The sequence below is a fragment of the Pedobacter sp. genome (assembly GCF_965227205.1).
Taxonomy (GTDB): Bacteria; Bacteroidota; Bacteroidia; order Sphingobacteriales; family Sphingobacteriaceae; genus Pedobacter.
This window is the reverse complement of the sequence record NZ_OZ245727.1, coordinates 461,374-576,716: the sequence shown is the minus strand read 5'-3', so window position 1 is coordinate 576,716 and position 115,343 is coordinate 461,374. Positions and strand designations below refer to the sequence as shown.

Sequence of the window (115,343 nt, the reverse complement as noted above, 5' to 3'; positions counted from 1 at the left end):
CGTGAAGATGAATATCGATTCCTTTTTTATTATCCAAAGCCAATTGAATAATGTAATCCATGTGTTTTTCAATTCCGCTATCAATAGATGTTGGGTCAAGCCCACCGATGAAATCAATATCCATTTTTGCAGCTTCTTTTAACAATTCATCAGATTTGGTATAATAAATTCCATGCTGAGGAAAAGCTACAATTTCGGCACCGAAAGATGCTTTCTTATTATCAAGTGCTTTCTGAAGATTCTTCAAAGAGTTTAGCCTTGAAGTTGGTTCGATATTTACATGAGATCTTGCATATCCCGTTCCATACGATTGTAGCAACTCAATTAATTTTTCTGTCCGTTTTGTTGATGTCTTTAACAGTTCGGGGATAATTTGCTGTTCAAAAGCAATCATATCCTTCACGCTTTTATTCTTTTTTAAATGCGCCTGCCACGGTAATCCGTAATAAGTTTTATCCAAATGGATGTGCATATCTTTAAAAGAAGGTAGCATTAAAAATCCTTTTGCATCAATTGCATTTGCTTTCGGATTATTTGGCAACACACTTTTAATTTTACCAGCTTCAAGTTCAACAATAAAAAGAGCAGTTTTTGTTTTGATAACCTCATCTCCATCGTACTCAAAACCTGTTTCGAGCAATACATTTTTTAAAATCAGGTTTTTATTGGTTGATACAATGCCACTTTTTTCATGTGCTTCAACATTTTCCGTTGATAACAAATAAGAGCTTGCCAATAAAATAGAAGAGTTTCTGATAAAATCCTTTCTTGATATATTTTGTGGTATCATAACTTGTGAATTGAACTAAACAAAAATATATTACTCATGATAATTCAGAGAGTAGAATTTATATCAAAAATTGTATAATTTATAACAAGTTCCTTTCGAACAGATACACAAAATCTCAATTCAACGATAAAATAGTTTTATTTATAACTGCTTTCTAAATTCGTTTGGCGTTAATGAGGTATATTTTTTAAAAAATTTTGAAAAATATGGCACATCAAAAAAACCTAAATCAAAAGCTATTAACTTGATTGGTTTTTCTGTTGTAAGCAACATTCTTTTCATCTCCAATATTAATCTTTCGTGTATAAGTATAGTTGCTGAAAAATGAAAATGCCTTTTGCAAAGTATGTTTAAATAATTGGCCGAAATATTCAGTTGTTCTGCATAAAATGAAATTAACTTTTCATTTTTATAGTGATTTTCGATGAGTGAAAGGTACTTAACCAAAATAGGATTGGTTTTGTAGATTGTCTTATCATCGAAAAATTTCTCAGCTTCCTGGCTAATCATTAAAGCAATAAGTTTTATTCTCGAAATAATGATTTCCCACAATATAACCTTTTCCTCAAGTTCAGTTTTTATTTGCTTAAATTCATATAAAACCTTTTCATAGATGGTTTTATCTAAATTAATCACCGGATGGTTTTGGTATAGAACGAGTGAAAATCGTAATGAAGCAGCCAGTGTTTCAAACACAGTTTTACTAATCATTATCTGGTGTGCGTAGGTATCAGATTTTAAATCCCATTTATGAATTTGCTCTGGAAACAGCATATGCAATTGAAACGGTACAACATTATGCTCAACGAAATCGATATTATGATAACCGGAACCATTTTCAAAAAGCATAAACAGGAAAAAATCATGCTTGTGTGGTTTTTCTATAATTCGTTCACCAATTATTTCATGGTACAACAAATTATCTCCTGAATCTTGCTTCTGCCAAAACTCACTTAAATCAAGCTTAGGAAAATTCTTCAAAGCATCCATTGGAGAAAATTAACAATTTAAAAGAAATATCCCGAAAAATTCATCCATCATAAATAACCATAATCTGTCTGTAAGCTTTCTTAATCAAAAACGGCTTTTAAAAAACTAATTGTTAATTTTGCGGCAATGATTATTTACAAAACTGACGAACAAGTAGAACTGATGAAAATCAGTGCGCTTTTGGTAAGCGATACCCTAGCCGAAATTGCAAAAATTTTACGCCCGGGTTTAGCAACAATTGAAATTGATAAACTTGCAAACGAATATATTTTAGATAATGGCGCAGTGCCTTCATTCTATAATTACAGTGGTTTTCCGCATCACATTATAACATCTGTTAACGATGTTGTTGTACACGGTTTCCCGGGTAAAGAAACGCTTAAAGATGGAGATATTATTTCTGTTGATGTTGGCGTAATCAAAAACGAATACCACGGCGACCATGCCTACACTTTTGTAATTGGCGATGCAAGTGAAGAAATTTTAAAATTAGTTAGAACAACTAAAGAATCTCTTTTTATTGGTATTAAAGAAGCTGTTGTTGGTAAGCGCTTAGGCGATATTGGTTTTGCAATTCAAAATCATAATGAGAAGCAAGGTTACGGTGTTGTAAGAGACTTTGTTGGTCACGGGTTGGGTAAAAGCATGCACGAAGCGCCACAAGTACCAAATTACGGTAAACGCGGAAGTGGTTTAATGTTAAAAGAAAATTTAACAATGGCTATCGAGCCGATGATAAATATGGGCAAGAAAGATGTATTTATCGATAAAGACGGTTGGACAGTTAGAACTGTTGACGGAAAACCATCGGTACATTTTGAACACGATGTTTGCGTTAAAAAAGGTAAGGCACTTATACTATCTGATTACACGCCAATTGAAGCTGCAGAACAAAACAATATTAATCTAAAAGTTAGCTAGTTTAATTAAGTTTTGAGATTCTATCTGCTTATTTCATTATTATTTCTAAGTATTGCCGGCAATGCACAGGTTCAAAAAAAACGGACCACTATGCTTATGGGCGGTCGGTTTGAAATTACCATAGTTGCTAAAAACGCCAAACTTGCCGAGCAGAATATTGATACTGTAATTAATGAGATAAGCAGAATCGAAGCTTTGATTTCTGATTGGAAGCCGACATCACAGGTTTCGGAAGTAAACCGAAATGCCGGAGAAAAACCTGTAAAAGTTGATAAAGAAGTTTTTGAACTTACAAAAAGAGCCATCAAACTTTCGCAACTCACAAATGGTGCATTCGATGTTAGCTTTGCTGCAATGGACAGAATCTGGAAGTTTGATGGCTCGATGATGGAAATGCCATCCGCTGATGCAATTAAGAAATCAGTAGAAAAAGTTGGTTATAAAAACATCATTCTAGACAGTGTAAATTCGACTATTTTTTTGAGTAAAAAAGGCATGAAGATCGGATTTGGCGCTTTGGGAGAAGGTTATGCCGCCGATAAATGTCGTGATATGATGCTTGCAAAAGGAATTATAGCAGGTATTGTTAACGCAACCGGCGACATGAGCACTTGGGGAAAGCAGCCTAATGGCAAAAAATGGCTTGTTGGTATTACAAATCCGTTTAATAAAGATAGCCTTTTTGCTGCTGTACCACTTTACAATAGTGCAGTCGTAAGTTCTGGCAGTTATGAAAAGTTTGTAATGTTCGATGGAAAACGATATTCGCACATTATAAATCCGGCAACGGGTTATCCTGCAACTGGTTTAAGTGGCGTTACTGTTTTCGGGCCAGATGCCGAATTGGCAAATGGCTTAAGTACATCAATAATGGTTTTGGGTAAAGAAGCTGGATTAAAGTTCATCAAGCAATTCCCAAAATTTAGTTGCATTATGTTTAGCGATAATGGTGAGATTTTTCTATCTGATAATCTGGATAAAAAAACCATTGAACGCTGGAAAAAGATGCTTTAGAAAGGTCACTAGACCGATAAAAGTAAACCCGATAGCAGTGGATTCCGATTTTTCTTCGGCAGCAACGAATAGCGGGACTAACGACTGAAAAAATCTTCTGCCATTGCTTTCCAAAAAAATATTTCTGCGCTGTTAATAACAATCCATCAACACCTGACCATGAGATTGGTAGAAACTGATGCTTTTACCTTCATTCTGTTGGCAAAGATTTTCTAGCCATTCAATTACGTCATTTTGCATACTTAAAGAGCCGCAAAGCATAATTACGCCATCATTCTTCAAAGCATTATAAATTAACTCCGCATCTCTTGCAAGCAAATCTTTAACATATTGTTTTTCGCCTTCGCGAGATAACGCAACATTTAACTTTGTGAGTTTATCGGCTTCGGTATTTAAGGCATTTTCGTAAAGTTCAAAAGAAATTTTATTTCTGAAACCGCAATATAAATGTATATTTCTGTCCTTGCTAAACTGGTCTATCATGCCCAAAAATGGTGCAATACCTGTTCCATTCGAAACCATAATTACGGTTTTTGCTTTTGCCGGAAAATGAAAATGTTGATTCTTTATCAAAGCGGCATTGAGGGTTTGTCCAACCTCCAAATTGTACAAAAAGCCTGAGCCTAAACCACCATCATGCAGTTTAACACTCAACTGAACATCTTTCCCAATTTTACCGATAGAATATTGCCTTTCGCGATGATCGTTTGCAGGATAAATTGCCATTAAATCGCCAGAAGTAAATCTTTTCCTTTTTTTAGAACTTAAACGAATGATAAAGGATGTTTCGGTATTCGTTGAAATTTTCTTATCAACAACAGCAAACTGATGAAGTTTTACCGGCTTGGTTTCTAAAAGTTTGGATAACGATGTTAATTCTACATTCGAATTTTGCGCCCAAAGCGTTGCCCATTTGGTAAAATCTTCAGGCGATCTATCGTTAACGGTATGAATTTCTAATAACGGTTTTGCCCAACTTTGATGAGACAGTGCATTATTTACTTCGTATCCGAACTTACAAAAATCGGGATATGAATGTGAGCCAAACGCAACTACAGAAAAATCGATATGGTTTGGTTGTTTAAATTTTTCTAAAAGTGCTATAAACTTTGAGGAATTGGTTGGCGCCTCTCCTATTCCGTAGGTTGCCGTTAAAACAATTAGCTGTTTAGCTTTTGGAAAAACCTTATAATTATTTAATTGCCCGATAAAAGATGTTTGTCCGTTTTTAAGCAACTGCTGATGAATTGCTTTTGCAAAACGGAAAGTTGTACCATTTTCTGAGCCTACTAAAATAATATATTCTGCTTGCTCTGCTTTGTACTTATTTTTAACCTGACCCGATCTTCTTTTCCACCAGATTACAAAACCAGAATAAATAAAGAACAAAATATTTGCAGATGCTACAGCCAGAACAATTGCCCAAATTGCGTTGGTTCTGCCAGTATGCAAATCCATGCTTAAGGCAGTTAGCAATTTAGCATTAGAAAATGGCTGTTCGGTTAAAACATCGCCTGTTATCTGGTTTACCGTGATTTCCTTTTCATCAAGTTTTAGAGTAAAATAATCTTCTACATCTTCAGAAAATGGAAATTCGATTGATTTTACTGTAGATAATTTTGTGTTTTTAAAAACATCAAAATCAGCCATCTTCTTTTCAGGAGCAGTTTTTAAAGCATCGAAATCTACCTTGTGAGAAATTTTCTGTTCCTTAATAATTTCAAAAGTTTGTAAAGACATTATTGTTCCGGTAACCGAAATAATAATTATCGGAATTAGTAGCAATCTACCTAAAACCACATGATAGTATTGAGCAAAATTATCTTTAACAATTTTGGTAAAGAATTTTTTAAAACTACGCTGCCGTTGAATTATTAAAACCGTACCGGAAGTGGCAATCAGAAAGAGTAAAAATGCGGTTAGACCTATAAAAAACCGACCCAATTCATGCAAGAAAAGCGAACGATGCAACGAAGTTACCCATTGAAAAAACTCGTTTTCTTTTGCAACTTTACCCAAAGCTTTTCCAGTTTTCGGGTCGATGTAAAACTTTCCAGAATTATCGTTTAAATCAGTAGCGTCAACAACAACAAATTGATTGTTATCAACTGTTACTTCGATAATATCAGTATAATTTTTTGTGAGGTTTGGAACCAAGTCAGCAACGGTTAGCTGATTAAAATCTTTTGCCTTATAAGGCTGAATTTTTTCGGTTACGGGCTTAAAAGAAAGGATGACACCCGTTACGGAAGCAAGGGTTAAAAAAAGAAAAGAAGATACAGCCAGTGCTAAATGGCTGTATCTCCATATTGAAATTGTCATTTAAAAGCTTTTATTAGTTCGCACTTAAACGAACGTATCTAATGTAACCAGTACCTTCAGTTTTAGCAGCAATACCTTCTGTTGTTAAAGGCACTTCTAAATCTTTAACGATGTATTTTTTATCCTCAACAGCCGATTCAAAACGCAAAGTGTAGCCTTTGTTAATTTTAGCATCTTCTATTTCGAAGGTTGTAACGCTTCTATCGCCACCAGTTACCGAAGCGCCAGTAATTGCACTGAGGTTTGTTGGTTTTGCTTTATAAAACTTATGCCATTCTTTTACATCCGGGTACCATTTTTTATCCGAACCCATAACGTAAAGCGTTTTTTCGTAAGCACCTTTGGCATCAACCAAAGAAACAACGATATAAGCACCTTCTCCAACATAATTTGTCATCTGCAACATACACTTGTATTTAGTAGTTTTTTGCGCCATCGAGGCGAAAGACGTAGAAAATACAATGCCTAAACCAAGGCATAATTTATAAATGTTATTCATTATTTTATTTTAAAAAGTCAATCGATATTTTGTTCTTAGAAAGAAATTCGTTTTCAGTAGCTAAATCGTAAGGTGTTTCTTTAAAATCAGTTGTTAAATCTTTTTTTGCACCGATAGAAACGAGATATTTCATTAATTCAGTTTCTTTTGCCGTCATTGCAGCTTTGTGTAATGCAGTGTAACCTTCTTTATTCTTAAGGTTTACATCAATTTTTAAAGGTTCGATGCGTTTTAATAAACCTAAATCGTTCTTCGCAACAGCTAAATGATACAATGAATTTCCGTTATCCTGAACTTTTTTAAGATCGAAGCCTTTATCAGAAAGCAATTTGAATTTTGCTTCGAAATCTTCCATTCCGCGTGGATTGTAAGCCTGGAAAAGGTAAGCAGCAAGGTTGTCTCCACTTTTATCAACAACGTTTAAGTTTGCACCTTTATCAATTAAGAATTTTACTACTTCTGCAGAATTGCCACGAACAGCTAAATCTAAAGCAGAAACACCTTTAACATTTACCTGATTAATGTCTTTAACATTTTTTGCAAGTAATTCAAGTGTTGCTAAATCTCTGTTAGCGGCAGCAGCATTCATAAATGGTGTGTTACCATCCTTATCTGCTTTATTTACATCAACACCTTTTGAAAGGAAATAATTGATGATTTCTTCTTGTTTTGGTTTACGAACGATGTTGTGCAGAGCAGTTTCTCCATTGCTACCAACAGCGGTAGGTTTAATTTTTAAACTTTCTAAGTATTGAAATACCTCTAAACCATTTGAAGTTCCACGTCCACCCTGACTTGCCATAATCATAGCATTATCAGTGAATTTAACGCCTTTTGCAAGTAATTTCTTCATTAATTCGATGTTACCACCTCTAGCAACATAGTTGAAAGCTGTATTTCCGGCAGCATCTTTACTATTTAAATCCAATCCTTTTGATACGAAATAATCAGTAAGTGTTAAGTCTTTATCATTCGGAATAGCGATTAACAATGCATTTGCACCATCGTGATTTACATCCTTTTTTAAATCAGAACCATTTTTTACCAGTAAATCATAAACTTTTGGATCTTTCTGACCGCCTGCCGCAGCAAAAGTTAGTGCAGTGTAACCGTGGCTATCCTGAACATCAATTTTAGCACCATTTTTTAAAAGATGCTCCATTACCGGAATATTTCCTTTTGATGCAGCCCAGATTAAATAAGTTCTGCTATCATGCGTTAATTTATTTACATCGTTTCCAGGTTGAGCTAAAAGATATAATATAGATTCAGTTGGCGCTCCGCTGTTTATTGCAAAAACTGTTGCATCAAAAGATGATGGATTTAATTGTGAAGGACTACTACCCTTTTCAATTTCTGCTTTAATTGTTGCTAAATCGGTATTTCCTTTCCAGAAAGCCTGATCGAAAAAAGCGTTTTTTTGAGCTTGTGCACTCAAAGATGCTACTGCTAAAATAGCAAAGATGATTTTTTTCATTTTAGAGCTATGTATGTTTATTTAATTCAATTATGAATAATAGATTTTTTGCTAAGTTAGAAAGAATCATTCTAAATAACGATTTTATCTTATGTAATTTACTGATTACAGTGAATTTCCTCTTTTTCTCTCGCCATTTTGGTAGTCGTTTACTTAGTAAAATGTGCAATTCTACAGCAACTACCTATTTATATACAGTTTAAATAAATTTAAACTTAGGGCAAAAGTAAAATTTTCACTATGCCATAAATGACTGCAAAAGGAGAGATTACAACGAAACACGGAGTTAATTAGGGCTTGCTTTTTTAGTGAAAACATTTCCATTAATTAAGCCAATAAAAAATAAAATTATAAGTTAGCGGCCGAAAAACCGTTATAACTATTAATCATTCGTATCAAACAAACGTTAAACAGTATTAAAACATGAACATTAAAAATCTTTTTTTCACAACTATTATTGGATTATTTGCCCTAACAATGTACTCTTGCAAGGCTAAAAAGCCGCTTGCAAAAACAGAACCAGCTCCAATTTCAAAGCCAACTCCACCAGTTGAAGAGAAAAAACCTGCACCAGACCCAGTTAAAGAAACTGAAGCACCTGCACCAGTAGAAAAGCCAAATTTCAATTTAGATAATATTCAGTTTGAGTTTAATTCGGCAGTATTAAAAACTTCATCTTTTTCTATTTTAGATAAAGCAGTTGCCGAAATGAAGAAATCTCCGAATACAAAATTCGTGTTAAACGGACATTCATCTGCAGAAGGAACACCAGAACATAATATGTCGTTATCTATTGATAGAGCAAATTCTGTAAAATCATACTTAGTTAATGCAGGTTTAAATGCATCAAACTTCAGAATTGTTGGTCACGGAGAGAAAGAACCTATTACAACAAATGCCAATGAGGAAGGCAGAACTTTAAATAGAAGAACAGAAATCAAAATTGATAAATAAGAAAATAAGGCTGTTTCAAAAGTAGAATTTTATAATTTGCGAGGAAACTTTATTTCGTTTTCTCGTCATTCTCGCGAAGGCGGGAATCCTAAAGCAAATACAAATCGCTTTAGGATTCCCAATTAAATTGGGAATGACGACCGTTCAAATATAATTTGCATAATCTTTTGAGACAGCCTTATTTTATTAATCTATTGCCATAATCTTACCATACTTAAATTCGGTCTCCACGGGAGCATCAGCAGGGTAAGTAATACATTTTATAGTAAGCATAGTATTTGTAATGGAGAATTTTCCCTTTTCGAATAATTGACGGTTCACATTTCTTTTCGTAGCATTTCCAGCCGAATTAATTTCTACATCTTCATTAATGTTAACAGTTAAGTTGTCTCCATCAATTTTGTAAACGCCGTTAACTTCTCCACTTTTGTAGTTGCTAGTCCAAATTTCCATAGTAAAGCCACCTCCTGGTTTAAAAACTAATCTTCGTCCAACACCAGTTAGCCCTGCTTCTTGCCAAGCTCCGGTAAGTACATCAGTTTTACCTTCGGGTTCTGATTTACTTTTTTTACAAGAAGCTATCGAAATAGTTAAGAGAAGAAATAATCCAAAAGTTTTAAGCAAGTTGTTTTTCATAGTTTGAGGTTTTTATGCTAAAACGATAGAAGTGCCGACAATGCTACAAATCAATAATCTTCGTTCTCCATGCCAGTTTCAAGGCGTTTGAGTTCTGCATCCATATCAAGCATTGCCATTTCTTGTTTTGCAATTAATTCGCGGCAAGCGGCAAGTTGACTTCGTAAATCGAAGATTTCCTTTTGAAGTTCTATTAAACTTTTTCCCGTTTCTTCTTGCATTTTTCTCAGCTCGAGCCTGGTCATGAAACCACCTTCGCTTAAAAAAATATCTAAACCTGATTGTTTACCAATTAAAGCAGGCAATGGATGGCCATGAACTTCTCCAATAAGCATTATTAAGTTTAACTGACTTAAAAGTTGTAGATATTCGGATGCAAGAATTGCATTACCCCTAAATATATGGAGCACCCTGTCTGTTTTAACATATTCCTCATGCTGAAACTCTTGTAGTATTCTATCCAAAAGTTCACACTTGGCCGAAGTTAAGTTAGTAGGAAACTTATCCATTACTATTTTTTTGAGGGATGAAAAGCGTATAGGGTTGTAATTTGTTTACAAAGAATAAATATAGAAAATTTACTTGTGTTTTTTTAGTGAAACACGCTAATAAGTTACATTAAAGCGAATAGAGTGAGTAAAAACCCAAAACCTTTATGTTTAATTTTCGAATTCTAATCGTCTTATTCAAACAACATTTACTTTTTCAACTCATTTTACGCAAATCCGGATATGCAGTAAATTCAAAATTTAAAGATAATTTCACAAATCAATTATCTTTAAATTGTTACAGCCATTTAAAATAACATCTTAAAATAAACATCAACAATCAATACATTAGCATTATTAATTATCCTTATAGATGAAAAAAATATTTACCCTTTTATTTTTTGGGAGTTTCGCACTTTCGGTTCATGCTCAAACTATTGTAAATCGCCATGCGGATATAGATAAAATGGTTAAGTCGGTTAACGCCGATTCGTTGAAATCATACATCACTAAAATGGTTTCTTTTGGTACAAGAAGCACAATAAGTGATACAAAAAGCAAAACCAAAGGCATTGGCGCAGCAAGGAATTGGGTGGTAAATAAATTTAATCAATTTGCAAAGCAAGGCGATGGAAGATTAACCGCCTTTTTAGATACTGTTACAATTAACCCTGATGGAAAACGTGTTGATAAACAAATTTTACTCGGTAACGCAGTAGCAATTTTAAAGGGTACGGATGCGAATGACAAAAGAGTATTTGTGGTAAGCGGTCACTTAGATAGCCGAGTTACGGATGTAATGAACAGAGTAAGTGATGCCCCGGGAGCTAATGATGACGGTAGCGGTGTTGCTGGAGTAATTGAAGCCGCAAGAATTATGAGCCAATATAAATTTCCGGCTACGGTAATTTTTGTTGCCGTAAGTGGCGAAGAACAATCTTTGCTAGGCTCTGGCTTTATGGCTGCGAAAGCCAAAAAAGAAGGTTGGAATTTAGAAGCCATGCTTAATAATGATATGATTGGCAGCAACAATGCCAGCGAAACGCAAATTATTGATAATACTAAACTTCGTGTTTTTAGTGAGGGATTACCAGTTTACGAATTAGATAAAAATGCGAAAAACATCCGCCAGTTTGGTTTAGAAAACGATGGCAAAAGCCGCCAGCTTGCCCGTTACGTTAAAGAAGTTGGAGAACGTTATGTAGATCAGCTTGAAATTAAATTGATTTACCGTAACGATAGATTTTTACGCGGAGGCGACCATACACCATTTGTAGAAAACGGTTTCTCAGCTGTAAGAATTACAGAAATGAATGAAAATTTCGAACATCAGCATCAAGATTTAAGAACTGAAAAAGGTGTGGTTTATGGCGATCTAATCGAGTTTATGGATTTTGAATACCTGAGAAAAAATACTGCTGTTAACATTTCAGTTTTAGCAAATTTGGCGAAGGCTCCTTCTATGCCAACTGAAGTTAAGGTTGATGTTAAAAACTTAAGCAATTCTACTTTCTTATACTGGAAAGCTCCAATTAACGGAGGCAACAAAGGCTATTATATTTTAATGAGAGAAACCAGTAGCTCGGTTTGGCAAAAGAAATTTTTTACTACAGCTACAGAAATGCGCTTGCCTTATAGTAAGGACAACTATTTATTCGCTGTGCAAAGTGTAGGGAATGAGGATAATGAAAGCCTTCCTGTTGTACCTTCAGTTGGAAGATAAAAACCTTTTAGGTTAATTCTTGTTTAGTCAAAAAATTATTGAATGAAACTTAAACCTATAGCTTTAATTTTAAATATTGCCTTAACACTTGGTGTTGGTGCATTAGGTGGTTGGGCAACGGCAAAATCAGTTCAAACCTGGTATCCAACGCTTAATAAACCTTCTTTTAATCCACCAAATTGGCTTTTTGCACCGGTGTGGACAAGCTTGTACATTATAATTGGAGTTGCCGCTTATTTGGTGTGGATTACAAGAGATAAAATCGAGCATTTCCCAAGAACTGTAGCTATCTACATTATCCAACTGATTTTAAATTTAGCCTGGTCTTTTATATTCTTTTATTTACACGAAATTGGTTTTGCATTATTTGAGATAATATTTCTACTCATTATGATTATAGTGAACGCAACTATTTTTTATAAAATTGATAAAGTTGCAGGTCTCCTATTCATTCCATACATTATTTGGGTAAGTTTTGCATCATTTTTAACTTATAACATTTACATACTCAACTAACTTTAAAAGAAAACCCTTATTTTTAGTGAGTGGTAACTTTTAAAAAATATTTGCTGATACTTTTCGTTTTGTCCTGTTTCAAATTACAGGCGCAAAAGGTTGGTTTAGTATTTAGCGGTGGCGGAGCTAAAGGATTAGCACATATCGGCACTTTAAAAGCACTTGAGGAAAATCACATTCCTATCGATTATATCACAGGAACATCAATGGGTGGAATTGTTGGTGCCATGTATGCCGCCGGATATACGCCCGCTCAGATTGAAAAAATTGCCACAAGCGATGAATTCCAAAATTGGGTTAACGGAAGATACACCAGCGATTATACGTATTTTTTCGAAAAAAATGCGCCGAATGCATCAATGCTTACTGCAAAAGTTGCTGTTGATTCTGGCTTCCATTTTAGCTTCCGTTCTAATATAATTAATGATATTCCCTTAAATTTTGCTTTTTTAGAGTTATTCTCGCAAGCATCAGCAGCTTCAAAAGATAATTTTGATAACCTTTTTGTGCCTTTTAGATGTATGGTTGCAGATGTACTTTCGCAAGAGAGCATAACCGTTAATAAGGGAAGTTTGGCTGAAGCTGTAAGAGCAACCATGACTGTACCAATAATTTACCGACCAATTAAACTTGATGGTAAATATGTATTTGATGGCGGTTTATATAATAACTTCCCTGCCGATGTAATGCAGAAAGAGTTTGCTCCAGATTATATAATTGGTGCAAATGTATCATCAAAAACATATAACGAATATCCGAAAAGTAATGATGAAAGATTAATGAACCGGTTTTTAGTGTTTATGTTTCTTTCGAAATCAGACTCGACAATGGTTGGAAAAAACGGAATTTACATTCAACCAGATTTAGCAAATTATAGTGTTACCAATTTCTCCCCGGTTAAAGATTTAATTCAGAAAGGCTATGATGCAACCATGGCCGATATGGATCGAATTAAAGCCTTAATAAAAAGAAGGGTAAATGATGCAGAACTTGCTACAAAAAGGGAGAAATTCAACAGAAAAAAACCAGATTTTATATTTAAAAATATTACCGTTACAGGCGTTAATGCACAACAAAAACGATATGTAGAGCGCTTATTTAAAAGTGACAAAGAAACATTTAAACTCGAAGATATAAAACGTGGTTATTACAAATTAGTTGCCGACCAAACCTTTGAAACCATTTATCCAAAAATTGTTTACGAGCCTGCAACAGATAACTACACTTTTGAAGTTGTAGCGCAACCTAAAAAAAGTTTTAAGTTGGATTTGGGTGGAAATATCTCTACCCGCCCTATCAGCAATGTTTTTTTAGGCGCTCAATACAATTATCTAAATAGAAAGGCATATACTTTTGGAACCAGTTTTTATTCTGGCAGATTTTATGAATCTGTACAGGTAAGCGGCAGGATTGATTACCCGACAAAGCTACCGCTGTTTTTAGGTGCAGAGCTAACTTACAACCACTGGAACTTTTACAATACCAGTCAGATTTTTATCGAAAACCCACGACCAATTTACATAGAACAAGCCGACAGAAAGATTGATTTAATGATGGGTTTTCCATTAAATTACAATACTAAGGTAGTTTTGCATGCTGCATTTATCAACAACCAGGATGAATATAGTCCAAACAATTCTTTTGCAGTTGGCGATTTATTAGACCAAACTGTTTCTAATGGTTTCAAGGCCTCCTTAAATCTCGAAAAAAACTCTTTAAACCGTAAGCAATATGCAACCCGCGGACAAAGTTTTACCTTAAGTTTTAATTACACTACAGGGAGAGAAAATTATAATCCGGGTAATATATTTAGAAACGTGGTGGCTCCGAATACAATAAAACCATTTAATCAAATCAGGCAATGGGGCAGCATTAAACTTTCGCAGGAAAATTATTTTCTTCATCTAAATAAATATACTTTAGGTTATTTAGTTGAGGGTGTTATATCAAATCAGCCACTATTCAATAATTATTACTCAACCTTGCTTGTTTCGCCTGCATTTTACCCATTGCAAGATAGCCGTTCACTTTTCTTAGATAAATTTAGGGCTTCAACTTATGCTGCAGGCGGTATAAAAAACATATTCAACATTAGAAAAAGTTTAGATTTAAGATTAGAAGGTTATTTATTTTTACCGCATAAAGAATACGAATTAAATAATTTGCAAGATATTGCTTACGCAAAAGCGATTAGTAAATTACGTTACGCGGCTACAGCTGGGCTGGTTTATCAATCTCCGGTTGGTCCGGTTAGCTTAAGTTATAATTTATATAACGATGCGATTAAAAGAAATGGTGTATTATTGCACATTGGTTACTTAATTTATAATAAACGTTCTATAGAATGAAAAGAGGATTTATCTTGTTTTGTCTTTGCTTAACCAGCGTTTTTGGTTTTGCACAAACTCCGGCAATTAATAATTTTTTAGTTAAAGAGAATCTTTTAAAAAATAATAAACTGGCAATTATCGCTGCCGATTCATTAGATAACCCAAACGAAAATATTAACGGCACTTATACTTTTAGTGTAAGTGGCTTTACACAAAGCCTAAAATTTAACGATGGTATTGCTGTTTTACCACTACCAATTGAGCGTTCTACATTTGTGTATCTAAAACATCAAAACGATACAGGCACACACAGCAAGTTGGTTTATGTTTATAAAAAAGACAGTGATTTAAGTCCATATCCAATTAACAGTTTATGGTTGTTTATCATTCCAATTTTATTGGTGATAATTGCCTTCGCTTTCAGAAAACTGATAATTTTTGCAGTAATAATTTTTCTGGTTTTCGTATATTTTAACCACAGCAGTGGATTAAATCTGGCTACATTTTTCGAGAGTATTTTCGATGGATTAAAGAGTTTATTTTAGTCAATCTTTAATAAAAATTCTAAATACCCCCCTTTAATTATACTAATTTTTTTAGTATTTTTGAGTATGGAAAATTTATTTTTGGTCTGTTTAATTCCGCCAATATCTATTGTTGAGGATATTGATGTAATTCGTAATCACATTTCAGAAAAATATCAGGTTTTCGAATCCTTAAAACGACCGGCACATATTACACTTTATAATCCTGTAAAAATATCCTCGCTAGAAAAAGAAAAACAATTTTTTAGAGCTTTGGAAGATTCGGCTTATTCTCTTTCATTTACGCAGGTGATAAAGAATTTTAATTCTTTTCCGCAGCACACCATTTATATTGATGTTGAGCAAAATAACCATTTAATGCAGTTACAGGCGCAAATAAAAAGCGAATTAAAACCTTTGAAACTCCTCGACGAAAAGAATAATTTCAAATTTACACCTCATTTAACAATTGCATTTAAAGATGTAAAGCCAAATCATTATGCCTCAATAATGGAAGAATATGGTGATAAAAATTTCAAGCGGACATTTGAAGTAAATCACTTTTCGATTTACAAACACATTGATAAAAGATGGCAACCATTCAAAGAAATTCAATTTAAAAATCCGGAAGCAAAACCTGGCGTTTTAAATTTGTTTAGCTAATTAGAAAGGCATCCCAATACCGAAATTATATTGCAAGAAGCGATATGTATCGGGTGCATGAGTTAAATTATAGTTGTTTCTAAAATCTCTTCCACCAGATAAAAATTTGCCAATTACCCACTGCTCAGAACCGTTGAATTGTGGATCTTTAACTTTTAAACCGATATCAAACCTAAATACAAAATACTGTACATCGTACCTAAAACCTGCACCTGCACCAATTGCTGTTTGCTGTGCCAGTTTGCTAAATTTAAGGAGTGTTTGTTGTCTGATTTCTTCACTTATGTTACCGCTTAATGTACTTTTACCATTAATATTCCACACATTTCCCATATCCACAAAAGCAGCTCCTTTTAAAACTCCACCAAAAAATTTCCTCAATAAAGTATAACGATATTCAAGGTTGGCTTCAATCTTCATCTCTCCTAACTGATCCAAACCAAATAAAGTTCTTCTGCCTAAATCAGTTCCAATAACATCGCGATTGTAATTACCTGGCCCTAAAGTTCTCGCCTGCCATGCTCTGATTCCATTAGAACCTCCAGCAAAAAATAATTTCTCAAACGGAATACCACGTTCTTCAGAGTTTCCGTAAGCATAACCAACACCAGCCGTTAACCTGGCCACAAACTGATTTGTACCACCTAAATGCTTATACCAGCGAATATCTATTTCTGGGCGAACATATTGGTTAAAAGGTAAACCCAACAACTTAGCAGAATTACCATTTGCAGGATCTCTTTCAGCACCAAATGCGTTTGTTATACCTTGCAATAAGTTACCGGCAATATCAACACCACCACGCAGGTAAACAAATGTTCTTAACTGGTTAAGTTTATCGGCATTTAAAGTGTAAGTGTACTTCATGCCTAAGGTTAAATCTTTTCTACCTAAAAGGATGCCGTAGTATATGTTGTTCAACAAAATCTCCTCCGGAATACTTGGGTCTAAATTTCCGAACCTATACTCAAAGTTGAGTGGTGTAAAGCTGTGCAGTTTCGATTTCGTTTCAAACCAATCGTAAGTAATGGAATTGATAAATATCCTCCTTACCGAAATATCTTTTTGCAAAGCATAGATATAACTCGATGAAAAAGTTGTGTGTGGCATACCATTTCCACCCAAAACCGGATTGTAGAAAGGTATAATTAATCGAGGAACACTAATGCTAGCACTAATTGAGAAATCTCTTTGGTAAATGTCGCGGAAAGGCGAAGTGCCATTACCGATACGAGATTGTAACCCGCCTTTTAACTGCAATTCGAATCGCTCTGCGCCACGAAACAGATTATTGTTGGTGTAAGTGTTACTCAGGTTAAAACCGACTGTACCGCCGTTAAAAGGCACCTCACCTTCAACCCTATTACTCATTACCTTTTGAGGCGTTAAAAGTATAATCGGGTTAATTTTATTCGATGTACTGTCTCTGCGATAGTAATCAATCTTAACATTTTTGAAAATATTAAGTTCATACATTCTATCATAAGTAAGCTGTTCGTTTCTAATATCGTAAAGTTCGTTTTGCTTTAAAAAATCGTAACGAACAATTGGATTTCTTCTATATCGACCAGAAAAATCGGTATAAACAATTCCATTAATGGTGTCTTTACTCAATTTATACCTTGCAGAATCCGGCAAACCATCCGGACTTGGCGCTATCAGCATGTGTGTATTTCCGATAGTAAATTGTTTATGTTCGCCATTTGGCGGATTAGTAATATTCAGTTTTAAATCAACTTTTTTAACATCAGCTGTTTCAATCACATCGAAATTTACAAACGGACGTAAAAATTCATAATATCCGTTTTCTTTCATTATACGATAAATTTGATCTCTTTCGTAACTTAATGAATCAGAATCGTATTGCATACCCTCATGCAAATGTGTAAACGTAGGTTTTTCCTTATGATAAACGGCTCTAACCTGAGGCGTAAAAATAGAATCAGATAATTTCCCGATGTACGAAGCCGGACCAGATTGAGCTTTGAATTTTATCTCCGCTTTTTTTTCTTTAACCTTAATATCTGAAGTAACCTTTGCCTGAAAATAACCTTTTCCCCGCAAAAACTTCTCAATTTGATTTCTTGAAATTTCTACCAAAGCACTATCTAAAATTGCCGGTGGCGAACCAAAAGGTTTTATATCAGTAGTTTTGTATCTGCCATCTTTTGTATTAAATAAATTGTAAAGCGGTACATTAATACTAAACGCTGATGAAGGACGAATATCTTTCTGAACATAGTTGTAAGCCTGTTCTTCAAACTTAGCATCAACACTATCTATGGTAACTTTTTTAACAATTGCCTGGTAATCTGGAATGTATTTAGTTGATGAGCAACCCTGTATTAAAACAATAATTAATAGTAATATTGCAGGGCTTTTCAGTTTAGAATATTTAAAGGATTTGTATGCTTTCAAAATCTCAGATTAGTTTTATTAAATCGTTACATCAAAAAAAATATCGTAAAGAAAATGGTCTTTTTTTAGTTGAAGGTATAAAATCTATAAAGGAATTTATACAATCAAACTATAAAATTGAAACCATATTTTACAACACAGAACAGTATCATTTGTTGCCCAAATTACCTGCAAATATAAACTTATTTGAAGTAAACAACGCTGAATTAAGTAAGATTAGTACATTGCAAACACCGCAAGGTTTTTTAGCTGTAGTTCATACACCAGAAACGGCTTCTGTAAATTTAAAAACATTAAAAAATCAGTTCACAATTGTTTTAGATGGCGTACAAGATCCGGGCAATATGGGTACAATAATTCGTACGGCTGATTGGTTTGGTTTTAAAAATATTATTTGCTCTGAAGATTGCGTAGAAGCTTACAACCCAAAAACCGTACAAGCAACAATGGGTTCGTTGGCAAGGGTAAATATTTATTACGAGAATTTAATTTCGGTTTTAGGAAATACGGATATCCCAATATTTGGAGCTTTGCTTGATGGAAATTCTATCTACAAAGTAAATTGGGGAACTGAAGGATTAATTATTTTGGGTAACGAGGGTAATGGGATAACACCTGAAGTTATTGAAAAAATAAATAAACCGGTTACTATTCCGAGAATTGGAGGAGCAGAATCTTTAAATGTTGCAGTAAGTGCTGCAATCTTTTGTGCTGAAATAGTGAGGGTTCGAAATTAAAAGCAGATTTTATTTGCGGGCTAACTAATAATTGCTATTTTTGCAGCCTTGAATTTAAGGGTCGAGTGGCCGAGTGGCTAGGCAGAGGTCTGCAAAACCTTCTACAGCGGTTCGAATCCGCTCTCGACCTCCATTTGTACAAATAAAGAATAATAAAAGGTTAAAACCATGGCAGTTACCAGATTAAAAAGAAAAGACAGAAGAAATAAAAATACCGCTCACCAAGAAGTGGATTTCTTAAAAAGAGCTACTAACATTGAGTTAGGAAGTCGCTCTGCACAACCTAAAAACGACCAATTAGCTAAAAACAATGCTGTTTTAGCTGCATTAGCAAAATAGTTTTTAGAATCTTCTTAAAAAGATTTAAAGCATCCTTCTGATCAAAGGATGCTTTTTTTGTGCCTTGATTTTTCTTAAATAATTTCTGTTTTTACTTTTATAATATTTTTCAAATATTGTACATTCGCCAATTCGAAATTCATTTCGAAAATCCCTATCAATTCGGAATATTATCTTAAGTCCGATAAATTATATTAACCAAATTAAAATATCAAAAAACAGATTATAAAAATCTAAATGAAAAACATTTTTAACCTTCTCTATTGCATTCTATTCATCTCACTTTCCTCTTGTAAATCTTATGCACAGCAGGAAAATCATTATAAAGCTCAGATTGATAGCCTTATCCAAAATAAAACGCCAAGAAGTTTTAATGGTGTTATTTTAATTGTTCAAAACGGGAAAACAAATTACGAAAAAGCATATGGCTATACTAACTTTGATAAAAAGACGAAGCTTAAAATTCCGGATAGATTTTCTACAATGTCTATCGCAAAGCAAGTAACAGCTACGCTTGTTTTGCAAGAGGTACAAAATGGAACGATTGATTTACAGGTACCCATTCGTAAATATTTACCAAACTTTAAATATAAATGGGCAGATACAGTCACTATGCATCAGCTATTAAACAATACCTCTGGCTTGTTTAGCGAGCAATTAGATAGACCTTTGAAGTTTAAACCAGGTACAGCATTTAATTATTCTAATATTGGCTACTACGTAGCCGGATTAGTTTTAGAAAAACAAAGCGGCAAAAGTTTTGAGCAGCTGGTAACTGCTATTTTTAATAAATGCAAAATGAATAATAGCGCCTATCCTACCGAATTAACGAGCAAACTCCTGGTAAAAGGACATACCATAAAAAAAGAAGGTACAGTTGTACTCAACGAGAAATTAAGTATGAAACCTATAGATTATTTCGGTAGTCATTTAATTGTTTCTGCTCCAGATTTAGCTAAATGGAACAATTGCTTACACAATGGAGCACTTCTAAAACCTGAGGCCTATAACTTAATGACAAGTTATACGATTACCGATACGCATAAGGTTTTCAGCGAAAACCCAATTGGTTATGGCTATGGTTTGAGAATTAACGATAAAGCTGATATTTTTGAAATTGGTCATACGGGTTTTCATCCAAACGAAGGATATACTGCTGTAAATTTATATTATCCTAAACGCAAAACAAGTGTAATTGTAATCGAAAACCAAGCATTCGAAAACTTTGATATTGCTTATTATTTTGAGCAGGAAATTAGGAAAATTGTTATGAAAAGCACTTTGCTTAAATAAATACAACCAACTCTATTATACAAATTGCTCACATTCTTATATAAAATGATCAAAAAAGCAGCTACTTTTCTTTTATTCGTTTTAATATCATTTAATGCGATTGCTCAAAAAAGCACAATATATTCAAAAGCTTATGGCGTAAATACCAATCCACCAGTAATTTTTATTCACGGTGGGCCAAGAGGAAATTCGACACTTTTCGAAGGAACAACCGCTCAAATATTGGCCGATAAAGGTTTTTATGTAATCGTGTACGATCGTCGTGGTGAAGGTCGTTCGGCAGATAACACTACGAAATTTACCTTCAAAGAAGCAATTGATGATTTAAACCATCTCTTCGCAGTTTATAAAATTAAAAAAGCTAATATTATTGCCCATAGTTTTGGTGGCTTAGTAGGCACACTTTATACCGAAGAGCATCCTGAAAAAGTAATTTCTTTAACGCTTGCAGGCGCACTATTTTCTCAACAGGAAACTTATAATCATATTTTAAAAACTACTAAAAAAGTCTTTACCGAAAAGCATGACACCTTAATGCTTTCCAAAATTTCAAAGATTAAAAAATTAGCTAAAAATTCAGCAGAATACAGAAAACAGTGCTACGAGGTGGCAAGTAAATGCAACTATTTTAAAATGCCATCGCCAACAGCAGAATCGAGAAAGCTTTGGGAAGATTATGAAAATGGAGATTTTAATAAAGTTAACATCAGAAATGATAATGCACCAATATTATTTTATAAAAATGAAAGCAGAAATAATATTGATACAAAACCTATTCTAAAGAAGCTAAAAACCAAGGTTAAGCTTTATGCTATTTACGGACGAGATGATAGAATATTTTCAGTAAAACAGCTTAATGATATGAAAGTGATTGTAGGTGAAAAAAACTTTTCAATAATAGATAATTGTTCTCACTATCCATTTGTAGACCAACAGAAAATTTTTGTTGAAACTTTTGCAAAATGGATACAATCAATCTATTAATTCTGCTGGAAAAAACTTTGATAATATATTCTCGAAAAGATAAATTTGAGAAAGCATAAATATTACAAAATGACCGTTCAAGAAACATTATCTCAACTTCAATCGCATAGCGATGAAAAAGTTCGACAAATGCACATTAAAAATGGCGCTAGAGAAAATTTATTTGGCGTTAAAATGGGCGACATTAGAGCTTTAGCAAAAAAGATTAAAACTGACCACAAGCTAGCGCTTGAACTTTGGGAAACTGAAAATATTGATGCGAGGTTGTTATCGATTTTGATATTAAAACCTAAAGATTTATCGCCCAATGAAATAGAAAAAATGGTTGCATCAGAAAGTTTTACTTGGGCAGCAGATTGGTTTTACAATTATGTAGTTAAAGATTATCCAAACAACGAACAATTTCGAGAAAGGTGGATAAATGCCAGTAATAAATTGCTTTCAAGAGCTGGCTGGAGCTTAACGAGCGGGCGGGTGGCAAGAAATCCTGAAGGGCTCGAATTGGATGCATTACTTAACAGAATTGAAGCAGAAATGCCAACAGCAGCAGCTGAAACACAATGGACAATGAACACAACTTTAGCTCAAGTTGGGATTCATCATCCAGAATTTAGAGCAAGAGCGTTATCAATAGGTGAAAAATTAGGAATTTATAGAGATTACCCGGTATCAAAAGGCTGTACTTCCCCTTTTGCCCCTATTTGGATTAATGAAATGGTAAACAGGCAGAAAAACAATTAAAAATCTAACGGACTTAAAACTTTGCTTTTTGCCACATCGGTTATATGGGTATAAATTTGGGTTGTGTTTAAGTTGTTGTGTCCTAAAAGTTTCTGAATGTAACGGATATCGGTTCCGTTTTCTAATAGATGAGTTGCAAAACTATGTCTTAAAATATGTGGCGACACTACCTTACCGATTTTTGCAATTACAGCAGCCTGCTTAAGTATAGCTTGTACGCTTCTGGGTGAGTACTGTTCTTGAGATTGCCCTTCGAATAAATAAATTTTAGGCAAATAAGTTTTAAAATAAGACCTCAGCAGTGGCAGAAGCGATTTTGGTAACATCACCTGCCTATCTTTTTTACCTTTAGCATTTCTAATATTTATCACTTCATTTTTTGAATCAACATCTTCTATTTTTAAATTAATTAATTCACTTAACCGCAAACCACAACCATACAAAGCACTTAAAATTGCCTTATGCTTGAGGTTGGTAACCACCGATAATATTTTTTTAACCTCATCCTTGGCGAGATATTTTGGCAATTTATGTTCAGTGCGTTTGGGAAATAAATCATCTATGTTCAATAGCCTATTAAATACCATTTTATAAAACAATTTTAAACTGGCTATCAGGTGTTTTTGGTAAGCTGCCGAGATTTTTTTTTCTCTGATGATTTTAACGAGATAAGCTTCGATAATTTTTTCGTTGATATCGGTAACCAAAAATTGATTATTCTCTTTGAAGAAAATAGATAAAGCCGCCGTGTATGATTTTATGGTGGAGTTGCCATAACGGGCAATTTCCATTTTTTGCTTAAAAATTTCTGAGTATTTCACAATTAATCTTTTGGTAAACATTCGTAAATCCAAAAGAATGTAATTGATAACAATAGAGATAAAAGACTGAATATAAATAGAATAATTCGATTATATAAAAAAATATTAAATTGGATTTACGAATGTTTTATAAATTGGATTTACGCAATGCGTAAATTTAGATGTTACCAGTGTAAGCTGAAAAGCACTACAGCGAATAATAAATTAAACCTTACACATCTAAGACTAATCCTATCGAATTTTAATTACCACGAATTTTTCAGAATAAAGATAATAGCTTTAATTAAGCGTGTGATTTTGAGTGAATACAAACGCTCTAAAAAAACTCCGAATGAAAACTATAGCAACATCTTTTCTTCTATCAACAGTCTTCCTCTCCTCCTGTGCGCAAACTAAAACGCATTCTATAACAGATAAGGAGATGATTAATGTTGAAAAACTCACTACCAATTTCGACGTACAAAATTATTTTGAAGACAAAGATTTGTTAAAAAAAGGCGAATACACCTTGAAGCGAAAAAAGAAGATTGTAATACGAAAAGATGAGGCTAAAGATATTATCGATTATTACCTGGTACTTCACTCCCAGGTAGACACATTAGCAACTTTTGGTTCTCTTGCATTTACTTCTGTAGAAGGTTTTACAAATAACGACAATGCTTTCTTCGGATTGGTTTTTAGAAATTACCAGAAGTTGAATGATACCGCCTTTAAAGAAAAAATTGATGTTTTACAACAATTGCTAGGTAAACCAAACTTCCAATTCAAAGACCAAATGCGGGATTTAACTAGCAAAAAATTGTATAGTTGGAAAATTAAAAACCTGATTTACGTAGCCTATTTAGATTATCAAGATTGGTTGCGGCTTCACATTATTAATGCTGATAAATTTAAAGAAATTGACAAAACAGAACTTGGATGGAAATTAATAGACTTATAAACTTTAATTATTTAGAATAAGGTTGTACCTGCATACGTCGAACTTTAAAATTTATAATAACCGATTAAAAATGAGGAAACTACTCAAAGTTATCATTGTTGAAATTACGCTGATGCCCGTTTTTGCATTTTCTCAAACCAGCAGAAATTTCATTTCTGTTGGCTATTCGAGTATTTGTTATGGTACGCCATCAGAAAAACCAGTAATGGATTTTATTAAAAATTTTGAAAAAAAGAATAAGCTAAAACCTTTTGAAATGTTTGTAGAACATGGTTTAGGAAAAGAAGGTGAACATGCTTTTTATATTGGCACAGATAATTTAAACACCAAACTGCTAAAATCTTTCTTCAATGGATTAAAAATTACAGCTTCAAACCAAAATAAAAAGCATTCGAAAAATGGGGATGGTTTTGTAAATGTAGATGATAAACTTACCCCGAATTCTACTTTGAAAAGTATAAAAGCCAATCCAAGAACCCGAATTAGTTCTTTAGAAACTTATGATTACAAAAAATAAAAAATAGAAAATGTAGATTAACAACGTGGATTGGAATGCCTATTGAAAGTAAAAATAGGTTCGGTTACGAATAGAAATAATTTTAAACGAACTTAAATAAATTGAAAAATGTATATAACCGTTATTTAAAAAATTAATGAAGAAAATGCTCTTATCTATACTTTTAATTATTATTATTCTATTTGTGATAGATAAATGCACTGTTATTAATTTATCGCCAAAACTGCTTTTCAATCAAAATAAATACAAGAAATTTCCAGAATTAAATGATGGTTTACAATGCGATAAATTTTCGATAGAAAGAGCTACGCAAACAAGTAATGCTGGTATACAATACTTTCCAAAAAAGAATTTCTTTCTGATTAACAATTTAAATCCTATAAAAATAGATAGTATTGGTAATAAAGTTTTTGAGTTAGACATCGAAAAACAACACACCTTTAATTTCTTAGAGATTATTAACTGTTTTGTTGTTGGCATTGATAGTATTTACGATTTTTCTGACGATAAATCCACTTCAAAGCCATTTAATGAAGTATTGAATAAAGATAAAAGCATTAAATCCGAAAAATGGACACAAATATTTGAGCAGTTGTATCAATCTTCAGATATAGTATTGTATGGTTGGCGTACCGAATTTAACTCAGCTCAATGCGTTTACTTCCACGCTGAAGGCAAATGGACAAAACTTTACCTTTTTGACAATTTAGGGTCTATCTACATTTTTTCAGAAGGCTCGAAAACCAAGTGCAAAATAAAAGGCAAAGAAATTCCCCACAAATGGTATGAAACGCATTACCTTAAAGATGTGAAGAAAGCAAAATATTCAAATGAATATCGTTATACAGACAGCTACATCACTCCTTATAATATTGATGTATCATTTTTTCCCGACCAGAAACTTAAATATCAATCGATTGGCGAGATAAAAACACTTGCCTTTTCAAAAGAAGCCTACACAACCGAAGGTTATTTAAACCCGGGTATTCCATCTGCATTTTATGGTACAGGTTATTATGAATTGACTACAGATAACGCCACTTTAAGCTTTAGAACAATTGCTTACAAAAATAATGGCTTAGCAGAAAGTATTCAGACTGATACGTATCTTTTTAGTTTACCTGAGGCTTTTGCAAATAAAAGTGAAGTTTGTTTTCTCTCTTATGATTACAGCACAAATTTTCACGAAAACAATAAAAAAGGAGTCTATGTAATTAAGAAACATCAGCAATAACATGTAAACTAGCCCCCTTTTTAAAACTCGGTACAATAGTCGATATTAGCTTTAAGAATAAATTTTTTAGCATGAAATACCTTATATTAATACTCTTGATTCTACCGTTCTCTGGATTTAGCCAGAAGATAATTTCTGATGATGTTACAAATTTCTGGAAGGCTTATGATAAAGTTATTCTGGAAAAAGATTCTGTAAAGCAGTTGCAGCTAATTAAAACCTTGTACATTAACAAAGGAACACCGGGTTTAAATGGCATTATGAAGGCAAGAGGTTATTCGGCTGAAGAATATGTTTTCGCCATAAATCATTATCCAAAATTCTGGACTTCTGTTAGAAAAAACACTTTACAAGCTGGTAAATATTCAAACGAAATTCAAAAAGGCATTAATAAGTTAAAAGCAATTTATCCTGATTTAAAACCAAAAAACACCTATTTCGAAATTGGAATTTTAAGAACCAACGGAACCATTTTAGATGGCATGGCTTTAATAGGAAGTGAAGTTGCCTTGACAGATAAATCTGTTATTACAAATGAATTTGATAATCGTTATCCACACTTAAGAGGTTATTTTAATACCGATCCTATCAAAAACGTTGTTTTCTTGAACGTACACGAGTATTTACACACACAACAAAATACAACGTTAGGAAATTCGGTATTAGCGCAATCTATTCTGGAAGGTGTTGCCGAATTTTTGGCTGAAACAGCTTTGAATAAAAAATCACCAAATCCTCAAATTGAATTTGGATACAAAAATGAAGTAAAAATAAAGACAGCTTTCGAAAAAGAAATGTTCTCTCCTTATCTTGGAAATTGGATTTGGAACAATCCTAACAATGTATTTGGAATGAGAGATTTGGCATATTTTGTCGGCTTTGCGATATGTAAGAAGTATTATAACGAAAGCATAAACAAAAAGGCGGCTGTAAAAGAAATGATTGAACTTGACTACAATAATGAGCAAGAATTGACAAAATTTGTTGAGAAATCTAAATATTTTGCAAAACCACTAAACTTTTATAAAAACGAATTTAATAAGTTAAGGCCTAAAGTTGTTGGAATTAAAGAATTTAAAAACGGAAATGATAATGTAAATATTGAAAATAAGGTAATTACATTAAATTTTTCTCAACCGATGAATGTAAATACAAGAGGTTTCGATTACGGTCCTTTGGGCGAAAGCAATGTACTAAGTGTTAAAAGAGTAATTGGTTTTTCAAGTGATAAAACATCATTTTCGTTTGAGGTAAGCTTACTTCCTAATCGTCAATATCAATCTACGGTAGTTAATTTTAGAGATGCGAACAACTTTCCAATCGAACCTTTTTTGATAGATTTTAAAACTTCTAAGTAATAAATTTTCACTTCTGGCTTGAGCCAAACATAAAGACTAAATTTTTATCTACCATATTAAAATGATTTTTAGATACGCAAGACATACAACTGACTTGAAAAAAATTGAAAAATTTTATACTGAAATTGTTGGACTTGAAAAATTGGGTGGTTTTGAAAATCACAATAACTACGATGGGCTTTTTTTGGGGCACAAAAATTCAAATTGGCATCTGGAGTTTACAACTTCTAATGAAAAACCGCAGCATAAATTTGATGAAGATGATATTTTAGTCTTTTACGTAAGCAGTAAAATCGAACTAAAAATAATTACGAATACGATTGAAACAAATAACATTCTTATAGCAACACCTAAAAATCCTTATTGGATAGAAAACGGGTTAACTATTTCAGATCCCGATGGCTTTAACATTGTCTTTTCGCTCAGAGAACTGAATTTTACTTCAAACGATGATTTAACGAATTTGGCTGTAGATAAAGGCATTCAAAATTGGAGTGAGTTAATTGAATTCACACAAAAATTACCATATGGACGAAATCAAAATCGCGAAGATTTTTCACTTATTATTAAAGAAAACAAGGGAACTTGTAGTTCCAAACATTCCTTTTTAAAAAAGATAGCTGATTTAAATAAATTTGAAAATGTAAAACTGATTTTAGGAATGTATCGAATGCACAATTTGAATACACCAAAAATTGGGAATATGCTTTTAGAAAATGGCTTAGAGTATATTCCAGAAGCACATTGCTATTTAAAATTGAACAACCAACGCATTGATATAACAAATAATAGCTCAAACATTGAAAACTTAATTTGTGATATCATTGAAGAAATTGAAATTGAGCCTGAACAAGTAAATACTTTCAAAGTAGACTACCACAAAAAATACATACAAAATTGGATTATTGAAACCGATATTAAAATGGGCTTTGAAAAGATATGGGAAATTAGAGAACAATGTATTAAAAAATTAAGCGAATATATTTTAACATGATAATCAAACAATTACACATCAAAATCGAATAAAAACATGAAATATACACTCTTAAAAATGATTAATTTTCTAGATTTAAACTTCTAAGTAAATTATTAATTTACAATTGCAAAAACTATTAAAATGGGAAAGCTAGCCGAAATAAAAACAAAAGAGAACGATTTAAGTGTAGATGATTTTATTAATAATTTGGCTACAGAGCAAAAACGTGAGGATAGCCGTAAATTGATTAATTTAATGCAAGAAGCTAGTGGAGAAAAACCGAAAATGTGGGGCACTAAAATGATTGGTTTTGGATTGAAAAGATATAAAAGCCCCAATACTAACAGAGAGGTTGATTGGTTTAAAATTGGTTTTTCACCGCGAAAAGCAGATTTTTCTTTAAATTTAGTTTTAAGTTTACAAGCACACGAAGACAAATTAAAACAGCTGGGAAAGCACAAATCTGGCGTTGGTTGCCTTTACATTAACAAACTAGCCGATGTAGATGAGCGTATTCTAAAAGAGTTAATAATTTCTGCTTTGGAAGACAAATAATAAGTTAATCGCATCAAAGTTTAGAGGATAAATAAATTAATATTATGAGTAAAAATTCATTATCTGTTCAAGAATCTGAAGCATTGCTATGGTTATTAAAAGCCCGTTTCGAAAAAAATACCAATCGACATAAGGATATTGAGTGGAGCAAAGTTGAAACTAAGCTGAAGAACAATTCTGGTAAACTTTGGTCGCTAAATGAAATGGAACGCACCGGAGGAGAACCTGATGTTATTGGCTATAATAAAGAAACTGATGAATATTTATTTTGCGATTGCGCTACCGAAACACCAAAAGGTAGAAGAAGTATTTGTTACGATAGAGCCGCTTTAGACAGCAGAAAAGAATTTAAGCCTGAAAATACAGCTATCGATTTAGCTAACGAAATGGGAATTGAGATACTGGATGAGGATAATTACAGAGCCTTACAAAAGCTGGGTAAATTTGACATGAAAACATCCAGCTGGATAAAGACTCCCGAAAATATTAGAAAATTAGGCGGTGCACTTTTTGCAGATTACAGGTATGAAACTGTTTTTGTTTACCACAATGGCGCATCATCATACTATGCTGCAAGAGCATTTAGAGGAATTTTAAAAGTATAGGCTATTTAACCAAAGCCTTGCAAATCGATTTGATTAAGCCAGGTCCTTCATAAATAAAGCCTGTATATAATTGCACCAAACTTGCACCAGCATCAAGTTTATCCTGAGCATCCTTTGCAGAATGGATTCCTCCAACCCCAATAATCGGGAAAGCTTTGTTTGATTTTTCTGAAAGATATTTAATTACTTCTGTAGAGCGTTCTTTTACAGGTTTACCACTTAAACCACCCGTTTCACCTGTTAATGTTTTTTCAGTAGCTAAATTTTCTCTGCTGATGGTTGTATTAGTTGCAATAATACCTGCAATTTTGGTTTCTGCAACAATTTCTATAATATCATCTAATTGCGCATCGGTTAAATCTGGTGCAATTTTCAGTAAAATCGGTCTGGAAATATCGTTTTTACGATTTCGCTGCTGAAGCGTATTTAAGATGTTTTTAAGCGGTTCTTTCTCTTGCAATTCACGTAAACCCGGTGTGTTTGGAGAACTTACATTAACTACGAAATAATCAACAACATCAAACAATCTATCGAAACATTTAATGTAATCGCTCACCGCGTCTTCATTTGGCGTAGCTTTATTCTTGCCAATATTTCCACCAACAACAATATCCGGATGTTTATCTTTTAGCATACGCAAACGCTCTGCCATTACATCTACTCCCTTGTTATTGAAACCCATTCGGTTAATTAAAGCTTCATCATTTGGTAAACGAAACATTCGGGGCTTATCATTTCCGGGTTGTGGCATTGGCGTAACGGTTCCAACTTCTATAAAGCCAAAACCAAGGTTACTCAAAGATTCTACATATTCGCCGTTTTTATCAAAACCTGCCGCTAAACCTACCGGATTTCTAAATTTTATACCAAAAACTTCTTTTTCTAAGCCTTTAATATGAAAATCAAAGCTGCTACGAATAATGGTTTTGCCTAGCGGGAATTTATCATTAAACCATTTTAACCGTTTTACAACGAAATAATGCACGTTTTCAGGGTCAAATTTGAAAAATATTGGTTTAATAAGGCGATACATGCCACGAAGATAAATAAAATATGGAAAATAATGGAAAATGGAGGATAATGAGAAAGGGATGAAAAATGGGAAATGGGAAATGGGAAAACCCACCGCCTATCTTAAATACCTAATTATATTTCTTACATCCTCATAATCCATATTCTATCTACCATCTTACATACCCATCATCCATCTCACATCATACCATCTTCCATCCACACTAGTATGCTGCTGTAAATTGCTCTTGGTGGTGCGCATTATTTTCCAACTCATCAGCAAGAACAATAGATAAATCTTCTACTGATAAAATTGAACGACCTTCATCATTAAAAACAGGAGAAGTTTTGCCTAAACGATATTTACCAGTACGGCCGATAGTAATGCCCGGGTGCATTTCAATTGCAGGACTGAAAAACAACCAATCCAATTCTTTCTCCTCTTTTAGTTTGTTGAAATAATCTCTCACAGCCGATGCGCCAGGATAAATTTCTTTCGGAAATTGTGGTCCATCAACCAATTGATTTCCATCGATTTGCAAAGTACCTGCACCACCAATAAAAATATAACGTTTAACACCCGATGCTTTTACCCCCTTCTGAATAGCTTCTGCGCCTGCAACTGTATCGTTATAAAGATTTGGATTAGTCCAGCCTGCATTAAACGCACTGATAACAGCATCAGTACCTTTTAAAGCTTCCGCCAATTTTTCTGTATCCAAAACATCAACTGCTAATTTCGTTACTTTTGTATCTGAGTTTTCAATTTTATCCGTATCACGGGCAATTGCAACTACCTCGTTACCACGACTTACTAATTCGTTTAAAAGGGCTTTGCCTACAAATCCTGAGGCGCCAATTAATGCTACTTTCATGTTATTTTATGTTTAATTGAGTGAATATTTAATTATTGAATTTTAAATGAGTGAATTATTGAATGAGAGTATTTTAAATGATTGATAATTATTGTAATATATTTTGTTACAGTTTTGTTGAAAAAATTTTATTTAAACTTCGATGAAAAATCTGCCAGTGTTTGTTTTGATAAATTTTCTATCAACGCATTTTCAGCATCATTGTAAAGCGTATTTAAATGCTGATTAATTTGTTTCCCAATTGGACATTTTGGGTTGGGTTCATTTTTACTTTGCCCTAAGATTGTAGCATTTTTTACTGCTTTGTAAAGCTCGCCCAGATTAATATCCGATGCATTTTTTGCTAGAAAAGAACCACCACCTTTCCCCTCTTTACTATTAACAAAGCCGTGCTTACGTAAATTTATAATCTCCTTACGCACCAAAACCGGATTAATATTAATGCTTCCTGCCAAATAATCAGAACTTACCAATGTTCCTTTTGCATCATCAAGCAAAGTGAGTATATGTAAGGAAATTGGATATCTGCTATTGTTCATTCTGTAATTATTTTTATTACAGAACAAATGTATAGAAAAAATCAATAAATCAAAAAAATGTTAAAATTTTATTCCTAATTCATCTAAAACTTATCTTTGCAAATATTTTTATCCAAACAAACGTATTGAAAAAGTTCTTCAAAATATCCGCTATCGTCATCCTTTCTATAATCGCCTTGCTGGTCGTTATTCCGTATTTAATTCCTAAAACCCTTACAAAAGAAGTTACACAGGTTATTAATAAAAACATTAAAGGCGAAGTAAAATTTGAAAGCACAAATATTTCTTTTTTCAATCATTTTCCTTCCTTAACACTTAATCTAAATGGATTTTTGCTTAAAGGTTCAGCGCCGTTTCAAAACGATACACTTATTTACACAAAGAAATTAGCTCTGGGTATTAATCTACTGTCGCTATTTTCTAAACAGATTAAAGTGGATGAATTTTATCTGGATGATGCCAGAATAAATATCCTAACGGATGAAAAAGGCCATGCCAATTACAATGTTTACGAGAGTAAGACCGGAAGCAAAGAGCCAAAAAGTGAAAACGAAACAGCTATAAAAATTGAAGGAATTTTCATCAACAACAGCAATTTAACCTATAGCGATAAATCGATACCGATGCTGATTCGCACAAAAGGTTTCAACTACATCGGGAAAGGAGACTTAAGCAATGCCATTTTTGATTTAAAAAGTTCACTCTCTATTAATGAGATGGATGTTTATTATGCAAACACGCCTTATTTATTAAAGAAAAAAATTAACGCAAAGCTGATTACAAAAGTTAATACCAACTCGTTAAATTTAATTTTTGATGAAAATAATTTAATCATTAATTCATTGCCAATTCGTTTTGTTGGTCATTTTTCTTTCTTAAAAGATGGATATGATATCGATTTCAGAACAACAGCGAAGGAAACAGATTTACATAACATTTTTACCGCCTTGCCACCTGAAATTGCTGATAGATTAGAACGAACTGACATTAAAGGCTATGCCGAAATTAATGCCTCATTAATTGGTAAATACATTGCCGAAACCCATCAAATGCCAACGCTTGCTTTTAATATGAAAGTTAGGGAAGGTTACATTTCAAATCCAAAAGCGCCGGAGCCGATAAGTAACTTGTTTCTGAATTTAAAAACGAAAATTCCCGGCTTAAATATGGATAGTTTAACCATCAATATGGATAGCCTTTATTTTAACATTGGTAAAGATTATGTTGCTTCGGTAACTAAAATAAAAGGCTTTAAAGAACCAGAAATTTACACTGATACACGTTCTAACATCGATTTAGAGAAATGGGCTAAAGTTGTAAATCTTGATAGTTTGGAATTAAAAGGCCGATTGAATATGAACTTAAAAGCTGATGGAAAATACAGCAAGAAAGTGGTGCATTCGGGCATCAGACAAGTAGATACCGTAATTGCAACTGTACCCAAATTTTCATTATTGGCATCACTTAAAAATGGTTATTTCAAATATCTGGCTTTGCCAACGGCGATAAACAAAATCAATTTTAAAGTAAATGGTTCAAATACTGATGGAAATTACAAAAGCACAAAACTAGCCATTGAAAACATTGATCTACAAGCCTTAAACAATTTCATTAAAGGTTACGCAAAGTTGCAAACAGCAGAAAATATGCCTTTAGAAGTTCAGTTGAAATCGATAATTAATCTTGGTGATTTAAAAACCATTTACCCAATTAAAGGCTACGAATTAAGCGGATTGCTCAACATTGATTTACTAAGCAAAGGACCATTTAATAAAGCAAAAAAGCTTTTTCCCGTTACCAAAGCAAATATTAGGTTTGATAATGGCAGAATTAAAACCACCAGTTTCGACCAGCCTTTAGAGCAAATTCAGATTGATGCAGATTTGGTAAATACCGATGGGACTTTAAAAAGCACCAAATTAAACATCAAACCTATTTCTTTTGTAATGGCTGGTCAACCATTTATGCTGAAAGCTGATGTACACGACTTTGATAATATTGCGTACAACGTTACCTCAAAAGGAACCATTGATATTGGTAAAATGTATCAGTTTTTCGCTGTGAAAGGCTACCAAGTTAAGGGTACAATTTTTACTGATGTAGTATTTAAGGGTTTGCAAAGCGATGCAATGAACGGCCGTTATGGTAAATTACAGAACAGCGGAAGCATGACGGTTAAAGATTTAAATCTTCAATCTGATTTATTTCCGAAAAGCTTTTTGATTAAAAACGGAGTATTTTCTTTCCGTCAGGATAAAATGAATTTCGATGCCTTTAATGCTAACTATGGCCAATCGGATTTTAAACTGAATGGAAACTTAAGCAACGTAATTAACTATGCTTTAAATGATAAGGCTAAACTTACGGGGACTTTTAAGCTAATTAGTGATAAAATTGTTGCTGATGAGTTTATGGTTTATGCTGATAATTCTTCTCAAAGTGGTTTATCTACTTCGAGTGGCGTGATTTTAATCCCTGAAAACTTAAACATTACTTTTTCTGCAGCTGCGAATAAAGTTGTTTATAACAGCTTAAACATTGAAAATGCAAAGGGAAACATGGTTATAAATAACGGAAATTTAGCTTTGAAGGAAACTGGTTTTAATATTGCAGGTGCTCAGGTTGGTATGGATGCCAATTACAAAAGCACGAGTTTAAAAACCGGAGTATTCGATTTTCATTTAACAGCGAAGGAATTTGATATTGCCAGAGCTTACAAAGAGATAAAGTTATTTAGGGAGATGGCTAGTTCGGCTTCTAGTGTTAAGGGCATCGTTGGTTTGGATTATCAACTTTCCGGCAAATTGAATGAGGAAATGTTCTCTGTATATCCATCATTAAAAGGTGGTGGTGTTTTGAGTTTAAAAAAAGTAAGCTTAATGGGTTTTAAAATGATGAATGCCGTGAGTAAAGCCACTAAAAGAGATAGTTTAACCAATCCAGATTTATCTGATGTGCAGGTAAAATCGACGATTAAGAACAACATCATAACCATTGAGCAAACTAAAATGAAGGTTGCAGGATTTCGACCACGTTTTGAAGGGCAAGTAAGTTTTGATGGTCGTTTAAATTTAAGCGGACGTTTGGGATTGCCACCTTTTGGCTTATTTGGTATTCCTTTAAGTATAACCGGAACGCAAGAAAAACCGATTGTGAAATTGAAAAGAAATAAAGAAGGAAAATTAGAGGAAACTGAGGGAGAGAAATAATGCAAATTATATTTTCAACGGTCGTCATTCCCAATTTAATTGGGAATCCTAAAACGGTTTGTATGCGCTTTAAGATTCCCGCCTTCGCGGGAAAGACGAAGAGCTAAATAAAACTTCGCTAAAAATTATCAGATTTTATTTTTCAGATAACCTCGAAGAAATATATAATTATTATTTTTCTATTAAGAATTACTTAAAAGCCCATTAATTTGCGCATACTGCAAAAGCATAATGGTTTTGCCGTCTTTAATTTCGCCTGTTTTTATCATTTCCAAAGCATTTTGAAAAGGCAATTCTAAAACCTCTATATTTTCTTGTTCTTCATGATGGCCGCCACCTTCACTCACTTTCATATCTTTTGAATATTCTGCGGTAAAAAAGTAAAGAATTTCGGTTACCGAACCTGGCGACATATAGGCCTCAAAAACTTTTTGAACATCTTTGATTTTATATCCCGTTTCCTCTTCAGTTTCTCGTTTTATGGCTGTTTCAGGGTTGTCTTTATCTAACAAACCAGCACAAGTTTCGATTAACATTCCGCTTTCATTTCCATTAAGATAGGTTGGTAAACGAAATTGGCGGGTAAGAATTACAGTTTGATTTTCTTTATTGTATAGCAGAATAGTTGCTCCATTACCCCTATCGTAGGCTTCGCGATTTTGAGTTTCGATTGTACCGTCTTTTTTATGGTATTCGAATGTGATTTTGTTTAAGGTGTACCAATTATCTGAAAGGATTTCCGTACTTAAAATTTTAATGTTTTCGTTGTTCATGCGTTTGTGGCTTTGAGCTCAAATGTATTAATTTTGAGATGCTGTAGCATTTTTTTTTACACTTTGTCACGTTGAGCCTGTCGAAACGCAGCAGCTAGCAAGTAAACAGGTCTTTTGACCAACGACTATTGAACCTGCTATTTTCCGTCATTGCGAAATTGATTTTTCATCAATTGAAGCAATCTCATCCATAAATAAGAAGATTGCCACGGTCGTGAAAAACTCCCTCGCAATGACGACAGCCATAAATTACGAATAGGTCCTTCGACAAACTCAGGATGACAGATTGGTTAAACATAATGCTAATAATTTCACTAATTTCATCGCCATTGTGCTTTAGCAGACGGAATTGAGTTTGCACCATGCAACCGCCAATACAAGGCACAAATTTTTGTTTCTAAACCTGATAGCGGCGAAAATACGTTTAAAATTGCAGCAACCTTGAATATGCTGTCATTCTGAGGAACGAAGAACCTGCAAGCTATGAAACAGATTCTTCGTTCCTCAGTATGACAAAAGTTTTTTAAAAGATTGTAGCGAATAGCAGGAACAAACTTTAAAAAATCTTCTGCCACTGCTTTCCAAAAAATCAAAAGGGCTAAAGATTTGTCTATTTCGCTTTCAAAAAGGAATTAGCTTTTAAAATTCGTACTTTTGCAGCCGAAATGATTTCAATAAACAATTTAACATTCCTTATTGGCTCGAGAGCCTTATACGATGAAGCGAACTGGCACATTAAACCTGGCGATAGAGCCGGCTTAATTGGCGCTAATGGAACCGGAAAATCGACCCTTTTAAAGATAATTGTTGGCGAATATGCCCCAACTTCTGGAACTGTTTCCATGTCGAAAGACTTGAAAATTGGGTATTTGAATCAGGATTTACTTTCTTACGATTCGCACCATAGCATTTTACATGTGGCAATGGAAGCTTTTGAGCGCCAAAACCAACTGCATGATGAAATTGAAGAACTGCTTAAAAAAATAGAGACTGATTACAGCGAGGAAGTTTTAAATAAACTTAGCGATAAACAGCAGGAATTTGAAGCCTTAGATGGTTACAATATAGAATACCGAGCGAACGAAATTTTAGCAGGTTTAGGTTTTAGCACTGCTGACCAACACCGTCCGCTGAATACTTTTTCGGGAGGATGGCGTATGCGTGTAATGTTGGCGAAAATTCTGCTACAAACGCCAGACATTTTATTACTGGATGAGCCGACCAACCACATGGATTTACCATCCATTAAATGGTTAGAGAACTATTTGGCGACATTTGAAGGTGCTATTGTTATTGTTTCTCACGATAGGTATTTCTTAGATAAAATTGTAAATAGAACGGTTGAATCTCGTAAAGGAAAATTAACGGTTTATGCCGGAAATTATAGCTTTTATGTAGAAGAAAAAGCTTTGCGTGGAGAAATTCAGAAAGGCGAATTTAAAAATCAACAAGCAAAAATTAAGCAGGAAGAGCGTTTAATTGAGCGTTTTAAAGCTAAGGCATCGAAAGCAAAAATGGCGCAATCGCGTATGAAAGCTTTGGATAAAATGGAGCGTATTGATGATGTTGATGATGATAACCCAACGGTAAGTTTCAGCTTTAAATTTACAAAGCCATCTGGCCGACATGTTGTTAGAATTGAACACGCAACTAAACATTACCCAAATGTTCATATTTTGGAAGATGCTGAAGCTGTGATTGAAAAAGGTGATAAAATTGCCTTAATTGGCGCTAACGGTAAAGGAAAATCTACCTTACTGAGAATGATTGCCGGAACTGAAAAGTTTGATGGTTTTTGCGAAACCGGACATAATGTAACAACTACTTTCTTCGCCCAGCACCAGTTGGAATCTTTACATCTGGACAATGCAATTTTAGAAGAATTACAGGCTTTTGCGCCGAAACACTCTGATACCGAGTTGCGTAGTATTCTAGGTTGTTTCTTATTTACTGGCGATGATGTTTTCAAAAAAATCAAGGTGCTTTCTGGTGGAGAAAAATCGCGTGTGGCTTTGGCAAAATCTTTAACTACAGATTCTAACTTCTTGATTCTGGATGAGCCAACCAACCACTTGGATATTCAATCGGTTAATATTTTAATTCAGGCATTACAACAATTTGAGGGTACTTTTATTGCAGTTTCTCACGATAGGTATTTCCTGGATAATGTTGCTAATAAAATCTGGTTTATAGAAAACGAACAGATAAAACAGTATCCTGGTACTTACGAGGAATATGAAGTTTGGAATAGCAATCGTGTAATTCCAGCTTCGAAACCAATTCCGGTAAAAATGCCAGAAAAGGTGAAAGAAGCTCCAAAACCTGCTACTCCAAATGCTGCAAATCAGTTAAAAAAACTGAATGATGAATTGAAAAAAATCGAAACATCAATTACTGAACAGGAAGTTACCGTTAAAAATATAGAAGCTGAATTAGCAGACGAAAATGTTTACAGCAAAGCTGATAAATTAGCCGAAGCGAATAAACGTTATTTAGCAGCAAAACAAGATTTAGATAATAGTCAGGCTAAATGGGAAACATTGGCTGGAGAAATAATGGAACTGGAAGGTTAATAAATTACGTCATTGCGAAGCCGATTTTTCATCGGCTGTGGCAATCTTATAAAATTGAGCCGCAGATTTTTCTGCGGCTTTTTTGTTTTTATTTGCCACGGAAACAAGAAAGATAAATTTGAAAACTTGATAGTAAAATTAGTTTTAGCCACAGATTAACAGATTTATGAAGCCAGATTTCTTTAGCTTTTTCTTATATTCCAATTGTCATCCTGAGCTTTCCGAAGTTTCGGGACAAGTAGTCGAAGGATTTGTTCTGCAGTATTGAAGATGTTTCGACAGGCTCAACATGACAATATGCAAGGATAGATTGATTATGAAAGCCTCTCTTCTTTTGCCACGGAAACACAGAAGGCACGGAAAATAAGATTGAAGTTTCGAGAGTACCTGTTTCGTGAAGACACGAAACAAGGCTTAAAAACTTCCGTGTAAATCCGTGTTTCCATGGCAATCCTTTTAAAATTGGTTATTACTATGTACTTTTAGTGATGCAAAAACTAATCGTTATACTTTTACTTTTCATCTCTACCCTAACCTTTGCCCAAACCAATAATACATTTACAAACGATAATAAAACTTACTTACCAAATATCAAAACTGTTCTTTGTTACAACACAAATAAGGAGCAATCTATTCCAATTATTCTACTAAACTCTTCAGAAACCATCGCATTTTCCTTTGATGATTTGTTAGGCGGCACAAAAAATTACTGGTATAGTATAGAACATTGCACTTCAGATTGGCAAACTTCTAAAATTTCTACGCTCGATTATCTCGATGGGTTTACAGAAGACCGAATATTCAATTACAAATACTCCTCAAATACGACAAGAAAGTACACGCACTATGAACTCACATTTCCAAATAGTCAAATAAGACCCAAAATAAGTGGAAATTATATTTTAAAGGTTTATGAAGATAACGACAAAAGAAAACCAGTTATCTCTCAAAGATTCTTCGTACTCGAAAACATTATTGCCATAGCAGCAGAAATTACAAATTCGCTTCAGGTTGCCGAAAGAACCACAAAACAGAAAATAAATTTTACGCTTAATCACAACATTGCTATTGCAAATCCTTATCAGGATATTAAAACAGTTGTGATGCAAAATTTCAATGTCAATACTGCTTTAGTTAATAAAAGTCCATCATTTGTTAAACCAAATCAGCTTGTATATAATGATATTAACACCAACGATTTTTGGGGAGATAACGAGTTTAGAAAATTCGATACCAGAAGCTTGCGCTACAAAGCTGGCAATGTAAAGGATATTTTTAGAGATAATGAATCTGTAAATGTGATGCTTTTTCAAGATGTAGCCAGAGCTAAGGAAGCCTTCGCAAATCAGCTTGATGAAAACGGGAACTTTTACATCAGAAATACCGATGGCCGTGACGATAAAACGGAATCAGAATACATTAGTGTTCTTTTTACTTTAAATGCAGCGGCGCCAACTATCAATGGTGAAGCTTATGTAGTGGGTCGTTTTAATAATTATACTTTATCAAAAGAAAACAAACTGCTTTTTGATGAGGGCAGAAAACAATTTTATGCCAATATTTTATTAAAGCAAGGACTTTACGATTATGAATATGCCTGGTTAGATAAAACAACAAACACAGTTGAAACAAAACCATTCGAAGGTTCTTTTTTTCAAACCGAAAACACATACCAGCTTTTTGTTTATTACAGAAAACCTGGCGCTAGATGGGATACTTTAATTGGGTTCACCAATCTATCTAATCGGGTAACTGATAGAAGATAATCCGTAAATATCCCTTTTTTGTTACAAGATTTTTCTTCCTTTTAAAACATACTTATTAAATTAGTAATACGATTTAGTGCAATTAAAACGCTACTAAATCTGTCCTAACCAATAACTATGTCAAAAAAAATAATTGCATTTGCCTTTTTATGCTTGCCGCTAAGCTATATTCAAGCCCAAACAAAATCTTACACTCAAAATATAGAAGGAACTTCTTTAAAATTTGACATGCTAGCCATTCCTGCCGGAACTTTCGAGATGGGAAGTAATACTGGAGCAAATGATGAAAAACCAGTTCATCAGGTTAAAGTTGATGCTTTTTATATGAGCAAATACGAAGTTACCTGGAATATTTTCGAACCATTTTTATACCGCGATTACGAACTAAAAGCCAGCAATGGCAAAATACCTGCAAATGTTGATGCCGTAACCCGTCCTACAAAGCCATATTTAGATATGACTTTTGGAATGGGAAAAGAAAATCAGCCAGCAATTGCTATGACTCAATACAATGCCATACAGTTTTGCAAATGGCTGTATGCCCGTACTGGAGTTTTTTATCGTTTACCAACTGAAGCCGAATGGGAATATGCTTGTCGTGCCGGAAGTAAATCTAAATATGCTTTTGGTGATGAGGAATCTCAACTAAAAGATTATGCCTGGTTTAAAGATAATAGCGACAACAAAACGCATCCGGTAGGACAAAAAAAGCCAAACAGTTGGGGATTGTATGATATGCATGGAAATGTAGCCGAATGGGCTTACGACCAATATATTGAAGATTTCTATTCAGCTTCGAAAGATAAGACTGCTCAAAATCCGGTTGCGAAACCAGAAAAACTTTATCCAAATACTGTACGCGGTGGTTCTTACGATGAAACACCTGATAAACTTACATCTTCAGTTAGATTAGCTTCTAGCTCATCATGGAAACAACTCGACCCGCAAATTCCAAAAAGCAACTGGTGGTTTCCTGAAGCTCCATTTGTAGGATTGAGATTAGTGCGCCAAGTTACGCCTCCTTCAAAAGAAGCAATTGATGCTTACTACGATAAAAAACCTATTGCAGATTATTAACCTAAACCAAATAAAACCTCATGAAAAAATCTATTTCCCTACAAGAGCGCCGCGAGTTTTTAAAAGCATCAGCTTTGCTTGCCGGAAGTGCAATGTTAAGCTCCTTCCCTCTTGCGGGTGCTTATGCATCTGGTTCAGATACCATTAAAATTGCCCTGATTGGTTGTGGCGATCGTGGTACTGGTGCTGCATTTCAAGCCTTAAGTACAAAATACAACATAAAATTAGTGGCAATGGCCGATGCTTTTCAAGATAGAATTGATAAAAGCTACCAGGCACTTTCAAGCAAGTTTGCCGCAAAAATGGATGTTCCGAAAGAGCGCCAGTTTGTGGGTTTTGATGCTTATAAACAAGCCATTCCTTTAGCTGATGTGGTTTTGCTGGTAACGCCTCCAGGTTTCAGACCAATTCATTTTGAGGAAGCTGTAAAACAAAACAAGCAGATTTTTATGGAAAAACCGGTTGCAGTTGATGCTCCTGGAATTAGAAAAGTTTTAGCCGCAGCTGAAGAAGCGAAAAAGAAAAAACTGAATGTTGTAGTTGGTTTACAAAGAAGGTATCAAACCAATTATCGCGAAGCGATGAAACGAGTAAATGATGGTGCAATTGGCGATATCATGTCGGGCCAAGTGTATTGGAATAGTGGCGGCGTTTGGGTTAATCCGCGTAAAGCCGGGCAAACCGAAATGGAATATCAAATGAGAAACTGGTATTATTTCAATTGGTTATGCGGCGATCATATTGTAGAACAACACGTTCATAATATTGATATCGCAAACTGGATTAAAAATGCGCATCCGGTTTCAGTACAAGGAACAGGTAGCAGAGCCTGGAGAACCGGAAAGGATTACGGCGAAATTTACGATAACCATTCAATTGAACTTACATATGCTGATGGCGCAGTAATTCATAGTCAGTGCCGCCATTTCGAAGGCATTAGTAACAGAGTTGACGAATCTTTTATGGGTACTAAAGGTAAAATTTACTTATCAGGAAGTAACCAAGCTATTATGAAAGATTATAGCGGTAAAGAGCTTTACAACCATAATACGAAAGGAAATGCAAACCCTTACCAAACGGAACACGATGAACTTTTTGAAGCAATTTCGAAAGGCGAATATAAATTTAACAACGTTGAGTACGCTGCTACAAGCACGTTCACTTCTATAATTGGGCGTTATGCAACTTACTCTGGCGAAACCATAAAATGGGATGAAGCTTTGGCTGCAAATAACAGTTTAATGCCAGATAAATTTGCCTGGGATGCAATGCCTAAAGTATTGCCAGATGCGAATGGAATTTATCCATACGCAATGCCTGGAAAAACTAAAGTTGTGTAAATGCGTTTGTTTCTACCGTTTCTGTGCCTGATTTTTTTAGCATCCTTTTCTAATCCAAAGGAGATTAGAAAATATGAAATATTTGGAACAGCACAAGGAACAGAATATGCGATTACTTATTTCGCAACAGATAGTTTAGTTAAAAAAAGCGACATTGATAATTTGTTAAATGAGATAGATTTATCAATGTCGCTTTACAAAAGCAACTCGCTTATTTCAAAATTTAACGCAGGCAAAAATCCAATTAAAGCAGATAAATTTATTTCAGATGTTTTAAAACGAAGCTTTGAAATTAATGCTGATACGAAAGGTGCATTTGATATAACGGTTGCGCCATTGGTTCAGGCTTGGGGTTTTGGCCCAAAAGAAGAAAAACAGGAACCGAGTGAAACTCAAATAAAAAACATTTTAGCTTGTGTTGGCATTAAAAACATCAGGTTAAAAAATGGAGTATTAAGCAAAACAAAAGAATGCATTAAAATTGATTTAAACGGAATTGCACAAGGTTACAGCGTAGATTTAATTGCCAACCTTTTAGAAAAATCAGGCGTAAAAACTTACATAGCAGAATTGGGCGGCGAAATTAGAGTTTCTGGACCAAAACCTGATGGCGATAACATAAAGATAGGAATTGAAGGCCCGGATGAAAAAGGAATACCAGTTATTAGACACATTGTAGCTTTAAATTCGGGTGCAATTACAACATCTGGTAACTATCGTAAATTTCATCAGTCAGGCTCAAAAACGATATCACATTTAATAAATCCTAAAACCGGATATCCTTTAAACAATGAAATGATAAGTGTTACCGTTTACGCAAATGATGCCATAACTGCCGATGGTTACGATAACAGCTTAATGGCAATGCATATTAATGACGCATTAAAATTCGTCGAAAACCGTAAAAACCTCGAAGCATATTTCGTTTACAAAAACAAGGATGGGAAAATTACCGATACCTTAACCACAGGTTTCAGGAAGTTAATTTACATCGAAAATCAATCTAAAAACCAAACAGATGAAAAGAAGTGAATTTATTAAAAGCACTTTGCTAACAGCAGGCGCTATAACCACAGCAGGCACCATTACGAATGCGTTTGCATCAGATATTCAAAACAAATCATTAGCCGATAAAACCTTCAATCTTGATTACGCACCACACCAGGGAATGTTTCAAAACCATGCAGGTAAGAGTTTTTTAGATCAAATTCAATTTATGCATGATAAAGGTTTCCGTTCTATTGAAGATAATGGATTTTTGGGCAGACCAATTGATGAGCAAGAAAAAATTGGAAATTTATTATCCAAACTTGGTATGCGAATGGGCGTTTTTGTAGTTGATGGTGGTGATAACTGGAAAACATCCTTAACAACAGGAAAAAAAGAGTTCAAAGATAAGTTTGTAGAAACCTGTAAAAAATCAGTAGAAGCCGCAAAGCGATGCAATGCAAAATGGCTAACCGTTGTTCCAGGTTTTTATGAGCGTAATTTGCCTTACGGAAATCAGTTTGCAAATGTGATAGATGCGATGCGTGCCGGAGCCGAAATTTTTGAACCACATGGATTAATTATGGTTTTAGAAACTTTGAGTGATACACCTGAATTGTTCCTTCAAAAGACGAATGAAACTTATGCAGTTTGCAAGGCAGTAAAAAGTCCATCGTGTAAAATTCTTTACGATATCTACCACATGCAGCGCACCGAAGGCGATTTAATTAAAACGATTGATAGATGTTGGGATGAAATTGCCTACGTTCAAATTGGTGATAATCCTGGCAGAAAAGAACCAACAACTGGCGAAATCAATTATAAAAACATATTTAAGCATTTACACACTAAAGGTTATAAAGGTGTAATGGGTATGGAACATGGCAATTCCAGACCAGATAAAGCTGGTGAGTTGAGGGTTATTGAAGCCTATCGTGAAGTTGATAGCTTTTTGAGTTAGGTAAATTAACTCTTGCGGCACAAAAATATTAACCACCTAAGAAATACAAGGAAATATAAAATTACACTTCCTTATATCTCTTAGGTGGTAAAAAATAAAAAAACAACTATATTATTAATTGGTTTTCAAAACCCAAACAGAAACATCTCTTGCATTGCAATGGAACTCTGCAAAGCCATTTTCATCGATGGTAATTTCACCTTCTCTATGTCCTAAAGCATCTACAAAAGTTTTACCTGCAAAATGCTTCCCAATTTCCATTTCTTTAAAACCTTCATCACCTGTGCTCAGTAAAACAGCAAGCCCGCTATTTTCATGTTCTTCATCTCCGGTTCTTGTCCAGCCAACGCAATTACCGTGGTCGAAATAATCTTTTTGTTCTCCATAAGCTAAAGCTGTTCTTATTTTGCTCATGGTTTCAACTTCTGGTATAATCGCTAAATCGATATGAACATCCTCCCCTTCTTTATCTTTATCATCATAAATTCCGCCGTACAAATCCGTATAAAACAAACAAGGAATACCTTGCAAACGCAGTAAAATTATTGCGTAAGCTAATGGCCTAAACCAAAATTCTACATAAGATTCTAATGCTTGTAAAGGTTGCGAATCGTGGTTATCAACAAAGGTTACCGCTAAATCCGGATTGATTTGCACCAATGTTTTATCAAAAATGGTTCGCATATCAAACTGATTTTCCTCATTACTTGCAAGGAAAAAGTTATGATGTAAAAGCGAATCAAAAATTTGCGTTCTTCCGCCAGTAATCTCAATATACTCTAGCTGACCTTCAATATCTATAACATTCCAATCTTCGGCAACGATAAAAAACTTGCGGTTAAACTTCTGATTTAAATGGTCGAGCCATTCTATAATAAAATCAGGATTTATATGTTTTACCGCATCCAATCTAAAACCATCAACTTTAGTCGTTTCGACAACCCACTCTCCCCAATATTTTAATTCATCAATTACCGCCTGGTTGCGATAATCAATATCGTTAAACATCAAATAATCATAGTTTCCAAATTCGGTTGATGGCACTTTTTCAAATCCTTCACCTAAATAATTCTGGATAGAATAAATGGCAGTTTCCTTTAAATCTTCAGCCCAATCTACCCCGCTGAAACACATATGGTCCCAGATAAATTCAGAATATTTGCCTTTACGCCCCGGAAAAGTAAACTTTGTCCAGGCTTCAATTTCAAAAACATCACTTGTAAATTCTTCTCTATCTTCAGGATTTACCGTTCTAACCTTAACTTTTTCAAGTTCATCGCCACCGGCTTTATGGTTAAAAACAACATCAGCTAAGGCGCCAACGCCATTTTCATGCAACGCTTCAATTGCCTTTACGTATTCATCTTTGGAGCCATATTTTGTGTTAACGGCGCCTTTTTGGTCAAACTCACCTAAATCAAACAAATCATAAACGGCGTAACCTACATCGTAAGCCGCATTATTCGATTTGTAAGCCGGTGGCAACCAAACCATTGTAATACCAATTTCTTTTAAATGAGCAGCTTCTGTTGCTACTTTTGTCCACAAATTTTGTTCTTCGTTATAGTACCAATGGAAAAATTGGATAATAGTTTGATTCTGCATTAATTCGATTTTTATGCTAACATAACATGTGTTTATTCTAATTGTTTGTGGGAAAATGTCTGGAAAATTTAATTTTCTATCTCATTATTTACGATTACCGAATTCGAAAAACTTAAAGGTCTAAATTTTCACTTTACAATAGTCCATTTAATCACTCTATCATGATTATACTATTCGAAGTTAATACTAAAACTTAATGTTAATGTCGCATTTGTCGCTTTTGTCGTAAAATGGCACTTTTGTCGGATAAAATATGTCATTTCACCGTCGTTTGACCGTCGGTATATCGTCGCTATGCCGTCGGTTGACCGTTCCAAGAGTAAGATTGACCTAAAAAATTATTAATCTCGCTATTCAAATAAATGCTTAAAGCCAGTTTAATGCATTTTTATTACTTTTGCGCTTACATGAGCCTTAAAAAGAAATTTGCGAAAGAGAGTTTTACCATAATGAATGAATTGGTGTTACCCAACGATACCAATACATTAAACAATTTAATGGGCGGTCGTTTACTCCATTGGATGGATATTGCTGCAGCAATTTCAGCTCAAAAACACTGCAACCGAATTGTTGTAACTGCTTCTGTAGATAATGTTTCTTTTAAGCACCCTATAAAACTGGGCGATGTAATTACAATTGAAGCCAAAGTGACCAGGGCATTTAACACTTCAGTTGAAGTTAGATTAGATGTTTGGGCAGAAAATATTCCAAGTGGTGCCCGCCAAAAAAGTAATGAGGCTTATTATACATTTGTAGCGGTAGACCAAAGTGCACGTACCATCCCTGTACCCGAATTAATACCAGAAACCAGCGAAGAAATTGAACTTTTTGATGGAGCATTGCGCCGCAGGCAGTTACGTTTAGTTTTAGGTGGAAAAATGAGTCCTGACGATGCAAACGAGTTGAAAGCCTTATTTTTTAAATCGTAAATTTTACATAAAAATCCTTTCATGTAATTAGGATTGTTTTATTTTAGCAAATTATCATTCGCTAAAAATATGACAACTTATACCATACTTATTATTTTAAGCGGATTAGTTATTTTTTCTTATCTGTTTGATTTAGTGGCAAGTAAAACCAAAATCCCATCGGTTTTGCTTTTACTTTTACTAGGAATTGGTCTGCGTTTTTTGGTTGATTACCTAAAAATCCACACGTTTAATTTCTTATCAATTTTGCCAACTTTAGGCACAGTTGGTTTAATTCTCATCGTTTTTGAAGGTTCGCTAGAACTAAAATATGATAAGGAAAAGAATAAAATTATTAAGAGTGCTTTTCTATCTGCTTTGACCATTTTACTAGGTACAACAACCATAATAACTTTAATAATTTACCAGATTTCGCACCGCGATTTATACTCCTGCATTGCAAATGCAATTCCTTTCAGCGTAATCAGTTCGGCAATTGCAATTCCATCCGCAGCTGCGTTAGGTAAACAGGATAGAGAATTTGTAATCTACGAATCGTCTTTCTCTGATATTTTAGGAATCATCATTTTCAACTTTGCAATTACCAATCATTCTATTACAACTTCGGCATTTATTGGTTTAGGTTTAAGCACTTTTTTAATCATCTTACTCTCGGCAATTGCTTGTGTAGTTCTGCTCTACATCATGGGGAAACTGGTTCACCACATCAAATTTTTCCTCATCATATCCATACTTATTTTAGTTTACGCAATCGGGCAGTCTTATCACCTATCCTCTTTGGTTTTAATTTTAAGTACAGGGCTGTTTTTAAACAATGCAGATACCATTCAAAATGCATGGTTTAGAAGTGTATTTTTATATAAAAATCTAACAGCAGATTTATCTCAGCTTTACCAGCTCTCTGCCGAAAGTGCTTTTATTTTGCGAACATTTTTCTTTGTAATTTTCGGTTTTACAATGAATGTAAACGAACTGAATAATTTACCGATTTTAGGTAACGGTCTATTTATTCTTATGGCAATTTTTGTAATCAGAATTGTATTCTTAAAAGCATTTAAGGCTGGAAATATTTCGCCAATTTTGTACATCGCTCCGAGAGGATTGATTAGTATTTTATTGTATTTTAATCTTCCTGCATCATTAAAAATGCCTGAGGTTGGCACTTCATTCTTGTTTTTAGTGGTTTTAGGAACCAGTATTTTTATGACTTTAGGTTTAATGTTAAGCAAAAGAAAAGCAGCAGAAACTGCTGCTTAAAATTAGCTCCCCATTTCGAGAATTTTATCAAACTCTTCGGCTTTTAGTGGCATCACAGATAAACGCCCCTGGCGAACTAAGGAAATATCTTTAAGACTTTCTTCGGCTTTTATTTGCTCTAAAGAAACCGGATTCTTTAATGATTCAACAGGTGCTAAATCTACTACAACCCAGTTTTTATCATCGGTAGTTGGGTCTTGGTAAGATTCTTTAACAACCTTTGCTACGCCAACAATATTTTTCCCCTCATTGCTATGGTAAAAAAGCACCAAATCGCCTTCTTTCATATCTCTCAGGTTATTTCTAGCCTGATAGTTGCGTACGCCATCCCAAAATGTGCGTCCATCTTCGTTAAATTTTTCCCAACTATATTTAAATGGTTCTGATTTTACCAACCAGTGTTGTGGTTTAGACATGTTTTAATTGTTTCTACAAAAATAATAATCTATAACAAACCATGATGTTTTTTTATTTAAAAGACGAAACTCACCTAATTAAAATCATCCCGAATTGCTAGTTTTGTTATCAGCAAAAAGTATAAAAAGAATAAAAACAAATTTTAACTTATTACGTTAATAGTTTCGAAATGGTTTTGTATTAAGGCGTTTCGAATTTCAAATCTATATTAACCTAATCTCCATAAAATTCCTCCGGCAACCCTGGTATTAAAATGGGATTAAAATTGTAATTTTATGTATGAATAAGTCCCTGACAATTTTATTTGTGTGCTTGCTGGCAGCATCTACACAAACTTTTTCACAATCCACACATCCTGATTCTGTTAAGGAAACCGCAATTATGGATGCCGAGAAATTTAAACTTAATGAGGCTAATCTAAAGAGATTCAAAAGTGAAAGAAGTAAGCATACGTCAGATTTTTTCAAACCGACGTCGAGCACTGCAAGTAATGCATCTCTACTAAATGATTCAGTTTATGTAAAAGCTTTCAGGCAGGCAGCTCATAAAAATACAAGAAGCAGTAACAAGGTTAAGAAAAACTCAACAATGGAAACAGTTGGCTATGTTGCTGGTGGTGTTGCAGTCGTCGCCTTAATATTTTTAGGCTTAAACGAAATATAAGTCAATAAAAAAGGAGTTCCAAAATTGGAACTCCTTTTTTATTATGTTTTAAAATATTATTTCTTGCTATCTAAAGCATTTTCAATTCTATCAGAAAGGTCTTGTAAATGATATTTACTTAAACCCGTTGCAGAATTTGCACCAGTTTTTATCGTTGCATCAAGTTCTCTTAACTGACCTTTTACAACTGAAGCAACATCACTCTGTGAAGCCGATAAGCCACCTTGAGTACTACCACCTCTACCAACTAAAATCGCATTAGTTGCTGTAGTAGCCGGTGTTGCAGGTTTAATAATCGAAATCAACTTATCTACATATAACTTTTGTAAGTTTCTTCTGTAAACATCAATTGCCTGATTAGATTTTAATTCCGTGAAGATAGAACCATTTAAATCTGTAAATAAATCAGTGATTTTGTATGCAGATGCTCCATCTAAAGCCTCAGCAGAAATTAGCTTCGTTAATGTACTTGTGCCTAACAACCTGTTAATTGTTGTGTTTTGTAATCTACCAACAACTTCTAATCCATCTTGAGAGATATTATCTAAAATTCCTTTATTTAACAACCACGTTGGTGTTTTAAACAATTGAGTATCTAAAAACGTCATCGCTTCCTTTTGAGTTGCAGCAGGTGTACGTTCATAAACAGAACCTTCTTGCTCTACAGTTTTCGGATTTTCGTAAATACCACCGATGTTTTTAGCAACGTGCCCCATGTAGCGACCAAACTGCGTTGTCAACTGACCGTACATATTAGAAAGGTTATCGTAACCATCAGCAGGCTCTTTTGTCCATTCTGGTAGGTTTGTTAAAATTACTTTAAGGTTTTTAATACCGTAAGTACTTGCTTTCATTGCGTTATCCGATAAATCTTCATTTTGCGAATGCGGATCATCTGGATTTGTTTCAGTACCAAACCATAATCTTCTGTTTTTAGCCGATTCGATAACCATCTTATTCAAAATTGGCACTTCTTGCTGAGCATTTTTAGTTTCAGGGAAATATTTGTAACCCCACTCAATAGCCCATTTATCATAATCGCCAATACGAGGATATAATCCCTTTGGTGAAATTTTATCTTCTGGTTGTGCTACATAATTGAAACGAGCATAATCCATAATAGATGGCGTATGTCCGTTAGCTTCTACCCATTTTTTATCTCTCAATAACTCGGTAGGAACAGTTGAACTTGAGCCATAATTGTGGCGTAAACCTAAAGTGTGACCAACTTCGTGAGAAGATACAAAACGAATTAAATCGCCCATTAGCTCATCGCTGAAAGTCATTTTACGAGCTCTGGTATCTACCGCAGCCGTTTGAATCATATACCAATCGTGAACCAATTTTTGAACATTATGAAACCAGTTAATATGACTTTCCATAATTTCTCCACTACGTGGGTCAGAGATACTTGGTCCGCTGGCATTTGCAATTTCTGATGGTTTATAAACAATAGCAGAATTACGTGCATCATCTATACTCCAGGTAGAATCTTGTTTGAAAGTTGGTGCCTCTTTACCCATAACGGCATTTTTGAAACCCGCTTTTTCAAAAGCTTTAGCCCAATCGTTAACACCGGCAATTAAATAAGGAACCCATTTTTTTGGAGTTGCCGGGTCGATATAGAAAATAATCGGCTTTATTGGCTCAACCAATTCACCACGTTTGTATTTTGCTAAATCTTGTGGTTTTGGTTCTAATCTCCATCTTTTAATTAATTCAATTTCTTTTACACCTTGTGGATTTAAATCGAAATCAGTGTATCCAACAGCAAAATAACCAACACGAGGATCGAAATAACGTGCTTTCATTGGCACTTTAGGCAAAATAACTAACGAAGTATTTAATTCGATAGTTGATGAACCTGCAGAAGCACCACCACCCATTGCAGGAGCAGCAGCACCACCAAATGGATTTGCAGCAGCCGTTAAGCTATAAGTTTTAACGGTATTGATTTCTACATTTGTTGGGAAGCTTCTTAAATTTTGAATGTAACTTCTATCTGCTTGTTGAGCACCTAATCTAAATCTTGTTTTTGATGCTGGAGAACTGAAATAGAAAATATCGTTATCGCTATTCAGATAATCAGTAATATCAATTACACTTCCTTTTTTATCAGTGGTGTAAGCTGCAATATTAAATGAAGCAGCAATTGCCTGAATATTTGAATTTTTTAAAGATTGATACATTGAAGTTGTACTATCCGGACCGTAAGTTCTATAACTTACTTTACGCATGAAAATGCGATTATTCGGACCTTTTTCGAAGCGGATTACAGCACTTCCAATCTGGTCGCCTGCATAACCTTGAACGGCTCTAACTTCAGCACCTGATTTTGATATTCTGCTAACCACTAAAATATCTCTACCTAAAGTTGTATCAGCAATCTCAAAAAAGAATTTATCTTCGATTTTGTGAGTTGTAATCATTCCTTTACGCGTAGATGCTTTGGCTGTAATTACCTGATCGTAAGGCTTTGGCTGTGCTCTAACTCCCGAGCCTAATGCAGCACCCGGAGCTCTCCTTGTGGTATCGCCTGGCGCAGCACCTGCACCTTGTCTTACTTGAGCGGATGCAAAAGTAACGGCAGAAACAGCAAATAATATGCTGAGTAAATTTTTCTTCATAACAAATTAGTTGATTTGACTGTAAATATAGTTTAGAACTAAGATTTCGTATGATTTCCGTAATAACTTTTAAGTTACAAAGGAATTATTTGTGATTGTTAATCGTTTTACTTGGTTAATTGTTTTATTTGGTTAATTGACGAATTGTTAAACTGGTTAATTGCCTTGGTCAGTTAAACAATTCCAACAGTTTAAACAATTAACCCTTAATAGGTAATCCCATCACCAACAATTAAACAATTTTTACAATTTAAACAGTTAACCTACATTAACCGTTAATGAACAATTTTAAAAACCAATTCCTTTAAAAGTTCTCCATCGTTAACATTGCCAGAACTATCTAAACCTTTACTTTTCAAATCGTACTCCCGAAGCAAACTGATTACCTGAAAAACTTTACCAGTATTATAATTTCTGGCTGCAACCTCATAATCTTTCACAAAGAATGGCGGAACACCTAGTGCCGATGCAGCATCAGCTTTGTTTGGTATATAATGATATTTTAAAAGCTTGGTAAAATAGCCACCTAAATTTGCCATTACCATAACTGTTGGGTTGGCTTTTGGGTTGCTTGCAAAGTAGTTTATTATTTTATTGCATTTCAAAACATCGTGAATAGCTAATGCTTTCTGTAATTCAAAAACATTATATTCTTTACTAATACCAATGTTTTTTTGAACCAAATCAGTATTTATAGTAACATCTTTCGGAACATTAAGCATTAATTTTTCAATCTCATTGGCGATTTTAGAAAGGTCTGTCCCTAGATATTCTGCCATCAAGGCTGATGCTTGTTGATCTATTTTATAGCCTTTTTCTCTGATAAAATCTTCTATCCAAGGGACAAGTTTATAATCTCTAACTAAATCTGACTGGAAGATTAAACCACTTTTACTTATCGCCTTATAAACTTTTTTTCTTTTATCGAAGTTGGCGTATTTGTAAGCCAAAACTAAAATGGTACTTGGCAAAGGCTTCTCAAAATAATTTAATACAAATTCAGCCTCTTTACTTCCCGCATCTTCCTTACCCCATTTTAAATCCTGCGCTTCTTTAACAATAACAACCTGGTAATCCGACATCATCGGGTAACGTTTGGCTGCACCTAAAACAGTTGCCATATCGGTATCTTTACCGTACAAAACAGTTTGATTGAAACCCTTTTCGGCATCATTCAACAATTTATCTTCGATATAATCTGTTATCTGGTCGATGTAAAAAGCTTCTTCTCCATGCAATAAATACACAGGCTTGAATTTCCTAGCTTTGATATCCTTAATAATTTCAGCAGCAGTCATTGCTGTAAAATTACAATTTAGCTTTTAGGATTTACGAAATGTTTATAAACAATATTAACTTTGGCGTACATTGGTTAATTGCCTAATTGTTCAATTGGTTAATTGTTTAATTATGATTGATTATTGTCTTATTTGGTAATTGCTAATTTTATAATTGCGTATCGAAATCCAAAATGTTTAATCCTACCCCACTTAATCTTCCGCCATATCCTTTTAAAATTACTAAAAAAGATAATGTGGTTTTTATTTTTGATGAGTTGAGGAAAAAGCATTTGGTTTTAACGCCCGAAGAATGGGTTCGGCAACATTTTATCCAAGATTTAATCCTTAATAAGAAATTCCCGAAAACATTGATTCAGATTGAGGGAGGCTTAACTTTAAACCAACTACAGAAGCGTAGTGATATTTTAGTTTACAATACTGCTGGAGAAAAGTTGGTTTTAATCGAATGTAAAGCGCCAAATGTAAAAATTACTCCTGCTGTTTTTGAGCAGGCTTCCCGGTACAATTCTATTCATCAGGCTAAGTGGATTGTGCTTACCAATGGCTTACAACATGTTTTTGCCAAAATGGATTTAGCTAATGCGAGTTTTGTTTTTACACCAGAAATGCCCGATTATTTGGATTTGTAGAATAGTTAATGTCAGTCTGAGCTTGTCGAAGACCTGTTTTACAACTCCTTCGACAAGCTCAGGATGACAAGTTGAGAAATATAAATGACTACCGAAAATCCTACAAATTATACTCTGGTTTCCAAACTTGCTTGTTGCCCGAATAAATCGCTTCGTTGCACATGGCTACACAAATTGCAGCTTGTGTTCCGGTTTTTACGTTTGATGCAGGAAATTTCCCGGAGATAACTGACTCGTAAAATTCATCCAAGGCATAAGTGGTTCCGTCTTTAGTTGGCGTATCCAAAATCGGGATTCCGCCATCTTTGTTAACCACGATTTTCGTTGCTCCGGTAACACCATCAACAATGCCCAATTCTTTTTTGGTTTGCTGCTCCGGGTAGAAAATCCCGGTATCTGTAAGGAGAGAAACAGAACCTTTCGTTCCTTTTATTTTGAACAGATAACCATCATGCGCATTCCCGCAAGTTGCACCGAAATTACCAATCATACCCGCTTTTTCGTACCTCAACATCGTCTGAATGTTATCGTATGTTTCTCGTCCATCTTTAAAAACATCTATTCCACCAGTTCCGGTTATAGCATCTGGCTGGGTTTCGAAAGCCCAATTAATAAAATCAATCTGATGCGATAATAATTCGGCAGCTAAACCACCAGAATATTCTTTATACATACGCCAGTTGATCTGCCTTTCCAGTTTTGGATCGTTTACCTTTCTGCGCCAGTTCCCGTTTCTATCCCAACGGCAATCTACTTGCGAGACATTGCCCAAATAGCCACTTCTAATCATATCCTTAACCTTAAAATAAAGCGGAGAATAACGATATTGATAACCAACCTGATAAACTTGTTTTGGATATTTTAAAACCAGATTTCGCAATTCTAAAGCCTGTGCGATGTTGTAAGTCATGGTTTTTTCTACATAAACATGCTTACCAGCCAATACGGCGTCTTTTGCAATCTGAAAATGTTCGCTTAATGGCGTAGCAATAAAGACGGCTTCAACTTTTTTATTATCTAAAATTTGCTTGTAATTTTTAATTGCCTTTGCAGTTTCGGGCACAAACTTTTTGGTTTCGTCCAATCTAAAATCTAAAACATCGCAATAAGCAACGATATTAAATTTTGCAGGCATCGATTTAATTACCGACAAAACGCCTTTGCCCCTATCGCCGCAACCAATCATTGCAATATTGATTATTCTTTCTCGATTTAAACTCAGGTTAGCAACTGCTGCATCGGCAACTAATAAACCCGAACTAAATAATGCTGACTTTTTAATAAACGAACGACGGTGCATGATAGAAATTTTAATCGGTTAGGTGTTCTTGTAAAAATAAGTTTTTGTGGCGCAAATAACTTTAATTTCCTTTATAAATTGTTGCTTATATTTTGTGTCCTGGCCGGACGGGCTTTTTTCTTTTGACAACAAAAGAAACAAAATTGCCGGCTGAAAATTATGAATTGACTTTTAATTTTTATTGGTATTCATGAAGGCTTCGCCGTTTTTGTTTTAAAGTTTGTGCTTTGGCTTTTTCATTGCATCCCCAATCCCGTACGTACGGGATGTTAGGCCGGATTTAAGCTTAACGAAGATGCACTACTTTAGCTTAGTTAGATGCAGACGCTCGCTGAATAAAATTTTAATTAATAGCTATGATTGTATTAATACAAAAACGCTAATCATAAACCCGATAGCAGTGAAAATCTTTTTAAATAAGCAGCAACCCTGAATGTTCTGTCATTCTGAGGAACGAAGAATCTGCAACCGATGAAAAAGATTCTTCGTTCCTCAGAAAGACAGAAATAATTTAAAAAATTGTAACGAATAGCGGGACTTCAGTCTACTATAAAAAGCAGACGTTCATTTTCAAAAAATAAACGTCTGCTAAAATTTGAACTATTTTAATGTTTTTATTTTAATGGTTCTGAAATCTACTTTATTACCATGATCCTGAATCAGAATATGGCCTTTTGCAGCTTGGCCGAAGTTTTCCCAGTTTTTGTATTTACTTATGGCAACCAGTTTTTTAAACTCCTCTGAACCGCGAACATATTCTAAAACTTTAACACCATTTAAATAATGCTCAACCCTGTTATCTGGATAAACGATTAAACGAGCATTGTTCCAGCTACCAATCGGACGAAGGTAACGTGGCTCCTTTTTAGCGGTCATTAAATCGTATAATGAAGCCAAAGTACGGTTTCCATCCCTGCCAAGTTTCGCATCCGGATGAAGTACATCATCTAAAACCTGATACTCTAAACCAATTGCCGAACCTGCGCTTTTTTCGTTTAAGGTTACAAAATATTTAACGCCACTGTTTGCGCCCGGAGTAAGTTTAAACTCGAAAGACAAATCGAAAGCTGAAAACTCTTCTTTAGTTACAATATCGCCACCGTTTGTAGATTCTGCACCGCCAGATGGTTCTACACTGATTATGCCATCAGCAATTTTCCATCCTTTTTCTGGAAATGTAGTTTTATGAGCAGCAACCCAACCATTGCTGGTTTTTCCATCAAAAAGCAATTTATAACCTTCAGATTTTTCGTAGGCAGATAAAGTATTTGGAGTTAAATTAACCGTATAAATTCCCTTTGGAAATGCTTTCGGCTTTAAGTTTTCGGTTTGGATATTGATGTTTTTGAAGTAAACTTTCTTACCATCGTTTTCTAAAATGTTTCCAATTCCATGCACCTGCAAACCGATAAAACCAGATTTATCTAAAGTATCGATTACGTAAGCAACAGGTTTACCGTTTACCCAAGTTTTAAGTTCGTTACCAATGTTTTCGATTCGGTAATGATTATACTCGTTCTTTTTATACAACGACTTTGCAGTTGGGTTAAGCTCTAACGGATAAAGCCATAACCTGCGGGCTTCATCGTAAATACCACCAGTCCATGCTCTTGCAGCCGGGTCTATTTCCATTTGTCTGCCGTAAACTAAACCTCTGCCATTGTTACCTTCTGGTTTTAAATGACTACGGGTTTGAATACCGGAATTGGTGCTTTCGCCTTCTAATTTCACATCTAATTCGAGAATAAAATCTCCGTATTCTTTTTCGGTGATTAAAAATGAATTCGGTGTTCCTTTAGTCATGGTGCCAACAATTGCACCATCTTCTACTTTGTAAGGCGCAGCACCTGCAACCGCTTTCCAACCGTTTAAGGTTTTACCATCGAAAAGTGGTTTTGATTTCTGTGCAAAGGCTGAAAAACTAATTAATGAAAGGGTTAGAATACTGTATTTTTTTATGTTGAACATCTTTTTGATTTTGCCGTCATTGCGAGGCACGAAGCAATCTATAAACAGAGATTGCTTCGTGCCTCGCAATGACGAATTGCTGAATATTAATATTTAAAAACTTTTCCGTTTGCGATTACTTCTTGTTTGCCTTCATCAAAAACTGCTTTTGCACCGGTACGCACCGCAGCATTAGTCATGATGTTTGCAATTGAATGTGAATAACCTGCCTCCACCGGAGCGTTAGGCGTTTTACGACTACGTACACATTCCATCCAGTTTCTCATGTGACCAGAAGTTAATGGATCGCCGCCCATATTTGCACCAGTTGCAGCTTTTATAGCAGTTTTACTTAAATCAAACTCAGGCAAAAGATTTGCTTTTAAACCCATTGCCGCAGCTTCTCTTTCTCTTAAACCACCTTTAGGAGATACTTTATTCGTAATTAAATTTAATTCGCCTCCGTTTGAGTAATAAACTTCTCCGGTATCGCCAACGCTATTTTGCATTCTTGAAGTGAAAGTTACCTGAAATCCATCTGTTGTATTCGGCTGGCCATAATCAAAAACCGCGACCATCGAATCCCAGTTTCTGCGGCCATCTTTCCAGGTGTAAATTCCACCATTTGCAACCACGCTTCTTGGGTGTTTTAAATTGGTAAACCAATGTACGGTATCAATCTGGTGCGACATCCATTGTCCAGGCATTCCTGATGAATATGGCCAAAACAATCTATATTCTAAATATTTTCTTGGGTCGAAAGCTTCGTTCGGACGATTTAACAAAAATCTTTTCCAATCGATATCTTCTTCTTTAAGTTTTGCAACTAAATCTGGTCTGCGCCAACGGCCAGGCTGATTAACATTCCAAACTAAATCTACCGCAGTAATTGGTCCAAATTTACCCTCCTGAATGTATTTTGCAGCGTTAACATAGTTTTCTCCGCTTCTGCGCTGAGAACCAATCTGCACAATTCTATCCGTTGCTTTTACTGCTTTTAACGCAGCTTTTGCATCATCCATTGTTTCAGCAAAAGGTTTTTCTACGTAAGCATCGCAATTAGCTTTTACGGCTTCAATGGTATGTAAAGCGTGTTGAAAATCGGCCGTGCTAATAATTACAGCATCTAAATCTTTTGTTGCATAAAGCTCATCGTTATTTCTACAAGCCTTTATATCATGCCCAAATTTTTCTTTTAAATGTGCTATACCCAAATCTCTACGGTAATTCCATAAATCAGAAAGACCAACAATATCAAAGTTTAGCTCTTTGTTGTGGTTTAAGAAACAAGGTAATAATGTATCCTTAAAACGATCTGAAAAACCGACTACACCAACACGTACTCTATCATTTGCTCCGATTATTCGCCCGTAACTCTTTGCGCTCATACCCATTGTTCCTGCATAAGTTGCCGCAGCAAAAATTGCAGATTGTTTAATAAATTTCCTTCTGGAATTTTCCATTTCTATAATTTGGTTATATTAAAAAAGATGGTTTCTCATTAAACCATAATCTTAACCTAAAATACTGTTTTAAATACGAGGCTGTAAATTTGAACAAGTAATTTTTTTGAAACCATCTTAATCAAATAGCATTTAAAAATCTACCCAAACCTTTATTAAAAGGCATTCAAGGCATTTTTTAGCAGAATAAAACTTAAACTAATAATTATGGAAAACGTTTGAAATAATAATTCTTAATTCTTTGAGGAAACAAAAAGCCCTTTAGAAATTTGATTGTCCCCTAAAAGATTTTTTTATTTCATAAAAATCAATATGAATGAAATTATTATAAACTTGATTTGTTCAATTTGCATTTCCCCTATTTAGAGGGATGCCCACAGGGCGGGGTGTTTGTTTGTCTTGGCCAGACGGGCCTTTTTCTTTTGACAACAAAAGAAACAAAATTGCCGGCTGAAAATTATTCATTAGTTTTTATTCTTTTTTTATTGGTATTCATGAGGGCTTCACCGTTTTTGTATTAAAGTTAGTGGTTTGGCTTTGACCGTGCTTCCACAATCCCGTATGTACGGGATGTTAGGCCGGTTCAAAGTAGAACGAAGAAATAGTGCTTAGGCCTAGTTATGAGGAAATTCAACCAGCGAATTAAAAGTTTGAAACAATTATTCAGATGTGATTTTTAAAAACAAAAAGCCCTTTAGATATTTAATTCTAAAGGGCTTATCCAAAACCTAAAAGGTTTAATAAAATCTATCCTAACATCGCTAAACTTTCTTCAATTATTTGAATCTTCGCTTCAGCATCTGCTTTCTTATTACGTTCGTTGGCAATAATTTCTGGTTTCGCATTTTGCACAAAACGCTCATTGCTTAGTTTTGCATCAACAGATTTTAAGAAGCCTTGAAGGTAAGCCAAATCAGCATTTAAGCGAATGCGTTCTGCATCAACATCAATATTTTCAGTTAATGGAATAAAGAATTCGTCTTTTCCGGCCATGAAAGCCGTTGCACCAGCAATTTTATCGTTTACAATTTCAGCTTCAGAAACATTAGCCAGTTTGAAAACAATGTTTAACCATTTTTCATAATCGATGTCAGAATTCACTTTCAAGCTCAAAGGCAATGCCTCTTTTGGCGAAATTTGTTTTTGGTTACGAACATTTCTGATTTCAGCAATAACGGTTTTGATTACCTCCGCATCTTTCAGTAATTTCTCATCAATTGCGCCACCTTTCGGGAATTCGGCAACAATACAGCAGTCCATTTCGCCACGTTCAGCAAATAAATCATCATGCCATAATTCTTCGGTTAAGAAAGGCATATTCGGGTGCAATAATTTTATAATCTGCTCAAAGAAACCAACCGTAGCTTTGTAACTTTCGGCATCGATTGGTTGTTGGTATGCAGGTTTAACCATTTCTAAATACCAGGCACAGAAATCATCCCAAACCAATTTATAAGTTGTGGTTAAAGCTTCCGATAAACGGTATTGTTTAAAGTTAGCTTCAATTTCTACTAAAGCTTCATTAAAACGGTTTTCGAACCATGAAATCGCTTGTGTATTCGGGTTTTCTAAATTTTCATCAACTTCCCATCCTTTAACCAAACGGAATGCATTCCATATTTTAGAAGCGAAATTACGGCCTTGCTCACAGTAGCTTTCATCGAACATTAAATCGTTTCCTGCAGGCGATGACATTAACATACCCACGCGAACTGCATCAGCACCATATTTTTCAATCAATCCAATCGGGTCTGGCGAGTTACCTAAAGATTTAGACATTTTACGACCTAATTTATCGCGAACGATACCCGTTAAATAAACATTTGTAAATGGTTTTTTGCCCATAAACTCATGTCCAGCCATAATCATACGTGCCACCCAGAAAAACATAATTTCTGGTGCTGTAACCAAATCATTCGTTGGGTAGTAGTAATTAATATCCTTATTATTTGGGTCTTTAAAACCATCGAAAACAGAAATTGGCCACAACCATGATGAAAACCAAGTGTCCATTACATCTTCATCCTGTTTTAAAAAAGGCTCTAATTGATGTTTAAATCCAGCTTTTTCACTTTCGTTAGCACTTTCATCCAAATGTTTTTTCTTCCAGAATTCTTCTAAAGCTTCATCTTTGGTTTTAGCAACAACCCAGTTTCCTTTATCATCGTACCAGGCCGGAATACGTTGTCCCCACCATAGCTGACGAGAAATATTCCAATCGCGAACATTTTCCATCCAATGTTTGTAGGTATTCTCAAACTTGTTCGGAATCAGATTTACATCGCCATTCAAAACATCATCCAAAGCAGGCTGAGCCATTTCTTTCATCTTCACAAACCACTGCATCGAAAGTTTTGGTTCAATAGCCGCATCCGTACGTTCTGAGAAACCAACCTGAGATTTATAATCTTCAACCTTATCTAAATGACCAGCTTCTTCAAGCATTTTGGCAATCTTTTTACGGGCAACAAACCTGTCTTCGCCCACCAAAATAACCGCCAATTCATTTAAAGTTCCATCATCATTTAAAATATCGGTAACTGGTAAATTGTGTTTAACACCCAATTCATAATCGTTCAAATCATGCGCAGGCGTAACTTTTAAACAACCTGTACCAAACTCAATATCAACATATTCATCCTCTATAACAGGAATTTCGTGATTAACAAGCGGTACAAAAACCTTTTTACCTTTTAAGTGCGTAAAACGTTCATCGTTCGGGTTGATACAAATCGCAGCATCAGCCATAATTGTTTCTGGACGCGTAGTAGCGACTGTTAAGTATTCAGGCTCGTCTTGATTCTTGCTACTCGATACTTGATACTTAATATAATACAGCTTTTGGTTGACTTCCTTACGGATTACCTCTTCATCAGAAACCGCCGTTTTACCTGCCGGGTCCCAATTTACCATTCGGATACCGCGATAAATCCAACCTTTTTTATACAAATGAATAAACGAACCGATAACCGCCGCAGAAAGGTCTTCCTCCATCGTAAAACGAGTACGGTCCCAATCGCAACTTGCACCCAGTTTCTTCAACTGCTCTAAAATAATACCACCGTATTTTTCCTTCCACTCCCAGGCATATTTCAAAAATTCATCACGAGAAAGGTCTTTTTTATTGATGCCTTGTTCTTTTAACATTGCCACAACTTTCGCCTCAGTAGCAATAGATGCATGGTCAGTTCCAGGAACCCAGCAAGCATTTTTACCTTGCATACGGGCTTTACGAATCAAAACATCCTGAATCGTATTATTCAGCATATGCCCCATGTGCAGCACACCCGTAACATTTGGCGGCGGAATTACAATAGTGTAAGGCTCGCGTTCATCAGGTTCTGAGTGAAAAAACTTTTTCGATAGCCAATAGCTATACCATTTATCTTCTGTTTCTGCAGGATTGTACTTGGTGGAAATGCTCATGAAAAATTATTCAATATCAATTTGAGTGGCAAAAATACGTTTTTAAGGGCAAAATTTAAAGAGCAAATCATTTGAAAAGCAAGTGCAGTATTTCATTTTAAGGTTAGTCCTGCCATCCGCTTTATCCCGAGAAATTCGGGATGCTCGCTCCTGTCAGGTTTATTTTACTCAAAACAGTACAACAAACTCAGTTTGCACCATGTTGTACAATTAACCAATTCAACAATTGAAACAATTAACCCAATTTACCATTTAAACAATTAACCCAATTTACTACCTTTGAAACCATGAATTCTTACCTGATAAAAGCTGCCACAATTGTAAACGAAGGGCAAAAAATTGTTGCTGATGTATTAATTAAAGATGGATTGATAACCAAAATCGGTCAAAATCTTTCTGCCGATGGCGTACAAGAAATTAATGCCGAAGGCCAGTACCTTTTACCAGGAATGATTGATGATCAGGTTCATTTTCGCGAACCAGGTTTAACACACAAAGCAGATATTTTTACAGAAAGTATGGCCGCTGTTGCTGGTGGAATTACCTCTTTTATGGAGATGCCAAACACCGTTCCAAATACTTTAACGCAAGAATTATTAGCAGATAAATATGCAATCGCAGCTGAAACTTCTTTAGCTAACTACTCGTTTTACATGGGTGCAAGCAACGATAACATTGAACAAGTTTTAAAAACCGACCCTAAAAATGTTTGCGGAATTAAAGTTTTCATGGGTTCATCAACTGGCAACATGTTGGTTGATAATGAAAAAACTTTAGAAAATATTTTCAGCAAGGCACCAATTTTGGTAGCCACTCATTGCGAAGATGAAGCAACCATTCGCCACAACCTTGCAGAATTTAAAGCAAAATATGGTGAAGATTTAACCATAGATATGCATCCATTAATTAGAAGTGCAGAGGCTTGTTACAAATCATCATCTTTAGCTGTAGAATTGGCAAAAAGCTATCAAACCCGTTTACATATTCTACACATTTCTACCGCGAAAGAAATTGCACTTTTCGATAATTCAATTCCATTAAAAGATAAAAAAATTACTGCCGAAGCTTGCGTTCATCACCTTTGGTTTAATGATAAAGATTACGCTAAAAAAGGCAACTTTATAAAATGGAATCCTGCGGTTAAAACCGAAACAGACCAAAATGGAATTTTAGCAGGTGTTTTAAATGATAACATTGATGTTATTGCAACCGATCATGCGCCGCATACTTTAGAGGAAAAAAATCAGCCTTATGCACAGGCACCATCAGGCGGGCCTTTGGTTCAACATGCTTTGCCGGCTTTGTTAGAAATGCATTTGCAAGGCAAAATTTCTTTAGAGAAAATTGCAGAAAAAACAGCGCATAATCTTGCAATCTGTTTTAACATTGAGAAACGTGGTTTTATTCGTGAAGGTTATTGGGCAGATTTAGTTTTGGTTGATTTAAAAGATTCATGGACAGTAACAAAGCTTAACAATTTCTACAAATGTGGTTGGAGTCCGTTTGATGGCGATACCTTTCAAGCAAGTGTTACACATACATTTGTCTCGGGTAATTTAGCTTATCAAAAAGGCAGATTCACTACAGACCAAATCGGCAAGCGACTAACTTTTGAAAGATAGATTTGTTATATTTGTTTATCAGGCACTGAAAATATGGAAACATTAATTGTACACCCTAAAAACGAAGAACAAGCCACAGCCTTAAAAGCGGTAATGAAAGTTTTGAAAATTGATTTTGAAACCGAAAAAAGCCCGTATAACCCAGAATTTGTAAAAGACATCTTGCAAGCTCGAGCAGATATAAAAAATGGTAAAGGTGTAAAAATTGCAGTTGAAGATTTATGGAAGTAATTTTTGCTCCAAAAGCTATTGCACACTTAAAGTATTGGAAAAAATCAGGCAACAAAGCTATTCAGAAAAAAATTGAACAATTGATTAAAGCCATTCAAGAAAATCCTTTTGAGGGAATCGGTAAGCCTGAACCCTTAAAATATGAATTATCTGGTTCCTGGTCTCGTAGAATTAATGAAGAACATCGTATCGTTTACGAAATTCGTGATGATGGAATCATTGTTATTCTAGAAATTCAATCCTTAAAAGGACATTATTGATAGTGTTTAAACATCCGGTTTATAAATCATTTACAATTTTAATCAGCATTTCTATACTGATTTTTGTCTTTGGCTTTTTCCCCAATCTTATCCAAAAATATTACTCAGTTGGGATTTACATCTACATTTCTTCATCACTAAGATTTATATCCTCAATTTTTCCTTTTGCCATTGGCGATATTGTTTACGGCCTATTAATCGGCTTTATTCTTTACAAAATCATCAGATTTTTCAAGAAAAGAAAAACTTTAAAAAGAACAGATAGAATCATTGTTCCAATACAGGTTTTAAACTTCTTCCTAATTCTCTACATCATCTTCAAACTAGTTTGGGGTTTAAATTATAGCCGACCAAGCGTGAGCGAAGAATTAGGTATTGGAAATGAAAAATATAGCGTTAAGGAACTTGTTTTATTGGGCGATTATTTCGTTCAAAAAACTAATGATTTAAAGCTTAAACAAAGTAAAATTCCGACTTACAAAATTGATGAATTAGAAAAAATTTCTTCCGCAGCATACAATTTAATGGAGCAGAAAAATTCATTATTTAAATATTCAAACCCCTGTTTAAAATCTGTTCTAAGCGCTTATTTTGTAAGTAAAGCTGGCATTGAAGGTTATTACGCTCCATTAACCGGAGAAGCAAATATGAACATGAATTTGCCTGATTTTGTTAAACCCTATGTTTCTTGTCACGAAATCGCACATCAATTGGGCATTGCCTATGAAGATGAAGCGAATCTTTTAGGTTATTTAACAGCAAGTAATAGTCCTGATTTAAATTACCAATATTCAGCTAATTATGAAATGCTAAGGTATATTTTATTCGAAATCAGGATTAAATCTCCGGAAGATTATAAATTATTACACGACAAATTATCAGCTGGTGTTTTAACGGATTTCAAAACCGAAAAAGAATTTTGGCGAAAATATAATGGCGAAATGTTTGGCTACATGGATGCCGCCTTTGACAGTTTCTTGAAACTTAATAATCAAAAAAAAGGTATAAATAGTTATCAGGATATTGTTATCTGGCTGTGGAATATACATAAGCATAAGTTGAAAGTTAAAGGTTAAAAGTTTAGACGCCCAAACTTATAACTTACAACTTTTAACCTATAACTCTTACCCGTGTATCGCCTCTTTTGTACCAAAACTTTGAATTAATTCTCCTTCAAATTCCAACCATTCTTTCCAACGTTTATCTACATCAACATCAGTACTGTACTTTCTGGCGAAATTTAAGAATGTGGTATAATGTGTTGCTTCAGAAATCATTAGCTCATGGTAAAATTTAGCTAATTCAGCATCCTTAATGTTTTGAGAAAGCACACGAAAACGTTCACAACTTCTGGCTTCAATCATTGCCGCAAATAGAAGCCTATCAATAAAAGCCTGGTTTCTACTACCATCTTTTTTGCTGAATTTAACCAAACGCCCAACGTAATCATCTTTTCTTTCGCGGGTTAAAGTATAGCCACGTTGTTTTATAATTTCGATAACCATTTGGAAATGCTGCATCTCTTCAATCGAAATTGCAGTCAATTCTTCAACCAAATCCTGATGTTCTGAATTTTGAGTAATTAAGGTAATAGCATTAGATGCCGCTTTTTGCTCGCACCAGGCATGGTCGGATAGAATTTCTTCTAAATTTGATTCAGCAATATTTGCCCAACGTGGGTCTGTTAATAGTTTTAATCCTAACATGTGGTTTTTAATTCGAATGGCAAAATTAAGAATTTCTTGCACAGCCCACGATTTAAATCGTGGGTTATGTTTATTTTGCAGAAATATTAGATTATGAGTGCAAAGAAATTATTGATAATTGGATTCGTTTGGCCAGAACCTACTTCTTCGGCTGCAGGCACGAGAATGATTCAATTGGTAGATTTATTTCTGAATAAAGGATATGATGTTACTTTCACCTCGGCTGCATCCAAAAGTGATTTCAGTTATGATTTTGATGATAAAAAAGTAGCTGAAAAAGAGATAAAGCTGAATGATGAAAGCTTCAACTTTTTTTTAAAAGAATTGATGCCAGATGTTGTAATGTTCGACCGATTTATGGTTGAAGAGCAATATGGATGGCGTGTGCAACAAGAATGTCCGAATGTGATAAAAATTTTAGACACTGAAGATCTACATTTTTTAAGAAGCGCCCGACAAATCAGCGCTAAGAAAAATGATGTTTTAGATTTATACAATGATGCTGCAAAGAGAGAAATTGCTTCTATTTTACGTTGTGATATATCCTTAATCATTTCAGAAACTGAGATGGACATTCTTCAGGAAAAATTTAAAATAGATTCTTCTTTAATTTGCTATTTGCCTTTTCTCGAAAATAAAATCACTTCAGCAACGATGCAAAATTGGATTCCTTTTGAAGAAAGAACCGATTTTATATTTATCGGGAATTTTTTACACGAACCAAACTGGAGTACTGTCCAGATTTTAAAAACCAAAGTTTGGCCATATTTAAGAAAAAAGTTACCGAATGCAAAAATGAATATTTTCGGTTCTTACGCATCGCAGAAGGTATTACAGTTGGAAAACAAAAAGGAGAATTTTTTCATTCGTGGAAGAGCAAAAGACGCTCGTGATGAAATATCTCAAAATAGAATCTTACTCGCTCCTATTCAATTTGGCGCAGGAGTTAAAGGTAAGTTTATTGATGCCATGCAAGTTGGAACACCATCTGTAACCACTTCAATTGGCGCTGAGGCTATGAATGGCTCTTTAAGTTGGAATGGATTTATTGAAGATGATTTAGACACTTTTGTTGATAAAGCTGTTGAATTATATCAGGATAAAACAAAATGGCTTAATGCTCAACAAAATGGCGTAGAGATTATTAATGTGCGTTATACCAACCAACAGATAGCTGATGATTTTATGTCACAAATAGAAAATTTAGATTTATCTAAACATCGCCAAAACAATTTCATCGGACAGATTTTAAATCATCACACCACACAAAGCACAAAATATATGTCTTTATGGATTGAAGAAAAAAACAGGAAACAAACTCCTAACTAAATTAGGGAGATGTTTTCTTTCCGAAAAGCATCTCCCCTTTGTTTATAAACCTGATGGAAACGGCAGCTCCCGATTTTTCATCGGGACTACAGTGTACAGCAGGACTGGCATAACCGAAAAGCACCGTAATCTGCTTTTCAAATCAAAAATTTTCACTCCTAAACAAAAGCTGAAAAGCCTGTAATTGCTCTACCAACAATTAAAGTATTAATCTCTTTGGTGCCTTCGTAAGAATAAATCGCTTCTGCATCGGCTACAAAACGAGCCACATTGTATTCCAGTAAAATTCCATTTCCACCCATCACTTCGCGGGCTTTGCTTACAACATCGCGTGTACGTAAAGAACAAAAAACCTTCGCTAATGATGCATGTTCATCTTTCAGCAAGCCTTGATCTTGCAACTGCGATAACCGGAAACACAAGGTTTGCATAGCAGTTAAGTTAGAAAGCATTTCTACCAAATGATTTTGAATTAATTGGAATGATGCGATTGGTTTTCCAAATTGTTTTCGTGTTCTGGTATAATCTAAAGCATTCTCATAAGCTCCACGAGCACAACCTACGGCTTGCCAGGCAACGCCTGCTCTGGTCATTTGCAAAACCTTCGCGGTATCTTTAAAGGAGTTAGCATTTTGAAGCCGGTCGCTTTCTTCTATTTCGCAATTGGTTAACGTAATAATTCCGTTCTGAACAATTCGCAAAGCCATTTTATCCTGCATTTTTTCTACAGCAAAACCCGGATTATCTTTTTTTATAATGAAACCTTTTACATCATTGCTTTCTTCATCACGAGCCCAAATGATTAAAATATCTGCAAAAGTTGCATTACCAATCCACTTTTTCTGCCCGTTTAAAACCCATTTCCCGCCAACTTGTTTGCAGGTTGTTGTTAAACCTCCGGCCGCAGCAGAACCAACCTCTGGTTCCGTTAAACCAAATGCACCGATTATTTTAAACTTTTGCATTAAAGGCAACCATTGCTGTTTTTGCTCTTCTGAGCCACATAAATAAATGGAACCCATTGCCAAACCACTTTGAACGCCGAAAAATGTAGAGAGCGAGGTATCAATTCTGGCCATTTCCATCGCTAAAATTCCTTCCATTAAGTTGGATTTTCCCGGACAGCCATAACCTTTATAGGTTAATCCACAAATATCAAGCTCTGCCAGTTTCGGAATAATTTCAAAAGGAAATTCGGCCTTGTTCCAATAATGGTTTACAATTGGTTTAACTTCTTTTTCAAGGAAAGCCCGGACTTTTAACTGTAATGCTCGGTCTTCATCTTTCAAGGCTTCATCACCTAATTGGTAAAAATCGCCATCAATTGGAGGAAGTTCTTTCTTTTTGCCAGACCCACCCATCATTTTCATCATGCCCGAGATTTGTTTTTCATCGAGGCTTGAAATGGTTTCGACCATTTTCGGCAGATCTACTTTTTTAGATAGCGCATCTAACTTTGCAAAATCTACATGTTTAAAAAGGTTGTACGCGTTTTTGATTGAAGAGAATATGTTCGCCATTATTGTTATTCGTTTTTAGAGTAACAAACAACAGGCGATTTTGTTGGAGCGACAGAATTAACCGCAAAGAACACAAAGCTTTACGCTAAGAAAATAAGGTTATTTTAAATCAAATAAATTATCTACGCCTAGCAATTTTCTTGAAGTAAAGCCTTCGCCAAAAGTAGCGCCAATGCTTTTACCAAACTCCCTTGAACGACCGATTACAGATTCAAAAAACTCAGGCGATGAAATATAAGTTTGTAAACCATCTACATCTGGATTGTAAAATTGAGTTTTAAATGCCTTTATCGATTCAATTTTTGCATCCATGTGCTCGGTAATATCTACAATAATATCAGGTTTTAAATACCTGTCTTGGATATATTGCAACAATAATCGTGGGCGATGAGCTGCTTGTTTGTTTCCATCAACCTCAGTTTCAATTTTTGGTAAGCCGGATAGAAAAACAGAATCGTAAACTAAATCTCCTGCTCTTCCGTGGTCTGGATGGCGGTCTTCCAACGCGTTGCTTAAAATAATTTCCGGTTGGTATTTTCTAATTGCCTTTATAACTTCCAAACGATGAAACTCGTCATTTTGAAAAAAACCATCTCTAAACCTCAGATTTTCACGGGCATGCAATCCTAATATTTTTGCAGAATCTACAGCTTCTTCATCACGAGTTTCTGCTGTACCCCGAGTACCTAATTCGCCTCTGGTTAAATCTACAATTCCAACTTTTTTACCTAGTGCAATGTGTTTTAAAATTGTTCCAGAGCAACAAAGTTCCGCATCATCAGGATGAACGGCTATAACTAAAATATCTAACTTCATTATTTATTTTGTATCCAGCAGGCGCTGAATTTTTTTCTTGATTTTTGAACTTAAAGGTTTGGTAAAAGGGAAAAAATAATCTTCTACTTCTCCTTTTTTATTGATAAGGTATTTATGAAAATTCCACCTTGGTGTTGATGTGAGCTTAGAATTTTGCTTTTTATCACTTAAAAACTGATATAATGGATGTGCATGTGCTCCACGAACCATTATTTTATCAAAAACCGGAAACTTGACTCCATGATTTATCTCGCAAAAATTGCTGATATCATCACCATTTAGTGGTTCCTGTTTTCCGAAATCATTTGTAGGGAAACCTAAAATTTCAAAATCAGGATTTCCAATTTCATCCTTAAGTTTCTGTAGTTCTCCGAGTTGTGGCGTAAAACCACATTCTGAAGCGGTATTAACGATTAATAAAACTTTATTTCGGAAAGCTGAAAGCGGCTGCTCGTCGCCTGTTATCTTCTTCACTTTAAATGAATAGATATTAGGGATATTTTCTTTCATTATATATTTATTGATAGAAACCGGATGCTCTGATTATAGATTCAATATCCCGGTCTTCGTTAATATTGTACTCGCTTTTTAAATTATGACCAACAACTCTGGCTATAACCTGGTAAGAAAACGCTGCAAAACCACCTTTTGTTTGCTTTACAATATCATAAGTTGTACGTCCCACTTCCCTATCAATAAGTTTTGTTAAAATTTTCCCCTGAGTAATGGTTAAATCTTTAATCTCACGGTTAAACATATCTTTAATTTCCTTATCGCATTGCTTAACCAATTCTTTCTGACGTTTCTTTTCCGGAGCAGTAACTAAATCACGCTCCAATTGTTCATATCTACGCTTTGCAAATAGCGCATAAGGTATCACTTTTAAAACATTGTAGCGCAACCTATTATATGCAGCTTGCTCTGCAGGCGATTTAAAAATATGTGGTGCAACTATGGTCACATCATAAAGTTGCATCCATGGAATCATGACGCCATTATCATTGGTAGAAGCCACTCTAATGGTATCTAGCTTACCCAATTTTGGAAAAACCGGTTCTACATTTTCTTGTGCTTTAGTTGAAACACCGAAAATGATGACAATAAATAGAATGATAAGCCCTTTAAAATTCATAAATTTATACCTCAACAAAGTTAGGGGTTATTTCATATATTAGGAGTTTTATAAAACTAATATAAGTTTTATTGAATAATAAGACGCAATTTTTTACGCAAAAAATACAAATGAAAACAGAGTTAGTGATCGATTTAGAGGCAGAGAAAAAAGAAATATTAAAAAGATATAGGGCATTACTCCGTGCAAGCAAGTCTACGTTGCAAAAGGGAGATAAAAAAGAAATCAGAAAAGCATTCGATATGGCCTTAGAAAGCCATAAAGATATGCGCCGAAAATCTGGAGAACCATACATTTACCACCCAATTGCTGTTGCTCAAATTGCTGCCGAAGAAATTGGTTTGGGTACAACCTCAATAGTTTGTGCTTTACTGCACGATGTTGTTGAAGATACTGATATCACACTTGAAGATATTGAACGTGAATTTGGTAAGAAAACCGCTAAAATCATTGATGGTTTAACAAAAATTTCGGGTGTATTTGACACCAATAGCTCACTACAGGCAGAGAATTTTCGTAAAATGCTTTTAACTCTGGCCGATGATGTTAGGGTAATTTTGATAAAACTTGCAGATAGGTTGCACAATATGCGAACGATGGATTTTATGCCTCGCCATAAACAACTTAAAATCGCATCAGAAACCATTTATCTATACGCTCCATTAGCGCATCGTTTAGGTTTATATGCAATTAAATCGGAGCTTGAAGATCTTTCTATGAAATATCTGGAGCCGGAAACTTATAAATTCATTGCCAAAAAGCTAAACGAGAAAAAGGCAGAGCGAAATTTATTTATCAAGAAATTCGTTGAGCCAATTGATGAAATTGTTTTTGAACAGGGTTTGCTCGCTAATGTTTACGGTCGCCCAAAATCGATTCATTCGATTTGGAATAAAATGAAGAAGAAAAATATTCCTTTTGAGGAGGTTTATGATCTTTTTGCCATCAGAATAATTTTAGATAGTCCATACGAGAATGAGAAAGCAGATTGCTGGAAAGCTTATTCTATCGTAACTGATTTGTATCGCCCAAATCCCGATCGTTTGCGTGACTGGGTTTCATCTCCGAAAGGAAATGGTTATGAATCTTTACACACAACGGTAATGGGTCCACGCGGACAATGGGTTGAAGTACAAATTCGTACCCAGAGAATGAATGAAATTGCTGAGAAAGGTTTCGCAGCACATTGGAAATACAAAGAATCGAGCAATGATAATGGTTTAGACCAATGGATTCAAAAGGTTCGTGAAATGCTAAACAACCCCGAAGCGAATGCTTTGGATTTTCTTGATGATTTTAAAATGAATTTATTCTCTGACGAGATTTTCATTTTTACGCCCAAAGGTGCTTTAATTCAACTACCATTAGGTGCAACGGCTTTAGATTTTGCTTTTGAAATTCACACTGATGTTGGTGCAACTTGTATCGGTGCAAAGGTAAATCACAAGCTGGTACCGATTTCTTACAAACTACAAAATGGCGATCAGGTAGAAATTATTACATCGAGCAAACAAGCCCCTAAAGAAGATTGGTTAAATGTAGTTGTAACTGCAAAAGCAAAATCGAAAATAAAATCTTCGCTAAAAGAAGAAAAAAGAAAAATAGCCGAAACTGGTAAAGAAATTTTAGAACGTAAGTTAAAATCGTTAAAAATCACCTACAATACCGATAACCTTAATAAAATCAGTTATTATTTTAAGCTTCCCTCAACTCAAGAGTTGTTTGTTCAAGTAGCGCTGGGTAAAATAGAGCTTAAGGATATTAAAGAATACCTGGTTAGCGAGAAGGAAATTGAAACCCGTGGACCAGAACGACCAGAAAATTTAAGTATTGATGCCATAAAAGGTAAAATTAAAGGCCCAGAAGCTGATATTTTACTTATCGGCGAAGATATGCAGAAGATAGATTATACGCTTGCTGCATGTTGTAATCCGATTCCCGGTGATGACGTTTTCGGCTTCGTTACTGTAAGCGAAGGTATAAAAATACATAGAACGAACTGCCCTAATGCGGCACAGTTAATGTCTAATTATGGCTATAGAATTGTTAAAGCTAAGTGGAATAAACAACAAGAATTAACTTTCTTAACAGGTTTACGTATAGTTGGTATTGATGATGTGGGCTTGATTAATAACATCACCAAAGTAATTTCAAATGATTTTAAAGTAAATATGCGCTCTATTACTGTTGATACTAACGAAGGAATTTTTGATGGCTCGATTATGATTTTTGTTAACGATACCGAACATTTGGAGAAATTAATTAAGAATTTAATGGAAGTACGTGGTGTAACAGGAGTTACCAGATTTGATGCGTAATTTGTCAGGAGTCAGATGTCTGAAGTTGGAAGATTTTTAGCTTTAACCTTTAAGCTTTGATCTTTAGTCTTCTAACCACGCACTTATTACAACATTTCAACAATAGAAAGTTATAACAATCCAACAATTTAACTACCTTTGAACGGAGTTTAAAAACTATGTCAGAACAAAAAACAAATGAGCTGGTTCGTAAAATTTTTGAAGCTTATTTAGAAAACAAAAATCTACGAAAAACACCTGAACGTTTCGCCATTCTAGAAGAAATCTATTCGCGAAACGACCACTTCGATGTTGAAACCCTATACATCCACATGAAAAACCAAAAGTATCGTGTAAGCCGTGCTACGGTTTATAATACTTTAGAGTTGTTGGTTTCTTGTGATTTGGTTACCAAACATCAGTTCGGTAAAAACATGGCACAATTCGAAAAATCTTATGGTTACCGTCAACATGATCACGTTATCTGTATCGAATGTGGTAAGGTTGTAGAATTTTGCGACCCTCGAATTCATCAAATCCAAACTATGGTTGGCGATTTGTTAAAATTTGATGTTAAACACCATTCTTTAAACCTTTACGGCTTCTGCTCTGATTGCAGTATGGCGAGAAAAGTAAGTGAAAATGCGGCCAGTGCTGCAACTGTTAAAGCAAATTAAATCAATCCAAAAAAATAAAACCAGCTTAATTTTTTAATAATGACGCAAGTAGATGTACTTCTCGGCCTGCAATGGGGCGACGAAGGAAAGGGAAAAATCGTTGACGTTCTTAGTCCGAAATATGATCTTATTGCCCGCTTTCAGGGTGGCCCAAATGCCGGACATACTTTGGAATTCGATGGTAAAAAATTTGTTTTAAACACCATTCCATCAGGTATTTTTAACGAGAAAACCATGAATCTTATCGGTAACGGAGTGGTTATCGATCCAATTATCTTAAAAAGAGAGCTAGATAATCTAAAAAAAGCCGGTCACGATCCAGTTGCTGATGGCAAATTAGTTATCGCCCGTAAAGCACACTTAATTTTACCTACTCACCAATTATTGGATGCTGCTAACGAAGCACGAATGGGTAAAAACAAAATCGGTTCTACTTTAAAAGGCATCGGCCCAACCTATATGGATAAAACAGGTCGTAATGGTTTACGCGTTGGCGATACAACCCTGCCTGATTTTAAAGAGCGTTACGCTAAATTGGTTGAAAAACATACTGAAATACTTTCTCATTACGAGTTTGAATATGAATTAGCTGAAAAAGAAGCTGCATTTTTCGAAGCAATTGAGTTTTTAAAATCAATTCCTCATGTAGATAGCGAGCATTTCGTTAACGGTTACTTAAAAGAAGGTAAAGCTGTTTTGGCTGAAGGTGCTCAAGGAACATTATTAGATGTAGATTTTGGCTCATATCCTTTTGTAACATCAAGTAATACCACAACTGCTGGTGCTTGTACCGGTTTAGGGATTGCTCCAAACAAAGTTGGTGCAGTTTACGGCATTTTCAAAGCATATTGTACTCGTGTTGGTGGCGGTCCGTTCCCTACCGAGTTAGATAACGAAGTTGGAGAAAACCTTCGTGCTTTAGGTCACGAATTTGGTGCAACAACAGGTCGTGCCCGTCGTTGTGGCTGGATTGATCTTCCTGCGTTAAAATATGCCATCATGTTAAACGGTGTAACCGAATTAATTATGATGAAAGCTGACGTATTAGATACTTTCGATACCATTTATGCTTGTACACATTACGAATATAATGGCGAAACAATTGATTATATGCCTTACGACATTATTTCAATTGAGCCAAAACCTGTGCTTAAAGCTATTGATGGTTGGGCAACTGACGTAACTAAAATTACTTCTGTTGATGAAATTCCGGCTAAATTGAACGATTACATCGCATTCTTAGAAAAAGAATTAGAAGTGCCAATCAAGTTTTTATCAGTTGGCCCAGATAGAGCACAAACTCTAGAATTATAATTTCTTGTCATATTGAGCCTGTCGAAATACTAAATAAGTCTTCGATAAACTCAGACTGACAGCATCAAAATACAAAGCAATCCAAATTTGGGTTGCTTTTTTATTTGGAAAGCACAGCAATTGCTACTATTTATGTTCAGTCCCGCCAATGTTTCAAGTTACGGTTTACTTTCTCTAAAAATTGAAGTTTCTGCACCCGTAAGCTTTCCACTTATGTCGGGTTTAGTTACCTTTGTCGCTGCTTGAAAACCGAACAAAACATATCAGCTTTTAAACAAAAAGCATTGCATTGGGCCAACCAGTTTAAGGTTTGCTGTATTTTAGATTCCAATCAATATAAAGACGAATATTCTGCATATGAATTTATTATTGCAGCAGATGTTCAGGTTGAATTAAAAACCAATTCTGGAACAGCTTTCGAGAAGCTCAAAACCTTTTACGAAAATCACAAAACATGGCTTTTTGGTTTCTTCGGTTACGATTTAAAAAATGAAACTGAAGATTTGCAATCTGCAAATTCTGATAAACTACAGTTTCCTGATTTATACTTTTTTGTGCCGAAATACTTAATCGGTTTTAAAAATGGAAAAGCAGAAGTGTTATTAGGAAATGATTCCATTCTCGAAGAAATAAATAGTTTAAATATCATAGAAGCATCTTCTTCTCCCGATTTAACTATTAATCAAAAACTTTCCAAAACTCAATATATAAACAAAGTAAATGAACTAAAAAATCATATTCTTCGGGGAGATATTTACGAAGTTAATTTCTGTCAGGAATTTTTTGCTGAGAATGCAATTATTGATCCCGTAGAAACTTTCGAGCTGTTAAATAAAGTATCTCCAACACCATTTGCAGGCTATTTTAAAGTTTATCATCAATATATCTTATCGGCTACGCCCGAGCGCTTTTTATGCAAAAGAGGTTCAAAAATTATATCACAACCCATAAAAGGCACAGCTAAAAGAAGTGCAGATTTAATCGAAGATAAGCAAATCAAAATCAACCTAAAAAACGATATCAAAGAACAGGCAGAAAATGTAATGATTGTAGATTTGGTTCGTCACGACCTTACAAAATCTGCAGTTAAAGGTTCTGTTAAAGTTGAAGAACTATTTGGAATCTATACTTTCCCTCAGGTGCATCAAATGATTTCTACAATTAGTAGCGAATTAAATCCTGATGCTCATTTTATAGATGCAATTAAATATGCATTTCCAATGGGTTCTATGACTGGAGCACCAAAAGTTAAAGCAATGCAGCTAATCGAGGAATTTGAAGTGTCTAAACGGGGTGTTTATTCAGGTTCTTTTGGTTGTATAACACCGAATGGAGATTTTGATTTCAATGTTATTATCCGCAGCATTATTTATAATCAAAGGAATCAATATCTATCTTTTCAAGTTGGCGGTGCAATTACTTATCAGGCAGATGCCGAAAAAGAATATGATGAATGTTTGCTTAAAGCGAGTGCAATTCTTAAGGTTTTAGGAGTTTAGTTCATTGGTCATTGGTCATTGGTCATTGGTCATTGGTCATTGGTCATTGGTCATTAATTCAAACAAACACCTAAATTAACTGTTTCAATTAATCAAATAAAAGGCATAAAAAAGGTTGAAAGCTTTACACTTTCAACCTTAAACTTTTCACTTTAAACTTTCAGCTCTTTACTATTTCTTATAATACTGTTGTGCTTCAGGCAAATATTTCTGAATCTGAGCAATACGTGTTGCATCACTTGGGTGTGTACTTAAAAACTCAGCCGGCGTTTGTGCACCAGCAGAAGCTGCAGACATCCTATTCCAAAAAGCTGTGGCATTTTGAGGATTGTAACCCGCCATCGCCATAAAAATTAAGCCTAATCTATCAGCTTCTAACTCTTGGTTTCTACTAAATTTCAACATAGCAACCTGTCCACCAACGCCGTAACCTGCATTAAAAATTGATTGAACTTTTGGATTTTTTGATAAGGCGGCACCTGCTAAAGAACCCAATCCTTGCGCAACCATTTCGTTAGACATACGTTCTGCCGAGTGACCAGCAATCGCGTGAGCAATCTCATGCCCCATTACAGTAGCTAAACCTGCGTCATCTTGTGTTACAGGCAAAATACCAGTATAAACTACAATTTTTCCACCAGGCATACACCAAGCATTTTTTTCATTGTTTTGAACAACATTAACCTCCCACTGGTAATCTGCAATTAAATTACCGTAGTTGTTGTTATTCATATATGATTTTACAGCAGTAATTAGCTTGGCTCCAATAGTTTTAACTTTTAAAGCCTGTGCATTTGATGCTGGTAAAACTGCTGCTTTATTTTCAGTTAAAAAAGTACTATAAGCCTGAAAAGCCATTGGTAAAACCTGATCATTACCCACTAAGTCAAATCGGCTACGTCCAGTTAATGGAACTGTAGAACATGAGTTAAACAATAAAACCCCAGCAACACTTGCCGTTAAAAATAACTTTTTCATAATGCGATTTAAAAAGATTGGTAAATATTTGTAAGAGAAACAGAACGCTTACAAATAAGTTTTGGTGAATGTGTTTTTGTTAATTAATTAGTTTTTTTCTTAAACAAATACACTTTAGATTCTTTGCCTTTCAGCAACCTTTCGAGATTTTTTTGGTGTGTAACCAGTATTAAAACACAAACAGCCATTCCATAAAGCACTTCAGATTTAATTGAAACCTGAAACAAAAAGACAACACTTAAAGGAAAAGTGAAGCCTGCGCAAATAGAACTTAACGATACATATTTTGTTAATAACAGTACAACCACGAAAACCAGAACACAAAGCATAGATGCGTGGAAGTTAACTGCCAAAATCATTCCAAAAAGTGTTGCAACGCCTTTACCACCTCTAAAACCAGCAAATATCGGGAATAAATGTCCCATTACTGCGGTTACACCTAGTGCCAATTGGTAATTAACAAAAACTACAGAATGTTGAGGCCCGGTTACAGACATGCCTATTAGGTAGGCTAAATTTGTTGCAGTATAGCCTTTAGCAATGTCGATAATCATTACGGCAATACCGGCTTTTTTACCTAATACCCTAAAAGTATTGGTTGCACCAGCATTTCCACTTCCGTATTCTCTAACATCAACTCCGTAAAAAGCCTGACCTAACCATACCGCCGTTGGAATAGAACCAAAAAGGTATGCAAATAATAGGGCAGTGAGAGAATAAACCGTGACCATAGCCTACAATGATACAAAAAATAAGCTTTTCTTTATATATGAAATTATAGATTAATATGCTTTCAAGCTCATATCTAAGCTCTTAACTGAATGTGTTAATGCGCCCATTGATATAAAATCGACGCCACAAGCTGCATATTCTTCAACATTTTCTTCTGTAATACCTCCAGATGCTTCGGTAATAAATCTACCATCAACCAATTTTACTGCTTCAGTTAAATTTTCGAAACTAAAATTATCAAGCATAATTCTATCTGCTCCTCCGGCTTCTATCACCTGATTTAATTCCTCAATATTCCTCACCTCAATTTCAATTTGTAGAGATTTATGCTGTTCTTCCAAGTATTTTCTGGCAGAATTAATTGCATTGCTAATTCCTCCGGCATAGTCAACATGATTATCTTTTATTAAAATCATATCGTATAAACCAATTCGATGGTTAACACCTCCACCAATTCTTACTGCCCATTTTTCCAGATAACGTAAACCTGGAGTTGTTTTTCTGGTATCTAAAAGCTTTGTTTTTGTTTTGCTCAGCTTAGAAACTATTCTATTGGTTTTAGTTGCAATACCACTCATGCGTTGCATGCAATTTAGAACCAAACGTTCCGCAATCAGAATGGAGTGTGTGCTGCCAGATACAGCCAACGCAATATCGCCAACCTTTACTTCGCTCCCATCCTTAATTAATACATCAACTTTTAAGTTCGAATCAACTTCTTCGAAAATTTGCAGCGCTAATTCAATACCGGCTAAAATGCCATCTTCTTTAATTATTAATTTGGCTTTACCCTGAGTATTTTGAGGAATTGTAGATAATGAAGTGTGGTCGCCGTCGCCAACGTCTTCCGCAAGGGCATTTTTTATAAATTGAGATAGAAGTTCTTTGTCCAAAATGATGGTTTTTAAACTTCAAAAATAGCAAATATTTACGATTAGGCAATTAGCCTTTAGTACAAGGCAACTGAAAATATAATAAGTTTAATCCTTAGCAGGTTCTATTCTTAATTCTGTTATCAAGAAAGCATTGTTAAACTTTTTCATCGTTATAGAAACCCTGAATGTTTCTTTTGAGGTACTGAGCACAATAACACCAAACCTATAATTCTGGCTGTTATTTATACGGTGAAAAATACTTGTTTTTGTTGGTTGGTGTTTACTGAAAAAATCCTTTAAAATTTGTTCTCCCTGTGCTTTAGAGTATACATCTTCTTCATCTATAATGATCAATTCTATTGTAGGCGCAAAATTTTTAGCAATTTCTTTAGAATTTCCAGCTCTGAAATGTGATGATAAATCATCGATAATATCTGCCTGGAAGCCAATAGAACGATAAATCGGCGAAATAGCAACTAACAATAAAAACAAGCTTCGGATCATTTCTGTATTTTATAATCACCGTACAGCTAAAATTATGCCATTAGCTTATCAAAAAAAGGATTTCTTGATTTGTATAAGCGGCAATAAACCTATATTTGCTATATAAAGAATTGTTAAAACATCAATATGATTAAAATGTTTTAAAATTGCTTTATTATTATTGCCGCTACTAGCCTAAACCATTTACCGATATTTAACTAATGGACTTATATGGCTTAAAAATTTAAAACGAATGAAAAATAAAAAACTTGCACTTATTATTTTAGATGGATGGGGTTACGGAAAGCACGACAACTCTGATGCTGCATACGCTGCTAACACACCATTTTTTGATTCTTTGATTCAAAAATATCCAAATTCAAAATTAGAAGCATCTGGAGAAGCTGTTGGTTTACCTGCAGGTCAAATGGGTAACTCGGAGGTTGGCCACATGAATTTAGGTGCCGGAAGAGTTGTTTATCAAGAACTTGGAAGAATTAATAAAGCAATTACCGATAGAGAATTACACAGCAACCCTGTTTTAGTTAAAGCTTTTGAATATGCAAAGGCAAATAATAAAGCTGTACATTTTATTGGCTTGGTTTCAAATGGCGGTGTTCACGCTCATATAGAACATTTAAAAGCGCTTTGCGATGCTGCTAATGAAGCACATGTAGAAAACAGCTACGTTCATGCTTTTCTAGATGGTAGAGATACCGACCCAAATTCTGGTTTAGGATTTATTACTGATTTGGAAAACCATATTCAAAATTCTAATACAAAGTTGGCATCGTTAGTTGGTCGTTATTATGCAATGGATAGAGATAATCGTTGGGAACGTGTTAAACAAGCTTACGATGTAATGGTTAATGGCGTTGGCGAAAAATCTCAAAACGCATTAGCGAGCATTAAAAAATCTTATGACGAAGGCGTAACGGATGAATTTTTAAAACCGGTTGTTTTAACAAAAGATAATGGCGAACCAGTTGCAACCATCAAAAATGATGATGTAGTAATCTGCTTTAACTTTAGAACAGATAGAGGAAGAGAAATTACAACCGCACTAACTCAAAAAGATTTCCCGGAGCAGCAAATGCACAAACTACCATTGTATTATGTTACAATGACTACGTACGATGAAAGTTTCGAGAAAGTAAATGTCGTTTTCACAAAAGATGATTTATCACATACTATTGGTCAGGTTTTAGCAGAGAATGGAAAAAATCAAATCAGAATTGCCGAAACAGAAAAATATCCTCACGTAACGTTCTTCTTTTCTGGCGGAAGAGAAACAGAATTTGAAAATGAAAAACGTATTTTAATTCCTTCTCCAAAAGTTGCAACCTACGATTTGCAACCAGAAATGAGTGCCGCGGGAATTACCGAAGCAATTACAAAAGAACTTGAAACAGGTTGGGCTGATTTTATCTGCTTAAACTTTGCTAATCCTGATATGGTTGGACATACCGGTGTTTTCGAAGCAGTTATTAAAGCTGTAGAAACTGCTGATAAATGTGCCGAAACTGTTGTTAACAAAGGTTTAGAAAACGGATACTCTTTCATTTTGCTTGCCGACCATGGTAACTCTGAATTTATGGTTAATGGCGATGGTTCTCCAAATACCGCCCACACAACAAATCTGGTTCCCTGCATTTTAATCGATAGCGATTACAATCAAATTGCAGATGGCAAACTTGGCGATATTGCACCAACAGTTTTGAAAATTTTAGGCGTAAGCATTCCTGAAGAAATGACAGGTAACGTTTTAGTATAATGGCTAAAAAACTAATGTATTTTATATTTGCCTTTGGTTTAATTTCCTGTAATCAGGAAAAAGAATCGAAGGCGAATACAGAATTATTATACTTCGATATTAAAGGTTATTTCCAAAAGGAAAGTATCAGGCTTAAAAAAACGAATCCTCTAATTTTAAAAGAAGTTGATATTGATGGCGTTAAAGAAACTAAAAAGCTAAACATTAACGATTGGGAAAAGGAATTTTCAATTTTTGCAAATGCAGATATTAACAAAGCATCCTGGAAAGGAAGTTTTAAAATTCAGAAACTGAATGATGGATTAATTTACACATCATCAAGCAAAAAAATCCCTGTTAAAAGTGTTCAAATTGATAGTTTCGAGAATAAAGTAAAGAAAATCGAGATTATAATTTCGAACAAAAATATACTGTACACTTCTGGAGATACGCTTTTGTATTATCCCGATAGTTTATATTTAGTTAAGAAACATCAAAAGATAAAACTTCTTAAAGAAAAGAAATACCAGGTTAAAGAAATATTTTAAAACAAAAAATGCGGATTGTAGATAATCCGCATTTTTTGTTTGTTGTAATTAACTTACTTCAAACTTGTAATTTGAGCTTTATCGTAAGTAATCCAATCTATAATATCTTTTCTTAACGGCTGTAAGGTCAAAACTTTCTGAAAATCGGCTATCGAATTATTAAATAAGGCAACACAAGCTTGCTTTTCAAGATTTTTCTTCGCTTTAAATGATTTAAAAATCGCGTAGTCTTTATACGCTAAACCCCTGTTTTGAAGCATCTGTGTATCCTCTTCTCCACTTAATTCACTTGCTTTTGTAAAATCTTTAATTGCAGCTAAGTAGAAATTTTCTCTCATTGTATTTAAAGATTGTTTAGGGTCGTTTGCAACATTTAATCGAGCTTTACCTCTATAATAATACGCAGAAACCTCGGTAGGTTTTAAAACAATTAGGTTACTATAAGTAGTTATCGAATTTTCATAATCGCCACTTTGATAGTAAGAATAACCTAGCATTTTTAGTACATTAACATTATTTGGGTCTTTCGTACTCGACTTTTCTAATTGGGAAACTGCTGTTTTATAATCACCTTTAAGCATTGCATCCATAATTTTCTTATCGATACTATTTTGTGCATAACTGCTTGTTGATGAGATAATAATTAACCCTAAAATGGTATGTTTTATAAAGTTCATGTACTAATAATAAGTTGACAAATCTAAAATTTCGACAGAAATAAAAGAATAATATTCACGCAATATAATTCAATTCTAAGAAAATAAAGTGCTTTAATTTATTTACATTCACTAAAACACTCAAACAATAGCTTTAACGTAAGAATTTACTTTATATGATATTTGGCGAACAATTTATATTCACTGCCTTTTTATCATAACATTATACCAATTTTAAGCTAACATTAATTTAAAACAACTTTGGCACAAGAGTTGAATTTAATAAATGTATATTAAATACACACAAATTACCTACGACGAAACTGCCAGTTTGTCGTTATACAAAAGAATAATGAGCAAACACGATATATTTGATTTTAATACAGCAATGCCGATTATTAATGAGGATACCGAATTTTTCCCGCTTATGTCTCAGCAGGATGAAGACGATATGAATAACGAAGAAACACCAGAAGTTTTAGCAATATTACCTTTACGTAATACTGTTTTATTCCCGGGTGTGGTTATTCCTATTACGGTTGGGAGAGATAAATCAATAAAATTGATTAAAGAAGCTTACAAGGGCAATAAAATAATTGGTGTAGTTTCTCAGAAAGATGTTTCTATAGAAGACCCTACTTTTGAGCAACTTAATACCGTTGGTACAGTTGCACACATTATTAAATTGCTTCAAATGCCCGATGGAAATACAACTGTAATTATCCAGGGTAAACAACGCTTTAGCTTAATAGAAGAGGTTCAAAATGAGCCATATATTACGGCTACTATAAAGAAATTTGAAGAGCAAAAACATAAAGCAGATAAAGAATTTAAGACATTAATTGCCTCGATTAGAGAAATGTCTTCTCAAATTATTCAGCTTTCGCCAAACATTCCTACAGAAGCCAGTATTGCACTAAAAAACATCGAAAGCAATTCATTTTTGATAAACTTTATATCATCAAACATGAATGCCGAAATGGCTGAAAAGCAAAAAATCCTTGAAATGGATAATTTGCTTAACAGAGCGCAAAAGGTAATGGAGCTTTTAATGGTTGAACTACAAATGCTTGAATTGAGAAATCAGATTCAATCGAAAGTTCGTACCGATTTAGATAAACAGCAACGAGATTATTTTTTAAATCAACAATTAAAAACTATCCAGGAAGAATTAGGCGGTAGTTCTGCTGATATAGAGTTTGATGCTTTACAAGAAAGAGCTAAAAAGAAAAAATGGTCTAAACAAGTAGATACTCATTTCGATAAGGAGCTTGATAAACTTGGCAGAATGAATCCTGCTGCGCCAGATTATTCTGTTCAGTTAAATTACTTGGAGTTATTACTTGATTTGCCTTGGAGCGAATTAACTAAAGATAATTTCGATTTAAAAAGAGCACAACGCATTTTAGATAAAGACCATTTCGGACTTGAAAAAGTTAAGCAGCGTATTATAGAATATCTCGCAGTTTTAAAACTGAAAAGAGATATGAAAGCGCCAATCCTTTGTTTAGTTGGTCCTCCGGGAGTTGGTAAAACATCTTTAGGAAAATCAATAGCTAAAGCTTTAGGTCGTAATTATGTACGTATGGCGCTTGGTGGTATTAGAGATGAAGCCGAAGTTCGAGGTCATAGAAAAACGTATATTGGTGCAATGCCGGGTAGAATAATTTCATCAATTAAAAAAGCCGGTGCAGATAATCCTGTGTTCGTTTTGGATGAAATTGATAAAGTTGGCACCGATCACAGAGGCGACCCTTCATCAGCTTTGCTTGAAGTTTTAGATCCTGAGCAAAACAATGCATTCTACGATCATTATGTAGAAGTAGATTACGATTTGTCGAATGTTTTATTCATCGCAACAGCAAATTCATTAAGCACAATTCAGCCTGCATTGCTCGATCGTATGGAAATTATCGAAGTAAATGGCTACACAATTGAAGAAAAGATAGAGATTGCCAAGAAATTCTTATTGCCAAAGCAAAAAGAAAATCACGGCTTAAAAATTAAAGATATTGTTCTTAAACCGAGCTTAATCGAAAAAGTAATTGAAGATTATACAAGGGAAAGTGGCGTACGTGGCTTAGAGAAAAAAATTGGTTCTCTTGTGCGTGGCGTGGCTACAAAACTTGCAATGGAAGAAGAATACAATGTTACTTTAACCGAAGAAGATGTTGAACGTATTTTAGGCGCCCCTATTTACGATAAAGATTTATATGAAGGTAATGAAGTTGCGGGCGTTGTTACGGGCTTAGCATGGACAAGTGTTGGTGGTGATATTCTATTTATCGAATCTAGCTTAAGTCCGGGTAAAGGCAAACTTACATTAACCGGTAATTTGGGCGATGTGATGAAAGAATCGGCAGTAATTGCTTTGGCTTATTTAAGAGCACATGCCAGCGAATTTGGTATTGATTACACTTTATTTGATAATTGGGATGTTCATGTTCACGTTCCAGCGGGCGCAACTCCAAAAGATGGTCCTTCTGCTGGTGTAACTATGTTAACTGCGTTAACATCTGCATTTACTCAACGTAAAGTTAAGCAGCATTTAGCAATGACAGGCGAGATTACTTTACGTGGAAAAGTTTTACCTGTTGGCGGAATTAAAGAAAAAATCCTTGCTGCTAAAAGAGCAAATATCAAAGAAATTATTCTTTGTAAAAGCAACAGAAAAGATATTTTAGAGATTAAAGAAAGTTACATTAAGGATCTGAAATTCCACTATGTTACTGAAATGAGTGAGGTTATTGAACTTGCTTTATTGAAAAACAAAGTGAAAAAACCACTTGATTTAAGTATTAAAACAGCTGCAATAGTTAATTAATTTTTCAATAATTGATTTTTATTGAATTGCACAGATAATTAATTCAAATACATTAAATACATTTATAGTCCCGATAATTATCGGGACTTTTTTTTATGAAATCATTTTTACTTTCCTTAATCGCAATATTCTTTTTCTGTGGAGTTAATGCTCAAAACTTTAAAAACGAGTTTGGTTTTAAAACCGAAAACGATGCTTATTTGGCCACTTTAAATGATAGATATTACACTAATGGCTTATTTATTTATTTCAGACGAGCTTTAAATCCGAATAATTTATCAGAAGATGTAGAAAAAAAGACTTACGAAATTTCGGTTGGACAGAAAATATATACACCTTATTGGGGAATGGTTGCTAAAAAAGAGGATCAAGACAGGCCTTTTGCGGGATATTTGTACGCGGGTGCAGCATATTCTGTTTTCTACAAAAAAGAAAGTTTACTTAAAACTTTTGTAGAGATAGGAACTGTTGGTCCAAATTCTTTAGCACAAGATGCGCAAGAATTCCTTCATAAAACAGTTGGTTTCTACACTCCCGCAGGCTGGGAATATCAAATTAAAAATGAAATTGCGGTAAACTTTTCAGCTAACTACAGCAAATTAATTATTCGTTCTAATGATAATGTAGTAGATTTAAGCGGAAACGGTTATGCAAATCTGGGAACAACCTTTAGTGGTGTTGGTGCTTCGGCAGTATTTAGAGCTGGTAGACTAAATCAATTGTTTAATTCGGCTTACCATAATGCAGTAATCGGAGATTCTAAAACCAAGAAATTAAACAATTCGGAATTTTTCTTTTATTTAAAACCACAATTAAATGTTGTCGCTTACGATGCAACCATTCAGGGAAGCCTTTTTAACAATAACAGCCCTTTAACTTTTGGAGTTAAACCAATCGTTTTCGAGCAACAATTTGGTGTAAATTATAGTTCGCAAAGATTTACTGTTGATTTTAATATAATTTTCAAAACTAAGGAAGTTAAAAGTGTGGCCAAAGCACAAAATTATGGTGGGTTAAGTTTGTTTTATCGTTTTGGAAAATCAAATTAATCTAACGAAGGTCTCTTTCTTGTTTCTTTTTTAGAGGAATTTTCTGCTTTATTTCTCAATCTTTTTTCGATTACAGATTTTGGTACTTTAACCGCTTTACGTTCTTTTTGCACCAAAAGCGATTTTCTAATTAAATCAATAAGCTTAACAATTGTCTTTTCTTTGTTTAACAATTGGCTTCTATCTTCTTGCGTAATAATATGAAGTAAACCTTCATTATCAATACGATTTGAAAGCTTTTCTAGCAATATTTCCTTTTCCTCTTCTGATAAAAAGCTTGCCGAACTAATATTAAAAATAAGTTCTACCTTGCTAGAAACCTTATTTACATTTTGTCCGCCCTTGCCTCCGCTTCTTGATGTTTTAAACGAAACGTTTTTTAAAATTTGTTCTTTGTCAGGAATCATCCAATAGAAATTATAATACTACATCAAAGATATATGAAAAATTAAAAGCTAAAAATGTTAAACTAATCATTCAATTTCTAAGTATTTTGTTTATTCAATGATAAATTTTAACTTCAAAAAATCATTCCAAACATATTCGAGCTTCAAACATCATGAAACCCAAAACCTTTATTGAGAAATTAGGCTATTTCTTAAGAACACTCTTGTTTATAATTATTTGCACGGTATTCATTTTTTTAACCCTGTGGACTTTTTGCTATTCTCTTCATGCATTTTATCTATTCTTAATTACGCTAATTTTTGCAACGGTATCCTTTTTCAGAAAGAAGAATAGAAAATTTATAACAATCACTTTATTATCTGGGATTGCACTTTTTGTACTATCTACACCATATAATTTAAAGCAGTACAATAAAAATGCGGCAGCTTTTCAAGATCAGATAAATCAAGGATATCATTTACACTTTAAAGAAAAATGTGCCATTTATGGTACGCTTTTAATTATTACCGTTGGCGATATTATTCCATTTCCAGAAGCAAGTATTCAAAATTTCTACTTATTATTTCCAAAAGAAAATAAGACTAGAATTTTTTATAGTAACGATTTTCTTCAAGCGCCAGACATTAAAAAAATGATGCACCTGAAAGGTAAAAATAGTGTTGCGTGGGATAAATGGGGAGAGCGTTTTAATGGAAATTTTAGATATGCAGCAGCTTTTGATCCTTGTACTTTAGAAATTACTGACGAAGGCAATCGTAAAAAAGCAGTTTTGGTTACCAATTTCAATTACCGCAAAAATTACACCACGCAAAATGCAAATCACCTATTAGGCGGAATGTTTGCTTTTCGTATTGATGAAGGCTTATTTTGGTATTTACAACACGAAGGTTGGCTTCATCCTTACAATGCGGTTTGGATTGCCAAATTTGAGAAATAATTAAAATGCGAACTTTAGAGTTCGCATTTTTTGTTTTAGAGAATTAAATACTGAGCATTCTGCTTCTATTTTTTACCTTTGTAGCACAATGAAAAAGAACCTTGTTGTAGCTATTGATGGCTATTCATCTTGCGGAAAAAGCACTCTTGCAAAAGCACTCGCTAAAAAATTAGGATTTATTTACATCGATAGCGGTGCTATGTATCGGGCTGTAACCTTATACTTTTTAAGGAACGAAATCAATGTAAATGATGATGCTAAAGTTATTGATGCCTTGCAACACATTGAGTTAAATTTTCATTCTCGTGATTATCAATCTCATATTACTCTAAATGGTGAGGAAGTATCTGATGAAATTCGTTTAATGCCGGTTTCAGAAAATGTAAGCGAAGTTTCAGCACATAAAATTGTTCGCCATGAAATGGTAAAACAACAGCAACGCATGGGCAAATCGAAAAACATAGTTATGGATGGTAGAGACATTGGCACAACTGTTTTCCCAAATGCACCTGTTAAATTTTTTATGACAGCGGATCCAAAAATCAGAGCAGAAAGAAGATTTAAGGAGTTAGAAAGCAAAGGAAACAATACAACTACTTTGGAGGAAGTATTCGAAAATCTTGCTCATAGAGATTACGCAGACACAACTAGAAAAGAAAGTCCTTTGGTAAGAGCTGATGATGCTGTTATTTTAGACAACACTGATTTAACTCAGGATGAGCAACTTGCTTTTGCTTTAGAAAGAGTTGAACCATTCTTAGCAGAAATTGCTTAATTTATTCTGTAAGCTTAGCGAGTTAATTTAATTTCATATTTTTAGCAAAACCAAAAATATGCATCCTATGAAATTAAAACTTCTCTATTCAATTATTTTGCTTTCTTGCTTTACTTGTTTCAAATCTCAAGCTCAAAAAGGCTGGATTAATCTTTTTAATGGCAAAGATTTAAAAGATTGGACAGTTAAAATAGCCAAACACGATTTGAATGATAATTACGGCAATACATTTCGGGTTGAAGATGGTTTAATGAAAGTAAGGTATGATGGCTACACAGACTTTGATCAGCAATATGGCCATATATATTACAAAAAGCCATTTTCTTCATATCTAATTAAAATAACCTATCGCTTTGTTGGTGAGCAAGCAAAAGGTGGCGAAGGGTGGGCTTTAAGAAATAGTGGTGTAATGCTACATTGCCAAGCCCCTGAAACTATTTTAAAAGACCAGGATTTTCCAATTTCAATCGAAGGACAAATTCTTGGTGGCGACGGAGAACATGACAGACATACCAGTAATGTTTGTACTCCAGGAACTCAGATTGATTTTCAAGGCAAATTATTTACCCAACACTGCCTCGATTCTAAATCAAAAACTTATCATGGCGACCAATGGGTTACTGCAGAATTTTTAGTTTTAGGCGATTCTGTCATCAAGCACATCATTAATAAAGAAGTTGTTTTAGAATATACAAAACCACAAATTGGTGGCGGAAGTGTTTCAAATTACGACCCTAAAGTTAAAACTGATGGCAAGCCACTTACTTCGGGCTATATTTCACTTCAAAGTGAAAGTCATCCTATCGAATTTAAAACTGTTAAATTATTCGATTTACAACCATACGTAAAAAGCAAAGCTAAGCTTGATAAAATCTTGGAAAAGATATTAAACGAGTAATTAATAAATCATCCTCAACATAAAAACATCCTGAAATTAATATTGTAAAGCATAGCAAGAATTATTTCGATGAGAAAAATACTATTCCTGATATTGGTATTTACCAGTTTTCATGTCTTTTCGCAAAAAAAATATAAAGTTGATGAAATTCCTGATCCAAAGAAAATGGGTCAGGATTTTTTCGTAAGCGACCCAGATAGAATTTTATTCGATGTTGATTCGATAAACAGATTAATTACAAAATTAGAGCAGCAAACCAAAACCGAAATAGCAGTTGTTGTTGTTAAAGATTTTGATGAAAATTTAGATGAATTTGATTTTGGATTACAGCTTTTCCGAAAATGGAGAGTTGGAAAAAAAGATGTAAATAATGGTTTGCTTTTGTTTGCCTCAATTGATAGAAGAAAGTATCGTTTTATAACTGGTTATGGTTTGGAAGGCTTGCTACCTGATGTTAAGTTGAAACACATTGCAGAACGAAACTTACTCCCTGCATTTAAGGCAGAACACTATGATGAAGGCATAATTAACTCGTTAAATGCAATTGCCGATTTTTTAAATAACCCAAATAACGAAGCAGAGATTCAGTCGCTTATTGCTGAGACGAATAAGAGTAAAACTGAATGGAAAGTTCCTACTTTCTATTCTTTAATTATTATAATCCTTTTTACCGTTGGATTTATTTACTTCAAGAAAAAAGCACCTGTCTACCAAATTAAAAAGAATGATAAAAGTTATAACAGCTACGACAAATCTTTAGCTGGCGGATGCATAGCTCTATTTTTCATTACATTTATATCAATTTTTGTTTGGGCTTTTGTATTCAATTTTAAAAGCTGGGGGTTTTCGTTAAACAGCATTCCGATAATTCTTTATGTTGTACTTGCGCTGTTTCTATTTTTCAGATACATTGCTGCGCTATCTACATTAAGAAAGGCACACGTTGATGATGAGAATTTTTTCGCTGCTGCAAGAGATTTAAACAAAAAAGCACTGCCACTTATCATAATCTCTCCCCTACTTTTACCTGCAATTTTAAGAAATGCGAATAGAAGGAATAATTTAAAAACGAGATTTAGCCCAATATTAGATAGCAAAAACAAAGAAATGATTCGCGTTAACAGAGATGTTAATGTTGAAGGAAAACCATATTTAAGCACAGCACAACGAAAAGAAGAAACGCTTTTAGTTTATGACTATGACATTTGGGAAAGTGCAGATAAAAAAGAACATCAAATTAAGGCTTGGCCGGCAGAAAATTTTGATGATTACACCGAGTGCCCAAAATGTAAATTTAAAACACTGGCAGAACCTAAAGTTATAACTGTAAAACGTGCTACCTATAGCAGAACCGGCGAAGGTAAAGAGATTCAGAGATGCGCAAATTGTGACCACGAAATTTTTATAAAAGCTGTAGTGCTTGCAATGCTGGTAGAATCCTCATCATCAAGCAGTAGTGGCTCCAGTTCAAGCAGTTCCTCATCGTCATCATCAAGTAGCGGTAGTTGGGGCGGCGGAAGCAGCGGTGGCGGTGGCTCTGGTGGTAGTTGGTAGCATATACAAGATTAGTTTATCGTAATAAACATTTATTGAAAGTTTAATTTGATGTTTGCTACCTTTGGCACATTTAATGTGCATAATGCATTTTTAAAATAGCACTATTTAAAATAAGTGCTTAAACAAACTAATAAATACAAAATGTCTAAAATACTTTTTTCTTTTTTTGCTTTCGTTCTTTTATCTGTACAACTTTTTGCGCAAGATACCTATCGCGTAACTGCCGATGAATTAAGGGTTAGAGCAACCAACGATCAAAAGAGTAAAGTTATTGGATCGATACCTCATAATGAAAATGTAACGGTTTTAGATGCTTCGAATGCTAAATTTTTTAAAGTAAAATTTAAAAAAGGCGAAGGTTGGGTAAGTAAAGATTTTTTAGAAAAAGTTGCTACACAAACTGCAAATCCTCAACAACCTGCTGAGCCAGCACAAAATACAAACACTACGACTTCAGTAACTGAAGATATGTATCGTGTTACTACAGATAATCTTCGTGTAAGAGAAAAAGCTGACCCGAAAAGTAAGGTAATTGGCTATTTACCAGAAAGTGAAAATGTTGCGGTTATAGATTCTACAAATACAAGTTACTTTAAAATTAAGGTAACAAATGGCGAAGGTTATGTAAGTAAAGAATTTTTAGTTAGAGTATCGCCTGTTAAAAAAGCAGATGCGCCAACTGTAGCACCATCTGTTCCGAAAACAAATCAGGATAATTCAAAAATTATCTTTTTGGTTGTTGTTGCAGTTTTATTAATAACCATACTATTTTTCATTTTTAAATATGCAAAAGGAAATAAGGTTTTTATTTCTGTAGTTACGCTGATTGTTTTGGTAACTGGTTATTTCTGCTACATCACTTTTTTAAAAGAAAAAACAATTTCTGGTCAGTTTGCTACAACAGAAGATGTACAGTACAAATCCTTTGATTTTAAGAGCAAAGATTTAGTAACCGTAACCGATATTTACACAGGCTCTTCTTTTAGCTCCAAATACGTTATTGAGGGAGATATGATAAAATTATACGACCAACAGAACTCTATTTTACTTTTAATTAGAGATGATAATACTTTAATTGGCGAAGGTTTTACCAGAGGTACTTTTACGAAGAAGTAAATTTGTTAATTACCATTTAGGTAAAATAAATTTGTGGAAAAACTTGATTAAAGTAATCTCATTATTATGAAGAAATTACTTTTACTCCTTTCAATAAATTTTTTAACATTCAAATTGATTGCCTGTGTTTGCGAACCAACTAGCATTACACAACAATTTTTAACGGCCGATTTTGTTGCTGTCGCTGATATAACCGAAACGTTTAATAATGAAGAAGGAAAATATTTTTATAAGGTTAACCTAAATATAGATCAGCAATATAAAGGAGATAAATCTATAAATTCTATTAATGTTGGTGGTTACAGTGGCTTAGATAAAAATATTTATAGTTCTTGTGAAATCAAATTAATTTCGGGAAGCAAGTGGCTAATTTTTGGCTATAAAAACAAAGACGGAAATTTAACTACAGGAATGTGCTCAGTGTACAGGGCAGAAAAATTCTATTTAGATCAATTGAAAGCTTTACCAATACTCGAAATTTTAAAAAATCAAAAAGAATTACTAAAGTCTAATTACCCAAGATTTGAAACCGGTATTGAATACAATGTACCAAAAACTTATGTTACCGGCAAGATTAGCGATTACATGCTTGTATCAATAAAACTTGATTCTAATGCAAAAATTTCAAACATTAATTTTTTAACTAGCGATAATCCTATTGCTAAACAGCGTGTTGAAAAAACCATAAAAAAATTTAATTTTAAAGCCTTTTTAGACAAACATAAAATCAGTTACAGTAAGGGTTACTTATATGTTATTGAGCTTTATCCTTACACTAGCATGGTTGAACCGGATTTAAAGTTATATAAGTAACGATAAGGTGATGTTCTCGATTGCTAAACCCGGTAGTAGCGGCAGCCCGAACCCGATTTTTTCAATCGGGAGAGGCTATAGCGAATAACGGGACTGCTGGAAGCTAAGAATTACTAAACGCTCATTTTCAAATTATTGTGCATAATTATTATTTAAAAAACACCCCACCCTTCGAGCACCCCTCTAAAAGAGGGGAATTACGTATCGACTATTTGAAGCAAACAATCTTTACTCCTTGCTCCTTTATCTTTACTCCTTTAAGCACCAAATCTTGATACTTGATACTAAATACTTGCTACTCCTTTTATAATAACCTAAAAATCAGCAACATTTATTAAAAAAATCTTTTCTATTAATTAAAATATTTTTACCTTTGCTGTCCCTAAATAGGGAAAAAAGGAGATAATTAATTAATGGCTAAAAAACAAGTAGCAGAAAAAGAATTAGCAGCTAAAACAGCTGAGCTTCAGGGAGAAGGCGGACGCCTGACTGAAAAAGAAACTATTGAATCAGAAGCTGATTCAGTTTCGATCGAATCGATCAAATCATCATTAGCAACACCAACAGAAGATTTTGATTGGGATGCAGATGAAAAAGTTTTCGGTAATTACAATGATGCAGACCGTAAAAAGTTTGAAGATATGTATGCTGGAACATTCAATCAAATCACTAAAGGTGAAATCATTAGCGGTATCGTTGTTTCAATTAACAACAAAGATGTAGTATTAAACGTTGGTTTTAAATCAGACGGTTTAGTTTCTACTTCAGAATTCCGTGATACACCAGATTTAAAAATCGGCGATTCAGTTGACGTTTTCGTTGAAGCACCAGAAGATGCTAACGGTCAATTGATCCTTTCTCGCAAAAGAGCAAAAACTCAAAGATCTTGGGAAGCTATTAACGAGGCTCTTGAAAATGATAGAATCATCAACGGTTTCGTTAAGAGCCGTACTAAAGGTGGTTTAATTGTTGATATCATGGGCGTTGAGGCTTTCTTACCAGGTTCTCAAATTGATATTAAACCTATCCGCGATTACGATGTATACGTGGGTAAAACAATGGAATTCAAAGTTGTTAAAATTAACCATGAGTTTAAAAACGTTGTAGTTTCTCATAAAGTGCTAATTGAAGACGATTTAGAATCACAAAAAGTTGAAATCGTTTCTAAATTAGAAAAAGGACAAGTATTAGAAGGTACTGTTAAAAATATTACTGATTTCGGTGTGTTCATCGATTTAGGTGGTGTTGATGGTTTACTTCACATTACTGATATTTCTTGGGGCCGCATAGAGCATCCAAAAGAAGTATTATCATTAGATGAAAAAATCAACGTTGTTGTTTTAGATTTCGATGATGAGAAAAAACGTATCGCTTTAGGCTTAAAACAATTAACTTCTCACCCTTGGGAAAACTTAAACGCTGACATTCAAGTTGGTTCAAAAGTTAAAGGAAAAATTGTAACTGTTGCAGATTACGGTGCTTTCTTAGAAATCATTCCAGGTGTTGAAGGTTTAATCCACGTTTCAGAAATGAGTTGGTCGCAAAACTTAAGAAACCCACAAGAATTCTTAAAAGTTGGTGACGAAATCGAAGCTGAAGTTTTAACTTTAGACAGAGACGAGCGCAAAATGAGCTTAGGTATTAAACAATTATCTAACGATCCATGGCAAGAAGTTGCTGCTAAATTCCCAGTTGGAAGCAAGCACAAAGCAACTGTTAAAAACATGACTAACTTCGGCGTTTTCGTTGAAATTGAAGAAGGAATTGATGGTTTAATCCACATTTCTGACTTATCATGGTCTAAAAAAATCAACCACCCTAACGAATTCACTAAAGTTGGTGATGTATTAGACGTTGTTGTTTTAGAATTAGACGTTGATAACCGTAAGTTAAGCTTAGGTCACAAACAATTAGAAGAAAACCCTTGGGATACTTTCGAAACTATCTTTACTTTAGATTCGGTACACCAAGGAACAGTTGTTAAAGTAACTGATAAAGGTGCTGTTATTGCTTTACCATACGGTGTAGAAGGTTTCGTACCAACTAAACACATGGTTAAAGAAGATGGTACTTCAGTTAAAGCTGAAGAAACTAACGACTTCAAAATCATCGAGTTTAACAAAGAAGCTAAACGCATCGTTGTTTCTCACGCTCGTATTTGGGAAGAAGTTAAAGCTGAAGCTGTAGCAGAAGAAAGAGCAACTAAGAAAAAAGAAGCTAAAGCTGCTGTAACTGCTGTTAAAAAAGTTAAAGATTCTGTAGAGAAATCTACTTTAGGAGATTTAGACGTATTAGCACAATTGAAATCGCAATTAGAAGGCGAAGAAAGCAAAGCTAAAAAAGGCTAGTTCTTTTTAACTGAATATATTAATCCCGATAGCGAAAGTTATCGGGATTTTTTTGTACTATTTTTTTTTTGCCACGGAAACACGGAATACACAGAACTTCACAAGGTCGTCATTGCGAGAAGGATTTTGCAGCCGACGAAGAAGCAATTTTATTTTACCTCTCCCTGTGAAAGTTAGAAGCATAAATTCTTTTACTGCTATCCCTCTCCTTAAAGAGAGGGAAACAAAAGGAAGTACTTTTAACCGATAAACTCTACATAACAAAGTTTGTAATTGAACCACCATCTGTTCGTTCCCTCTCTTCAAGGAGAGGGATGAATTGTAACCGCGTTGAACCACTTCCTTTAATAGGGAGAGATTTTTGAAAGCGAAAGCAAGCGATAATCGCTCACTCCTGCCCCGCTGTTTGTTCAATCCTTTTGGCGAACTGTCATGCTGAGCTTGTCGAAGCACGCAAACCAAAAAGGATTTTCCTCCCATCGGGTTTATGTAACATCATTAATTCGTTCTATCAAACCGTTTCCTTTCATCAGCTTAGAATTATTACTTTTGAATCGAAATCGACTAATTATGAAAAACCTATTATTATTTTGCTTCTTAGCTTTTACCTTAAATCTTTCTGCTCAGGAAGTAAACATTATACCGCAGCCTGCATATTTAAAAGTAGAATCTACCAAAAAAACATTTATAATAGATGCAAAGACACAAATTGTAGTTGTCGATTCATCTTTAATAAGCTCTGCCGATTTTCTTAATGATTATCTACAAAAATATTATAAACTAAAACTTAACATAACTAATGTTACGCCAAATAAGAACTTTATTACTTTGGTTTCAGACACGAGCATTAGTAAATTCAGCAATGCTTATATATTAAACACCTCAGATAAAGGAATTATTATTTCCGGAACTTCAAAACCCGGAGTATTTTATGGAATTCAATCATTAATTCAATTAATCCCAGCCAATAACTTAAATCAATTAAACATTCCTTCAGTTAGTATAACCGATTATCCCCGTTTCGATTATCGTGGTATGCACCTTGATGTAAGCAGACATTTTTTCAATGTAGACTTTATAAAACAATACATAGATTATTTAGCCTTACATAAAATGAATTACTTCCATTGGCATTTAACCGATGACCATGGCTGGAGAATTGAAATAAAAAAATATCCAAAACTTACCGAAATCGGTGCCTGGAGAAATGGTAGCATTGTTGGTTTATGGCCAGGAAAAGGAAATGAAAATATAAAATATCAGGTATTAACAACAGAAGTTAAGATTACACCAAAAGATGCAGTGGTTAAAACCGACGGAATTAAACACGGTGGATATTACACACAAGAACAAATTAAAGATGTTATTGATTATGCAGCTAAACGCTACATCACCATTATTCCAGAGATTGAAATGCCTGCACATAGCATGGCTTTATTGGCTGCACACCCAGAATTAGGAACTGAACTAAATAAAAAATACGAGGTTGCCCAAACCTGGGGAATGATGAATAAATACAACAATGTTTTGCAAGCATCTGACACAACTTTTAAATTTTTGGAAAATGTTCTGTTGGAAGTGATGGATTTGTTCCCTTCACAATACATTCACATTGGCGGCGATGAAGCTTCTAAAATTTGGTGGAAACAATCTGCAGTTTCACAACAAATTATGAAAGCTAATGAACTTAAAAACGAAAGCGAATTACAAAGTTATTTCATCCAAAGGATAGAAAAATTTGTAAATAGCAAAGGCAAAACCATTATTGGTTGGAATGAAATTTTACAAGGTGGCTTAGCACCAAATGCTGTAGTAATGAGCTGGCAAGGTGAAAAAGGCGGCATTGAAGCTGCAAAGCAAAATCACAAAGCCATTATGACACCCGAAAACATCATGTATTTTAACCATGCGCAATTTGTTAAAGAAGATAGTTTAACTGCCAATAAATTATCACCATTAGTTAATGTTTACAATTACGAACCCATTCCTAAAGAATTAACGACAGAACAAGGGCAGAACATTTGGGGTGCACAAGGCTGTTTATGGAGCGAATACATTACCAATCCGGCTAAAGTACAATACTTATTGTTCCCAAGATTAGATGCTTTGAGCGAGATTTTATGGAGTCCGAAAGAAAAACGCAGCTATCCTGATTTTCAAAAAAGATTAAAAATACAATTTAAAAGATATGATTTAATGGGTGTTACCTATTCAAAACGGTATCTGGAAAATTAATTTTCCAATCTTGTAATTTCCTGAAATAATTCCTTACTAACTGTTCAAATAAATTTAAAAAATTATGGATAACAGGAATTCAAAATTTGGCTTAGTAGGATTTTTAATTATTGTAGCAAGCCTTCAAACTACATCTTATTACATTAAATATTTTTTGATAACAATGGCTGTTATATTTTTAATTAGAGATATTGCTCGCTACCACAAAGAGTTTAAAGCCAATCGTTCACAAAAATAACATAGAATGATTGAAAATTCTTTTCTGCAAAAGGTAGAGGAACATAAGGGAATCATTTACAAAATGATAAATCTATATGCCGATGATGATGAAGATCGCAAAGATTTATATCAGGAAATTATATTTCAAAGCTGGAGCGCATACGCCCGATTTAAAGGAGATGCCAAATTCTCTACATGGCTATACAAAATCAGCTTAAATGTTTCCCTCTCTTTTCTAGGTAAGCAGAAAAAGCAAAACCAGATTAATAAAATCGAAACATTCGATTATTACTTTGAACCACCTGAATTATCTGAACGGGCAGACTGGCTTTATCGGTGTATCAGAAAACTAACTGATGTTGATAGAAGTATAATTATGCTGCATTTGGATGGCTTTGACAATACTGAAATTAGCGAAATGACTGGTTTATCTCGCAACAATACAAATGTTAAACTTCATCGCATTAAACAACAATTGGCTTCACTTTTAACAGGAAAATAAAATGAATTTAGATCAGGAATGGCAAAATCTAAGTGCCGAACTAAATATTAAAGCAAAGCAAATAGATATCACTAAAATAACGATTGATAAAGAATCGCACTCGCTGCTTCAAGATTTATTATTCAAATTAAAATGGAAATTAAGATGGATACGAATTATTGATATTCCTATTTTAATATTTGCCTTCATTGTAAAAGGTGATTTAAAATTTCTGCTAATTTTTGTCTTCCTCACATATGAAATTTCTAGAGCATTAGGGATGATAAAATTCAGGAAAATTAAAACCGGAATTGATTATAATGCTAATACAAAAGATGTTTTAATCAACAATTACAAGGCAATAAAAGAAATTTTAAAAGGCGAGACCGTTTACGGCTATATCTTTTTACCGCTTGCAGGTCCAATTGGTTTATTAGCTTACAAATTATTTGTCCATCAATCTTTCGAGAAAGTAATTAGCTTACCAAATATTTTGTATCAGCTTATAGCTGTGGCATTGATTGGAATACCATTTATTTTTATCGCTAGGAAAATGAATGATAGCATTTTTGTAAAACCATTAAATGAACTGAAAAACAAAATAGCTGAACTTTCTTAATAACTAACATAATCTTTTCAGCTAACCAATGGTGAAATTTATTTCCCAAATTGTAGAATAATTATTTTATTATTTAAATCGCTTTATTCATTTTATTAAACGAATTTCTGGGAAAACAATACGCTTGTAAAGTGGTACTTCAATAATGCCAGCAAATAAAATGTATTTTTTAAATTTAGCATGAATCTTGCTGAGACTTAGCAAGTTTTGAAAGATTACATTTAGAAAGTTTTTATAAAAAAAGCTAATGGCTAAAGAAATTAAAGCAATTAAGTGTCCAAATTGCGGCAGCGTAAATAAAATAGAATTAAAGCCCGATTTTTATAAATGCAACAGCTGCCAAACAGAGTATTTCTTAGATAACAATGATGTAAACATTAATTACAATCACAATTTTAATAATTCAAATCAATTTGGCGATAATAGTAAAGCAATAAAAACTGTTGCCATCGTAATAGGATGTATTATTGGAGCCTTTATATTATTTTCTGTATTAATCGGCGTCCTCAGCAACAAAAAACAAAAAAACACTTCTACTTATTCAACATCTACTTCTACTGATGATGAAGATGATTTTTACACGATAAGATATAAAACATTAACATTTCTAAAAACCAGTACTAAGCAACCAATTATATTGGCTTTAGAAGAAAGAAGATATAACGCAAAAAGTAATGATAGTAGAAATGGAAACTATCTTTCGTTTTATAATCCCTTTGATAAGAAACTGATAGCCGAAGAGAAAGTTAATAACGAGTCTCATTCGCATTCAGAATTTAACTTCAGAATATTTTCTGACGGGAATATCTACATCATTAACAATAAAGCCACTTTCTTAAAGCTCAATCAGGAAACGTTTAAGACTGAAGATGTTGGAAAGAAGTATTTTGAAGCCAATCCCGAATTGCAGATTGGTGCAGCAACTATCGAATTTGTGTACGATAATTATGGCGATGGTTTGGTTTTGCTAACTAACGATGGCAAAAAGAGATATTATTATCCATTTGTACAAAAGCTATATACCGAAAAAGAATTTCGAAATGCTTGCGAAGGTTTCAACAATCTTTTACCAACTGCAAAAAACAAAACCATTCACGTTTTTACATCGCAAAGCTCAGATTACCCTGAAGATAAACTGCAGCTAATTCAACTTACTTATTTAGATAACGGACCAGGAGCAAAAGATGTTGCAGACCACTTGGCTTGGGGTAAAAACTTTGGGGGTTCTGGAATATTTACCGACAGCGACCCTTACACAAAAACGCTTATCGCTGCTTACGAAAAAAAACGAAGCAGAATTTTAAGTTGGAAAGATATTACACCAGATAGGCTTTATTTTGCGCCATCAGTTATAATTGATGAAGGAGAAGATTTGCTTATTCAGTTTAGAGCAGATGCTAATGAGAAGAGCGCATTTAAATTGCAAAAGCTAAATAAAAATAGTGGCACAATAGAATGGACTACCGCACTACCTGCGGGCAAAAAATTACAAACAATTACTAAACATAAAGATGGTCTCGTTGGCGTATGTGATGGAGACCAGGTGATTGTATTGGATGCAAAAGGAACTATAACTAGCAATTATAAATTAGACTAAAATGGGAATAGGAGATTTTTTTAAAAGACAATTATCACAGGTAGTTGAGTGGAAAAACCAAAGCAATGATTTATTGGTGCATAAATTTCCATCAGATAATGATGAGATAAAAAACGCCAGCAAACTAATTGTTAATCCTGGACAAGCTGTTATATTGGTTTATGAAGGCAAAATAGCTGATCATATTACTGAAAATGGCATTTATGATATCGAATCAGATAATCATCCATTTCTTACTACTCTATTAAAATTGCGAACCAATTTTGAAAGCGAACATAAATTAAGGATATATTTTTACAGAACTGCAGAAAATGTAAATCTGCATTGGGGAACTTCGCAAGCTGTTAAATATGTAGATCCTATTTATAAAATTCCGGTAGAATTAGGCGCAAATGGTAGTTTCTCTTTCAAAATAGCTGATTCATTACATCTTTTCAATAACATTATCGGTTCAAAAGATAATTATACAGTAGCCGAAGCTAAGGAATTACTTCAAAGTCGCTTTCCTCAATCTATATCTTCTGTTTTAGCAAAAAGCTCTATTTCTTACCAACAGATTGATGCTCAACTTGCGGAGCTAGCCAGTGGAGTAAAAGAATTACTAAACACAGAAGCCGAAAACCTCGGATTAGAACTCACTGATTTCAAAATAAACGGGACTATTTTTGATGCCGGTACAAAAGAAAGGATTGCTAAAGTCGCTGATATTACTGCCGATACAATGGCAGCCAATGAAGGTGGCTTAACTTATGTTGAACTCGAAAAATTAAAAGCACTTAGAGATGCAGCTCGTAATGAAGGTGGACTTGCAGGTGCTGGTTTACAATTAGGAGTTGGCATGGAACTAGGAAAAACATTTGATTTGGCAAAAGAAGAAAAGCTTAATGCACCAGATGTAGATCCTGTAGCCAAATTGCAGCAACTTAAACTTTTATTAAATGAAGGCATTATTACACAAGAAGAATTTGATGCCAAGAAAAAAGAATGGCTAAGTAAATTCTAATTTTTAATGATAAAACCTGCACGCTTTTAAACCTGTAAGTTAAATAAGTTCTCACACTACCAAAACCAAATATTACAGCATGAAAAAATTTATTGGAACACTAATTGTTTTACTCAGCATATCATTTATTGGTATTTTGATATTAAGAGTTTGGGATATTTACATTATAAGTGTAGATGAAATTATTAACAGCGGTTATACACTTGGATTGTTGGGTGCATTAATCGTTGTTTTAATTATTGCTTACAGTGCATTTTTCAAAAATAGCAGTAAAGGCTACAATAAAAACATTGGCAACAATGCACATCCAAAATTGTAGAAATAGATTTACTCGTAAAATCTACTTTTAAGTTCTGGAGTTGGTACCCAGCAACTTTCTTGTTTGCCCCACCATTTATACCTATTTTTTGCAATAATATCGTAAATCCAATCGCGGATAAATTTAGGGACGATGATAAATCCGTACATCAGCGGCCAAAATCCGCTGAGCTTCTTTGCTATTCTTAGCGCTGCTGATGATTTTTGATAAACTTTACCATGCTCCAAAAGCACTATTGAATTTAGTTGACTGGAATTCGTAATAGATTGTGGCAAATGCTCTTTTGCATAATTACCTTGTAGCGCCGTAAACTGAAAATATTTATGCTTATCGCGTTCTAAAGTAAACTGAACGGATGCATTACACAAATTACAAACTCCATCAAAAAAAATTACCGGCTGTGCATTCATTTTAATAAATGTAGAAAATTATTTTTAGCTGTAACTTATTAATTAAATATTACAAATTGCTTCACATTCAAGTTCAAATCGATTAATTTTAATCATATCAACGTTAGCAAAAATGTACATCTCTATAAATAACGAATTACTGCCAGAAGCCAATGCAAATATTTCTGTTTCAGATTTATCTGTGCAAAGAGGCTTCGGGATTTTTGATTTTTTGAAAACGATTAATAACCATCCTGTTTTTTTAAACGATTACTTAAACCGTTTTTTTAATTCGGTTAAAGAAATGAATATGCAAGCTGGGTTTGACAAAAAGCAACTTAGTGACGCAGTTTTTGCGCTTATTGATAAAAACAACATCCCAAATTCTGGCATAAAAATAATATTAACTGGAGGATATTCTGATGACGGCTATACAATGGTTAAACCAAATCTTATCATTATTCAAACACCGCTAAACATTATCGAAAACCCAACCAAGCCGATAAAATTGGTTAGTTACAACCACCAAAGGCAATTACCACAAGTAAAAACTATAGATTATTTACAGGCAATAAGGTTGCAGGGCTTTGTTAAAGAAAATAATGCTGATGATTTATTGTACCACAATGGCTTAGTTAGAGAATGCCCAAGGGCAAATATTTTTATGGTAACCGACAATGAAATTATTACCCCTAAAACCGAAATTTTGAAAGGAATTACCCGCAGCAAAGTTTTAACAATAGAAATTGAAGGCTATAAAATAGTAGAAAAAGATTTCGAATTAGAAGATATTTACACTACTAAAGAAGTTTTTATTACAAGCTCTACCAAGAATATTTGGCCTGTTTCTGAAATTGATGGTAAGCAAATTGGCAATGGAGAAAACGTAATTGCAAAACAGTTAAACGATAAATTATTACAAATAATTAAGGCAGATAAAAAAGCAGAAATGGTATTTTAGGCATCTTATAAACCGCAAATAGCATTTCAAAAGTGCCCACTTAAACCGGATGGAAACGGCAGCCCCGAGTATTAAAGCCTGCGCAGTGGGACTACGAGGGCTACAGTGTACAGCCGGAACAAACAATTAAACAGAGCGATTGGCATTGCTTTTCGAAAAAATAAAAATAACATTTTAACCATCAATAGATTAAATAGCCGGAATCAACTTTACAGCATTTCAACTTTCCTACCTTAAAACATTTTTATATATTTGCCCAATCCTTCTTCAATGCAAAAGAAAACACTTCTTGACGGACAAAAAATTCAGATTACAATTAAGCGGCTTTGCCATCAGTTAATTGAAAACCACGACGATTTCTCGAATACCGTTTTAATTGGCATTCAGCCGAGAGGGCCTTTTTTGGCCGACCGGATTCAAGAGGAATTACAAACCATTTTAAAAAGCAAAAAAATTTTAAAAGGAAACCTTGATATTACATTCTTCAGGGATGATTTTCGTAGAAAAGATGGTTTGGTTACGGCAAACAGCAATTCGATAGATTTTATTATCGAGGGCAAGAAAGTAATTTTAATTGATGATGTATTGTGGACCGGCAGAACGATTAGAGCTGCGCTCGATGCATTGTTGGCTTACGGCAGACCGGAAAAGGTAGAATTGCTTGTTTTAATTGACAGAAGATTTAGCAGGCATTTACCAATTGAACCCGATTACATTGGTTTACAGGTTGATAGTGCAAGTGCGCAACACGTAAAAGTGACCTGGGCAAGCGAAGGTGGAGAAGACAAAGTTTTATTATTATCAGATAAGCAATAGCAAAAAATGGCAGCAGACAAACTATCAACCCGACATCTTTTAGGTATTAAAGATATTAACCGGAATGATATCGAATTAATTTTCGAAACTGCAGATAATTTTAAAGAAGTGATTAACAGGCCGATAAAAAAAGTGCCTTCACTTCGTGATATTACGATTGCTAATATTTTCTTCGAAAATTCTACCAGAACAAAATTATCTTTCGAACTTGCCGAAAAAAGGCTTTCGGCCGATGTTGTAAACTTTGCAGCATCTTCATCATCAGTAAGTAAAGGCGAAACTTTAATTGATACGGTGAACAACATCTTATCAATGAAAGTTGACATGGTGGTAATGCGCCATCCATATGCGGGAGCTGGTCAGTTTTTAAGCAAGCATGTAAAAGCACAAATTGTAAATGCAGGCGATGGTGCTCATGAACATCCAACGCAAGCTTTATTAGATGCTTTCTCTATCCGCCAGAAACTTGGCGATGTTACCGGAAAAAAAGTAGTTATTGTTGGCGATATTTTGCACTCGAGGGTTGCAATTTCTAACATCTTATGCTTGCAACGTTTAGGTGCTGAAGTTATGGTTTGCGGTCCGACTACGTTAATTCCAAAGCACATTCACCAATTGGGTGTTAAAGTAGAGCATAACTTAATTAAAGCTTTAAACTGGTGCGATGTTGCAAATATGCTTAGAATACAATTAGAACGTCAGGACATTAAATACTTCCCCTCTTTAAGAGAATATGCCATGATGTACGGTTTAAATAAACAAATACTGGATAATCTTGATAAGGAAATTGTTGTAATGCATCCTGGCCCTATAAACCGTGGTGTGGAGATTACCAGTGATGTTGCGGATAGTAAGCAATCTATAATTCTGGATCAGGTAGAGAATGGAGTTGCTGTAAGAATGGCTGTACTATATCTTTTGGCTAGTCAGGGATAGTTTTGTTGGCTTGTTGGCTTGTTGGTTTGTTGGTTTATTAGTTTATTGGTCATTGGTTCATTAGAATTAGCAATTAACCAATTCAACAATTCCTACAATTAACCAATAAGGCAATTCCTACAATTAACAAATAAGGCAATTAGCCAAGCCTCAACAGAAATCTTTTTACACATTTCAATTTTCTTCATACCAATTCGAAAAACCAATCGTTAAACTTGTGTTATTAACAGATGTTAATTACTTCTGTTGATAAGCACTGATACTATTTATAATTTAGTACCAACCATATTTGAAACCGATGCAATCATTATAATTAGGCAATACATTATTGTAAAGCGATTATGATATTTCATTACCATTGAGAAAAGATACACTAATGAAAAAAAAATACCTACTGGTTCCGCTTTTATTAGCAGGAAGTTTTAGCACATACGCACAAGTAAGTGCAGTGCAAAACCTCAACAAAAACTATCAAACAGGTTTAGAATTACTATATAAAGAAAAATATACGGCAGCTTCTCAGCAATTTAAACTTGTAGAGCAAGTGCGTGTTAAACCTTCATCTCAATCTGAAAGTAACGCCGAACTAACTTTATTTAAAGAAAATGCTAAATTTTACGCTGCAGTTTGCGCTTTAGAATTAACCAACAGCGATGCAGAAAGTTTATTTCAGGCTTTTATTAGAGATTATCCGTTAAATCCAAATACCAAACTTGCTTATTTTTATGTTGGAAAAACTTATTTCAACCAAAAAAATTACAACAAAGCATTAGAATGGTTTGAAAAAACCGATCCCTCTACCCTTTCGGGCAAGCAAAGAAATGAATATCAATTTAAACAAGGATATTCTTATTTCCAGCTTAAAGATTATGAAAAAGCTGAACCTCTTTTCGAAAAAGTAAAGAAAGAAGAAGGTGAATTTCAGGAAAGTGCTACTTACTATTTCGCATACATAAATTACCTTAACAAGGAATACAAAACTGCTTTAGCAAACTTTGAAAAACTTAAAGGTTCTCCAACTTATGAGGCTAGTTATCCTTATTACATTACATCAATGTATTATCTTGATGAACGTTATGATGATGTAATTAGCTATGCTATACCTGCTATGCAGAAAACTAAACAGCAATTTGAACCAGAAATGTTGAGTTTGGTAGCGGCATCTTATTTTGCAAAATCTGAATTTAAGAGTGCAGAAAAGTATTTTGCTGATTTTTATTCGAAAGATAAGAATGAAACAAAAAATAACTTATTTATTTATCAATACGGATACTCTTTATTTCAAAATAAGAAGTATAAAGAGTCTGTTGCTGTATTAGAAAAGTTAAATACCGATGATGTATACCTTCAAAATGGTATGCATACTTTGGGTAAGGCTTTTATTCAGTTAAATAATAAAGAAAAAGCTCAAAGTGCATTTTTCCGTGCTTCTCGATTAGATTTCGACAAAATTATTCAGGAAGAATCGTGGTTGAACTATGCTAAACTTAGCTATGAGTTAAATTTCCACCAACAAGCTTTAGAAGCAACTCAGGGTTTCTTAAAGCAGTTCCCAAAATCCAGAAAAATTAACGAAGCTAAAACTTTATTAGGTGAGGTTTTATTAACCACAAAAAATTACCAGGCTGCTGTTGATATTTTAGAACCTATTCCGGATAAAAACCTTGAAGCAAAGGAAGCTTATCAAAAAGTAGCTTATTTCCGTGGATTGGAATTTTACAACGAAAGAGCCTTCCCTAATGCATTATCGATGTTTTTACGTTCAGAAAAATTTCCTGAAGATAACGAGATTAATGCTTTAAATACTTACTGGAAAGCCGAATCGATGTATGAACTTCGCAAATTCGGAGAAGCAGTTTCTACTTTCGAGAAGTTTTTGAAAATGCCTGATGCAAACAAAACCGGCGTTTATAATTTTGCAAATTATGCACTTGCTTATGCAGCATTTGAGGATGAAAAGTACAGTAAATCGGCAACGTATTTCGAACGCTTTTTATCTGGTAACGATAAAGACCAAAAAACAATTGATGATGCAACCATCCGTTTAGCCGACTCATATTTTGTGAATAAAAGCTATGGCGATGCGATGAATAACTATAATAAAATCATCAGCAGAAAAACCAGCGCTGAAGATTATGCGCTTTTTCAAAAAGGTATGATTCAGGGCTTGGAAAACCAATACGATACCAAGATTGCAACCATGCAGGCTTTGTTAAAACAGTTTCCAAATTCAAATTATGCAGATGATGCAGGATTTGAAACGGCTTACACTTATTTTAACAAAGGCGATTTCGATAAATCAAAATCAGATTTAGTAGCATTGGTAGCTAAATATCCACGTAGTAGTTACGTTCCAAAAGCTTTGGTAACCATCGGTTTGGTTCAGTACAATCAAGATCAGGATGATGCAGCGTTAGAATCTTTCAAAAAAGTAATTCGTGATTATCCAAGTGCCGATGAAGCTAAACAGGCAATGGAATCTATCAAGAATATCTACGTTGATAAAGGCGATGCGAATGGATTTATCTCTTACGCAGGCACAACTCCATTAGGAAATTATTCAAATAGCGAACAAGATAATATTGTTTTCGCGGCAGCAAATAATTTGTATTTAAAAGGTGATGCAAACGGTGCGTTTCAGGCTATTAATGCTTATTTCGATAAGTTTCCAAAACCAATACACGATAAAGAAGGAAAGTTTATCAGAGCAGAATCTCTTGTAAAAATGGGCCGTCCTGAAGATGCAATTAAAGATTACGAGTTTATTTTGAATGATTGGACAAGTGATTATACAGAAAGATCATTATTAAGTATCTCTAAGTTATTTCTTGATCAGAAAAAATACAACGAGGCAATTGTTTATTTGAAGCGATTAGAAACCACTACAGACTATAAAGCGCATTATTCTTACGCAATTAATAATTTGTTAAAAGCTTATACTGCCTTAAATGCTCCGGATGATATGCTTAAATATGCTCAGTTGACTAAAAGTTCTGAGAAAGCATCAGAAGAAGAGAAAAACAGTTCGGGTTTATTTGCAGGTAAAGCTTATTTATTAAAAGGTGATACTACAACAGCGGTTAAAGAGTTTAAAAATGTGGTTGCAACCACTAAAACAATTGCAGCAGCTGAAGCTAAGTACAACCTTGCTTTTTTAGAATACACAAAAGGTGATTACAAAACTTCAACCAAAACCTGCTTCGACTTGATAAATAATATGGCATCTTACGATTATTGGGTGGCAAAATCATTTATTCTGTTATCAGATAACTACGTAGCATTAAAAGATAATTTACAGGCAAAAAGTACGCTTTTGAGTATCATCGACAATTATGATAATAAGAACGATGATATTATACCAACAGCAAAGCAAAAATTAGAAAAAATAACTCCGAAGAAATAAAATTATGAAGTCGATTAAATATATATACAGCTCACTATTTTTTCTTTCTGCGGGATTAATGTCAGTACAAGCGCAGGAGAAAAAGCAGGAAGAGAAAGCTACTGTTAGTGAAGAAATTGAGGTTGTTCGTCCGTATAAACCTATTTTAGCAGAAGCGGTGAAATTGAGAAGAAGTCCGAATTTAGATGATGTAAAAACATACAAAGCCAGACTTAATTATAGCGTTACAGATAGAAAATTAGAAATTAACAGTGATATCCAAAAACTGCAAGCGCAGGCTTTAGTTGATGAAAAACAAACGGAATTAATTAATAACTACGTTAAAGGTGGTTTTGGTTCGCTTTCTACTTTACTAGGCGAAGTTTATGTTAATAATGGTAGAGATGAAGGTTTGCAGCTTGGTGGATATTTCAAGCATTTCAGTCAGGAAGGAAAACTAAATAAGCAAAATAGCAGTACACAACAAGCAAATTTATTTGGAAGAAGTATTTTAGAAGACAATACCGTTAGCGGCCGATTAAACTTTGAACGTAATGGTGTACATTTTTATGGTATTGATGATGCACGCCCAACTTTAAATCCAAACCCAGAAAAACAGGCTTTTACACTTATCGAAGCTGAAGGCGAATTGGTAAAAAACTATAAAGAATCTGAAACAGACTTCAGCTATGCTTTAAAAGCAAATGCCTATTTATTAAATGATAGATTTGAAGCCCAGGAGAGTTATATAACTTTGAATGGATATGTAAACAAAAGAATAAACTCGTTGAATTTAGGTTTGGCTGCTGCAACAGAATTTGGTAATACTAAAGATATTGCTACAAATATTGGAAATAACATTTTCCGACTAAACCCATACATCCGTTTGAAAGTTAAAGGCGCAAACGTAACTGCCGGAGTTAACTTGGTACAGGAATTTGGCACAAATAGCCGTTCAAGAGTTTTCCCTGCTGTAACAGCAGATTTCACTTTAATTCCGGATTATTTACAAGTGTTTGGAGAGGTTAAGGGTGATGTTAATCGTAACTCGCTTAAAGGTTTCTCTGATGAAAATCCATGGTTAAATACTAACGTGAACATTAAAAACACAGTTGAAAAATTAAGTATTAGCGCAGGTGTTAAAGGAACAGGTGGACCAGGTTTTGGCTATAAAGCTCGTTTCTACATTAAACAATTAGAAGACATGCCATTATTCGTAAACAACTTTGGCGAGTTTAATAAATTTGATGTGATTTACGATTTTGGAAAGGCAAAAATTACCGGATTAGAAGGTGAAATTTCAGTTCAGGTAAGTGATGCTTTAAAATGGACTGGTAAATTAAATGTTGATGATTACAAACCTGCGCAAGAAACATACAGCTGGTTTAAACCAGGTTTAAAAGTAAGTTCAAACTTAGTTTATAATTACAATAAAAAATTAAGCTTTAATGCTGGTGTTGTAATTCAAGATGATGTAAAAGCAAAAGTAAATGTTCAACAACCAGTTTCACCACTTTTATATGTAATTCCTAATCCATCAATCGAATCAATAGTAACGGTTAAGGGTTATGTAGATTTAGGTGTTGGTGCAGATTACCGCATTAACAATAAATTTTCAGTTTTTGCAAAAGCAAATAACTTACTAAATACTAACTACAGCAGATACTTATATTATCAGGTTAATGGTTTTAATATTTTTGGTGGCCTAACCTATTCTTTCTAACACATTAATTATATTGTGTTGAATTTAGAATAAAAAGCTAATTTTACCGGAATGGACATCTTATTATACCTTTCAGAACTCCTAAAGCAACAAAACTCAATTGGTGTAACCGATTTGGGTACCTTCTATAAAAAGAAATTTGCCGGAAGATACGACAAGGAGAAACAATCGTTTCTTCCTCCGGGATATACTTTGGAATTTACCTCAGAAGTAAAGGAAGAAGTTTTATTGGTAAACTATGTTGCTGAGAAAAGAAATATATCAAAAGAAAGTGCTGAATATTACATCTCTAAATTTGTTGAGGAAACAAATAATAAATTAGAGGTTGAACACGAAGCTGAACTTGAAAATATTGGTAGATTGTTTTTTACCGAGCATGAAGGATTAAGCTTTGAACCAGATGAAAATATTACTTTGGGTTCTAAGTACTATGGTTTACCAAAAGTTACAGAAACCCAACCAACTGAAGATAATGCTGTTGAGGAAGAGAATCTGAATACTGAAGAAAAATTAAGTCCTGAAAAGGAAGAAATAACTGAAGATGAGCAGGTTTACGATGAAATTGCTGAAGCGCCAACTCATCATCAAGAGGAAGTAAAAACTGAAAAGCCATTACCGGAAATTGAAAACATTGAGTTAGATGAGGTTAAGGATGATTTAAAAAATACCTTATCAAATAGCCCTAAAGTTGATGAAGTTGAAGTTCCTGAATTTATAAAGGAACAACATGAGGAGCATCCTAATCGCTTTGGCCATCAGCCAGAATCAGAAGAGCCTAAAACTTTTATAAATCTGGAAGAAGACCATGAAGTTGTAGAACCTGTAATAGAAGCGCCTGAGTTTATAAAAGAACAACATGCAGAACATCCTAATCGTTTTGGTCACGACCCGATGATTGAAGATGCAGTTGTAGAGGATGAAAAATCTATTTGGTCTAAAATTTGGATTGGCATAATTATTCTAATCATAATTGCCGGAATTGCCTATTTCGTAAAGCCAGAATGGTTTGGCGCAAAGGTTGATAATGCCTCAGATTCTATTGTTGTTGCTAAAGATACTGCAGCAGCACAGATTATCCCAGTTGATAGCGCTAAATTAAAACAAGATTCTATAACGAAAACCGATAGCATTTTAAAAGCAAATCAGGTAGAAAAAGCTATAGATTCTGCGAAGAAAACAAAAGTAGTCGGCGTTAAACCTCCAGCGGCTGTAAAAAATGAAACAGCTACAGTTGTTAATAACTCGGCAAACTCAACATTTGATGTAATTGCAGCTTCATTTCAATCAGAAACTAAAGCGAAAGTATTCATCAAACAAATGGAGAAATACGGACTTAAAGCAAAAATTGCAAACTTGCCAGGGAAATTAAAAAAAGTAAGTATTGCATCATTTAAAACTGAAGCCGAAGCACGCACACAAAGACCAGAACTGGCTAAAAAAATAAAAATTAAAGAACTAGATATAATTCAAGTAAACAACACACCATAATGATAACTTTATTAATTCAGGATACCACACAAGCATTACAAGACACAGCAAATGCGGTTAATCAAGCTTTAACACAACCTGCTGAAGAGCTACACTTTATCGATTTATTATTTAAAGGCGGATGGGTAATGGTTCCATTGGCATTTTTAGCTTTTCTTGCTCTGGTAATCTTTGTAGAACGCTATTTAACAATTAAAAAAGCAACCAAAGATGAATCAAATTTAATGGTTCAGATTAGACAGTATATTCAATCTGGTAACTTAGAAGGTGCGATGGCAATGTTAAGAAACAATAATTCGCCGCTTTCTCGCATGTTGCAAAAAGGCTTAAAAAGAATTGGTCGCCCGATAAAAGATATTGAAGGTGCGATTGAAAATGTTGGTAAGCTTGAAGTTTCTAAGCTTGAAAAAAACATCAGCATTTTAGGTATTGTTGCAGGTATTGCACCGATGTTGGGTTTCGTAGGTACAATTGTTGGGGTAATTACAATTTTCCACCAGGTGTCAATCAAAGGCGCTATCGAAATTGGAACAATTTCTGGTGGTTTATACACTAAAATGATTACATCGGCTACCGGATTAATTATCGGAATTATAGCTTATGTATTGTATCACATCTTAAACATTATGGTTGAAAAAATTATCCTTAAAATGGAAACTGATGCCATCGATTTTATTGATTTATTAGAAGAACCAAGTAAGTAATGAATTTAAGAAAAAGAACAAGAGGCTCTGTAGAAGTTCATACATCGGCATTAAACGATATTATGTTCTTCCTGATGCTATTTTTTCTACTGGCATCGGCGGTGGTAAATCCGCAGGTTGTAAAGTTATTGCTTCCACAATCTTCTAGCGGACAACAATCTACTGCAAAGAAAGCTGTAACAGTAAGTATAGACGAAAAGTTTAATTATTTCGTTGATAAAAAACCAGTTCCTGCTGAAGGATTACAATCTTCTATTGAAGCATATCAAAAGGTTGCTCCAGATATGACAATCATTTTATATGTTGCAAAGAATGTTCCTGCAGAAAACATAATGGTTGCGTACGATGTAGCAAACAAATTAAAATTAAAGCTTGTTTTAGCGGTAGAGCCTAAAAAATAATGAATACCACGGAAGAAAATAATTATCCAAAAGCCATTGCCATATCTACCGGAATTATGGGCGTTTTGCTTGCAATTAGTTTTCTAATTGTGATAAATTCTTTTGAACCGCCTGAAGAATTTGGAATGGGTGGTATGGTTGTAAATTACGGAACTTCTGCCGAAGGTATGGGCGATGATTACACAAGCATCGAAGAACCATCTGCAGATCCGAATGCAAATAATAAAGCGCCGGATAAAGTTGTGCCCGAAGAAAAAGTTACAGATAATACAACCGTTGAAACCGGAGATAAGGAAATTCAGACTCAAAGTACTGAAGATGCTATTAGTGTAAATACTAAACCTACAAAAACAGCAACCAAAACACCTACAACGGCTACAGAAGAAAAGCCAAGTCAACCTGTTGTTAACCAAAATGCTTTGTATAAAGGCAAAAAAAGTACCGGACAAGGCGGTGGAGATGGAACAGGAAATGTTGCAGGAAATCAAGGTTCGGTTAATGGAGATCCATTAGCTAATAATTATGGAGAAGGTGGTTCTGGTTATGGAAACACCCCTATTCCGTTAAGACGTTTTTCTAATTTGGTTACACCAAAAGATGATGGGCAAACTAGAGGAAAAATCGTTATAAGAATTAGTTTTAATAAATCTGGAAACATTACCAGTGCAAGGCAAGAACTAAAAGGCTCTACAATTACCGATACTGAATTGGTTAATAAATGTATACAGGCAATTATGAGTTCGAGTTTAAGCAAATCTGATATTGGAAATGAAAGTCAAACCGGAGTAGTTGTGTTTAACTTTAAGGTTAATTAAGTCATAATATTTTCTAAAAGGTCTGTATCTCACAGACCTTTTTTTTATCCGTGGTTTGTGTCTCACAAACCATTTTTCAATTATAATCTTTCCATTTAGTTTCATAATAAAAATTAGTCAGCCTATATTTGATAGTAATTATGAACTACCAGCAAACGCTTGATTTTTTATACAGTAAACTGCCAATGTTTACCAGAGTTGGGGCTTCGGCATTTAAAAAAGATTTAACAAACACACTTATTCTGTGTGAAGCGATTGGCAATCCTCAACATAAATTTAAAAGCCTGCACATAGCTGGTACAAATGGAAAAGGTTCTACATCGCACATGTTGGCTTCGGTTTTACAAGCTCAGGGCTACAAAACCGGGCTTTACACCTCTCCTCACTTAAAAGATTTTCGCGAGCGTATTCGCATTAACGGTAAAATGATGAGCAAAGCTGATGTAAAATCTTTTGTTCAGCTTAATAAAAAGTTAATCGAAGAGATTGAGCCTTCTTTTTTTGAAGTTACAGTTGCAATGGCTTTCGAACATTTTGCCAAAAATGAAGTAGACATTGCTGTAATAGAAGTTGGCTTAGGTGGAAGATTAGATTCTACTAACATCATCACACCAGAAATTTCTGTTATTACAAACATCAGTCTCGACCACACAAATATGCTGGGCAATACACTTGGCGAAATTGCTGGTGAGAAAGCCGGGATTATTAAAAAAAATGTTCCAGTAGTCATCGGCGAAACACAAGCTGAATCAGAACTGGTTTTTATCCGCAAAGCGAAAGAAGAGAATGCAGAAATATATTTTGCTGATAAAACGCTTACAGCCAATAACATCAAAGTTAAAAACAACTTACTTTCTTTAGATATTGAGTTTGAGAATACAGTTAAATATCAGAATCTACAATGCGATTTAACCGGGCTTTATCAGCCAAAAAATATTCTGGCAGTTGTTAAAACTGCAGAGGTATTGAATAACAGCCAATCAAAAATTAAAATATCTGAAACTGCGCTTTACCAGGGCTTAAGTAAAGTAAAAAAATCAACACAACTTCAAGGCAGGTGGCAAACATTAGGTAAAAATCCTTTAGTAATTTGTGATACCGGACATAATGAAGCAGGTGTTACTGAAGTAATTAAAAACATTCAAAATACAAAATACGGCAAACTTCATGTAGTTTTTGGTATGGTTAAGGATAAAGACATCACTAAAGTTTTATCGCTGATGCCAACAAATGCAACTTACTATTTTTGCAAACCAGACATAGAAAGAGGCTTAGATAGTGAAGAAATTAAGCAACAAGCCAAAGCCTTTAACTTGATTGGAAATAGCTTTAGTTCTGTAATTGAGGCCAAAGAAGCTGCCATTTCATCAGCAGAAAAAAATGATTTAATATTTATAGGTGGAAGCACTTTTGTAGTAGCCGAAGCGATATAAAAACTTTACAGAAACTTCAAAAGTTCTTCATTTTAAAATTATTACTTTTAGCCCTTTAAACTAAAATATAATGAAGAAAATTTCGTACTTATTTCTTTCCCTATCAGTACTATCTCAAACTTTTGTATCAGCCCAAACGAAAAAAGCACCAGTTGCGGCTGTTAAAGCATATCCTGCCGAAGTTGCACGACCAAAATTAGTTGTTGGTTTAGTTGTAGACCAAATGCGTTGGGATTACCTTTATCGTTTTTACAATCGTTATTCAAACGGAGGTTTTAAAAGATTAATTAACGAAGGTTTTTCTGTTGAGAATACTTTAATTCCTTATACGCCAACATACACTGCGGTTGGTCATACAACAATTTATACGGGTTCTGTTCCTGCCGTTCATGGAATTATTGGTAACGATTGGTACGATTCAGAAACTAAGAAAAATGTTTATTGTACCGAAGATTCTACAGTTGTAACTGTTGGAAGCAGCCCTTCTTCAGAAGGTAATATGTCGCCAAAAAACATGCTTACCACAACCATTACTGATGAGTTAAGATTAGCTACAAATTTTAAAGGAAAGGTTATTGGTATCTCATTGAAAGACAGAGGTTCAATTCTTCCTGCTGGTCATGCGGCTA

The 115,343-nt window shown here is 34.3% G+C and carries 101 protein-coding genes and 1 tRNA gene (2 of these 102 only partly in view); 69 read left to right on the top strand and 33 right to left on the bottom strand.

Going from position 1 to position 115,343, the window contains the following annotated elements:
- Positions 1 to 790, bottom strand: the 5' portion of a protein-coding gene (locus ACO05K_RS02280) for an amidohydrolase (RefSeq protein ID WP_421942846.1). 536 nt of this gene lie to the left of the window's left edge; only the first 790 of its 1,326 coding nucleotides appear in the window; its start codon is at positions 788 to 790; the stop codon falls past the left edge of the window.
- Positions 791 to 931: 141 nt separating this feature from the next.
- On the bottom strand, positions 932 to 1,780 hold the full coding sequence (locus tag ACO05K_RS02275) for a helix-turn-helix domain-containing protein (RefSeq protein ID WP_421942845.1): 849 nt from the start codon (positions 1,778 to 1,780) through the stop codon (positions 932 to 934).
- A 126-nt stretch (positions 1,781 to 1,906) separates the two neighbouring features.
- Here ACO05K_RS02275 and map point away from each other — a divergent pair, with 126 nt between their 5' ends.
- Complete coding sequence (map, locus tag ACO05K_RS02270) at positions 1,907 to 2,701, top strand: type I methionyl aminopeptidase (RefSeq protein ID WP_421942844.1); 795 nt, start codon at positions 1,907 to 1,909, stop codon at positions 2,699 to 2,701.
- A 12-nt stretch (positions 2,702 to 2,713) separates the two neighbouring features.
- Complete coding sequence (locus tag ACO05K_RS02265; protein WP_421942843.1) at positions 2,714 to 3,715, top strand: FAD:protein FMN transferase; 1,002 nt, start codon at positions 2,714 to 2,716, stop codon at positions 3,713 to 3,715.
- Between the two features lie 132 nt (positions 3,716 to 3,847).
- Here ACO05K_RS02265 and ACO05K_RS02260 read toward each other — a convergent pair whose 3' ends face one another.
- Genes ACO05K_RS02260 through ACO05K_RS02250 form a run of 3 tightly spaced genes read right to left on the bottom strand, consistent with a single transcriptional unit; the run spans position 3,848 to position 8,013 of the window.
- Entirely contained in the window at positions 3,848 to 6,037 is a 2,190-nt protein-coding gene (locus ACO05K_RS02260; RefSeq protein WP_421942842.1) for a PepSY domain-containing protein, read from the bottom strand.
- A gap of 13 nt (positions 6,038 to 6,050) precedes the next feature.
- Entirely contained in the window at positions 6,051 to 6,536 is a 486-nt protein-coding gene (locus ACO05K_RS02255) for a DUF2271 domain-containing protein (protein WP_421942841.1), read from the bottom strand.
- Positions 6,537 to 6,540: 4 nt separating this feature from the next.
- Entirely contained in the window at positions 6,541 to 8,013 is a 1,473-nt protein-coding gene (locus ACO05K_RS02250; RefSeq protein WP_421942840.1) for an ankyrin repeat domain-containing protein, read from the bottom strand.
- Positions 8,014 to 8,436: 423 nt separating this feature from the next.
- Between ACO05K_RS02250 and ACO05K_RS02245 the strand changes: the two genes are divergently transcribed.
- The gene (locus ACO05K_RS02245) at positions 8,437 to 8,967 is read left to right on the top strand and encodes an OmpA family protein (protein ID WP_421942839.1); all 531 of its coding nucleotides are present in this window, start codon (positions 8,437 to 8,439) and stop codon (positions 8,965 to 8,967) included.
- A gap of 186 nt (positions 8,968 to 9,153) precedes the next feature.
- Here ACO05K_RS02245 and ACO05K_RS02240 read toward each other — a convergent pair whose 3' ends face one another.
- Together ACO05K_RS02240 and ACO05K_RS02235 are read right to left on the bottom strand one after the other, a co-directional pair.
- On the bottom strand, positions 9,154 to 9,603 hold the full coding sequence (locus ACO05K_RS02240; RefSeq protein ID WP_421942838.1) for a hypothetical protein: 450 nt from the start codon (positions 9,601 to 9,603) through the stop codon (positions 9,154 to 9,156).
- A gap of 50 nt (positions 9,604 to 9,653) precedes the next feature.
- Complete coding sequence (locus ACO05K_RS02235) at positions 9,654 to 10,112, bottom strand: hypothetical protein (RefSeq protein WP_421942837.1); 459 nt, start codon at positions 10,110 to 10,112, stop codon at positions 9,654 to 9,656.
- A 352-nt stretch (positions 10,113 to 10,464) separates the two neighbouring features.
- On the opposite strand from ACO05K_RS02235, the gene ACO05K_RS02230 reads away from it, so the two are divergent.
- From ACO05K_RS02230 to ACO05K_RS02210, 5 genes are all read left to right on the top strand, one after another.
- Positions 10,465 to 11,814, top strand: a complete 1,350-nt coding sequence (locus ACO05K_RS02230) for a M28 family metallopeptidase (RefSeq protein WP_421942836.1) — start codon at positions 10,465 to 10,467, stop codon at positions 11,812 to 11,814.
- A gap of 42 nt (positions 11,815 to 11,856) precedes the next feature.
- Entirely contained in the window at positions 11,857 to 12,330 is a 474-nt protein-coding gene (locus ACO05K_RS02225; RefSeq protein ID WP_421942835.1) for a TspO/MBR family protein, read from the top strand.
- 68 nt (positions 12,331 to 12,398) lie between these two features.
- On the top strand, positions 12,399 to 14,678 hold the full coding sequence (locus ACO05K_RS02220) for a patatin-like phospholipase family protein (RefSeq protein ID WP_421942834.1): 2,280 nt from the start codon (positions 12,399 to 12,401) through the stop codon (positions 14,676 to 14,678).
- Positions 14,675 to 15,205, top strand: coding sequence for a hypothetical protein (locus ACO05K_RS02215; protein ID WP_421942833.1), 531 nt, complete (start codon positions 14,675 to 14,677; stop codon positions 15,203 to 15,205). The genes ACO05K_RS02220 and ACO05K_RS02215 overlap by 4 nt, the downstream gene beginning before the upstream one ends.
- Positions 15,206 to 15,271: 66 nt before the next feature.
- Positions 15,272 to 15,847: a 2'-5' RNA ligase family protein gene (locus ACO05K_RS02210; protein ID WP_421942832.1), complete on the top strand. Its 576-nt coding sequence runs from the start codon at positions 15,272 to 15,274 to the stop codon at positions 15,845 to 15,847.
- Here ACO05K_RS02210 and ACO05K_RS02205 read toward each other — a convergent pair whose 3' ends face one another.
- Positions 15,848 to 18,265, bottom strand: coding sequence for a BamA/TamA family outer membrane protein (locus tag ACO05K_RS02205; RefSeq protein WP_421942831.1), 2,418 nt, complete (start codon positions 18,263 to 18,265; stop codon positions 15,848 to 15,850).
- On the opposite strand from ACO05K_RS02205, the gene ACO05K_RS02200 reads away from it, so the two are divergent.
- The 6 genes from ACO05K_RS02200 to ACO05K_RS02175 all read left to right on the top strand — a co-directional run bounded on the left by ACO05K_RS02200 (position 18,256) and on the right by ACO05K_RS02175 (position 22,359).
- Positions 18,256 to 19,002 (top strand): TrmH family RNA methyltransferase, encoded by a 747-nt coding sequence (locus ACO05K_RS02200; RefSeq protein WP_421942830.1) that lies wholly within the window; start codon positions 18,256 to 18,258, stop codon positions 19,000 to 19,002. The genes ACO05K_RS02205 and ACO05K_RS02200 overlap by 10 nt on opposite strands.
- Before the next feature lie 59 nt (positions 19,003 to 19,061).
- Positions 19,062 to 19,135 (top strand) — tRNA-Cys (locus ACO05K_RS02195).
- A 35-nt stretch (positions 19,136 to 19,170) separates the two neighbouring features.
- Entirely contained in the window at positions 19,171 to 19,341 is a 171-nt protein-coding gene (locus tag ACO05K_RS02190) for a spore protein (protein WP_231465309.1), read from the top strand.
- Positions 19,342 to 19,578: 237 nt separating this feature from the next.
- Positions 19,579 to 20,634 (top strand): serine hydrolase domain-containing protein, encoded by a 1,056-nt coding sequence (locus ACO05K_RS02185; RefSeq protein WP_421942829.1) that lies wholly within the window; start codon positions 19,579 to 19,581, stop codon positions 20,632 to 20,634.
- Between the two features lie 45 nt (positions 20,635 to 20,679).
- On the top strand, positions 20,680 to 21,618 hold the full coding sequence (locus ACO05K_RS02180) for an alpha/beta fold hydrolase (RefSeq protein WP_421942828.1): 939 nt from the start codon (positions 20,680 to 20,682) through the stop codon (positions 21,616 to 21,618).
- Positions 21,619 to 21,687: 69 nt separating this feature from the next.
- Positions 21,688 to 22,359, top strand: a complete 672-nt coding sequence (locus tag ACO05K_RS02175) for a DNA alkylation repair protein (RefSeq protein WP_421942827.1) — start codon at positions 21,688 to 21,690, stop codon at positions 22,357 to 22,359.
- Here ACO05K_RS02175 and xerA read toward each other — a convergent pair.
- Positions 22,356 to 23,180, bottom strand: coding sequence for a site-specific tyrosine recombinase/integron integrase (gene xerA, locus ACO05K_RS02170; protein WP_421942826.1), 825 nt, complete (start codon positions 23,178 to 23,180; stop codon positions 22,356 to 22,358). The two genes, ACO05K_RS02175 and xerA, sit on opposite strands and share 4 nt — an antisense overlap.
- Before the next feature lie 331 nt (positions 23,181 to 23,511).
- Here xerA and ACO05K_RS02165 point away from each other — a divergent pair, with 331 nt between their 5' ends.
- The 7 genes from ACO05K_RS02165 (at position 23,512) to ACO05K_RS02135 (ending at position 29,365) form a co-directional block, all read left to right on the top strand.
- Positions 23,512 to 24,120 (top strand): hypothetical protein, encoded by a 609-nt coding sequence (locus ACO05K_RS02165; protein ID WP_421942825.1) that lies wholly within the window; start codon positions 23,512 to 23,514, stop codon positions 24,118 to 24,120.
- A 70-nt stretch (positions 24,121 to 24,190) separates the two neighbouring features.
- Positions 24,191 to 24,637: a hypothetical protein gene (locus ACO05K_RS02160; protein WP_421942824.1), complete on the top strand. Its 447-nt coding sequence runs from the start codon at positions 24,191 to 24,193 to the stop codon at positions 24,635 to 24,637.
- A 136-nt stretch (positions 24,638 to 24,773) separates the two neighbouring features.
- Entirely contained in the window at positions 24,774 to 25,871 is a 1,098-nt protein-coding gene (locus tag ACO05K_RS02155) for a hypothetical protein (protein ID WP_421942823.1), read from the top strand.
- Between the two features lie 71 nt (positions 25,872 to 25,942).
- Complete coding sequence (locus ACO05K_RS02150) at positions 25,943 to 27,229, top strand: hypothetical protein (protein ID WP_421942822.1); 1,287 nt, start codon at positions 25,943 to 25,945, stop codon at positions 27,227 to 27,229.
- A 61-nt stretch (positions 27,230 to 27,290) separates the two neighbouring features.
- Positions 27,291 to 28,223 (top strand): VOC family protein, encoded by a 933-nt coding sequence (locus tag ACO05K_RS02145; protein ID WP_421942821.1) that lies wholly within the window; start codon positions 27,291 to 27,293, stop codon positions 28,221 to 28,223.
- A 123-nt stretch (positions 28,224 to 28,346) separates the two neighbouring features.
- The gene (locus ACO05K_RS02140; protein WP_421942820.1) at positions 28,347 to 28,760 is read left to right on the top strand and encodes a DUF1801 domain-containing protein; all 414 of its coding nucleotides are present in this window, start codon (positions 28,347 to 28,349) and stop codon (positions 28,758 to 28,760) included.
- A gap of 44 nt (positions 28,761 to 28,804) precedes the next feature.
- Positions 28,805 to 29,365 carry a DUF4256 domain-containing protein gene (locus tag ACO05K_RS02135; RefSeq protein WP_421942819.1) on the top strand — a complete coding sequence of 187 codons (561 nt, stop codon included), beginning with the start codon at positions 28,805 to 28,807 and terminating at the stop codon, positions 29,363 to 29,365.
- 1 nt (position 29,366) lies between these two features.
- On the opposite strand, the gene ACO05K_RS02130 is transcribed toward ACO05K_RS02135, so the two are convergent.
- The 3 genes from ACO05K_RS02130 to ACO05K_RS02120 form a co-directional block, all read right to left on the bottom strand.
- Entirely contained in the window at positions 29,367 to 30,398 is a 1,032-nt protein-coding gene (locus ACO05K_RS02130) for a quinone-dependent dihydroorotate dehydrogenase (RefSeq protein ID WP_421942818.1), read from the bottom strand.
- A 202-nt stretch (positions 30,399 to 30,600) separates the two neighbouring features.
- Complete coding sequence (locus ACO05K_RS02125; protein WP_421942817.1) at positions 30,601 to 31,251, bottom strand: NAD(P)-dependent oxidoreductase; 651 nt, start codon at positions 31,249 to 31,251, stop codon at positions 30,601 to 30,603.
- Positions 31,252 to 31,379: 128 nt separating this feature from the next.
- A complete protein-coding gene (locus ACO05K_RS02120) occupies positions 31,380 to 31,790 on the bottom strand; it encodes an Rrf2 family transcriptional regulator (RefSeq protein WP_421942816.1) in 411 nt (136 codons plus the stop codon).
- Positions 31,791 to 31,915: 125 nt separating this feature from the next.
- Between ACO05K_RS02120 and ACO05K_RS02115 the strand changes: the two genes are divergently transcribed.
- Positions 31,916 to 34,999 (top strand): AsmA family protein, encoded by a 3,084-nt coding sequence (locus ACO05K_RS02115; RefSeq protein ID WP_421942815.1) that lies wholly within the window; start codon positions 31,916 to 31,918, stop codon positions 34,997 to 34,999.
- A 182-nt stretch (positions 35,000 to 35,181) separates the two neighbouring features.
- On the opposite strand, the gene nudK is transcribed toward ACO05K_RS02115, so the two are convergent.
- Entirely contained in the window at positions 35,182 to 35,772 is a 591-nt protein-coding gene (gene nudK / locus ACO05K_RS02110) for a GDP-mannose pyrophosphatase NudK (RefSeq protein ID WP_421942814.1), read from the bottom strand.
- A gap of 665 nt (positions 35,773 to 36,437) precedes the next feature.
- On the opposite strand from nudK, the gene ACO05K_RS02105 reads away from it, so the two are divergent.
- From ACO05K_RS02105 to ACO05K_RS02080, 6 genes are all read left to right on the top strand, one after another.
- On the top strand, positions 36,438 to 38,345 hold the full coding sequence (locus tag ACO05K_RS02105) for an ABC-F family ATP-binding cassette domain-containing protein (RefSeq protein ID WP_421942813.1): 1,908 nt from the start codon (positions 36,438 to 36,440) through the stop codon (positions 38,343 to 38,345).
- A 488-nt stretch (positions 38,346 to 38,833) separates the two neighbouring features.
- Positions 38,834 to 40,111 (top strand): DUF5103 domain-containing protein, encoded by a 1,278-nt coding sequence (locus ACO05K_RS02100; RefSeq protein ID WP_421942812.1) that lies wholly within the window; start codon positions 38,834 to 38,836, stop codon positions 40,109 to 40,111.
- 117 nt (positions 40,112 to 40,228) lie between these two features.
- A complete protein-coding gene (locus tag ACO05K_RS02095) occupies positions 40,229 to 41,188 on the top strand; it encodes a formylglycine-generating enzyme family protein (protein WP_421942811.1) in 960 nt (319 codons plus the stop codon).
- Between the two features lie 20 nt (positions 41,189 to 41,208).
- The gene (locus tag ACO05K_RS02090; protein ID WP_421942810.1) at positions 41,209 to 42,528 is read left to right on the top strand and encodes a Gfo/Idh/MocA family protein; all 1,320 of its coding nucleotides are present in this window, start codon (positions 41,209 to 41,211) and stop codon (positions 42,526 to 42,528) included.
- Entirely contained in the window at positions 42,529 to 43,560 is a 1,032-nt protein-coding gene (locus tag ACO05K_RS02085; protein WP_421942809.1) for an FAD:protein FMN transferase, read from the top strand.
- Positions 43,547 to 44,476, top strand: coding sequence for a hydroxypyruvate isomerase family protein (locus tag ACO05K_RS02080; RefSeq protein WP_421942808.1), 930 nt, complete (start codon positions 43,547 to 43,549; stop codon positions 44,474 to 44,476). The genes ACO05K_RS02085 and ACO05K_RS02080 overlap by 14 nt, the downstream gene beginning before the upstream one ends.
- Positions 44,477 to 44,590: 114 nt before the next feature.
- Here the strand turns inward: ACO05K_RS02080 and ACO05K_RS02075 are convergent, their stop codons facing one another.
- The gene (locus ACO05K_RS02075; RefSeq protein ID WP_421942807.1) at positions 44,591 to 46,081 is read right to left on the bottom strand and encodes an alpha-amylase; all 1,491 of its coding nucleotides are present in this window, start codon (positions 46,079 to 46,081) and stop codon (positions 44,591 to 44,593) included.
- A 407-nt stretch (positions 46,082 to 46,488) separates the two neighbouring features.
- Between ACO05K_RS02075 and ACO05K_RS02070 the strand changes: the two genes are divergently transcribed.
- Both ACO05K_RS02070 and ACO05K_RS02065 read left to right on the top strand, forming a co-directional pair.
- Positions 46,489 to 47,010, top strand: a complete 522-nt coding sequence (locus tag ACO05K_RS02070) for an acyl-CoA thioesterase (RefSeq protein ID WP_421946268.1) — start codon at positions 46,489 to 46,491, stop codon at positions 47,008 to 47,010.
- A 69-nt stretch (positions 47,011 to 47,079) separates the two neighbouring features.
- Positions 47,080 to 48,267: a sodium:proton antiporter gene (locus ACO05K_RS02065; RefSeq protein WP_421942806.1), complete on the top strand. Its 1,188-nt coding sequence runs from the start codon at positions 47,080 to 47,082 to the stop codon at positions 48,265 to 48,267.
- A 2-nt stretch (positions 48,268 to 48,269) separates the two neighbouring features.
- On the opposite strand, the gene ACO05K_RS02060 is transcribed toward ACO05K_RS02065, so the two are convergent.
- The gene (locus ACO05K_RS02060; protein ID WP_421942805.1) at positions 48,270 to 48,683 is read right to left on the bottom strand and encodes an EVE domain-containing protein; all 414 of its coding nucleotides are present in this window, start codon (positions 48,681 to 48,683) and stop codon (positions 48,270 to 48,272) included.
- A gap of 280 nt (positions 48,684 to 48,963) precedes the next feature.
- On the opposite strand from ACO05K_RS02060, the gene ACO05K_RS02055 reads away from it, so the two are divergent.
- Positions 48,964 to 49,347 (top strand): hypothetical protein, encoded by a 384-nt coding sequence (locus ACO05K_RS02055; protein ID WP_421942804.1) that lies wholly within the window; start codon positions 48,964 to 48,966, stop codon positions 49,345 to 49,347.
- 56 nt (positions 49,348 to 49,403) lie between these two features.
- Here the strand turns inward: ACO05K_RS02055 and ACO05K_RS02050 are convergent, their stop codons facing one another.
- Positions 49,404 to 51,974, bottom strand: coding sequence for a zinc-dependent metalloprotease (locus tag ACO05K_RS02050; protein WP_421942803.1), 2,571 nt, complete (start codon positions 51,972 to 51,974; stop codon positions 49,404 to 49,406).
- Between the two features lie 275 nt (positions 51,975 to 52,249).
- The gene (holA, locus tag ACO05K_RS02045) at positions 52,250 to 53,272 is read right to left on the bottom strand and encodes a DNA polymerase III subunit delta (RefSeq protein WP_421942802.1); all 1,023 of its coding nucleotides are present in this window, start codon (positions 53,270 to 53,272) and stop codon (positions 52,250 to 52,252) included.
- A gap of 173 nt (positions 53,273 to 53,445) precedes the next feature.
- On the opposite strand from holA, the gene ACO05K_RS02040 reads away from it, so the two are divergent.
- A complete protein-coding gene (locus ACO05K_RS02040; RefSeq protein ID WP_421942801.1) occupies positions 53,446 to 53,904 on the top strand; it encodes a type I restriction enzyme HsdR N-terminal domain-containing protein in 459 nt (152 codons plus the stop codon).
- Positions 53,905 to 54,004: 100 nt separating this feature from the next.
- Here the strand turns inward: ACO05K_RS02040 and ACO05K_RS02035 are convergent, their stop codons facing one another.
- The 4 genes from ACO05K_RS02035 to ACO05K_RS02020 all read right to left on the bottom strand — a co-directional run bounded on the left by ACO05K_RS02035 (position 54,005) and on the right by ACO05K_RS02020 (position 62,040).
- A complete protein-coding gene (locus ACO05K_RS02035) occupies positions 54,005 to 55,204 on the bottom strand; it encodes a Gfo/Idh/MocA family protein (protein ID WP_421942800.1) in 1,200 nt (399 codons plus the stop codon).
- Between the two features lie 600 nt (positions 55,205 to 55,804).
- On the bottom strand, positions 55,805 to 57,172 hold the full coding sequence (locus ACO05K_RS02030; protein ID WP_421942799.1) for a 3-keto-disaccharide hydrolase: 1,368 nt from the start codon (positions 57,170 to 57,172) through the stop codon (positions 55,805 to 55,807).
- A gap of 86 nt (positions 57,173 to 57,258) precedes the next feature.
- Positions 57,259 to 58,614, bottom strand: a complete 1,356-nt coding sequence (locus tag ACO05K_RS02025; RefSeq protein ID WP_421942798.1) for a Gfo/Idh/MocA family protein — start codon at positions 58,612 to 58,614, stop codon at positions 57,259 to 57,261.
- A gap of 747 nt (positions 58,615 to 59,361) precedes the next feature.
- Positions 59,362 to 62,040, bottom strand: coding sequence for a valine--tRNA ligase (locus tag ACO05K_RS02020; protein WP_421942797.1), 2,679 nt, complete (start codon positions 62,038 to 62,040; stop codon positions 59,362 to 59,364).
- A 287-nt stretch (positions 62,041 to 62,327) separates the two neighbouring features.
- Here ACO05K_RS02020 and ACO05K_RS02015 point away from each other — a divergent pair, with 287 nt between their 5' ends.
- The 4 genes from ACO05K_RS02015 to ACO05K_RS02000 are packed head-to-tail and all read left to right on the top strand — an operon-like array spanning position 62,328 to position 65,229.
- Complete coding sequence (locus ACO05K_RS02015; protein WP_421942796.1) at positions 62,328 to 63,662, top strand: dihydroorotase; 1,335 nt, start codon at positions 62,328 to 62,330, stop codon at positions 63,660 to 63,662.
- A gap of 33 nt (positions 63,663 to 63,695) precedes the next feature.
- The gene (locus ACO05K_RS02010) at positions 63,696 to 63,893 is read left to right on the top strand and encodes a DUF2683 family protein (protein ID WP_421942795.1); all 198 of its coding nucleotides are present in this window, start codon (positions 63,696 to 63,698) and stop codon (positions 63,891 to 63,893) included.
- A complete protein-coding gene (locus ACO05K_RS02005; RefSeq protein ID WP_421942794.1) occupies positions 63,884 to 64,153 on the top strand; it encodes a Txe/YoeB family addiction module toxin in 270 nt (89 codons plus the stop codon). Before ACO05K_RS02010 ends, ACO05K_RS02005 begins: the two co-directional genes overlap by 10 nt.
- A gap of 2 nt (positions 64,154 to 64,155) precedes the next feature.
- Positions 64,156 to 65,229, top strand: coding sequence for a DUF3810 domain-containing protein (locus ACO05K_RS02000; RefSeq protein ID WP_421946267.1), 1,074 nt, complete (start codon positions 64,156 to 64,158; stop codon positions 65,227 to 65,229).
- A gap of 48 nt (positions 65,230 to 65,277) precedes the next feature.
- Here ACO05K_RS02000 and ACO05K_RS01995 read toward each other — a convergent pair whose 3' ends face one another.
- The gene (locus ACO05K_RS01995; protein ID WP_421942793.1) at positions 65,278 to 65,859 is read right to left on the bottom strand and encodes a tRNA-(ms[2]io[6]A)-hydroxylase; all 582 of its coding nucleotides are present in this window, start codon (positions 65,857 to 65,859) and stop codon (positions 65,278 to 65,280) included.
- 93 nt (positions 65,860 to 65,952) lie between these two features.
- Here ACO05K_RS01995 and ACO05K_RS01990 point away from each other — a divergent pair, with 93 nt between their 5' ends.
- On the top strand, positions 65,953 to 67,188 hold the full coding sequence (locus tag ACO05K_RS01990) for a glycosyltransferase family 4 protein (RefSeq protein WP_421942792.1): 1,236 nt from the start codon (positions 65,953 to 65,955) through the stop codon (positions 67,186 to 67,188).
- 158 nt (positions 67,189 to 67,346) lie between these two features.
- Here ACO05K_RS01990 and ACO05K_RS01985 read toward each other — a convergent pair whose 3' ends face one another.
- The 4 genes from ACO05K_RS01985 to ACO05K_RS01970 form a co-directional block, all read right to left on the bottom strand.
- Entirely contained in the window at positions 67,347 to 68,708 is a 1,362-nt protein-coding gene (locus ACO05K_RS01985; protein WP_421942791.1) for an acyl-CoA dehydrogenase family protein, read from the bottom strand.
- Between the two features lie 99 nt (positions 68,709 to 68,807).
- On the bottom strand, positions 68,808 to 69,524 hold the full coding sequence (gene bshB1, locus ACO05K_RS01980; protein ID WP_421942790.1) for a bacillithiol biosynthesis deacetylase BshB1: 717 nt from the start codon (positions 69,522 to 69,524) through the stop codon (positions 68,808 to 68,810).
- 3 nt (positions 69,525 to 69,527) lie between these two features.
- Positions 69,528 to 70,034, bottom strand: a complete 507-nt coding sequence (locus ACO05K_RS01975; RefSeq protein ID WP_421942789.1) for a glutathione peroxidase — start codon at positions 70,032 to 70,034, stop codon at positions 69,528 to 69,530.
- Positions 70,035 to 70,041: 7 nt separating this feature from the next.
- A complete protein-coding gene (locus ACO05K_RS01970; RefSeq protein WP_421942788.1) occupies positions 70,042 to 70,656 on the bottom strand; it encodes a DUF4294 domain-containing protein in 615 nt (204 codons plus the stop codon).
- A gap of 110 nt (positions 70,657 to 70,766) precedes the next feature.
- On the opposite strand from ACO05K_RS01970, the gene ACO05K_RS01965 reads away from it, so the two are divergent.
- From ACO05K_RS01965 to ACO05K_RS01950, 4 genes are all read left to right on the top strand, one after another.
- Complete coding sequence (locus tag ACO05K_RS01965) at positions 70,767 to 72,974, top strand: RelA/SpoT family protein (protein WP_421942787.1); 2,208 nt, start codon at positions 70,767 to 70,769, stop codon at positions 72,972 to 72,974.
- 158 nt (positions 72,975 to 73,132) lie between these two features.
- Positions 73,133 to 73,630, top strand: coding sequence for a Fur family transcriptional regulator (locus ACO05K_RS01960; protein ID WP_421942786.1), 498 nt, complete (start codon positions 73,133 to 73,135; stop codon positions 73,628 to 73,630).
- A 39-nt stretch (positions 73,631 to 73,669) separates the two neighbouring features.
- Positions 73,670 to 74,944, top strand: a complete 1,275-nt coding sequence (locus ACO05K_RS01955) for an adenylosuccinate synthase (RefSeq protein WP_421942785.1) — start codon at positions 73,670 to 73,672, stop codon at positions 74,942 to 74,944.
- Between the two features lie 242 nt (positions 74,945 to 75,186).
- Complete coding sequence (locus ACO05K_RS01950; RefSeq protein WP_421942784.1) at positions 75,187 to 76,443, top strand: anthranilate synthase component I family protein; 1,257 nt, start codon at positions 75,187 to 75,189, stop codon at positions 76,441 to 76,443.
- 171 nt (positions 76,444 to 76,614) lie between these two features.
- Here the strand turns inward: ACO05K_RS01950 and ACO05K_RS01945 are convergent, their stop codons facing one another.
- From ACO05K_RS01945 to ACO05K_RS01930, 4 genes are all read right to left on the bottom strand, one after another.
- Positions 76,615 to 77,421 (bottom strand): M48 family metallopeptidase, encoded by an 807-nt coding sequence (locus tag ACO05K_RS01945; RefSeq protein WP_421942783.1) that lies wholly within the window; start codon positions 77,419 to 77,421, stop codon positions 76,615 to 76,617.
- Between the two features lie 83 nt (positions 77,422 to 77,504).
- Entirely contained in the window at positions 77,505 to 78,152 is a 648-nt protein-coding gene (plsY, locus tag ACO05K_RS01940; RefSeq protein ID WP_421942782.1) for a glycerol-3-phosphate 1-O-acyltransferase PlsY, read from the bottom strand.
- Positions 78,153 to 78,203: 51 nt separating this feature from the next.
- Positions 78,204 to 79,046, bottom strand: coding sequence for a carboxylating nicotinate-nucleotide diphosphorylase (gene nadC, locus ACO05K_RS01935; RefSeq protein WP_421942781.1), 843 nt, complete (start codon positions 79,044 to 79,046; stop codon positions 78,204 to 78,206).
- 87 nt (positions 79,047 to 79,133) lie between these two features.
- Positions 79,134 to 79,532: a DUF4783 domain-containing protein gene (locus ACO05K_RS01930; RefSeq protein WP_421942780.1), complete on the bottom strand. Its 399-nt coding sequence runs from the start codon at positions 79,530 to 79,532 to the stop codon at positions 79,134 to 79,136.
- 232 nt (positions 79,533 to 79,764) lie between these two features.
- Here ACO05K_RS01930 and gpmI point away from each other — a divergent pair, with 232 nt between their 5' ends.
- Positions 79,765 to 81,285: a 2,3-bisphosphoglycerate-independent phosphoglycerate mutase gene (gene gpmI / locus ACO05K_RS01925; protein ID WP_421942779.1), complete on the top strand. Its 1,521-nt coding sequence runs from the start codon at positions 79,765 to 79,767 to the stop codon at positions 81,283 to 81,285.
- Positions 81,286 to 81,299: 14 nt separating this feature from the next.
- Complete coding sequence (locus ACO05K_RS01920) at positions 81,300 to 81,812, top strand: hypothetical protein (RefSeq protein WP_421942778.1); 513 nt, start codon at positions 81,300 to 81,302, stop codon at positions 81,810 to 81,812.
- A 53-nt stretch (positions 81,813 to 81,865) separates the two neighbouring features.
- On the opposite strand, the gene ACO05K_RS01915 is transcribed toward ACO05K_RS01920, so the two are convergent.
- Positions 81,866 to 82,489 (bottom strand): tetratricopeptide repeat protein, encoded by a 624-nt coding sequence (locus tag ACO05K_RS01915; protein WP_421942777.1) that lies wholly within the window; start codon positions 82,487 to 82,489, stop codon positions 81,866 to 81,868.
- A 331-nt stretch (positions 82,490 to 82,820) separates the two neighbouring features.
- Between ACO05K_RS01915 and lon the strand changes: the two genes are divergently transcribed.
- Together lon and ACO05K_RS01905 are read left to right on the top strand one after the other, a co-directional pair.
- Complete coding sequence (gene lon, locus ACO05K_RS01910) at positions 82,821 to 85,292, top strand: endopeptidase La (RefSeq protein WP_421942776.1); 2,472 nt, start codon at positions 82,821 to 82,823, stop codon at positions 85,290 to 85,292.
- Positions 85,293 to 85,387: 95 nt separating this feature from the next.
- Positions 85,388 to 86,341, top strand: a complete 954-nt coding sequence (locus ACO05K_RS01905) for a lipid A deacylase LpxR family protein (protein WP_421942775.1) — start codon at positions 85,388 to 85,390, stop codon at positions 86,339 to 86,341.
- On the opposite strand, the gene arfB is transcribed toward ACO05K_RS01905, so the two are convergent.
- Positions 86,338 to 86,748, bottom strand: a complete 411-nt coding sequence (gene arfB, locus ACO05K_RS01900; protein ID WP_421942774.1) for an alternative ribosome rescue aminoacyl-tRNA hydrolase ArfB — start codon at positions 86,746 to 86,748, stop codon at positions 86,338 to 86,340. The two genes, ACO05K_RS01905 and arfB, sit on opposite strands and share 4 nt — an antisense overlap.
- Positions 86,749 to 86,900: 152 nt before the next feature.
- On the opposite strand from arfB, the gene ACO05K_RS01895 reads away from it, so the two are divergent.
- From ACO05K_RS01895 to ACO05K_RS01835, 13 genes are all read left to right on the top strand, one after another.
- Positions 86,901 to 87,686 (top strand): hypothetical protein, encoded by a 786-nt coding sequence (locus tag ACO05K_RS01895; protein ID WP_421942773.1) that lies wholly within the window; start codon positions 86,901 to 86,903, stop codon positions 87,684 to 87,686.
- A gap of 88 nt (positions 87,687 to 87,774) precedes the next feature.
- The gene (cmk, locus tag ACO05K_RS01890) at positions 87,775 to 88,461 is read left to right on the top strand and encodes a (d)CMP kinase (protein WP_421942772.1); all 687 of its coding nucleotides are present in this window, start codon (positions 87,775 to 87,777) and stop codon (positions 88,459 to 88,461) included.
- Positions 88,462 to 88,528: 67 nt separating this feature from the next.
- On the top strand, positions 88,529 to 89,359 hold the full coding sequence (locus ACO05K_RS01885; protein WP_421942771.1) for a 3-keto-disaccharide hydrolase: 831 nt from the start codon (positions 88,529 to 88,531) through the stop codon (positions 89,357 to 89,359).
- A gap of 69 nt (positions 89,360 to 89,428) precedes the next feature.
- Positions 89,429 to 90,913 carry a TPM domain-containing protein gene (locus tag ACO05K_RS01880; protein WP_421942770.1) on the top strand — a complete coding sequence of 495 codons (1,485 nt, stop codon included), beginning with the start codon at positions 89,429 to 89,431 and terminating at the stop codon, positions 90,911 to 90,913.
- Positions 90,914 to 91,057: 144 nt separating this feature from the next.
- On the top strand, positions 91,058 to 92,032 hold the full coding sequence (locus ACO05K_RS01875) for an SH3 domain-containing protein (RefSeq protein ID WP_421942769.1): 975 nt from the start codon (positions 91,058 to 91,060) through the stop codon (positions 92,030 to 92,032).
- A gap of 66 nt (positions 92,033 to 92,098) precedes the next feature.
- Complete coding sequence (locus tag ACO05K_RS01870) at positions 92,099 to 92,845, top strand: hypothetical protein (RefSeq protein ID WP_421942768.1); 747 nt, start codon at positions 92,099 to 92,101, stop codon at positions 92,843 to 92,845.
- Positions 92,846 to 93,258: 413 nt separating this feature from the next.
- Positions 93,259 to 95,193 (top strand): 30S ribosomal protein S1, encoded by a 1,935-nt coding sequence (gene rpsA, locus ACO05K_RS01865; protein WP_421942767.1) that lies wholly within the window; start codon positions 93,259 to 93,261, stop codon positions 95,191 to 95,193.
- Between the two features lie 570 nt (positions 95,194 to 95,763).
- Positions 95,764 to 97,428, top strand: coding sequence for a beta-N-acetylhexosaminidase (locus tag ACO05K_RS01860; RefSeq protein WP_421942766.1), 1,665 nt, complete (start codon positions 95,764 to 95,766; stop codon positions 97,426 to 97,428).
- A gap of 244 nt (positions 97,429 to 97,672) precedes the next feature.
- Positions 97,673 to 98,149 (top strand): RNA polymerase sigma factor, encoded by a 477-nt coding sequence (locus ACO05K_RS01855; RefSeq protein ID WP_421942765.1) that lies wholly within the window; start codon positions 97,673 to 97,675, stop codon positions 98,147 to 98,149.
- Between the two features lies 1 nt (position 98,150).
- Positions 98,151 to 98,747: a hypothetical protein gene (locus ACO05K_RS01850; protein ID WP_421942764.1), complete on the top strand. Its 597-nt coding sequence runs from the start codon at positions 98,151 to 98,153 to the stop codon at positions 98,745 to 98,747.
- A gap of 247 nt (positions 98,748 to 98,994) precedes the next feature.
- Positions 98,995 to 100,344 (top strand): hypothetical protein, encoded by a 1,350-nt coding sequence (locus tag ACO05K_RS01845; RefSeq protein WP_421942763.1) that lies wholly within the window; start codon positions 98,995 to 98,997, stop codon positions 100,342 to 100,344.
- Between the two features lies 1 nt (position 100,345).
- Positions 100,346 to 101,347: an SPFH domain-containing protein gene (locus ACO05K_RS01840; RefSeq protein ID WP_421942762.1), complete on the top strand. Its 1,002-nt coding sequence runs from the start codon at positions 100,346 to 100,348 to the stop codon at positions 101,345 to 101,347.
- A gap of 79 nt (positions 101,348 to 101,426) precedes the next feature.
- Complete coding sequence (locus tag ACO05K_RS01835; RefSeq protein ID WP_421942761.1) at positions 101,427 to 101,666, top strand: hypothetical protein; 240 nt, start codon at positions 101,427 to 101,429, stop codon at positions 101,664 to 101,666.
- Positions 101,667 to 101,674: 8 nt separating this feature from the next.
- Here the strand turns inward: ACO05K_RS01835 and ACO05K_RS01830 are convergent, their stop codons facing one another.
- Positions 101,675 to 102,076, bottom strand: a complete 402-nt coding sequence (locus ACO05K_RS01830) for a thiol-disulfide oxidoreductase DCC family protein (protein ID WP_421942760.1) — start codon at positions 102,074 to 102,076, stop codon at positions 101,675 to 101,677.
- 112 nt (positions 102,077 to 102,188) lie between these two features.
- On the opposite strand from ACO05K_RS01830, the gene ACO05K_RS01825 reads away from it, so the two are divergent.
- From ACO05K_RS01825 to pafA, 11 genes are all read left to right on the top strand, one after another.
- Positions 102,189 to 103,016, top strand: a complete 828-nt coding sequence (locus ACO05K_RS01825) for an aminotransferase class IV (protein WP_421942759.1) — start codon at positions 102,189 to 102,191, stop codon at positions 103,014 to 103,016.
- Positions 103,017 to 103,286: 270 nt separating this feature from the next.
- Positions 103,287 to 103,832 (top strand): bifunctional pyr operon transcriptional regulator/uracil phosphoribosyltransferase PyrR, encoded by a 546-nt coding sequence (pyrR, locus tag ACO05K_RS01820; protein ID WP_421942758.1) that lies wholly within the window; start codon positions 103,287 to 103,289, stop codon positions 103,830 to 103,832.
- Between the two features lie 6 nt (positions 103,833 to 103,838).
- Positions 103,839 to 104,768 carry an aspartate carbamoyltransferase catalytic subunit gene (locus tag ACO05K_RS01815; RefSeq protein ID WP_421942757.1) on the top strand — a complete coding sequence of 310 codons (930 nt, stop codon included), beginning with the start codon at positions 103,839 to 103,841 and terminating at the stop codon, positions 104,766 to 104,768.
- A 376-nt stretch (positions 104,769 to 105,144) separates the two neighbouring features.
- Complete coding sequence (locus ACO05K_RS01810; RefSeq protein ID WP_421942756.1) at positions 105,145 to 108,171, top strand: tetratricopeptide repeat protein; 3,027 nt, start codon at positions 105,145 to 105,147, stop codon at positions 108,169 to 108,171.
- Positions 108,172 to 108,175: 4 nt separating this feature from the next.
- Positions 108,176 to 109,873, top strand: a complete 1,698-nt coding sequence (locus ACO05K_RS01805; RefSeq protein WP_421942755.1) for a hypothetical protein — start codon at positions 108,176 to 108,178, stop codon at positions 109,871 to 109,873.
- 51 nt (positions 109,874 to 109,924) lie between these two features.
- On the top strand, positions 109,925 to 111,361 hold the full coding sequence (locus tag ACO05K_RS01800) for a hypothetical protein (RefSeq protein WP_421942754.1): 1,437 nt from the start codon (positions 109,925 to 109,927) through the stop codon (positions 111,359 to 111,361).
- Complete coding sequence (locus ACO05K_RS01795; protein WP_421942753.1) at positions 111,361 to 112,065, top strand: MotA/TolQ/ExbB proton channel family protein; 705 nt, start codon at positions 111,361 to 111,363, stop codon at positions 112,063 to 112,065. The genes ACO05K_RS01800 and ACO05K_RS01795 overlap by 1 nt, the downstream gene beginning before the upstream one ends.
- Positions 112,065 to 112,466 (top strand): ExbD/TolR family protein, encoded by a 402-nt coding sequence (locus ACO05K_RS01790; RefSeq protein ID WP_421942752.1) that lies wholly within the window; start codon positions 112,065 to 112,067, stop codon positions 112,464 to 112,466. The genes ACO05K_RS01795 and ACO05K_RS01790 overlap by 1 nt, the downstream gene beginning before the upstream one ends.
- Complete coding sequence (locus ACO05K_RS01785; RefSeq protein WP_421942751.1) at positions 112,466 to 113,281, top strand: energy transducer TonB; 816 nt, start codon at positions 112,466 to 112,468, stop codon at positions 113,279 to 113,281. Before ACO05K_RS01790 ends, ACO05K_RS01785 begins: the two co-directional genes overlap by 1 nt.
- Positions 113,282 to 113,421: 140 nt before the next feature.
- Positions 113,422 to 114,714, top strand: a complete 1,293-nt coding sequence (locus tag ACO05K_RS01780) for a bifunctional folylpolyglutamate synthase/dihydrofolate synthase (RefSeq protein WP_421942750.1) — start codon at positions 113,422 to 113,424, stop codon at positions 114,712 to 114,714.
- A gap of 70 nt (positions 114,715 to 114,784) precedes the next feature.
- A protein-coding gene (gene pafA, locus ACO05K_RS01775; protein WP_421942749.1) for an alkaline phosphatase PafA crosses the window boundary here: on the top strand, positions 114,785 to 115,343 show its beginning. 1,100 nt of this gene lie beyond the right edge of the window; only the first 559 of its 1,659 coding nucleotides appear in the window; it begins with the start codon at positions 114,785 to 114,787; the stop codon falls past the right edge of the window.

Excerpts from the sequence above, each read along its gene's own strand:
- ACO05K_RS02250 (WP_421942840.1), bottom strand. The coding sequence starts at position 8,013 with ATGAAAAAAATCATCTTTGCTATTTTAGCAGTAGCATCTTTGAGTGCA.
- ACO05K_RS02245 (WP_421942839.1), top strand. The coding sequence starts at position 8,437 with ATGAACATTAAAAATCTTTTTTTCACAACTATTATTGGATTATTTGCC.
- ACO05K_RS01985 (WP_421942791.1), bottom strand. The coding sequence starts at position 68,708 with ATGGCGAACATATTCTCTTCAATCAAAAACGCGTACAACCTTTTTAAA.
- rpsA (WP_421942767.1), top strand. The coding sequence starts at position 93,259 with ATGGCTAAAAAACAAGTAGCAGAAAAAGAATTAGCAGCTAAAACAGCT.
- ACO05K_RS01930 (WP_421942780.1), bottom strand. The coding sequence starts at position 79,532 with ATGATCCGAAGCTTGTTTTTATTGTTAGTTGCTATTTCGCCGATTTAT.
- ACO05K_RS02160 (WP_421942824.1), top strand. The coding sequence starts at position 24,191 with ATGAGGAAACTACTCAAAGTTATCATTGTTGAAATTACGCTGATGCCC.
- holA (WP_421942802.1), bottom strand. The coding sequence starts at position 53,272 with ATGACTGCTGCTGAAATTATTAAGGATATCAAAGCTAGGAAATTCAAG.
- ACO05K_RS01805 (WP_421942755.1), top strand. The coding sequence starts at position 108,176 with ATGAAGTCGATTAAATATATATACAGCTCACTATTTTTTCTTTCTGCG.
- map (WP_421942844.1), top strand. The coding sequence starts at position 1,907 with ATGATTATTTACAAAACTGACGAACAAGTAGAACTGATGAAAATCAGT.
- ACO05K_RS02235 (WP_421942837.1), bottom strand. The coding sequence starts at position 10,112 with ATGGATAAGTTTCCTACTAACTTAACTTCGGCCAAGTGTGAACTTTTG.
- ACO05K_RS02075 (WP_421942807.1), bottom strand. The coding sequence starts at position 46,081 with ATGCAGAATCAAACTATTATCCAATTTTTCCATTGGTACTATAACGAA.
- ACO05K_RS02105 (WP_421942813.1), top strand. The coding sequence starts at position 36,438 with ATGATTTCAATAAACAATTTAACATTCCTTATTGGCTCGAGAGCCTTA.
- ACO05K_RS02215 (WP_421942833.1), top strand. The coding sequence starts at position 14,675 with ATGAAAAGAGGATTTATCTTGTTTTGTCTTTGCTTAACCAGCGTTTTT.
- ACO05K_RS02190 (WP_231465309.1), top strand. The coding sequence starts at position 19,171 with ATGGCAGTTACCAGATTAAAAAGAAAAGACAGAAGAAATAAAAATACC.
- ACO05K_RS02175 (WP_421942827.1), top strand. The coding sequence starts at position 21,688 with ATGACCGTTCAAGAAACATTATCTCAACTTCAATCGCATAGCGATGAA.
- ACO05K_RS01945 (WP_421942783.1), bottom strand. The coding sequence starts at position 77,421 with ATGAAAAAGTTATTTTTAACGGCAAGTGTTGCTGGGGTTTTATTGTTT.
- ACO05K_RS01870 (WP_421942768.1), top strand. The coding sequence starts at position 92,099 with ATGAAGAAATTACTTTTACTCCTTTCAATAAATTTTTTAACATTCAAA.
- ACO05K_RS01885 (WP_421942771.1), top strand. The coding sequence starts at position 88,529 with ATGAAATTAAAACTTCTCTATTCAATTATTTTGCTTTCTTGCTTTACT.
- ACO05K_RS02165 (WP_421942825.1), top strand. The coding sequence starts at position 23,512 with ATGAAAACTATAGCAACATCTTTTCTTCTATCAACAGTCTTCCTCTCC.
- ACO05K_RS01970 (WP_421942788.1), bottom strand. The coding sequence starts at position 70,656 with ATGAATTTTAAAGGGCTTATCATTCTATTTATTGTCATCATTTTCGGT.
- ACO05K_RS01920 (WP_421942778.1), top strand. The coding sequence starts at position 81,300 with ATGTATTTTATATTTGCCTTTGGTTTAATTTCCTGTAATCAGGAAAAA.
- ACO05K_RS01895 (WP_421942773.1), top strand. The coding sequence starts at position 86,901 with ATGAAACCCAAAACCTTTATTGAGAAATTAGGCTATTTCTTAAGAACA.
- ACO05K_RS02065 (WP_421942806.1), top strand. The coding sequence starts at position 47,080 with ATGACAACTTATACCATACTTATTATTTTAAGCGGATTAGTTATTTTT.
- ACO05K_RS02085 (WP_421942809.1), top strand. The coding sequence starts at position 42,529 with ATGCGTTTGTTTCTACCGTTTCTGTGCCTGATTTTTTTAGCATCCTTT.
- ACO05K_RS02070 (WP_421946268.1), top strand. The coding sequence starts at position 46,489 with ATGAGCCTTAAAAAGAAATTTGCGAAAGAGAGTTTTACCATAATGAAT.
- ACO05K_RS01915 (WP_421942777.1), bottom strand. The coding sequence starts at position 82,489 with ATGAACTTTATAAAACATACCATTTTAGGGTTAATTATTATCTCATCA.
- ACO05K_RS01880 (WP_421942770.1), top strand. The coding sequence starts at position 89,429 with ATGAGAAAAATACTATTCCTGATATTGGTATTTACCAGTTTTCATGTC.
- ACO05K_RS01965 (WP_421942787.1), top strand. The coding sequence starts at position 70,767 with ATGAAAACAGAGTTAGTGATCGATTTAGAGGCAGAGAAAAAAGAAATA.
- ACO05K_RS01855 (WP_421942765.1), top strand. The coding sequence starts at position 97,673 with ATGATTGAAAATTCTTTTCTGCAAAAGGTAGAGGAACATAAGGGAATC.
- ACO05K_RS02010 (WP_421942795.1), top strand. The coding sequence starts at position 63,696 with ATGGAAACATTAATTGTACACCCTAAAAACGAAGAACAAGCCACAGCC.
- ACO05K_RS02140 (WP_421942820.1), top strand. The coding sequence starts at position 28,347 with ATGGGAAAGCTAGCCGAAATAAAAACAAAAGAGAACGATTTAAGTGTA.
- ACO05K_RS02095 (WP_421942811.1), top strand. The coding sequence starts at position 40,229 with ATGTCAAAAAAAATAATTGCATTTGCCTTTTTATGCTTGCCGCTAAGC.
- ACO05K_RS01975 (WP_421942789.1), bottom strand. The coding sequence starts at position 70,034 with ATGAAAGAAAATATCCCTAATATCTATTCATTTAAAGTGAAGAAGATA.
- bshB1 (WP_421942790.1), bottom strand. The coding sequence starts at position 69,524 with ATGAAGTTAGATATTTTAGTTATAGCCGTTCATCCTGATGATGCGGAA.
- ACO05K_RS02025 (WP_421942798.1), bottom strand. The coding sequence starts at position 58,614 with ATGGAAAATTCCAGAAGGAAATTTATTAAACAATCTGCAATTTTTGCT.
- ACO05K_RS02225 (WP_421942835.1), top strand. The coding sequence starts at position 11,857 with ATGAAACTTAAACCTATAGCTTTAATTTTAAATATTGCCTTAACACTT.
- ACO05K_RS02030 (WP_421942799.1), bottom strand. The coding sequence starts at position 57,172 with ATGTTCAACATAAAAAAATACAGTATTCTAACCCTTTCATTAATTAGT.
- ACO05K_RS01845 (WP_421942763.1), top strand. The coding sequence starts at position 98,995 with ATGGCTAAAGAAATTAAAGCAATTAAGTGTCCAAATTGCGGCAGCGTA.
- nudK (WP_421942814.1), bottom strand. The coding sequence starts at position 35,772 with ATGAACAACGAAAACATTAAAATTTTAAGTACGGAAATCCTTTCAGAT.
- ACO05K_RS02150 (WP_421942822.1), top strand. The coding sequence starts at position 25,943 with ATGAAATACCTTATATTAATACTCTTGATTCTACCGTTCTCTGGATTT.
- ACO05K_RS02180 (WP_421942828.1), top strand. The coding sequence starts at position 20,680 with ATGATCAAAAAAGCAGCTACTTTTCTTTTATTCGTTTTAATATCATTT.
- plsY (WP_421942782.1), bottom strand. The coding sequence starts at position 78,152 with ATGGTCACGGTTTATTCTCTCACTGCCCTATTATTTGCATACCTTTTT.
- ACO05K_RS02125 (WP_421942817.1), bottom strand. The coding sequence starts at position 31,251 with ATGAAAGTAGCATTAATTGGCGCCTCAGGATTTGTAGGCAAAGCCCTT.
- ACO05K_RS02020 (WP_421942797.1), bottom strand. The coding sequence starts at position 62,040 with ATGAGCATTTCCACCAAGTACAATCCTGCAGAAACAGAAGATAAATGG.
- ACO05K_RS02005 (WP_421942794.1), top strand. The coding sequence starts at position 63,884 with ATGGAAGTAATTTTTGCTCCAAAAGCTATTGCACACTTAAAGTATTGG.
- ACO05K_RS01850 (WP_421942764.1), top strand. The coding sequence starts at position 98,151 with ATGAATTTAGATCAGGAATGGCAAAATCTAAGTGCCGAACTAAATATT.
- ACO05K_RS02275 (WP_421942845.1), bottom strand. The coding sequence starts at position 1,780 with ATGGATGCTTTGAAGAATTTTCCTAAGCTTGATTTAAGTGAGTTTTGG.
- ACO05K_RS02055 (WP_421942804.1), top strand. The coding sequence starts at position 48,964 with ATGAATAAGTCCCTGACAATTTTATTTGTGTGCTTGCTGGCAGCATCT.
- ACO05K_RS01825 (WP_421942759.1), top strand. The coding sequence starts at position 102,189 with ATGTACATCTCTATAAATAACGAATTACTGCCAGAAGCCAATGCAAAT.
- ACO05K_RS01960 (WP_421942786.1), top strand. The coding sequence starts at position 73,133 with ATGTCAGAACAAAAAACAAATGAGCTGGTTCGTAAAATTTTTGAAGCT.
- ACO05K_RS02100 (WP_421942812.1), top strand. The coding sequence starts at position 38,834 with ATGCAAAAACTAATCGTTATACTTTTACTTTTCATCTCTACCCTAACC.
- ACO05K_RS01955 (WP_421942785.1), top strand. The coding sequence starts at position 73,670 with ATGACGCAAGTAGATGTACTTCTCGGCCTGCAATGGGGCGACGAAGGA.
- ACO05K_RS01860 (WP_421942766.1), top strand. The coding sequence starts at position 95,764 with ATGAAAAACCTATTATTATTTTGCTTCTTAGCTTTTACCTTAAATCTT.
- cmk (WP_421942772.1), top strand. The coding sequence starts at position 87,775 with ATGAAAAAGAACCTTGTTGTAGCTATTGATGGCTATTCATCTTGCGGA.
- ACO05K_RS02135 (WP_421942819.1), top strand. The coding sequence starts at position 28,805 with ATGAGTAAAAATTCATTATCTGTTCAAGAATCTGAAGCATTGCTATGG.
- arfB (WP_421942774.1), bottom strand. The coding sequence starts at position 86,748 with ATGATTCCTGACAAAGAACAAATTTTAAAAAACGTTTCGTTTAAAACA.
- ACO05K_RS01875 (WP_421942769.1), top strand. The coding sequence starts at position 91,058 with ATGTCTAAAATACTTTTTTCTTTTTTTGCTTTCGTTCTTTTATCTGTA.
- ACO05K_RS01780 (WP_421942750.1), top strand. The coding sequence starts at position 113,422 with ATGAACTACCAGCAAACGCTTGATTTTTTATACAGTAAACTGCCAATG.
- ACO05K_RS01840 (WP_421942762.1), top strand. The coding sequence starts at position 100,346 with ATGGGAATAGGAGATTTTTTTAAAAGACAATTATCACAGGTAGTTGAG.
- lon (WP_421942776.1), top strand. The coding sequence starts at position 82,821 with ATGAGCAAACACGATATATTTGATTTTAATACAGCAATGCCGATTATT.
- ACO05K_RS02060 (WP_421942805.1), bottom strand. The coding sequence starts at position 48,683 with ATGTCTAAACCACAACACTGGTTGGTAAAATCAGAACCATTTAAATAT.
- ACO05K_RS01995 (WP_421942793.1), bottom strand. The coding sequence starts at position 65,859 with ATGTTAGGATTAAAACTATTAACAGACCCACGTTGGGCAAATATTGCT.
- ACO05K_RS02185 (WP_421942829.1), top strand. The coding sequence starts at position 19,579 with ATGAAAAACATTTTTAACCTTCTCTATTGCATTCTATTCATCTCACTT.
- ACO05K_RS02035 (WP_421942800.1), bottom strand. The coding sequence starts at position 55,204 with ATGCACCGTCGTTCGTTTATTAAAAAGTCAGCATTATTTAGTTCGGGT.
- ACO05K_RS01815 (WP_421942757.1), top strand. The coding sequence starts at position 103,839 with ATGGCAGCAGACAAACTATCAACCCGACATCTTTTAGGTATTAAAGAT.
- gpmI (WP_421942779.1), top strand. The coding sequence starts at position 79,765 with ATGAAAAATAAAAAACTTGCACTTATTATTTTAGATGGATGGGGTTAC.
- ACO05K_RS02210 (WP_421942832.1), top strand. The coding sequence starts at position 15,272 with ATGGAAAATTTATTTTTGGTCTGTTTAATTCCGCCAATATCTATTGTT.
- ACO05K_RS02255 (WP_421942841.1), bottom strand. The coding sequence starts at position 6,536 with ATGAATAACATTTATAAATTATGCCTTGGTTTAGGCATTGTATTTTCT.
- ACO05K_RS02050 (WP_421942803.1), bottom strand. The coding sequence starts at position 51,974 with ATGAAGAAAAATTTACTCAGCATATTATTTGCTGTTTCTGCCGTTACT.
- ACO05K_RS02230 (WP_421942836.1), top strand. The coding sequence starts at position 10,465 with ATGAAAAAAATATTTACCCTTTTATTTTTTGGGAGTTTCGCACTTTCG.
- ACO05K_RS01830 (WP_421942760.1), bottom strand. The coding sequence starts at position 102,076 with ATGAATGCACAGCCGGTAATTTTTTTTGATGGAGTTTGTAATTTGTGT.
- ACO05K_RS02040 (WP_421942801.1), top strand. The coding sequence starts at position 53,446 with ATGTTTAATCCTACCCCACTTAATCTTCCGCCATATCCTTTTAAAATT.
- ACO05K_RS01795 (WP_421942753.1), top strand. The coding sequence starts at position 111,361 with ATGATAACTTTATTAATTCAGGATACCACACAAGCATTACAAGACACA.
- ACO05K_RS02120 (WP_421942816.1), bottom strand. The coding sequence starts at position 31,790 with ATGAACAATAGCAGATATCCAATTTCCTTACATATACTCACTTTGCTT.
- ACO05K_RS02260 (WP_421942842.1), bottom strand. The coding sequence starts at position 6,037 with ATGACAATTTCAATATGGAGATACAGCCATTTAGCACTGGCTGTATCT.
- ACO05K_RS02015 (WP_421942796.1), top strand. The coding sequence starts at position 62,328 with ATGAATTCTTACCTGATAAAAGCTGCCACAATTGTAAACGAAGGGCAA.
- ACO05K_RS01790 (WP_421942752.1), top strand. The coding sequence starts at position 112,065 with ATGAATTTAAGAAAAAGAACAAGAGGCTCTGTAGAAGTTCATACATCG.
- ACO05K_RS02080 (WP_421942808.1), top strand. The coding sequence starts at position 43,547 with ATGAAAAGAAGTGAATTTATTAAAAGCACTTTGCTAACAGCAGGCGCT.
- ACO05K_RS01785 (WP_421942751.1), top strand. The coding sequence starts at position 112,466 with ATGAATACCACGGAAGAAAATAATTATCCAAAAGCCATTGCCATATCT.
- ACO05K_RS01835 (WP_421942761.1), top strand. The coding sequence starts at position 101,427 with ATGAAAAAATTTATTGGAACACTAATTGTTTTACTCAGCATATCATTT.
- ACO05K_RS02130 (WP_421942818.1), bottom strand. The coding sequence starts at position 30,398 with ATGTATCGCCTTATTAAACCAATATTTTTCAAATTTGACCCTGAAAAC.
- ACO05K_RS01990 (WP_421942792.1), top strand. The coding sequence starts at position 65,953 with ATGAGTGCAAAGAAATTATTGATAATTGGATTCGTTTGGCCAGAACCT.
- ACO05K_RS01905 (WP_421942775.1), top strand. The coding sequence starts at position 85,388 with ATGAAATCATTTTTACTTTCCTTAATCGCAATATTCTTTTTCTGTGGA.
- ACO05K_RS01800 (WP_421942754.1), top strand. The coding sequence starts at position 109,925 with ATGGACATCTTATTATACCTTTCAGAACTCCTAAAGCAACAAAACTCA.
- ACO05K_RS01810 (WP_421942756.1), top strand. The coding sequence starts at position 105,145 with ATGAAAAAAAAATACCTACTGGTTCCGCTTTTATTAGCAGGAAGTTTT.
- ACO05K_RS02200 (WP_421942830.1), top strand. The coding sequence starts at position 18,256 with ATGCTTTCAAAATCTCAGATTAGTTTTATTAAATCGTTACATCAAAAA.
- ACO05K_RS02090 (WP_421942810.1), top strand. The coding sequence starts at position 41,209 with ATGAAAAAATCTATTTCCCTACAAGAGCGCCGCGAGTTTTTAAAAGCA.
- pyrR (WP_421942758.1), top strand. The coding sequence starts at position 103,287 with ATGCAAAAGAAAACACTTCTTGACGGACAAAAAATTCAGATTACAATT.
- ACO05K_RS02155 (WP_421942823.1), top strand. The coding sequence starts at position 24,774 with ATGAAGAAAATGCTCTTATCTATACTTTTAATTATTATTATTCTATTT.
- ACO05K_RS02240 (WP_421942838.1), bottom strand. The coding sequence starts at position 9,603 with ATGAAAAACAACTTGCTTAAAACTTTTGGATTATTTCTTCTCTTAACT.
- ACO05K_RS02145 (WP_421942821.1), top strand. The coding sequence starts at position 27,291 with ATGATTTTTAGATACGCAAGACATACAACTGACTTGAAAAAAATTGAA.